A 115,343-nucleotide genomic window follows, 5' to 3' on the forward strand; every position below is an offset into this window, starting at 1 on the left:
AGGTCGAGCAGTTCCGGCGGGTGGCCGACGCGGACGCGGGCCGGGGGCAGATGCCCCGCGTTGGCGATGCGGCACTGGCGCAGCCGGGGGTCGTGGACGGCGTACACACAGGTCGCGATGGAGTGGTCCAGGCCCGAGGCGATCTTGTCGAGATGCTCCAGGAGCACCGCGGGATCGAGGTCGAGCGAGGCCAGGGTGGTGGTCGCGGTGCGCAGCCGGCCCATGGTGGCGGCCGCGTTGATGCCGCTGCCCATCACGTCGCCCACGACGAGCGCCGTCTTGCCGCCCTCCAGCGGGATGACGTCGAACCAGTCGCCGCCGACCTCGGTGGTGGCTCCCGCGGGCTGATAGCGCGAGGCCACCTCCAGACCGGTGGTCACCGGCGGATGGCCGGGCAGCAGGCTGCGCTGCAGGGTGAGCGCGGTGTTGCGGGCGTTCTGGTACCAGCGGGCATTGTCGATCTGCACGGCCGCGCGGGCGGCCAGCTCACGGGCCAGCACCAGGTCGTCCTCGCCGAAGGGCGCCGGATTGCGGGTGCGCTTGAGGTCGAGGGCGCCGAGCACCTCGCCCCGCGCGATCAGCGGGACGGCCAGATAGGAGTGGACGCCTGCCCGGCCCAGCAGCACGGCCGACTCGGGGGAGCGGGCGATGCGGGGCAGGTGCTCGTCCTTCACCTGGGGTACCACCACCGGGCGGCCGGTCCGTACGCACTCGGTGATCAGGCGGTCGGGGGCGTACCGGACGAGCTGCCCGGGCGGGTCGGCGGCCTTGAGGGCGTCCTCGCCGTCCTCCGCCCGTACGGCGAGGGCGCGGATCACCGCGGGCTCGGAGGGTCCGAGCGTGCTGCGGCGGCCCTCGACCACCGCGTCGAGCAGGTCGACGGCTGCCACGTCGGCGAGTTCGGGCACGGCGACGTCGGCCAGCTCGCGGGCCGTGCGGTCCAGATCCAGGGTGGTGCCGATCCGGGTGGAGGCGTCGGCGATGACGGCGAGGCGGCGCCGTGCGGTCTCGGCCTCGACCCCGGCCCGGTACTGCTCGGTGATGTCCACTATGGAGGCCGCGACGCCGAGGACCGTTCCCATGGCGTCCTCCAGCCGGTACAGCGACATCGACCAGGTGTGGTCCTCGTCCGGATCCGCCGGGGTCCGGCCGACGGTGGTCTTGTCGACGAGCGGCTCGCCCGTCTCCAGGACCCGGCGGGCCGCCCCTTCCAGGGCGTCGGCGTCCACCAGCGGCAGCACCTCGGGGACCGTCCGCCCGACGTGGTCCCCGGCCGGAACTCCGTTGATCTTCGCCAGCGCCGGGTTGACCGAGACGTACCGCAGCTCGGTGTCCAGCACGGCCAGCCCGATCGGCGACTGGTTCACGATCCGCTCGGACAGCGCCACGTCCTGCTCCAGACGGCGCACCGTCGACCGGTCGGCCGCGAGACCCAGCGCGTACACCTCGCCCTGGTCGTCCAGCAGGCGCATGTTGCGGAACTCCACCAGCCGGGTGCCGCCGTCCTTGGTCCGGACGGGGAAGGCGCCGGCCCAGCTCTGCCCGGTGCGCATGACGTCGGCGAACAGCTTGCCGACCAGCTGGATGTGCTGCTCGTGCACCATCAGCCGGGCGGCGTACTCGCCCAGCGCCTCCTGGGCCGAGTAGCCGAACAGCTCCGCCGCCTGGGGGCTCCACAGCACGATGCGGCCTTCGGCGTCCAGCACCACCGAGGCCACGCCCAGCACGTCGAGCAGGCCGCTCGGCCGCACCGGACCGCCGCCCTGGGCCACCGGAGCCTCGGCTGCACTCATTCCACGCACCGCCTTCGCCGGACCGCACGGTACGCCGTCCCCCGTGCCGACTCCCCTTGTTCTACCGCGCTCACACCGAATCTCCGACGCCGCCGACGACTGTCTCCACCATCCCTCAACACAACGGCGGGCGTCCGGCGAAGCCGCGAGGACGGGGCCACGTGGGCGTATGACCTGTGCCACGCCGCAGGGCGGGCCTGTCGGGCCTGTTCACCCGCCGTTCCGCCGTTGGTCTGTACATGACCAACAAGCGCCGCCAGACTGTCGGCCGAACGCCCCTCCCCACCCCCCGGAACCGAGGAGCAGCCCCCCATGCCCGCGTCCGCCGCCCGGCAACGTTGTCACAGGGTCCTGACCGGACTCGTCACCCTCGCCACCGCCGTCGTCGTGTCCCTCGCCGCGCCCGCCGCGCCCGCCTTCGCGGCCGACACCTGGACCGAGGCCGGCTCCGACCGCGCCGACCCGCTCACCGAGAGCCAGGGCCTGACCTCGGTCGAGGTCCCGGCCGGCAGTCCCAACCGGTACACCGGCATCGGCACCGTACCGTCCGGCGTGAGCGGCCGCGGCTGGAACCACGTCGGCGACCCCGACGCCTCCTATGACGGCTACTACGTCGAGCCGTACCAGCGGGACTCCGGCACCGCCAAGATGTTCCGGGTGCAGGCGCCGGGCGGTGCCTGGTCCGAGTACGTGCACACGCTCGGCGCCGGGGAGGCCCTCAACAACTCCTGGGTCGCCATCGCACCCGACGGCCAGTGGATGCTGGCGGGCGAGTACGGCACGATGAGCCGGTTCCTGGTCTTCCCCACCCCCGGGGTGAACCCCGGCACCTCGCCCTCGGCGAACCTCCCGCAGGCGTCCACCGTCCACCTGGACCACGCCGTGCGCGACGTCCAGGGCTGCGACTTCTCGGGCCCGACGACCCTGCTGTGCTCCTCCGACGACCCCGCCGGCACCCTCTTCGGCGTCACCAAGCCGCTTCTGCAGATCGACCTGTCCGGCCGGCCGAACGGTACGGCGGACGTGTCCGGCCATGTCACGGCGCTGCGGCAGCTCCCGCTGCGCAGCTCCTGCTCGGGCACCCTCGAGGCCGAGGGCATCGACTACGACCGCCGCACCGGCACCCTGCGGGTGATCGTGATGTCGCCGGGCTTCTGTGTCCTCACGGACAGCAAGACATACCGCTTCACCCGGGGCTGAGTCCTCGCCGGAGTGCCGCGATGGGTGGTGCGCGCCCGGAAAGTGGTGGTTTTCTGGGGGTGTGGCGCGGTTCGCGGGGAACCCGCGGTATCGCGCCGACGCCATGAGAGGAGCGATCACGATGGCCCCTGAGCGAATGCACGACGAGTCCGTCTCCGTCGAGATCAGCGGATGCAGCAAGGAAGACGCCCGGATCGTGTTCGACGCGCTGTGCACGTGCTTCGAGTCCGACCGGTGTGCCGAGGATGTGCCGCAGCAGCTTCACGAGACGCGTCCGATGGTGTGGCTCGGCACGTTCGAGGTCACGGACGCGCACGAGTGCACGACTCCCGCGCGGCTCTCGTCCACCGTCGAGGCCGACGCGCATGGCGGCTACTGGGCGATCGACCGGCTCCGTACGACCCTGGACTCCCTCTTCACGGTGCGCAACCTCTCCTCCGCCTCGGGCGACCAGGAGAAGGAGCTGCACGTCCTGCTCGAAAGCAGGTGACCCGGGCCCGGCCGCACCGCACCCTTGGCCGCGGAGTGGCCGGGCTCACCTCCCTCCGTTTATGCAACTAGTTGCAAAAGGCGGCGGCCGTCCTCTACAACAGAGGCGACGACACCGCGCGCACGGAGGGCCCGATGAGCCGTTACCCGCACCTGCTGAACCCGCTCGACCTGGGCTTCACCACCCTGCCCAACCGTGTACTCATGGGCTCCATGCACGTGGGCCTGGAAGAGGCCGAGGGCGGGTTCGAGCGGATGGCGGAGTTCTACGCCGCCCGCGCGCGCGGGGGAGTCGGGCTCATCGTCACCGGCGGCATCGCTCCCAATGACGAGGGGCGGCCGTACGAGGGCGGGGCCAAGCTCACCACCGAGGCGGAGGCCGAGCAGCACGCCGCGATCACCGAGGCGGTGCACCGCGAGGGCGGGAAGATCGCGATGCAGATCCTGCACTTCGGCCGGTACGCCTATCACCAGGATCTGGTGGCACCGAGCCCCGTCCAGGCGCCGATCAGCCCCTTCCCGCCGCGCGAGCTCACCGACGCCGACGTCGAGCGGACCGTCGACGACTACGCGCGTGCCGCCCGCCTCGCCCGGCAGGCCGGATACGACGGCGTCGAGATCATGGGCTCCGAGGGCTATCTGATCAACGAGTTCATCGCCGCGCAGACCAACCATCGCACCGACCGCTGGGGCGGCTCGTACGAGAACCGGATGCGGTTCCCCGTCGAGATCGTGCGGAGTGTGCGCGAGGCCGTCGGCGAGGACTTCATCATCATCTACCGGCTCTCCATGCTCGACCTGGTGCCCGGTGGCTCCACCTTCGATGAAGTGATCACGCTCGCCAAGGCCGTCGAGGCGGCCGGGGCGACGATCATCAACACCGGCATCGGCTGGCACGAGGCACGCATCCCCACCATCGCCACCTCCGTCCCGCGTGGCGCGTACACCTGGGTCACCAAGAAGCTCATGGGCCAGGTGTCCGTGCCGCTGGTGACCACCAACCGCATCAACACCCCGGAAGTGGCAGAGGAGTTGCTCGCCGGCGGGGCTGCGGACATGGTCTCCATGGCCCGTCCGATGCTCGCCGACCCCGACTTCGTCAACAAGGCGGCCGAGGGCCGGCCCGAGGCCATCAACACCTGCATCGGCTGCAACCAGGCCTGCCTCGACCACACCTTCAGCGGCAAGATCACCTCCTGCCTGGTCAACCCGCGCGCCTGCCACGAGACCGAGCTGGTCCTCTCCCCGACCCGGCTGCGCAAGCGCGTCGCCGTCGTCGGCGCGGGACCGGCCGGTCTGGCCTGCGCGGTGAGCGCCGCCGAACGCGGCCACGAGGTGACGCTGTTCGACGCCGCGAGCGAGATCGGCGGGCAGCTCAACGTGGCCCGCAAGGTCCCCGGCAAGCAGGAGTTCGACGAGACGCTGCGCTACTTCCGCCACCAGCTCGACGCGCACGGAGTGGACGTTCGCCTCGACACCTGGGTCACCTCGGCGGAGCTGACCGACTACGACGAGGTCGTCGTCGCCACCGGCGTCACCCCGCGCACCCCCGACATCCCCGGCATCGACCACCCGCGCGTCCTCGGCTACCTCGACGTGCTGCGCGACGCAGCCCCGGTCGGCGACCGGGTCGCGATCCTCGGTGCCGGCGGCATCGGCTTCGACGTGGCCGAGTACCTCACCGACGGCGGCGACAAGGCGAGCGAGGACCCGGTGACGTACTTCCGCAACTGGGGCGTCGACATGGACCACCGGACGCCCGGCGGCCTCGCGGCGCCGCAGCGGCCCGCCCCGCCGCGCACCGTCCACCTGCTCCAGCGCAAGCCCACCAAGGTCGGCGCCGGCCTCGGCAAGACCACGGGCTGGATCCACCGCACCGAGCTCAAGCACCGTGGCGTCAGCATGGTGCCGGGCGTCCGCTACGACCGGATCGACGACGCGGGGCTGCATGTCACCGTGGGCGAGGAGAGCACGGTCCTGGAGGTCGACACCATCGTCCTGTGCACCGGTCAGGAGCCGCGCCGCGACCTGTACGAGGAGCTGGTCGCCGCCGGGCGCAGCGCGCACCTGATCGGCGGCGCCGATGTGGCGGCCGAGCTGGACGCCAAGCGCGCCATCAAGCAGGGCACGGAGCTGGCGGCGGCGCTGTAGGGGCCCGTGCGGCGGGTCCGCGCGTCCCTAGGATGAGGCCATGTCACTCCCGCACGCGATCCTCACCGCCCTGCTTGAGAAGCCGTCGTCGGGGCTGGAGCTGACCCGCCGGTTCGACCGGTCGATCGGCTACTTCTGGTCGGCGACTCATCAGCAGATCTATCGCGAGCTGGGCAAGCTGGAGGCCGAGGGGTACATCCGCACCCTGCCGGCCGAGCAGCCGGCCCGTGGGCAGAAGAAGCGCTACGAGGTCCTGCCCGCGGGCCGCGCCGAACTGGCCCGCTGGACCGCCGCGTCCCAGGACCCCAAGCCGCAGCGCGACGTCCTGTTGCTGCGGCTGCGTGCCGCGGCGGTCGTCGGCACGGCGGGCCTGGAGGCCGATCTGCGCCGCCATCTCGACCTGCACCGACGTCAGTTGGCCGAGTACGAGGAGATCGAGCGACGCGACTTCCCGCCCGCCCGCGACACCCCGCAGGACCGGCTGCGCCATCTGGTCCTGCGGGCGGGCATCGACCTGGAGACCTTCTGGACGCAGTGGCTCACCCACGCGCTGAAGGAGTTCGACGAGCTTCCGGGTGCGGCCGGGGAGCGCCCGGGCGACGGGGTCGCCGAGTAGGCGAACCGGCTTCGTACGACTGCTCCCGCCGCCCGCAGGGTCCTGCGCGGTCAGAGCCGGTACGGCTTCGAGCGGCGGCGCAGGTACCAGCCCGTGGCGATGACACCGGCTCCCACGAGGGCCGCGCCCACACCGATGGCGACCGGGCCGTAGTCGCGGGCCGCGCCGCCGAGTCCGCCCATCACGCCGCGCGTCGGGGAGGCGGTCGAGGACGTCGAGGCGGTCGACGAGATGGTCGGGGTGCTGACGGGGGAGACGATGATGGACTGCGTGCCCGCGGTGCCGCCGTTCGAGCAGACGACCACGACGGTGTACGTCCCGGGGGCGATGCCCGACCAGGCGGCCGACTGGCTGATGGTCGTGCCCGCGAGCGCCGCCTGACGGCCCTGGGCGAAGTTCGCCTGGCTGCTGCTGAGCAGGGACGCGTTGCCCCAGTTGCCGTTGATCAGGGTGCACGCGCTGGTGGTGACCGACACGGTGGACCCGATGGTGCTCACGGAGATCCCCGAGGCCGCGGCGGACGGCCCGGAGAGCGTGGTCGGAAGGGCGGCAGCGGCCGCCAGGGTCAGGCCGGAGCGGAGGAGAAGTCGAGTAGTGCGCATTGGGCTGCCCTCCGGCGGCACGGTTGGCGGAACGTCCCATGCGCCGCCGAGGGTCGGGAATCGCCCGTGCTGCCTCGTCAGTAGCCAATGCGCACCGGGCCTGTCCCGCATGCGGACCGCCCCCGACCGGGTGACGGATGCCGCCGTCCGGTGGCAGCGGGCGCAGTGGTCAAGGACGCCGGCGGAAAGCCTCCCGCCATCAGGACCCGGAACCGGCACCGCCGCGCGCCCCCGTCGTCACCGTCCGCTCCGCGGAGAACCCGCCCCATGTGCCGTCCGGCAGTCGCGCACGGATCCGCACCCGGTGGACGGCACCGGTGTCCCGTCCTGTGTAGAAGCTGTACGTCGCCCGGCCCCGTGGTGGTGTGCCGCCCCAGACCAGGGACGTCGCCGGGCTGCCGTCGAGTTGGATCCGGTACTCCGTGATCACCCCGTCCGTGCGGGGCGGGAGCCAGGACAGGTCGATGTAGTAAGCACCGTCGCTGCGGTGGGTCGTCGCCCGGAATCCGGTGGGTGCCGTGCTCCGGCCGTCGTCGGTGCCCGGTGTGGTGAGCCGGACCGGGGCGCTCGCCGGGGAGAGGTTGTCGGCGGCGTCGCGGGCGCGGACGGTGAAGGTGTAGCGGGTTCCGGGGCGCAGTCCGGCGACGACGGTCGCGGTCTGGCCGCCACCGACGCTGTGGATCTTCGCCGTGCCCTGGTAGACGTCGTACGAGACCACCGCTCGGTCGTCCGCCGACGCGGCCCAGGACAGCTGGACCGCCCGGGCGGCGACCGCGCGGCCCGTCGCATTGCGCGGGCGGGCCGGTGGTGAGTGGTCCGCGGTGGCGACGGCCGGGGTCGTCGCCCGGACTTCCCGGCTGCTCGGGCCGAGGCGCCCGTCCCTGTCCCGGGCCCGCACGGTGAAGACATACACGGTGGACGGCCTGAGCCTGATGACGTCCACCATGTGCTCCGAACCGGGCACTTCCCGGACCTTTGTGGTGCCGCGATATACCTCGTACGCGCGGATGCCGGGGCCGTCGGTCACCGCGTTCCACATGACGTGGACGCTGGTGGCGCTGCCGGCCGTGGCGGTTACGCCCGTCGGCGCACCGGGCATCCGCCCGCTCTCGCCGTCGGCCGGGCTGCCCCATCCGCAGGACGCGACCAGCAGCAGTACGCCGGCGATCACGAATGGCGGAACGTCAACGCGTCGCACGGCTCTGCCTCCCAGAGGACGGCATGATGACTGTGACAGCAAAGGTCCGGACCAATATGACCCCGTCGGTGCGTTCGCAGCAAGAGGGCGGCCGCATTGGTGACGAGCCGGGAAAGTTACGTATGCTGAGGTTCCTCTCGGCTGAACTCCCCCAGAGGGCAGGGGAGTTCATGCCTGTGGCGCGGAACGCTGTCGTCGCTGATCCCGCGCCGACGCGGGTGGCCGGGGTGCCCTGGGCCGACATCGGCTCAGGTCCCCGGCCCCTGTCGTCAATTGACGGGACGCCAGACCCCCCGGCACCGGTTCGGCGGGTGGCCGTCAACGTTCCCAGGAGAGGTTCCCGCATCGTGCGTGTCCAGTCGCTGACGCTGGCCGCGGCCGGCGCCGCCCTGCTCGTCCCGGCAACGCTTCCCGCCCCCGCCTCCGCCGGCCCCCGCCGGGAGCCGGCGGCGCGCGCCGAGGGCCGGGTCCGCGCCGCCGACCTGCTGGCCCGGGTGCGGCACTGCACTCCCGTTTCACGCGGCCGCTACCGCACCGACGAGGGGGCGTCCGCCACCGTCCGGGTCTGCGGCACCCACGGTGCCGTGTTCTGGAAGGCCGACATGGACATCGACTGCGACGGGCGGTACACCGCCCGCTGCAACCGCCGCACCGATCCGATGTTCTCCGCGGCCACCGCCTTCCAGCAGTCCGACGGCCGTCATCTGAACGCCGAACGCCTGCCGTACATCGTGGTTCCGGCCCCGAGCGGTGTGTGGGACTTCCGTGCAAACGGCGTCCGCGGCGGTGCCGTCGTCGCCGTCGTCTACCGGAACCGGGTCCAGTACGCCGTCGTCGGGGACACCGGCCCGCGCGGCATCATCGGCGAGGCCTCCTACGCCACGGCCCGGGGCCTTGGCATCAGCCCCGACCCGCGCCGGGGCGGGGTGCCCTCCGGAGTCACGTACATCGTCTTCAAGGGCTCCCGGGTCAGGCCGATCGAGAGTCATGCGGCGGCCGTCGCCACCGGACAGTGGCTGGCGGGCCGGTTCGTCCGGGGCGGCTGAACCACCCCGGTCACCCCGGTCACCCCGGTCATCCCGGTCGCCCAGGTCCGGCGGACCGGTGTCGTCGGACGGCCGCCCGGCCGTTGTCCAAGGGCGGGATCACGCCGTTGACGGCGCTCGCCGGCATCACACCTTCCGGTAGCTGTACGCCTCCGTGGCCGCCGCCTCGACCGCGTCGAGGCCGGCCCCGGTGGCCGCCGTGACGACCGCGGCCACCGCGCCCTCCACGAACGGCGCGTCCACCAGACGTGTGCCGTCGGGCAGTTCGTCCCCCTCCGCGATCAGCGCCTTCACGGTGAGCACCGCGCTGCCCAGATCGGTGAGCACGGCGATCCCGACGCCCCGGTCGACCGCGGCGACCGCGGCGGAGATCAGCTCGGCGCTGGTACCGAGCCCGCCGCCCTCGGTGCCGCCCGCCGTCGCGACGGGCACCGCCGCCGCGCCGCCCGCCAGGCCCTTGGCCAGCTCGGCGACGGACGAGGCCACTTCGGCGCTGTGCGACACCAGCACGATCCCGACCAGCTTCTCGTCACTCACCTGCGGCCTCCGCGAGCGCGGCGATGAGCAGCGCCGAACTGGTGGCTCCGGGGTCCTGGTGTCCGATGCTGCGCTCGCCGAGATAGCTCGCCCGGCCCTTGCGGGCCTGCAGCGGGATCGTCGCCAGGGCGCCCTCCTCGGCCGCGGCCCGGGCGGCGGCGAAACCGTCGCCGAGGGCGTCGACGGCCGGCACCAGGGCGTCGATCATGGTCTTGTCCCCGGGCGCGGCGCCCCCGAGGGCCATGACCCCGTCCACGCCTGCCCGCAGCGCCTCGGCCAGCTGCTCGGCACTGACCTCGGAGGCATCCCCGAGCGCCTTGCCCGTGCGGCGCAGCAGCGTGCCGTACAGGGGACCGGACGCGCCGCCCACCGTCGAGATCAACTGGCGTCCGGCGAGGGTCAGCACGGCACCCGGCGTGCCCGGCGCCTCCTTCTCCAGCGACGCCTTCACGGCGGTGAACCCGCGCTGAAGATTGCTGCCGTGGTCGGCGTCCCCGATGGGCGAGTCGAGGGCGGTCAGCCGTTCCGCCTCGCGGTCGACGGACGCGGTCGTCGCCACCATCCAACGGCGGAAGAAGTCGGCGTCGAGCACTGGATCTCCTTGCGTGGTAGGAACGTTGGCGGCCTCTGCCGCCGTGTCACATACCCCAGCGCAGGGCCGGGGTCTTCACCGGCGCGTCCCACAGCCGCAGGAGCTCCTCGTCGACCTGGCACAGGGTGACCGAGACGCCCGCCATGTCCAGGGAGGTGACGTAGTTGCCGACGAGCGTGCGGGCCACGGTGACGCCGCGCTCGCCGAGCACCCGCTGTACCTCGGCGTTGAAGCCGTACAGCTCCAGGAGCGGGGTCGCGCCCATGCCGTTGACCAGGACGAGGACGGGGTTGCGCGGGGTCATGTCCTCCAGGATCGCGTTCAGCGCGAAGTCGGCAATCTCTCCGGAGGTCATCATCGCCCGCCGTTCCCGGCCCGGCTCGCCGTGGATGCCGATGCCCAACTCCAGCTCGCCGGGCGGCAGGTCGAAGGTGGGGGTGCCCTTCGCCGGGGTGGTGCAGGCGCTGAGGGCTACACCGAAGCTGCGGGAGTTCTCGTTGACCTGACGCCCGATGGACTCCACCCGCTCCAGCGGCTGCCCCTCGGCCGCGGCGGCGCCCGCGATCTTCTCGACGAACAGCGTCGCACCGGTGCCGCGGCGGCCTGCCGTGTAGAGGCTGTCGGTGACCGCCACGTCATCGTTGACGAGCACCTTCGCGACCTGGATCCCCTCGTCCTCCGCGAGCTCGGCCGCCATGTCGAAGTTGAGCACGTCGCCCGTGTAGTTCTTCACGACGAACAGCACGCCGGCCCCGCTGTCCACGGCCGCGGCCGCACGCGCCATCTGGTCCGGCACGGGGGACGTGAACACCTCGCCCGGACATGCGGCCGACAGCATGCCGTGGCCCACGAACCCGCCGTGCAGCGGCTCGTGCCCGGAGCCGCCGCCCGAGACAAGACCGACCTGCCCGGCCACGGGGGCGTCCCGTCGTACGATCACCCGGTTCTCGACGTCGACGGTCAGATCGGGATGTGCGGCCGCGATTCCCCGCAGCGCGTCCGCCACCACGGTTTCCGCAACGTTGATGAGCATCTTCATCGGTACCTCCTGGTGGGCCCGGCAGGTAAGCCTCCGACCTGTGTTCTCCCAGGACCGATGCCGACCTGTTGCCTACTCTCGGAAGTATCGACCTTGTGCGGGTGATCGTCACCCGTCCTGGTGCGCCTGGGCGCTCTTGAGGCTGAACCACGTCGTCTTGCCCTCGTCCGTCGGGCGCACACCCCAGTCGTCGGCGAGGGCCCGTACGAGGAGGAGCCCGCGGCCCGACTCCGCGTCCTCGGCCGCCGTACGCGGCTGGGGCAGATGAGGACTGCGATCACCGATCTCGATCGTCAGTTCGATGTCGGTCCGGCAGATGTGCAGTCCGATCGGCCCCTGGGCGTGCTGTACGGCATTGGTGAGCACCTCGGACAGCAGGAGGCACGCGTCGTCCGCGCGGTCCGTGAGGGCCCATTCGTCGAGCACGCGGCCGAGGAAGTCGCGGCCCGCCGACACGGACTGCGGCAGGGCGGGCAGGTCGGTGGTGGCCGTGGCCAGCGGGGCCGCCGGCAGCTGCGTCAGCAGCAGGGTGACGTCGTCGTGGCCGTCGGCGTCGGGCAGCAGGGTCGCCAGCACATGGTCGGCGACCGCCTCGAGGCCGGGGGAGCCGGTCGCGAGCTTGTCCAGCGTCTCGATCAGCTCGGTGAGCTGGTCCTCGATGTCACCACCGGGAGTCTCGATCAGACCGTCCGTGTAGAGCACGAGGGTGGCGCCGCGCGTGAGCGTGGTGCAGCACTGCTCGTAGACGACGTCGCCCACGCCGAGGGGCGCGTTCACGGGAGCGGGGAGCGTCTGCACGCCCTCGCCCGGGACGGTGACCAGGACGGGCAGATGGCCCGCGGAGCAGACGGTCACCTCCCCGGTGTCGGCGGCGATGACCAGATAGCAGCAGGTGACCAGCTGGTCGGGGACGTCCAGGTCGGCGACGACGGTGTCGAGGGCCTGCATGAGCTGACGGGGCTGCATCCCGGTCTTGGCCAGGGCATGTGCGGCGGACCGGAGCTGACCCATGACGGCGGCGGCCTCCAGGCCGCGGCCCATCACGTCGCCGATCAGCACACCGACCCGGCCGGCCCCCAGCGGGATCAGGTCGAACCAGTCCCCGCCCACGCCGGCCCCCTGGGTGGCGGGCAGATAGCGGCTCGCGGTGGCGAGACCGGGTATCGCGGGCGGGGTGCCCATGAGGCTGCGTTGCAGGGTCAGGGCGATGTGCCGCTGCTGCTCGTAGAGCTCCGTCAGTTCCGCCTCGGCGCGCTTGCGGTCGCTGATGTCGCGCACGATGGCGCACGCCCCGATGACCGTGCCGTCCGGGGCCCGGGTGGGCCACAGGGTCACGTCGACGTCCAGCAGACCGCCCGAACGGGTGACGCGCAGGGTCTCGAAGTGCTCGACCTTCGCACCCTGGCACAGCCGTTCCAGGAGCTCACTGATCTCGTCCCCCCGGTCGGGCGGGGCGAGTATCGACACATGCCGCCCGACCGCCTGGGCCGAGGTGTAGCCGTACAGCCGCTGGGCGGCGGCGTTCCAGTACGTGATGCGGCCGTCGAGGGTCTTGGCGAGGATCGCGTCCTGGGAGGACTCGACCAGCGCGGCGAGTTCGTTGATGCGTTCCTCGGCGGCCTTGCGCTCGCTGACGTCGCGGACGGCGGCGGAGACGAGGAGGCCGTCGGCGGTCTCGAGGGGGCTGAGGCTGATCTCGACGGGGAACTCGGTGCCGTCCTTGCGCAGGCCGTAGAGGTCGAGTCCCGCGCCCATGGGGCGTACCTGCTGGTTGTGGGCGTAGTTGTTGCGGTGTTCGGTGTGGTGGGCGCGGAACCGGCCGGGGACGAGGAGTTCGACGGGGCGGCCGAGGAGCTCTTCGCGGCCGTAGCCGAAGAGGGCTTCCGTTTGCGCGTTGACGAGTTTGATCACCCCGGTGTCGTCGACGATGACCATCGCGTCCGGAGCCGCCTCGAGCAGCCCGCGGAAACGTTCCTCGGCGGCCTTGCGCTCGCTGACGTCGCGGACGGCGGCGGAGACGAGGAGGCCGTCGGCGGTCTCGAGGGGGCTGAGGCTGATCTCGACGGGGAACTCGGTGCCGTCCTTGCGCAGGCCGTAGAGGTCGAGTCCCGCGCCCATGGGGCGTACCTGCTGGTTGTGGGCGTAGTTGTTGCGGTGTTCGGTGTGGTGGGCGCGGAACCGGCCGGGGACGAGGAGTTCGACGGGGCGGCCGAGGAGCTCTTCGCGGCCGTAGCCGAAGAGGGCTTCCGTTTGCGCGTTGACGAGTTTGATCACCCCGGTGTCGTCGACGATGACCATCGCGTCCGGAGCCGCCTCCAGTAATCCGCGGAAACGCTCCTCCGCGGCGCGCGGGCCGCCCGCCGCCTCGTCCACGCCGCACCGGCACACCTCCTCGACCACGTCGGTGCAACCGGGCGGCACCACTTCGGCCAAGTCGCTCATGTTCATCCTCGAATCCGCGGCTCACGATGAGATGGGCCATCTCAGCGCAACTCGGGCGCTTCCGCACCGACATGTCGCCAAGTGGCCGCAGCACGCCCGAACCTGCCCACCTGCGATGCCGTCCGTGACAGCTCCGCCGCCAATGGGGCTCCGTCTGCGGGACCGCGGCACGCGGAGGACCGGTCCGGTCGTTCTCCGGAGCGGTGGGGACCGATGGCCTTCGTTTCCGTTTCCGGCCGTGCCGACGATGGAGTGAGGCAGTACCGCTGCACCGGGCGAGGGACGGCACGGCTGATGTACCCCGATGACGGATTCCGCGAGCTGGGCCGGGAGGAGTGCCTGCGGCTGCCGGCGAACGTGCCCCTGGGCCGCGTCGTGTACACCCGACGGGCCCTGCCCGCCGTGCTTCCGGTGAACTTCTGCCTGGACGGGGACGGTGCGGTCGTCCTGCGGACGGCGTCGGAGCCGGTGCGGGCGATCGACGGGGCCGTGGTGGCGTTCGAGGCCGACGAGGTCGACGCGGTGGCGCAGTCGGGGTGGAGCGTGGTCGTCACGGGTCCGGCCGCGGTGATGACCGACCCGGGGGAGCACGAGCGGCTGGTGCGCGGCGGGCCGCGGTCCTGGGTGCCCGCGCCGTGGGAGGTCTTCGTCCGTATCGAGCCGGAGTCGGTCACCGGCCGGGAGCTGGTCGGTGGCCGCACCCTCTACGGCGTGGACCTGTCCCGCACCGGGTAACTCGCCCTCACGCATCCTCCGGCCCCTCGTCGGCGATGAGGCGGACCCCCGTGACCAGGTCCGGGCGGATGCGGACCGCGTAGTCCATGGTCTGCTCCACCCAGGGGCGCAGCAGCGCCCGGTAGCGGGTCAGCTCCTCCGGGTCGGTCACCAGCTGCGCGTAGCCCGTGACCACCACGCTCCAGCCGAGGTGGGTGTCCGGGTCGATGGCGTCGGCCTCGTAGGCGACGACGACCCCCGAGCCCTCACCCTGCCGGGCGTGCGAGGTCAGTGCCGCTCCCTCGTGGGTGCGGATGACGATGTCGCCGTCGATCAGAACGTGGTTGACCGGGCGGACGGTCGGCAGCGCGTGCCGGGTGAACACGACCCTCCCCAGCGAGACACTGCCCAGCAGGCGCAGTGCCTCGGCACGGCCGATCTCGACGCTCCGGTGCGGCCCTCCGCGGGCCGACGGGGCGTGGTCGGCGGGAAGTACGGGGCTGGGTCGGGATGTGTCACTCACGTCTCTGCGTCTCCGGAAGCCACGGGCGGGCTCTGTCAGGTCATTGCAGCCGGACGGGCGGCCGCCGCGCTAGGGCCGTTCGGCCTCGGCGGACGTCCGGTCGGACCGGCCCGCCGCCGCGGAATGTACGAGGTGCGCCGTACGGCACCCGTGCCCCGTCGGCCGACGGGGCACGCACGGGCGGAGCGACACCGCGGGGGATCGGTGCCGCTCCTGATCCCACTGTGCCTCGGTCCGCGCTCGAACGGGAGTGCCGATCGGTCCGCCGGGAGGGCCGAACGGCCCCCGCAAGATCCAGAACAGCGGAACCGGTGCAGGCCCCGGTCGCCGGCCATTACACGCCGACCGCGCCGATGTGATCCTGGCGACCGACGGACGCGAGCTGTGCCTGACGGTCGGCGACAACGGCGTGGGCATTGCGCCCGAGGGCCGGCGCCGCGGACTGCGCAACATGCAGGAGCGGGCCCAGCAGCTCGGCGGCCGTCTGGAGTTGCGCAGCCCCGACGACGGAGGTACCACGCTGGTGTGGCAGGTGCCGGTGGCCGGGCAGGAGGGCCACGGCACCTCCGGCGAGGACGCGCAGACGCCGGGCGACCGACCGGTCTGGGCCGTTCGGACTATGCGCTCGGCGGACTTCTGCCCCAAGCTGAAGATGAAGATGTCGTACGCGGGCACCTGAGCACCCTGGAGGTCGCCATGCACGACACTTGGTACGTCGTCGGCGCGCTTGCCGTGCCCGGCGACGTCGTGACGGCGGCCGGTCCCTTCCGTGAGACCCCCTGCACCGGACCGAACCGCCGCCGGGACCTCGACCCCGACCTTCCGGACACCGAAGGAGCCCGGCCCGTCTGACACACCGAGGACGGCCGGAGCGCGGGAAGGAGGCGACGGCCGATGGCGAGGACACGTCGTAGGAAAGCGACCGGGGTGTGGTTCCGGCGCTGGCGCTGGAGGTGGCGGAGCAATCCGCTCCACCGCCGCAGCGACACCGTCGAGGCCTGGGTCGTGCTCGCCACCTGGATCCTCGCCCTCCTGGGCGCCGTGTTCGCGGGCGTGGCGGCCGCGATGGTGGTCGACGGCAACCTCAGCGAACGCCGCGCGCAGGTCCACGCCGTCTCGGCCGAGCTGACCGAGAACTCGGCGAACGCGGTACCCGCGGCCGGCGGATACGACGACAGCAGGGTGTGGGCCACGGTGCGCTGGACCGCGGAGGACGGCTCCGTGCACACCGACCGGGCGAAGGTCGCCCCTGGCATCGCCGCCGGCTCCAGGGTCACCATGTGGACGGACGGTACGGGCCGACTCGTCTCCAAGCCCCTCGACGCCACGGAGTCGTGGCTCCAGGCGGCCGTGACCGGTGCGCTCGTGGCACCGGCCGTCGGGGTCGCGGTGTGGGGCGGAGGCCGGCTGGTGTGCGGACATCTCCTGCGGCGACGCCTCGCGGAGTGGGACGAGGAGTGGAAGCGGATCGGTCCGCAGTGGCGGAACCTCAGCGGGGGACGCGGCTGACCCCCTCGGCACGCACGCCCTCCGCACCGTTCCGGCCGGCCCCGAACAGGCGGAACTCGTTGCCTTCGGGGTCGGCCGGAACGGTGCGGCCGTCATGGCGCGCGAGAACCGAAGCGCCGAGCCCGGTCAGTCGGCCGGTCCCGGTCGGCTCCCACCGGCAGGGTCGGGTCGTCCTCGGGGCTGCCGATGCCGAGGGAGCGCCGCCGGGCCGGTTCGGCCCCGTCGTACGGGGCCACGGCGCAGCAGGCGGGGTGCTGGACCTGCAGGTCGTCGGCCGAGGCGCTTGCCCCCGTCCGTGGCATGCTCCACCGCACAGGCCGTAGGCTCCGGGAGTATGCGGATCTCCGTCTCCTCCGACATGGACCAACCCGTCGCCCGGCAGCTGGTCGAGGAGCTGCGCCGACGCGGCCACGAGGTGCGCACGTACGGCGCGTTGCAACCGGGGGCGGATCCGCAGTGGGCGGTCTGCTCCGAGGCGGCGGCCCGCGATGTGGCGGTGGGGAGGGCGGATCAGGCCGTCGTGTGCTGCTGGACCGGCACGGGCGCGTCCATCGCCGCGAACAAGGTGCAGGGCGTCCGGGCGGCCCTGTGCACGGACGCGTACACGGCGGACGGCGCGCGTCGCTGGAACGACGCCAACGTCCTCGCCCTCGGTCTGCGTCTGACCTCGGAGCCGGTCCTCAAGGAGATCCTGGACGCCTGGTTCACGGCTTCGCCCAGCGACGAGCCCGAGGACCGCGGCAACGTGGCCCACGTCGGACGTCTCGACGCCGGCCGGACCCATTCGCCTCGGGCCGGTCGGTCACCGGGGTCGTAACGGGGTCGGGCCGGCGTCGCCACGGGGTCAGTGGGCGCCCAGCCCGCCTCCGCCGAACGATCCGCTCGAGCCCTTGCTCCAGCGCGGGCGGTCCTTCGACGTGCTCGGCCGGGTGTCCATGTTGCTCAGCTCGTACGGGGTCAGTGGGCGACCGCCCTCCGGCATCTTGGGTACCTCCTGGGACTCCCGGTTCTCCCGGATTTCGTGCACCGCGCCCTCGGGCGGCAGATGCGGCTGCTCTTCGGGCCGGGGCCGGGGCGACTCCTGGTACTTGACCCGGGAGTTCAGCCAGAAACCGCCGGCGAGCAGCGCCAGGACGGCCAGGGCCACCAGGAAGAGCACAAGACTCATGAGGCCGCTCGCCGCGGCCAGCTGCATGGATGCGGTACTCATAGCACAGGAATACCCCGCCCAGAAGGGGGTGAATCAGACACCTTCCGTGACCGCCGGTCGCATACGGCGACATCGGGTCCGGGGTTTGATCCGCCCGGTCCCGGTTACCCGCCCGATGTGACACCGGCGAATTTCCGCCAGGAGCCCTACCGGTTCCTGGAGGACCGTTTCGCGTGCGCGCAGGCGTGCACGGAGTGCGCCCGGGTGTGCGCACTGGGCGCGAGCGCCATGGGTCCCGACGGGGCCGACGGGGAGGAGCGGATACGGCGGCAGGCCGTCATGTGCGCCGAGGTGTGCGACGCGACCGTCCGGGTGCTCGCCGAGAGCCAGGAGGAGAAGGCCATCCGCATCCAGTTGGAGTGGTGCCGCTCGGTCTGCCTCGAATGCGCGCGGGCCTTCGAGGGGCGGGCCGACGCCGACGGGACCGCCGAGGCATGCCTGGCGTGCGCCCGGGCCTGTGCGGACTTCATCGAGACGCTGGCCTGAGCCGTCGAACCGGCGGGTGGGGGGCGCTGCCGGGTTTCCGGTTCGGCATTCCCAATTTCTGGAACACGTTCTACGGTGTGCGCCGTCAGGACCGGCCATCGGGAGCCTGGAGGCGCCGTGCATCTCGACCACACGCCCGAACAGCAGCGACTGCGCACCGAACTGCGCGCCTACTTCGCCGACCTGGTGCCGGACCACGCCTACGCCCGCTACGCCGACCCGGCCGCGCAGAAGCGGTTCTACCGCGACACGATCCGGCGGCTGGGCACGGACCGCTGGCTCGGTGTGGGCTGGCCCGAGGAGTACGGCGGGCGCGGCCTGACGCCCATGGAGCAGTTCATCTTCTTCGACGAGGCCGCGCAGGCCGGTGTACCGCTGCCGCTGATGGCGCTGAACACCGTCGGCCCGACGATCATGCAGTTCGGCACCGACGAGCAGAAGGCCTACTTCCTGCCGCGGATCCTCTCCGGCGAGATCGACTTCGCCATCGGCTACAGCGAGCCCGACGCGGGCACGGACCTGGCCTCCCTGAAGACCCGGGCCGTACGGGACGGGGGAGAGTACGTCGTCAACGGGCAGAAGATATGGACGACCAACGGCGACACCGCCGACTGGGTCTGGCTGGCGGTCCGCACCGACCCCGACGCCCCCGCGCACAAGGGCATCACCATGCTCCTCGTGCCGACCTCCGACCCCGGCTATTCCTGCACCGTGATCAACACCCTCGCCTCGCACGACACCACGGCCAGCTATTACGAGAACATCCGCGTCCCCGTCTCCCGCCGGGTCGGCGAGGAGAACCAGGGCTGGCGGCTGATCACCAACCAGCTCAACCACGAGCGCGTCACCCTCGCCGCCCACGGCACGATGGCGATCCGTGCCCTGCAGGACGTCCAGCGCTGGGCGATGGAGACCAAACTCGCCGACGGCCGCCGCGTGATCGACCTGCCCTGGGTACGCGGGCGCCTCGCCCGCACCCACACCCGCCTCGACGCCATGAAGCTCCTCAACTGGCGGATGGTCACCGCCGTCCAGGAAGGCACACTCACCCCGCAGGACGCCTCCGCGGTCAAGGTCTACGGCTCCGAGACCCGCCGGGACGCGTACGCCTGGCTCATGGAGATCGTCGCCGCCGCCGGACCACTGAAGGAGGGCTCCGCGGGTGCGGTGCTCCACGGTGACCTGGAACGCGGCTACCGCTCTGCGGTGATCTTCACCTTCGGCGGCGGCAACAACGAGATCCAGCGCGAAATCATCTCCTGGATCGGTCTGGGGATGCCGCGGGTACGGCGCTAGCCTGCTGTGACCAAGCACTTTATTCGGCACTTAGGCTGGATAAATGGCATTGGCTCGGTCGGTCGGTGCTGCGGAGCCATCAGGAGCGACTCCACATTCACGCGCGATCCGGTCCATTTCGGCACACCCCCGACCGCCGGAGGGATCCGTGTGTGCAGTACGGCAGAGGGTGGTCAGCTGCAAAGAAGGGGCGTCGGCACCCAAGCCGCACGTCCTCGCCGTCCGCAGCGCCCGGTCGGCAGCGCTCCGGCGGTCCGACGCGCGGGACACTGAGCGAGCAACACGGCGTCGAGGAGCCGGGCGACCACAACTCCGTTGTCGGCGCAGCTCGGGGCACCTGGCGTTCTGCGGAGCCACCGTGCCTGCTCCAGCTCGCTCCACGGGACCGGATCGCGGCCGAGGCGAAGGCTACGCAGGACCCCGGCCGGCAGCCGGACCACCCCTTCGTCCATACGCAGTGCGCACCGCACAGCGAGCAGCCGGGCCGCAGGCCCGGTGTGGCTCGGCAGGGCCGCGGCCAAGTAGCTGAGCATCTCCCGCACCCGAGTTTGATCACCAGGCCCTCGGGGCGCCGCCGTCTGCGCCGCCCCGAGGCGTCGTTCGGCGACGCCACAGCCATACCCTCGGGTTTCCTTACCGCTTGTGGCCGTTGCCGTGTCCGTCGGGATGCAGGACCACCTTCGTCCAGCCCTCGTCACGGGCGTCGAAGTGCTCGTAGGCGGTGGGGGCCTCGTCCAGGCCGAGCTCGTGGGAGACGACGAAACTCGGCTTCGCCTTCCCGCCGGCGATCAGATCCCGCAGCGCCCGGTTGTACTTCTTCACCGGCGCCTGCCCGGTCCCCATACGCTGGCCCTTGAACCACATCATGCCGAAGTCGATCGGGACCTTGCCCTGAGCTTCCAGCTTCCCCTGGGCCTCCGCGCCGCCGGGGTCCTGGGGCAGGAACACGCCCACCACGCCGATGTCGCCGGTGAACCGGACCGAGTCGATCAGTCCGTTGAGCGTGAGGCTGGCGTCCTCGTGTCCCTCGGGGTCGTGTGCCTGGTAGCCGACGCATTCGCAGCCGTTGTCGGCGCCCAGGCCGAGGGTGGCCTCCTTGACGACCTCCGCCGGGTTCTGCTCGGCGGTGTTGATCGGGATGGCCCCGATCTCCTCCGCCTTGCGCAGCCGGTCGGGCTGGTGGTCGGCCGTCCAGACGCGGCCGGCGCCCTTAAGGAGGGCGGAGTAGCTCGCCATCAGCCCGACGGGACCGGCACCGAAGACGATGGTCTGGTCGCCCGGCTTGACGTTGGCCATCTCGGTGGCGTGGTAGCCGGTCGGGAAGATGTCGGCGAGCATCACGTAGTCGGTCTGCCGCTCGGCGGCGTCCTCGCCCAGACGCAGCGCGTTGAAGTCGCCGTAAGGCACGCGCAGCAGCTCCGCCTGGCCACCCTGGTAGGGGCCCATGTCGGCGAATCCGTAGGCGGCTCCCGCAAGGGCCGGTTCCGGCTGCATGGTCAGGCAGTAATTGGTCAGGCCCTGCTCGCATTGCTTGCAGAAGCCGCAGGCGATGTTGAAGGGCAGGACCACGTACTCGCCGACCTGGACCTTGCGGACGGCCGAGCCGACCTCCACCACCTGGCCCATGTTCTCGTGTCCCAGGGTGCGGCCGGACTCGAACGAGGTGCGGCCCTCGTACATGTGCAGGTCCGAACCGCAGATGTTGGTGGTGGTGATCTTGACGATGATGTCGCAGGGGTGCTCGATCTTCGCGTCCGGTACGTCCTTCACTGTGACCGTTCGCGGTCCTTCGTATACCGCTGCTTTCATGGTGACTTCCCTTGATGTCGCGGCATGGCGGTGATGGAGAGGGCGCAAAGAGCCTGACTCTCGGAAGTGCTGCGACGGGGTCCGGGGCTCCGGCACGCCTCTGGGAGCCGTTCACCTGGATTAGATGGAACGGTCATTTGCCGTCGGCGCGCCAGGCGGAGCTTCGGCGCTCCGGCGGCGTTGCGTCCGGGTCCCCCTCGGCCCCCGAGGCGAAACCACCACGCACCGACCGATCAGCGGAATCTCCGGACCCGGACGACCACCAACCGACGGCAGATCTCCGACTGAGGTCACCCGCTAGTCCCCGTGGTCGTCCTGCAGCACGCTGCGACGCTCCTGTTCGCGCTTGGAATAGGCGGCTGCCCGGATCGCCTCGTCGCTTTCCAGGCCCGATCCCAGCGCGCCACCCACCGTGGCGACCGAAGCGACGAACCAGGACAACGTCCAGTACTCCGAGACGTGCAGCGGCGTTCGTGTCGTGGAGGCGAACACCCGGTCGTTGAGGATGAACAGCGCCCACACCAGGTTGATGACCACCAAACCCACGTGCAGACGATCACCCCGATACCCACGGTCACGACCGTCGAGGCGTTGTAGAGAGCCGCTCTCTTCCTCGCCTCCGGCGAAACCTCATCCGTTCGCTGCCACAGGTTCGCGTCCACGATCAGCCAGCCGATCATGATTGCGACAGACCCGACCATGGCGATCACTAGGCGTGGCGTGCTCAGGGAGGTGGCCAGGTTCCAGATGGTGGAGTTCACAGTGGCGACCGCTCCCGTGGCGAGTGCGGCCGCCAGGGCTTTCGACAAGCCCGGCACCAAGCGCCACGGCCGGTTGGCGCGGACCATACCGAGGAGCACCCTCAGGTAACCGCGCGGCCCACTGGCGACGTACCGCAGATCGGCGATCTCCTCCTCACCGACCTGGCCCGGATGATCGGCGCGAGACGACCGATGAAGGGCCCCCGCAGCGGCTGACTCCCCGGAGGTCCCCCAGCCTCCGTGGCCTGCGGGCCCGCCAAGCTGAGCACGGCTTCTTCCACGGCCTGCCGGGCCCTTGTCTGCAGCCGGAAGCCCCCCAGCGGGGGAAGGGACAGCAGCGCCAAGCCGTGTTCGTGACTCAGATCCACCACGAGCTTGCGCCCATGTGAGTGCAGCGGAAGGTCGGTGAGGGCCACGACGATGTCCCAGTTCCCCTCACTTCGGCGGTCCATGATCCGGTGCATCAAGGTGGGCGAGCCCCTGCGGTGAAGGGCTCACTGACCACCTCGACGTCGAACCGCCGTCCCTGGCCTGACCTGTCGGCGAGCCGATCAGGGAGCATCCGGGCCATGCGCTGCGCGATCTCCGTCGGCGCATCCGGATCCGCCAGAAGAGCCACGACCGTAACGTCCTGTGACGACACCCGTACGACTCCTGCTCGTCGACTGCCCCCGCGATCGCACGTGGCCACCGGATGCCCCCGAAGTAACGCCGACGCCGCGTGACACGCTGGCCCCGGCCGGCAGGTGCAGGCGGTACGGTCGGATCTCCTGGTGCTCCCCCGCGCAGGACCTGCTCCACCACCGGGCCACACGGTTGCGTGCGCCACCGCGAACACCAGCTCCGCGCCACCCCGGTCCGCACCGCACGCCGTGCCACCGGACACCCCGCTTCGGTGTCCTGCCCGGGAGTTACGGCTCGAACCGCTCCCACGGCGCGCCCTCACCAGCGATCCGATGACGTGCCCGATTCGGCAGCGCATCCACACCATCGGAGACCACGCGCTGGAGATCGAGCCGATGCAGCCGGTGAGCGGCGCGCATACGGCCCCCGGCGAGGCGCCGTTCGGCGTTGATGTGTCCTTGCAGACGTATGCCGACGACTTGGGGCTGTCGCTCAGAACCGTCCGCAGCTACCGGTTCGCCGCCCACCGCTGGCCCGAAGGGCAGCGTCGTCACGGCGTCTCCCACAAGGTCCACTACATGCTCGCGGGCATCCCGGACGACCAGGTGCGCTTCGAGACGATCGACGCCCCTCCGCTGGACGAACGCGCCCGGGTGCGGCGCTGGACGACGGGTCTGGCCAGGGCCGCCACATGGTCCGACACCGACGCTGGAAGCACCTCTCATACGCGCTCCGAGGATCACAAACAGGCACTTCAAGCGGGATGGCCCGCGTCAACCGGCCCGGGCTGCTGCCCACGGGCCTCTTCCGAGCGCTCGCCGGCGTGTTCGCCACCGCGACGTTCGGCTTCGTCAGCAGCGAAACCTTGCCGGTCACCGCTACGGGGGGCCGCTCCGCGACGCGGTGTTCACCCTGCTGTCGATCACCGCGCTTTCCCGGTGCCCGTGCACGATGCGGATCGCCATGACACCCTCACCGACCGCCGAGGCCACCCGTTTGACCGAGCCGCTCCTGACGTCGCCCGCGGCGAAGACCCCGGGAAGGGTGGTCTCCAGCACGGGCGGGCCGCGCTGGTTCGACATGTGTCAACGTAGACAGGTGTCGAACGTCAAGGCGCTGCCGCTGCTGGAGCCCAGATCTCCGGTGCGGTGGTGCCGTGCTGGCCGCCCTTGACCGCCCTCGGTCATGGCCGCCATGGGCGCATGCTCGCGACCTGGGGCTGGGCCGCCGGGGCGAGTGCGCCACCGGGAGGCGAACCACCGCGTTCGCCGAAGCGCGCCGGCAGGGCGCAGGCGAAGGCCCCGACCTGTTCGGGGGATCCCCAGCCGGGGCCGATCGAGAGTGGGTGCGAAGGGCGGTCGCCTCGCGGCGGGGGCTCGATAAGGCTTCAGCCGAACGATCGTCCTCATGGGCAAAGGGTGAGGCCCGGGGACACAGTTCCCTCACGCCCAAATGCGGATCAACGGTGAAGCACTCTCGAATGTTCCCTGGGAGCGTCTCATACCGGGATTTCTCCGAGCGCTCGTATGAGCGGGGCCCGGTGACGGTGCCCGTCGCGCGGTTCCCGGCGCGATCAGGTAATCAGGAACGGTGAACAAGGACGCGACCGACCCCTTCGTGCATGTCCGGGGCGCCGGTGAGAACAACCTGCGGAACATCGATGTCGACGTTCCGCGGGACGCGATGGTCGCCTTCACCGGCATCTCCGGTTCGGGCAAGTCCTCGCTCGCGTTCGGCACGCTCTACGCGGAGGCCCAGCGGCGCTACTTCGAGTCCGTAGCACCGTACGCCCGAAGGCTGTTGCAACAGGTCGGCGCACCGCATGTGCAGGAAATCACCGGACTGCCACCGGCCGTGGCCCTGCAGCAGCGACGCGGGTCGCCCAGCTCGCGCTCGACGGTCGGCACCATCACCACGCTGTCCAATCTGCTGCGCATGCTGTACTCCCGCGCCGGCACCTATCCGCCCCGGGCCGCACGCCTGGAAGCCGAGTCGTTCTCACCCAACACCGCGGCCGGCGCCTGCCCGGAGTGCCACGGACTGGGCGTCGTGCACGACGTCGCCGAGCACCTGCTCGTCCCGGACCCCTCACTGAGCATCCGCGAGGGGGCGATCGCCGCCTGGCCGGGCGCCTGGCAGGGCGCCAACCTGCGCAGTGTCGTGAGCGGCCTGGGGATCGACATCGACCGACCATGGCGCAGGCTCAGGAAGAAGGACCGGGACTGGCTGCTGTACACGGACGAGCAGCCCTCCGTGTACATCGAGCCGGAGGAGGACCGCGTCGACTACGGCTACCAGGGCAAGTTCTGGAGCGCCCGCAAGCACGTCATGCACGTCCTCGCCGACTCCAAGAGTGAGAAGATGCGCGAACGGGCGCTCCGGTTCGTCAGGAGTGTGCCCTGCCCCCAGTGTCACGGCAGCGGACTGCGGCCCGAGGCGCTCGCCGTGACCTTCGCCGGACGTTCCATCGCCGAGATCAACGCGATGCCGCTCACCGAGGTCGTGGCGCTGCTGCGGCCCGTCGCGGGGCGGTCCGAGGCCGACGCCACCACGTCGACCGCCCGATCCGGGGAGACGACCGAGGTCGCGGTCCGGATCTGCGGCGATCTGGTCGCGCGGGTCGAGGTACTGCTCGACCTGGGCCTCGGATATCTCAGCCTCGGGCGCCGCTCGACGACCCTGTCGCCCGGCGAGGCGCAACGCCTGCGGATCGCCACCCAGCTGCGCTCGGGGCTGTTCGGCGTCGTCTACGTCCTCGACGAACCCTCCGCGGGCCTGCACCCGGCTGACGCGGAACCGCTGCTGGATGTGCTGGACCGCCTCAAGGCGGCGGGCAACTCGCTGTTCGTCGTGGAGCACGACATGGACGTCGTACGGCGGGCGGACTGGGTGGTCGACATCGGCCCCGGTGCGGGCGAGGGCGGCGGACGCGTGCTGTACAGCGGCCCGGTTGCCGGTCTTGCGCGGGTCGGGGAGTCGGCCACGAGCCAGTACCTCTTCGTGCGCGCCCAGCCGCTCGATCACCGCCCGCGCGCACCGCACGGCTGGCTGCACCTGAGCGGCGTCTCCCGCCACAATCTGCACGACGTGTCCGTCGACGTACCGCTCTGCGTACTGACGGCGGTGACGGGCGTGTCCGGTTCCGGAAAGTCGACGCTGGTGACGCAGGTGCTCGCCGAGGTCGTCCGCGGCCACCTCGGACTCGTACCCGAGGAGCCCGACGAGGCGCAGTTGGAGGTCGACGTCCAGGACGCGTCGGGGGTCGAGTCGTTCGACCGGCTGGTCCGGGTCGACCAACGGCCCATCGGCCGAACTCCCCGGTCCAACCTGGCCACGTACACCGGGATGTTCGACGCGGTGCGCAAGCTGTACGCGGCGACGGACGAAGCCAGGGCGCGCGGCTACTCGGCCGGGCGGTTCTCCTTCAACGTGCCCGAAGGGCGGTGCGAGACCTGCCAGGGCGAAGGATTCGTCGCGGTGGAACTGCTGTTCCTGCCCGGCACCTACGCGCCGTGCCCGACCTGCGAAGGCGCCCGGTACAACGCCGAAACGTTGGAAGTCACCTACTGCGGCAAGAACATCGCGGAAGTACTGGCGCTCTCCGTCGACGCCGCCGCCAAGTTCCTGTCCGCTGTCCCGGCCGCCTCCCGCAGTCTGGAGACGTTGCGCGAGGTGGGCCTGGGGTACCTGCGGTTGGGCCAGCCCGCGACGGAACTCAGCGGCGGTGAGGCGCAACGCATCAAACTGGCCACCGAACTGCAGCGAGCCCGCCGCGGGCACGCGCTCTACCTGCTCGACGAGCCGACGGCGGGGCTGCACCCCTCGGACATAGCGCTGCTGCTGCGACAGTTGCACCGGCTCGTAGACGCCGGCAACACGGTCGTCCTCGTCGAGCACGACCTGGACACGATCGCCACCGCCGACTGGGTCATCGACCTCGGTCCGGGCGGCGGCGACGCGGGCGGGCGGGTGGTCGCGGCGGGCCCGCCGGCCAAGGTGGCGAGGGCCCGCCGCAGCGCCACCGCGCCCTATCTCGCGGCCCGGCTCGCGCGCTCCTGACGACAGCGCGAGGGGCTGAGCACCGGTCAGCCGGGTCCGGGGCGCAGGGTCGCGCGCGTTGCCATGCTGGGTTCCAGCTTGTGGTCACGGCCTGGAAGCGCAATGCCCCGAAGGTTGCCCGGAGCCTGGAATGCTCCTGGGATATTTCGCTGATTCTGCGGCTCCGGCCGCTGAAGCTACTTGGCATCAGTGCAGGTCGTGAACGTGGCCTGGTGCCAACTACCGATCCCGGTCACACTGCGGGTATGTCCGCGACCGGGGGAGACCTCCGGCCGGGTGACCCGGGGCTGTTCACCCCGCGATCGGTGACCTGGCAGATGCACGGCGACCCCATGATGTGGGTCGCCGGGATACGCGCGCTCTATCTGCAGGCGCTGCACCCGCGCGCGGTGCGCGGCGTCATGCAGAACTCCGACTTCCGGCAGGACGCCTGGGGCCGGCTGATGCGCACCGCCAACTTCGTCGGCACGACGACATACGGCACGACGGAGGCCGCCGAGCGGGCGGGCGCCCGGGTGCGGAAGATCCACAGCAGGCTGGGGGCGACGGATCCGGACACCGGGGAGCGGTACGGCGTCGACGAACCCGAGCTGCTGCTGTGGGTGCACTGCGCCGAGATCGATTCCTATCTGCACGTGATGCGCCGCTCCGGCTATCCGCTCACCGACGCGCAGGCCGACCGTTACATCGCCGAACACCGGGTCAGCGCCCGGCTGGTGGGCCTCGAGCCGGACGCCGTACCGGCCGACCGGGCGGAGATGGCCGCGTACTTCGAGAAGGTGCGGCCCCGACTCGCCGCGGGACCCGAGGCACGCGCGGTGGACGACTTCCTGCTCCGTCCGCCGACGCATCCCCTCCTCGTCCCGGCGCGCGAGGTGCTGTGGCGGCGCGTGGCCCATCTGGCGTACGCCTCCCTGCCGCCGTACGCCCACGAGCTGTACGGCAGACCGGCCCCCGCACCCGCCACCGTCACCCGCCGACTGCGCGCCACGGGCCGCCTGCTGCGGTGCATACCCGCACGCCTGCGCTGGCAGCTGCCGCCCAAACACATCCTGCGCGCCATGGCCCGGCTCGGCCCCGAGTCGCGCCCGGCACCGTACAAAGTCGGACGATAAGTCGCCATACTGGACGAGCAGGGGGGTGTGTCACGGATCGGACCGACTTGGCGCGGCCGCACCTTGACGGCAACCCCAGGGGAGGGGCGGACGGCGACGGGGGCGACGGCGGACGATGGCGGACAGCAGACTGGTCCAGGGCCGGTACCGGCTGCTCGATCTGATCGGGCGGGGCGGGATGGGCGAGGTGTGGCGTGCCCGGGACGAGTCGTTGGGGCGGCATGTCGCGGTGAAGTGCCTCAAGCCGCTGGGCCCGCACCACGACCACTCCTTCACCCGCGTTCTGCGGGAACGGTTCCGCCGTGAGGCCCGGGTGGCCGCCGCGCTGTCGCACCGCGGGGTGACGGTCGTCCACGACTTCGGCGAGTACGACGGCATCCTCTACCTCGTCATGGAGCTCCTGGAGGGCCGCAACCTCTGTCAGCTCCTGGAGGACAACAAGCACCACCCGCTGACCGTCCCCGACATCGTGGACATCGCCGACCAGGTCGCCGCCGCCCTCGCCTACACCCACCAACAGGGCATCGTGCACCGCGACCTGAAACCCGCGAACATCATGCGGCTCACCGACGGCACGGTGAAGATCTGCGACTTCGGCATCGCACGCCTCGGCCACGACATCGGCTTCACCTCCCGGCTGACCGGCACCGGCATCGCGATGGGCACCCCGCACTACATGTCGCCGGAGCAGATCAGCGGTTCCGAGGTCGACCACCGCAGCGATCTGTACTCGCTCGGCTGCGTGCTCTACGAAATCGCCACCGGCGCACCGCCGTTCGACCTGGACGACGCCTGGGCCATCCTCGTCGGTCACCGCGACACCCCGCCCCGCCCGCCGCGCGGCCACCGCGCCGAGCTCCCCGAGTACCTGGAGAAGGTGATCCTCGACCTCCTGGCCAAGCGGCCGGAGCAACGCCCTTACGATGCCCGTGAGTTGGCGCGCCGTATCACCGCCGGCCGTACGACACCCGCGTATGTGCCGACCGTGGTGACGCCCCAGCCCCAACTGCGGCCCGACGAGCCGCTGTCCCGCGAGGCCCGCCTGCCGTCCTGGACCCGGGGCATGACCACCGGCCACAAGGCGACCGGCGCCGGGCTGCGCACCACACCCCCGGACGCCGGGGCCGGTCTCACCGGCGAATGGATCGCCCGGCCCCCGACCGGCCCGGCACAGCTGCCGGTGCCCTCCGCCCCGGCCCATGAGACCGTCACCGCCCTCGTCGGCAGGCACAACGCGGGCCTCAGCCTGGGGCGGCTCGGCCGCTGGGCCGAGGCGGGCGAGGTGCACCGCGCGGTCGCCGCCGAGCGCACCCGCCTGCTCGGCCCGGACCACCCCGACACGCTCGCGAGCCGCTACGAGATCGCCTTCACCCTCAGCCGCACCGGCCACGCCGCCGACGCCCTGCGCGAGTACACCGAGGTCGCCCGGGCCAGAGAGCGGGTGCTGGGCGCCGACCACCCCGACGCGCTCGCCGCCCGCCAGGAAATGGCCTATGTGCTCGGCCAGTTGGGCCGTCACTTCGACGCCCACCAGGTCTACACGTCGGTGCTGGCCGCCCGGGAGCGCACCATGGGCCCGGACCACCCCGACACCCTGCGCTGCCGCCACAACCTCGCCTTCAACCTCAGCAGACTCGGCCGTCTCGACGACTCGTACCGCATGGCCCGCGAGGTGGCCGCCGCGCGCGGCCGGGTGCTCGGCGCGAACCACCCCGACACCCTGGTGACGCGCTACGAAGTCGCCTACGCGCTCGGACAGCTGGGCCGCTGGGAGGAGGCCCTGCGCACCTACCGCGAGGTCGCCGAGGCCCGCGCCCAGGCCCTCGGCCCCGACCACGCCGACACCCTCGCGGCCCGCTACGAGGTCGGCATCAGCCTCGGCCGCCTCGGCCGCAGCGCGGACGCCCTCAAGCTGTACCGCGACCTGATCGACGACCGCACCCGTGTCCACGGCGCCGCCCACCCCGAGACCCTGCGCGCCCGCCACGGCCTCGGGGTCAACCTGGGCCGCCTCGGCCGCTGGGAGGAGGCGCTCGCCGAGTCCCGCGACGTCTGCGCCATCCGTGAGCGTGTCCTCGGCCCCGACCACCCCGACACCCTCGTCAGCCGCCGCGAGGTCGCCGTGAGCCTCGGCTGGCTCGGCCGCTGGCCGGACGCGCTGAGCGAGTACCGCCGGGTCGCCACCGCCCGCGAGCGCGTGCTGGGCCCCGACCACCCCGACACCCTGGCCAGCCGCAACGACGAGGCCCACTGTCTGGAGCAGCTCGGCCGCGGCGCCGAGGCCGTCGAGCTGTACCGCCGGGTGGCGGTGTTGCGCCAGCAGCGCGCGTCCGGCGGACGCTGAGCGGGGCAGGCACGGCATGCCTCTGGCCGCCGTAGATCATCACGTGTTACGAAGAACCATGCCTGCACACGAGGGATCCCGGACGTACGACGCCGTCATCGTCGGCGGCGGCCACAACGGCCTGGTCGCGGCCGCCTACCTGGCCCGGGCCGGCAAGTCCGTGCTCGTACTGGAGCGCCTGGACCACACCGGCGGCGCCGCCGTGTCGACCCGCCCCTTCGCCGGTGTCGACGCCCGCCTGTCGCGCTACTCGTACCTGGTCAGCCTGCTGCCCAAGAAGATCGTGCGTGACCTGGGCCTCGACTTCCGGGTCCGTGGGCGCACCATCTCGTCGTACACCCCGGTCGAACGGGACGGACGGCCGACCGGACTGCTCGTCGGCGGCGGCGAACGGCGCACCCGCGAGGCCTTCGCCCGGCTGACGGGCGGCAGCCGCGAGTACGAGGCCTGGCAGCGCTTCTACGGCATGACCGGCCAGGTCGCCGGGCGGGTCTTCCCGACCCTCACCGAACCGCTGCCCACCCGTGACGAGCTGCGCCGCCGCATCGACGACGAGGAGGCCTGGCGGGCCTTGTTCGAGGAGCCGATCGGCGCCGCGATCGAGCGGAACTTCACCGACGACCTGGTGCGGGGCGTGGTCCTCACGGACGCCCTGATCGGCACCTTCGCCGACGCCCACGATCCCTCCCTGCGGCAGAACCGCTGCTTCCTCTACCACGTCATCGGCGGCGGCACCGGCGCCTGGGACGTGCCCGTCGGTGGCATGGGCGCCCTGACCGACGCGCTGGCCGCCGCCGCGCGCGCCGCGGGTGCGGTCATCGCGACCGGGCACGAGGCGGTACGCATCGCGACGGACGGGCAGACCGCCGAGGTCACCCATCGCACGGCCGACGGCGAGGGCATCGCCACCGCCCGGCACGTCCTCGTGGGCGCCTCGCCGCAGGAACTGGCGGCCCTGACCGGCGACCCGGCGCCGACGTCCGCCGAGGGCGCCCAGCTGAAGGTGAACATGCTGCTCAAGCGGCTGCCGAGGCTGCGCGACGGTTCCGTCGACGCGAGGGAGGCCTTCGCCGGCACCTTCCACATCGCCGAGGGCTACGAACAGCTGGCCACCGCGCACGCCCAGGCCGCGTCCGGCGAGCTCCCGACGGCACCGCCGTCCGAGATCTACTGCCACTCCCTCACCGACCCCACGATCCTCGGCCGGAAGCTGGTCGACGCGGGCTACCAGGCCCTCACCCTCTTCGGCCTCCACACACCCGCACGGCTCTTCGACCGGGACAACGACGCGGTACGCGACGAACTCCTCAAGTCCACGCTCGCGCAGCTCGACGCCCACCTCGCCGAACCCATCGCCGACTGCCTCGCGACCGATGCCGAGGGCCGGCTCTGCATCGAGGCGAAGACCCCGCTCGACCTCGAACGCGACCTGCGGCTGCCCGGCGGCAACATCTTCCACCGCGACCTCTCCTGGCCCTATGCCCAGGAGGAGACCGGACGCTGGGGCGTGGAGACCCGGCACGGCAATGTCCTGCTGTGCGGGGCGGGCGCGGTGCGCGGCGGAGGGGTGAGCGGGGTACCGGGGCACAACGCGGCGATGGCGGTGCTGGAGCGGGAGGAGTGACGGCACATGTCCGACACACCCTCGGTCCCGCCGTCGGTCCGTGACTTCTACGACCGGCTCGCCCCCGACTACCACCTGATCTTCGCGGACTGGGACGCGAGCATGGCCCGCCAGGCCGCCGCGCTGGACGCCGTCGTCAGCGCGCGGCTGGGCCCGGGACCGCACCGGATCCTGGACTGCGCCTGCGGGATCGGCACCCAGGCGATCGGGCTCGCCCTGCGCGGCCACCACGTCATTGGCACCGACCTGAGCCCGGTCGCCGTCTCCCGGGCCGCCGCCGAAGCGACGGCCCGTGGCGCCGCGCTGCCGGCCGCGGCGGCCGACATGCGCGCCCTGCCGTTCCGCTCCGCCACCTTCGACGTGGTCGTGTGCGCCGACAACGCGCTCCCGCACCTGCTCAGCGACGAGGACCTCGACGCGGCCCTGGCAGGGATACGACGGGTCCTGCGGGACGAGGGACGCGTGGTGATCACCGTGCGGGACTACGACCAACTCCGCCGCGACCGCCCGGCCTCGACGCCGCCCCAGGTCTCCGGGACGGCCGACGACCGGGTGGTCACCTTCCAGCTGTGGCACTGGCACGACGACGGCGAGCGCTACGACCTGGAACACTTCCAGCTGCTGCCCGCCGGAACCGGCTGGGAGGTCCGGGTCCGGCGCACCGCCTACCGGGCCCTGACCCGCGGCCGGCTGACGGAGGCGCTGACCGCCGCCGGGTTCACCGACGTCACCTGGCTCGAGCCGCCCGTCACCGGCTTCTACCAACCCCTGCTCACCGCCGTGTCCTAGTCGGCCGACGGTGCCCACCCGGCCGCCGTGATGCGTGCCGCGTCCGCGGGCCGTGCCTCGTCGAACAGCACGGTTCCGGCGGCCTCCACGCGCAGGGCGTCGACGTACGCGCCGCGGCCGACATAGCGCCGGTCGGTCGCGTAGCGCCAGCGCAGGACGAGGTGCCGGTCCGCCGGGAGGGGCGCGGTCAGCCGGTGCCAGACCCGGCCGGACCAGCCCGTGGCCGTACCGGCCGGGTGCTCCTGCGGGTCCTCGCCGTGGCGGGCGGTGGTGAACGGGACCGGCTGCCAGGTGGCGCCGCCGTCCGTGGTGGACTCCAGCACGAGTACGTCCGACCCGGGCTCGGTGTCCCACCACACGGCACCGCACAGGCGGGCGGTGCCCAAGGAGGTGTCGAGCGCGGGGAGGGCGAGCGTCGCGGTCGTGCTGCTCGCCATGCCGGAGAACCATGCCGCACGGCCCCGCGCCGGGCGGACCGGGACGGCACGCGCCAGGTTGTTGCCGGCGGCCACCCGCGGAGCGGAACCGGAGCGCCAACTACGCACGGGGTGCACCGAGTTGCCCAGTACGACCAGAAAGGAGTCGGTCGTGGGGTCGAGGACCAGGGAGGTGCCGGTGAACCCGGTGTGGCCGGCCGTGCGCGGGGTGGCCATCGCGCCCATGTACCAGTGCTGGTAGAGCTCGAAGCCGAGCCCGTGCTCATCGCCCGGGAAGGCCGTGTTGAAGTCGGTGAACATCAGGTCCACCGACTCGGGGGCGAGGATGCGCCTGCGCCCGTACACGCCGCGGTTCAGCAGCGTCCGGCCGAGGACCGCGAGGTCCCAGGCGCAGGAGAACACGCCCGCGTGGCCCGCGACACCACCGAGGCTGTACGCGTTCTCGTCGTGCACCTCGCCCCACACCAGCCCCCGGTCGAGGCCGGACCAGGGTCTGCGGGCGTCCTCCGTCGCCGCGATCCCGGGCTTCCAGGAGGCGGGCGGGTTGTAGCGGGTGCGGTTCAGGCCCAGCGGGGCGGTGATCTCGTCGTGCAGGAGGATGTCGAGCGTGCGGCCCGTGACGCGTTCCAGCACCAGCTGGAGGGAGATCAGGTTCAGGTCCGAGTAGAGGTATTTGGTGCCGGGCGGGTTGAGCGGTGCCTCGTTCCAGATGAGCCGGAGCTTGTCCTCGTGCGTCGGCGCGTCGTAGAGCGGGATCCAGGCGCGGAAACCCGAGGTGTGGGTGAGGAGTTGGCGGATGGTGATGTCCTGCTTGCCCGCCGCCCCGAACTCGGGGACGTACGAGGCGACCGTCGCCTCCAGCTCCAGCGTGCCCCGCTCCATCTGCTGCACGGCGAGGAGCGAGGTGAACAGCTTGGAGACGGAGGCCAGGTCGAAGACGGTGTCCTCGGCCATGGGAATCTGGTCCCCGGGCGGGAACTCGACGCCGGTGTCGGTCTTCTCGTCGTACGCCGCGTAGCGCACCGCCATGCCGATGGGCCGGTGCAGGGCCACCGTGCCGCCGCGCCCGGCGAGCAGTACGGCGCCCGCGTACCAGGGGTGCTTGGGGGAGGGGCCGAGGAACGCCTCGGCGTCGGCGACGAGTTGACGCAGGTGCTCCGGGAGCAGTCCGGCGCGTTCCGGTGATCCGCGGCGCAGGGTGGGACGGTGGCCGCCGGACACGGGGACGGCTTCGGCCGGACCGGCGGGTAAGGATGCGAGGGCGAGGGCGCCGCCGAGGGTCAGGGCGCCGAGTCGACGGCGGGTGAGTCTGTGGGCCACCTCATCGGTCATCGTGAAACCTTCCTGTCGGGTGCCGGATGTGTCAATGAGGCGTGCGCGTACCGAGGGAGCCGGAACAGAAATCTGACGGAGCATCAGAAAAGCCCTTCCGTCGTCCGGGGGACTGCGGCATCCTGCGCCCATGCAGACGGAGCTGAGCAAGCAACTGGGAGTCGAGCACGCCGTCTTCGGCTTCACGCCGTTCCCCGCCGTCGCCGCGGCCATCAGCCGGGCCGGCGGCTTCGGTGTGCTCGGCGCGGTCCGCTACACGGCCCCCGGCGACCTCAAGCGTGATCTCGACTGGATCGAGGCGCATGTCGACGGCCGGCCCTACGGCCTGGACGTCGTCATGCCCGCGAAGAAGGTCGAGGGCGTCACCGAGGCGGACGTCGAGGCGATGATCCCCGAAGGACACCGGCAGTTCGTCCGGGACACCCTCGCCAAGTACGGCGTGCCCGAGCTCGCCGAGGGCGAGGCCTCCGGGTGGCGCATCACCGGCTGGATGGAGCAGGTCGCCCGCACCCAACTCGATGTCGCCTTCGACTACCCGATCAGACTGCTCGCCAACGCCCTCGGCTCCCCACCCGCCGACGTCGTGGCCCGCGCCCACGACCGGGGCGTGCTCGTCGCCGCGCTCGCGGGCAGCGCACGGCACGCCCGCAAGCACCAGCAGGCGGGTATCGACATCGTCGTGGCGCAGGGCTACGAGGCGGGTGGCCACACCGGCGAGATCGCCTCGATGGTGCTGACTCCCGAGGTCGTCGACGCCGTCGACCCGCTGCCGGTGCTGGCCGCGGGCGGTATCGGCAGCGGACCACAGGTGGCGGCCGCGCTGAGCCTCGGCGCCCAGGGTGTGTGGCTGGGCTCCATATGGCTGACCACCACAGAAGCCGACCTCCACTCGCCCGCGCTGACCCGCAAGCTTCTTGCCGCCGGGTCCGGCGACACCGTCCGCTCGCGCGCCCTGACCGGGAAGCCCGCACGTCAGCTCCGTACCGAATGGACCGACGCCTGGGACGACCCGGGCGGGCCCGGAACCCTGCCCATGCCGCTGCAGGGCCTGCTGGTCGCCGAGGCGGTCTCCCGCATCCAGAAGCACGAGGTCGAGCCGCTGCTCGGCACACCCGTCGGCCAGATCGTCGGCCGGATGACCGGCGAACGGAGCGTCCAGGCCGTCTTCGACGACCTCACCCGGGGCTTCGAGCGAGCCGTCGACCGCATCAACCGCATCGCCGGAAGGAGCGGCCAGTCGTGAGTACACCCCCTGTCGGTTTCTGGGCCCAGGCCGCCCAGGACCCCGACCGCATGATCCTGGTCGCCCCCGACGGCGAGCAGTGGACCGCAGGCCGGCTGCACGCGGCCACCAACCGGCTCGTGCACGGCCTGCGCGCCGCGGGCCTGGAACGCGGCGACGCCTTCGCGGTCGTGCTGCCCAACGGCGTCGAGTTCTTCGTCGCCTACCTCGCCGCCAGTCAGGCCGGGTTCTACCTCGTCCCCGTCAACCACCACCTCGTCGGCCCGGAGATCGCCTGGATCGTCTCCGACTCCGGCGCGAAGGTGCTGATCGCCCATGAACGGTTCGCCGGTCCCGCCCGGCACGCCGCCGACGAGGCCGGCCTCCCGGCCACCCACCGATACGCGGTCGGCCAGGTCGAGGGCTTCCGGCCGTACGCCGAACTCCTCGACGGGCAGCCCGGGTCGGCGCCCGCGGACCGCACCCTCGGCTGGGTCATGAACTACACCTCGGGCACCACCGGCCGCCCGCGCGGCATCCGCCGCCCCCTGCCCGGCAAGGCTCCCGAGGAGGCCTATCTCGGCGGTTTCCTCGGCATCTTCGGCATCAAGCCGTTCGACGGCAATGTGCACCTCGTCTGCTCACCGCTGTACCACACGGCCGTGCTCCAGTTCGCGGGGGCGTCCCTGCACATCGGCCACCGGCTGGTGCTGATGGACAAGTGGACACCCGAGGAGATGCTCCGCCTCATCGACGCCCACCAGTGCACGCACACACATATGGTCCCGACACAGTTCCACCGGCTCCTCGCATTGCCGGAACACACCAGGCAGTCGTACGACGTCTCGTCCATGCGGCACGCCATCCACGGTGCCGCCCCCTGCCCCGACCATGTGAAACGAGCCATGATCGACTGGTGGGGGCACTGTGTGGAGGAGTACTACGCGGCCAGCGAGGGCGGCGGTGCCTTCGCGACCGCCGAGGACTGGCTGAAGAAGCCCGGCACCGTCGGCAAGGCCTGGCCCATCAGCGAACTCGCGATCTTCGACGACGACGGCAACCGGCTTCCGCCCGGTGAACTCGGCACCGTCTACCTGAAGATGAACACCGGCGGCTTCTCCTACCACAAGGACGAGGCCAAGACGAGGAAGAACCGCATCGGTGACTTCTTCACCGTCGGCGACCTCGGCTGTCTCGACGAGGACGGCTATCTCTTCCTGCGCGACCGCAAGATCGACATGATCATCTCGGGCGGAGTCAACATCTACCCCGCCGAGATCGAGTCCGCGCTGCTCGCCCACCCCGCCGTCGCCGACGCCGCCGCCTTCGGTATCCCCCATGACGACTGGGGCGAGGAGGTCAAGGCCGTGGTGGAGCCCTCCCCGGGGCACGAGCCCGGCCCGGACCTCACCGCCGCACTCCTCGGCCACTGCGCGGAACGGCTCGCCGACTACAAACGGCCCAGGACCATCGACTTCATCGCGGAGATGCCGCGCGACCCCAACGGCAAGCTGTACAAGCGACGGCTGCGGGACCCCTACTGGGAGGGCCGCACACGACCCGTGTGAGCGAGACCGGCAGTCAGGAGAAAGGGTGTGGTCCCGCCCCATGGGGGACGGGACCACACCCTCGGGGCCATCAGCGGTCGGAAACCCTCACCACGCTCAGCGAGGGCGACGACAGGATGTCCTTCTCGCAGAACCGCGACGTCACCCACCGCTCCTGGGAGTACAGGCGGGTCTGGTCGCTGTAGTGGGACGAGTTCGGGTTCGAGGACTGGGAGTACGTCAGCAGCGTGCGGGCCACCGGGCAGGGGCCGTCGTCCCAGCCCACCGCCTGGATGTAGCTGGAGCCGAAGCTCACCTCGGAATAGGCGCCCCGGGCCGCGTCCCACACGGGCTCGACCTTGTTCCACACGCCCAGCGACTCGGTACCGCCCGGCACCGGTATGTGCCGCCCGTTGCGCACGACGTACTGACGGTCGCCCAGCGGGGAGTCGAGGGCGACACCGGCCGCGCGCAGCTCGGCGACCGTGTCGGCAAGAGCGGTGGTGAAGCCCGGCGCGGCCGTGTTGAGGGTGTTCGGGGTGTGCACCGGGTCCGCCGTGGAGAACGGCACCTTCCACAGCTGCGCCGGCGGCACGTCCGCCGTCAGCTTCCTCCAGAACCGGTCGAACAACAGCGCGCCCCTGCTCTCGCTGTGCGCGGTGCGGTCCCAGGCCGTCAGCACGCCGCACGCCTCGCTCACGTCGACGGCCTTGTCGGCGCTGCCGGTCGCCGTGCCGCCGGGCAGCGCCGCGCACGCCTGCGCCGTGTCGTTCGCGATCAGGTTCCCCGCGGTCACCCGGTTCGCGAACTCCTGCCGCTGCAGATCGGCCACCGTCAGACCACCCCGCCGGGCCAGCGCGGCGACGTCGTCCAGCGCGCCGCGTGTGCGCAGCGAGCGGGGTGTGCCGGTGTCGCCGAAGATCCGCTCGTACCCGGTCAGCGGCCGGTCCGGATTGGTCAGCCAGGCGCTGTTGTTGGAGTTCTCCGCGTACGGGGAGTCCCGGAGCACGGGCATGCGCGCGGGCCCGAAGATCCCCGGCTGCACGGCGTCGGCGTCGCTGCCGAGCGCGCAGCCGCCGCGCGAGCCGTCGAGGACCGCGAGCCCGGACGAGGGGTAGGTGACCTTGCCGAGCGCCGTGGAACAGCGCTGCGCCAGCTCGTCGGTGATGCGCGGGAGCACCTGCGACTGGGTGAACAGCGTGTGCCCCGCGGAGTCGGTGGCGAACGTGTTCACCCACGGCAGGCCCTGCGTCCGCTCGACCGCCGCCAGGAGGTCGGCCGTGCTGCGGGCCTTGCTGAAGCCGAGCCCAGTGTCGGGGAAACGCAGGTTCGCGGCGTTCGGGTCGTTCAGCGCGTATGCCGTCGTGGAGGTCCAGGGCAGGGGCACCGTGGCGCCCAGCGAGGTGACCACCGGGCCGTACCGCGTCCACCACTGGGTCCGGGTCACCGGCGCTCCGCCCGCGACCGGGACGGTGACGGTCCGGCGGGCCATGTGCTCCGGTGTGCCGTCGATGAGATAGACCGTCGGGTCGGACGGATCCAGGGTGAGCTGCTCCAGATTGAGCGGAACGCCCGTGGAGACGGTATGGCTCCAGGCCACATGGGAGTTGTGCCCGATGGAGATCGTGGCGGAGCCGAGCAGCGAGCCGCCCATGACGTTCAGCTTTCCGGGGATCGTCTGCTGCGACTGCCAGAAGCGGCGTCCGCCCTGCCACGGGTAGTGCGGGTTGCCCAGGAGCAGTCCACGGCCGTTCGCCGTGGTGGCTCCGTCGAAGACGACCGCGTTCGACCCCATGTCGGCGTTGTCCGCGGACAGCAGCGCACGGGCGGCCCGGGCGGTGGCGGCGGCGTCCGGGGTGCCCGTGGTGGGCGTCGTCCCGGCCGGTGGCTGTGCGGCGGTGATCCCGTCCACGGCGCGTCCCTGGCCACCGAGCACGGCGAGGGCGTAGCTGCGGGTGGCCACGTCGAGGGTGGTGACCGGTCCGACCCAGGCGGCGCCCTTGCACGCCGGATCGCTGATCCGGTGCTTCTTCAGCCAGGCGTTGTAGCCGGCCGCGAAGCCGCGCATCAGGTCTTTCACCTCGTCGGTCGGGCCGAGCGGCGCCGGGCCGGCGAACAGCCTGCGCACCGTCCCGGCGTCCCGCACCCCGCGGAAGTAGAGGTCACTGGCGAGGTTCGTGGTGGCCGAGGAGAGGGAGAGATCGGTGGTCGCGTCCGGCCCGAAGTACCGGGAGCGTTCCCCGCGCAGGGTCACGAAGCCGTCGGCCAGTGTGCACACCTGGTCGGCGGCCTGCGCCCAGCCGGTACCGAAGCCCAGGTCGGCGTAGTCCTTCGCGAGGATGTGCGGGATGCCGTACTCGGTGTAGCGGATGACGGCGGACAGGCCGCCCTGGGACGGGCGTTCCTGCCGCTGCGCCGGCTGTGCGGCCGCCGCCGGCAGTGCGGCCGTGGCGGTGAGCAGGGCAGCGGCCGTGACGGCGAGCCGTTTTAAGCGGGTGCGCATCGTGCCTCCCAACGTCATTGAGGGAAGGAGCGGTTGAGCGTACCAACGGGTATGTGTCCGGGCCCCGGGTTCTTGACCTCCTCGAGCGGGGGACAGAGGATCATGTGCCATGACGCAGGGACAGGGCAGCACGGTTGACGGGGTGCTGCGGCGCAGCGCCCGGCGCACCCCCGCGCGCGTCGCGGTGGAGTACCGCGAGCGCAGGTGGACGTACGAGGAACTCGACGACGCCGTCTCCCGCGCGGCGGGTGCGCTTCTCGCCCAGGGCCTGGCCCCGGGCGACCGCGTCGGCGCCTACGGCCACAACTCCGACGCCTACCTCATCGCCTTCCTCGCGTGCGCCCGGGCGGGCCTCGTGCACGTGCCGGTGAACCAGAACCTGACCGGCGACGACCTCGCGTACATCGTCGGCCAGTCGGGCAGCGCGCTCGTGCTGGCCGACCCGGCCCTCGCCGGCCGGCTGCCCGAAGACGTACGGGTGTTGCCGCTGCGGGACGCCGACGACTCGCTCCTCGCGGGGCTCGCGACGGCAGAGGTGTACGAAGGTCCCGAACCGCGCACCGAGGACCTCGTGCAGCTGCTGTACACCTCGGGCACCACCGCGCTCCCCAAGGGCGCGATGATGACCCACCGGTCCCTGGTGCACGAGTACCTGAGCGCCATCACCGCCCTCGACCTGAGCGCCGGCGACCGGCCCGTGCACGCGCTGCCGCTGTACCACTCGGCCCAGATGCATGTGTTCCTGCTGCCCTACCTCGCGATCGGCGCGACCAACATCATCCTCGACGCACCGGACGGGGACACGCTCTTCGACCTGGTCGAGGGCGGGCGCGTGGACAGCCTGTTCGCGCCGCCCACCGTGTGGATCGCGCTGTCGAACCGGCCCGACTTCGTGACCCGGGACCTGAGCGGTCTGCGCAAGGCGTACTACGGGGCGTCGATCATGCCGGTGCCCGTCCTGGAGCGGCTGCGCGAACGGCTGCCCGAGCTCGCGTTCTACAACTGCTTCGGCCAGAGCGAGATCGGCCCCCTGGCCACGGTGCTCGCACCCGACGAGCACAAGGGAAGGCTGGACTCCTGCGGCCGCACCGTGCTGTTCGTGGACGCGCGGGTGGTGGACGAGGACGGTGAGGACGTGCCCGACGGCACTCCCGGTGAAATCGTCTACCGCTCACCGCAGTTGTGCGAGGGCTACTGGGACAAGCCAGAGGAGACCGCCGCGGCCTTCCGCGGAGGCTGGTTCCACTCCGGCGACCTCGCGGTGCGGGACGCGCACGGCTACTTCACGATCGTCGACCGGGTGAAGGACGTCATCAACTCCGGTGGTGTGCTGATCGCTTCACGGCAGGTCGAGGACGCCCTGTACTCCCACGAGGCGGTCGCCGAGGCCGCCGTGATCGGCCTTGCCGACGAGCGGTGGATCGAGGCCGTCACGGCGGTCGTCGTCCCGCGCGGCGAGGTGACCGAAGCCGAACTGATCGCCCACGCGCGCGAGCGGCTCGCTCCCTTCAAGGCGCCCAAACGGGTATTGTTCGTGGACGAGTTGCCGCGCAACGCGAGCGGGAAGATCCTGAAGCGCGAGCTTCGGGACCGCTTCGGCGAATAGCGGGCGCCGACGCCCGGTACCTAGCGCGGACGCAGGTCCACGATCCGGCGGAGCTTGCCCACCGAGCGCTCCAGCGACTCCGGTTCGACGATCTCGACGCTCACGGACACACCGATCCCGTCCTTCACGGCCGCGGCGATGACCCGCGCGGCCTCGTCCCGCACCTCGGGTGTGGCGCCGGGGCGCGCCTCGGCCCGTACCGTGAGCGCGTCGAGGCGGCCCTCCCGGGTGAGGCGCAGCTGGAAGTGCGGCGCGACGCCCGGGGTGCGCAGCACGATCTCCTCGATCTGGGTCGGGAACAGATTGACCCCGCGCAGGATCACCATGTCGTCGCTGCGCCCGGTCACCTTCTGCATGCGCCGGAACACCCGCGCCGTGCCCGGCAACAGCCGGGTCAGGTCACGGGTCCGGTAACGGATCACCGGCATGGCCTCCTTGGTGAGCGAGGTGAAGACCAGCTCGCCGTCCTCGCCGTCCGGGAGCACCTCGCCCGTGATCGGGTCCACGACCTCCGGGAAGAAGTGGTCCTCCCAGATGTGCAGCCCGTCCTTGGTCTCCACGCACTCCTGGGCGACACCCGGCCCGATCACCTCGGAGAGCCCGTACAGGTCGACGGCGTCGATCGCGAACCGCTCCTCGATCTCGCGCCGCATCTCCTCCGTCCACGGCTCGGCACCGAACACGCCGACGCGAAGCGAGGTCCCGCGCGGGTCGACGCCCTGCCGTTCGAACTCGTCGAGCAGGGTGAGCATGTACGACGGGGTGACCATGATGATTCCGGGCCGGAGGTCCTGGATCAGCTGGACCTGGCGAGCCGTCATGCCGCCGGACGCGGGGACGACCGTACAGCCCAGTCGCTCGGCGCCGTAGTGGGCGCCCAGACCGCCGGTGAACAGCCCATAGCCGTAGGCCACATGGACCGTGTCGCCGGGGCGCCCGCCCGCCGCCCGGATCGAGCGCGCCACCATGTCCGCCCACATGGAAAGGTCGTTCTCCGTATAGCCGACCACCGTGGGGCGTCCCGTGGTGCCGCTCGACGCGTGGATCCGGCGGATACGGTCGCGGGGCACGGCGAACATCCCGTACGGATAGTTCTCCCGCAGGTCGGCCTTGGTGGTGAAGGGGAAGCGTGCCAGGTCGGCCAGGGACCGGCAGTCCTCCGGCCGGACTCCGGCCTTGTCGAAGGACTCCCGGTAGAAGGGCACGTGGTCGTAGGCGTGCCGCAGCGAGGCGCGCAGCCGCTCCAGCTGTAGCGCCGCCAGTGCCTCCGGGCCGAGCCGTTCCCCCGCGTCGAGCAGCTCCGTCGCACCATCAGCCATGGGGCACCTCTCCCTCGCCGAGCACATCGATCCTGGCGACCGATCATTCGGTCGTCCACTCGGGATCAGTAATCCAGGCCGCCGTGGCGCAGGCAAGAGCTCCACGAGGATTTTGCGCCCGGTCGGGCGTGGGCGACGACGGCCGACCGGTTCCCGGACGGATCGCCCGCGAGGTGGTGGCGCACCGGCCCGTCTCGCTCCGAGGGAACTCCGTTGCGACCGGGCCCGGTCGACCCCGATGATCGGCGGCATGCCGACCTTCACCGCACCCGACGGGACCGAGCTCGCCTATCACCTGCGCGGCGAGGGCGAACCCCTCGTCGTCCTGCCCGGGGGACCGATGCGGGCCTCGGTCTACCTCGGAGACCTGGGGGGCCTCACCGCCCACCGCCGGCTGGTCCTGCTCGACCTGCGGGGCACCGGTGACTCCGGGGTCCCGGCGGATCCGGCGACGTACCGCTGCGACCACATGGTCGACGACGTGGAGGCATTGCGTGCCCACATGGGGCTGGAGCATATGGATCTGCTCGCGCACTCGGCGGCCGGGAGCCTGGCGATCCTGTACGCGGCACGGTATCCGGCGCGGGTGCGGCGGCTCGTGCTGATCACCCCCAATCCGTCGGCCCTGGGTATGAGGGCCACCGTCGACGACCGGCTGGCCGCGGCCCGGCTGCGCGCGCACGAGCCGTGGTTCGAGAAGGGGTTCCCGGCGCTGGAGGCCTGGCTGACCGGGCAGGCCGGCTTCGACCCGGCGCTCGCCCCCTTCTACTTCGGCCGCTGGGACGACGCGGCCCGCGCACTCGACGAGGCGACCGAGGCGCAGACCAACGAGGAGGCGGAGGCCCGCTACTTCGCCGACGGCGCCTTCGACCCGGACGCGACCCGCGCCGCACTCACCGCCCTGACGGCTCCGGTCCTGGTGCACGCGGGCGAACTCGACGGCGGCCCCCGCCCCGACCTCGCCCGCCGCGCCGCCGAAGCCTTTCCGAACTCGGAGCTCACCGTCCAGCCCGGCGCCGGCCACCACCCGTGGCTGGACGACCCGGACTGGTTCGTACGCCGGGTCGTCGCCTTCCTGGACCGGTGAGGGGGTTCAGCCGGCGTTCGGGCCGTACGCGGTCATGAAGCGGTCGCGGAACTTGTTCATCGCCCAGATGGGCGCGCCCTTCGCCGGCTTGAGCCCCTCGGTCCAGCCCCAGCCGGAGATCCGGTCCAGGACCTTCGGGTCATGGGCGACGATCGTGACCGGCACCTCGCGGCTGGTGCTCCCGGCGGTGACGGTCGGGACTGGCTGGTGGTCGCCGAGAAAGACCAGGACCGTGTTCTTGTCGCCGTACCGCTCCACGAACTCGGTCAGGCTGCGCAGCGAGTACTCGATGGCGCCCCGGTACTCGGTGCGCACGCTCTCCGCGTTCTTCCAGACCTCCTTGGGGTCCTTGCCCTCCTTCTTGACCTGTTCGAAGACCGAGCCGTCGCCGAGGTCATTCCAGTCGATCATGTGGGCGACGGGTGCCCAGGGGTTGTGGCTGGAGGCGAGGATGATCTCCGCCATCAGCGGGCCCCGGTCCTTCTTGCCGAACTCCAGCCGCCGGAAGGCCTCCAGGCTGAACTGATCGGGCACGGGGGTCCAGCTGAAGTACGGGCCGTGGTAGCCGAGGTGCTCGGAGTCGTAGATGTGGTCGAGTCCGAAGAACTTCCCCTCGGGCCAGGCCCGGCGCACCCCCGGCACGATGCCGACCGTGTTCCAGGCGCCGGTCTTCCGGAAGTAGCGGGTGAGGGTCATGCGGTCGCTGGACGTCAGGTTCCGGTAGCGCTGCTGGTTCTTGATCCACAGGCCTGACAGGAACGTGGAGTGGGCGAGCCAGCTGCCGGCTCCCGTCACCGGTGATCTGAGCCAGCCGCTGCGCGACTCGAACCCCGCCGCCTTGAGGCCGGCGGTGCCCTCCTTGAGGACCTCGTCGATGCGCGGGGCCATCGCCGGGTCGTCGATCGCCGTACGGCCGTAGCTCTCGATGAAGGTGAACAGCACGTCCTTGCCGCGCAGTCCGGTGAGCAGCTGGTCGGGCGGTGTGTTCGCGAAGGCGTCGACGGCGGCCTGCCGCTGGAAGACACGGGCGTCCTGGAGGCCCGCCTGCACCTGCTGGACGCGGTTGTCGATCAGCTCCGCGTCGATCTTGGCGGCGACCGGGGTGTCGCCGAACTGCACGCCGACGGTGACGCAGGTGATCCATGCGGTGCCGAGGATCAGCGTGGTGCGGGCGGCCACCGGGCGGTGCCGGACCATCAGATTCGACAGGCGCACCATCGCGAGCGTCGTGAGGACGAGGACCGCGACGACAAGGACGAGCACCGCGGCGATGGCGAACATCTCGCCGGTGCGGCCGAAGGACTCCCTCGTCCACTCCGCGGCGGCGTCGAGCAGGATCCAGTCGAGGACCAGGTCGAAGGGGCGCACCAGCACCTCGTAGAAGCCCATGTCGATGCACTTCAGGATGGTGAGCAGGCCCAGCAGCACGCCCGCGACCACCGCCGTGACCCGCCTCGGCCGCGCCGGCAGCGCGAGCAGCAGGCCCGCGAGGAGGATCCCTTCCGCGGGGATGCGCAGGAACGCGGAGAGCGTGAGCCGGTCGAGCTGGTTCGGCAGGAGCAGGGCGCCGAGCACGAGGGCGGCGGCGAGCACCGTGGTCCCGACGTACACGCCGCGCGCGACCCGCGGGTACTTGCGGCGCCAGCCGAACCAGCCGGGGGAGACGGCGTCGTTCTGCGGTACTGCTGAGTCCTGGGGGGCCTCTGAGTCCTGCGGGGTGGGCTCGGCCTCAGGATTGCCGCCGTCCCCGGTGTTCGTGCCCGTGCACGCGTCCGTTTCCGTGCCCGTGCTCGGGTTCGCGTCCGAGTCCGTCTCGGCGTCCGGTAGCCGGCGAGGAGGCGTGAGGTGCGACACCCGAAGGTCCTTCCGTGCGTGGCCCGGTGCTCATGGGTGGACCAGGCTCGGAGGCCGGGACCGTCATCACCCGTACGGCCGACCGTCACCGTTTGTTCAACACCGGGTCGACCGCCCGCACAGAGTACGCTGCTCAGGCCGCCGGCCGACCTACCGGTCCGCAGCCACCGCCACCTCCCGCGCCCACCGGTAGTCCGCCTTGCCGCTCGGCGACCGCTGGATGGACTCGGTGATCACGAGCTGGCGCGGGATCTTGTAGCCGGCCAGATGCGCGCGGCAGTGATTCTGGAGGTCGGTCAGGGACAGCCGGTCCGCGCCCTTGCGCAGTTGCACCACCGCCGCCACATGATTGCCCCACTTGGTGTCCGGCACCCCGGCCACCAGCGCGTCGTACACGTCCGGATGAGACTTGAGCGCCTGCTCGACCTCCTCCGGGTACACCTTCTCGCCCCCGGTGTTGATGCACTGGGAGCCACGGCCCAGCACGGTGACGACGCCCTCTTCGTCGACGGTCGCCATGTCGCCCAGCAGCACCCAGCGCCGGCCGTCCTTCTCGAAGAAGGTCTCCGCGGTCTTGCGGGCGTCGTTGTAGTAGCCGAGCGGTACGTGACCGCACTGGGCGACCCTTCCGACCTCGCCGACGGTCACCGTCTCGTGTGTGGCCGGGTCGACCACCTGCGTACGGGAGTTGACGCGGATGCGGAAGCCGCGTTCGGGACCGGAGTCGTCCGTGGCCGTGCCGTTGAAGCCGGACTCGGAGGAGCCGAAGTTGTTCAGCAGCATGGCGTTCGGGACCAGTTCCCCGAACTGCCTGCGCACCGTCTCCGACATGATCGCGCCCGACGAGGACACGCTGAACATGGAGGAGCAGTCGGTGCCCTTCATGGGCCCGCTCAAGGCGTCGATCAGCGGCCGCAGCATCGCGTCGCCGACCAGCGACACGCTGGTGACCTTCTCCTTCTCGACGGTCCGCAGCACCTCCTCCGGCACGAACTTGCGGTGGAGCACGATCCGTTGCCCGAAGTTGAAGCCGATGAACGCGGTGAGGGTGGAGGTGCCGTGCATCAGCGGGGGAGTGGGGAAGAAGGTGATCCCCGAACCGCCGGCCGCCACCCGCTCGGCCAGTTCCTCCGGCTTCTTCACCGGCTCACCGGTCGGCGCCCCGCCGCCCAGTCCCGCGAAGAAGAGATCCTCCTGGCGCCACATCACGCCCTTGGGCATCCCGGTCGTGCCGCCGGTGTAGATGATGAACTGGTCGTCCGCAGAGCGCGCGGGGAATCCGCGCTCGGGCGATCCCGCCGCCTCGGCCTCCGTGAACGCCACGGCCGGCACCTCGCGCGCCCCCGGCGCCGGGCTCCCCACCCGCACCACGTGCCGTAGCTTCTCCGCCCGCGGCAGCGCCGCCGCCACCCGGTCGGTGAACTCGGCGTCGAAGACCAGGGCCGCCAGGTCCGCGTCGCGGTAGAGGTACACCAGCTCCTCTTCCACATAGCGGTAGTTGACGTTGACCGGGACGATCCGCGCCTTGAGGCAGGCGAGCACCGTCTGCAGGTACTCGATCCCGTTGTAGAGGTGGAGGCCGAGGTGCTCGCCGGGGCGTAGCCCGCTGTCGATCAGATGGTGGCCGATGCGGTTGGCTGCGGTGTCCAGCTCCGCGTATGTGAGCCGGCGCTCCGCTCCCGTGCCGGGGTGGTCGATGTACACGAGCGCCTCGCGGTCCGGGACCACGTCGACGACCGACTCGAACAGGTCGGCAAGGTTGTACTCCACCGCTCCTCCTGACCCTGGTTCAGCGCGCGGGCGTGCCTGGCATCCGACGTTCGCCGGTCATCAGAGCAAAGGGCGCGGCAACTGGGAAGGGTCCGCGCGAAGAAATCTGACTGTCTGTCAGAAAACCCTTGAAGTGCCCACGCGCCTACTGCAACCTGTTCTCGTTCTTTCAGAGGGGAGACGGTCAATGGGTGGGACGGAACACCTCACCGTGCAGCGCGAGGGCGCCACACTGGTGCTCACGCTCAACAGGCCCGACGCCAGGAATGCGCTCTCGTTGCCCATGCTCGTGGGTCTGTACGACGGCTGGCAGGAGGCCGACGAGGACGACACGGTCCGCTCCATAGTGCTCACCGGGGCCGGGAGTGCCTTCTGCGCCGGGATGGACCTCAAGGCGCTGGCCGGCCGGGGCATGGCGGGCGAGCACTACCGCGACCGGCTCAAGGCCGATCCCGACCTGCACTGGAAGGCGATGCTGCGCCACCATCGCCCGCGCAAACCCGTGATCGCCGCCATCGAGGGCTACTGCGTCGCGGGCGGGACGGAGATCCTGCAGGGCACCGACATCCGGGTCGCGGGCGAGTCCGCGACCTTCGGCCTGTTCGAGGTCAGGCGCGGGCTCTTTCCGATCGGCGGCTCGACCGTCCGGCTGCAACGGCAGATCCCGCGCACCCACGCGCTCGAGATGCTGCTCACCGGACGGCCCTACAGCGCCCGCGAGGCCGCGGACATCGGGCTGATCGGCCATGTCGTCCCCGACGGCACCGCCCTCGGCAAGGCCCTGGAGATCGCCGAGCAGGTCAACGCCTGCGGCCCGCTGGCCGTCGAGGCCGTCAAGGCCTCGGTGTACGAGACCGCGGAGATGACCGAGTCCGACGGGCTCACCGCCGAACTGGCACGCGGCTGGCCGATCTTCGACACCGCGGACGCCAAGGAAGGCGCCCGCGCCTTCGCGGAGAAGCGACCCCCCGTCTACAAGCGCGCCTGACCTGCGAAGGAGAGACCCTTCGATGCCCGAAGTCCTCAAAGCCCCCCTGGTCGTGGAGTTCCCCTTCACCCGATCCCTCGGCCCGGTCCAGAGCGCCTTCCTCACCGGCCTGCGCGAGCGCGTGGTCCTCGGAGTGAAGACCGGCGACGGCCGCACGCTCGTCCCGCCCGTCGAGTACGACCCCGTCACCGCCGAGGAGATACGCGATCTCGTCGAGGTCGCCCCGACCGGCACTGTCACCACCTGGGCCTGGAACCACGAACCGCGCCGCGGCCAGCCCCTCGGCACCCCCTTCGCCTGGGTCCTGGTCCGGCTCGACGGCGCCGACACCGCCCTCCTGCACGCCCTGGACGCGCCCGGCCCCGACGCCGTGCACACCGGCATGCGGGTGCGCGTGCGCTGGGCCGAGGAACGCTCCGGCGCCATCACGGACATCGCCTGCTTCGAGCCGTACGAGGGCGGGGCGGGTGAGACGGCCCGAGCCGACGGGCACAGCGGCGAGTTCAAGGACCCGGTCACCGGGATCGTCGCCCACGCCCGCCTCGACTACACCTACTCGCCCGGCCGTGCGCAGTCCGCCTACATCGACGCCCTCTCCGGACGGCGGACCGTCGGCGAGCGCTGTCCGTCCTGCCGCAAGGTGTACGTCCCGCCGAGGGGTGCGTGCCCCACATGTGGTGTCGCCACAGCCGAACAGGTGGAAGTGGGTCCCCGCGGCACGGTCACCACCTTCTGCATCGTCAACATCAAGGCTGCGCACACGGCGAATCTCGACATCGAGGTGCCCTACGTCTATGCGCACATCGCCCTGGACGGCGCCGGCCTCGCGCTGCACGGCCGTATCGGCGGCATCCCGTACGACCAGGTGCGGATGGGTCTGCGCGTCGAGCCGGTGTGGACGGACGGGGCCCGCTATCCCGACCACTACCGGCCCACCGGCGAGCCCGACGCGGACTACGACGCCTACAAGGAGCTGCTGTGACGCAAGGAGCCGCCGTGACGCGGGACATCGCCGTCGTGGCCTTCGCGCAGACCGACCACCGGCGCACCAGCGAGGAGCTCTCCGAGGTGGAGATGCTCATGCCGGTGCTGCACGAGGTCCTCGGCCGAACCGGCCTGAAGGCCGCCGACATCGGCTTCACCTGCTCCGGCTCCAGCGACTACCTGGCCGGCCGGGCCTTCTCCTTCACCCTCGCCCTCGACGGCGTGGGCGCCTGGCCGCCCATCTCCGAGTCGCACGTGGAGATGGACGGCGCGTGGGCGCTGTACGAGGCGTGGACCAAGCTGCTCACCGGGGACGCGGACACCGCACTCGTGTACGCGTACGGCAAGTCCTCGCCCGGCTCGGTCCGTGACGTGCTCACCCGTCAGCTGGACCCGTACTACGTCGCCCCGCTGTGGCCGGACTCCGTGGCCCTGGCCGCGCTCCAGGCGCAGGCGCTCATCGACGCGGGGGACACCGACGAGCCCGCGCTCGCCGCCGTCGGGGCACGCAGCCGGGCGGCCGCCGCGGACAACCCCCATGCACAGCTGCGTGGTCCGGTGTCCCGGGGCGACTACCTGGTACGGCCCCTGCACATCGGCGACTGTCCGCCCATCGGCGACGGTGCCGCCGCGGTGATCCTCGCGGCCGGCGAGCGGGCCCGGGACCTGTGTGCGCGGCCCGCCTGGATCCGGGGCCTCGACCACCGCATCGAGGCGCACGGACTGGGCGTGCGCGACCTGACCGACTCACCTTCCGCGCGTCTTGCCGCACAGCGCGCGGGTGCCTTCGAACGACCCGTCGACACCGCCGAGTTGCACGCGCCCTTCGCCTCCCAGGAGGTCGTCCTGCGCAAGGCGCTGCGGCTCGACGAGAGCGTGCGCGTCAACCCGTCCGGCGGCGCCCTGGCCGCGAACCCGGTCATGGCCGCCGGTCTTGTGCGGATCGGCGAGGCAGCCGCCCGGATCCACCGCGGCGAGTCCGACCGGGCGCTCGCCCATGCCACGTCCGGCCCCTGTCTGCAGCAGAACCTGGTCGCCGTACTCGAAGGGGATCCACGATGAGCAAGGAGCCCGTGGCCGTCACAGGGATCGGCCAGACCAAGCACGTGGCGGCCCGCCGGGACGTGTCGATCGCCGGACTCGTCCGCGAGGCCGCCCGGCGGGCCCTGGACGACGCCGAGTTGACCTGGTCCGACATCGACGCCGTCGTCATCGGCAAGGCGCCCGACTTCTTCGAGGGCGTCATGATGCCGGAGCTGTACCTGGCCGACGCGCTCGGCGCGGTCGGCAAGCCCATGCTGCGGGTGCACACGGCCGGCTCGGTCGGCGGGTCCACCGCGCTCGTCGCCGCGGGCCTCGTGGCGGCGCGCGTCCACGGCACGGTCCTCACTCTCGCCTTCGAAAAACAATCCGAATCCAACGCCATGTGGGGTCTGTCCCTGCCGATCCCCTTCCAGCAGCCGCTGCTCGCGGGCGCCGGCGGGTTCTTCGCGCCGCACGTGCGCGCGTACATGCGGCGCAGCGGCGCGCCCGACACGATCGGCTCCCTGGTCGCCTACAAGGACCGGCGCAACGCCCTGAAGAACCCCTACGCCCACCTCCACGAGCACGACATCACGCTGGAGAAGGTCCAGGCGTCCCCCATGTTGTGGGACCCCATTCGCTACTCGGAGACCTGCCCGTCCTCGGACGGCGCCTGCGCCATGGTCCTGACCGACCGCGCCGGGGCCGCCCGTGCGCCCCGGCCGCCCGCCTGGATGCTGGGCGGCGCGATGCGCAGCGAGCCCACGCTGTTCGCCGGGAAGGACTTCGTCTCGCCGCAGGCCGGCAAGGACTGTGCCGCCGACGTCTACCGGCAGGCCGGGATCGCCGACCCGCGCCGGGACATCGACGCCGTCGAGATGTATGTGCCGTTCTCCTGGTACGAGCCCATGTGGCTGGAGAACCTGGGCTTCGCCGAGGAGGGCGAGGGCTGGAAGCTCACCGAGTCCGGGGTGACGGAGCTCGACGGGGACCTGCCCGTCAACATGTCCGGAGGCGTGCTGTCCACCAACCCGATCGGTGCCTCGGGCATGATCCGCTTCGCCGAGGCGGCGCTCCAGGTCCGTGGACAGGCGGGAGAGCACCAGGTGGGCGGGGCTCGCAAGGTGCTCGGGCACGCCTACGGCGGCGGCTCCCAGTTCTTCTCCATGTGGCTCGTGGGATCCGATGCTCCCGACACCTGAAAGGTCCTCCTCACGTGGCCTGTCGGCGGTCGGGGACGATCGCTAGGCTGACCGCGGACGACGAATCGGGAGGAGCACGGACGTGGCCGAGAGCACCATCCAGCAGCAGCCGCTCACGGGCTGGGACAAGCCGGAGCTGGACCTGAGCGGGGCCGAGTGGCAGTCCAGCAGCCGAGGCATGGGGGATGTCCAGATCGCCTTTGTCGAGGGATTCATCGCGATGCGCAACAGCGGCCGTCCCGAGAGCCCTTCCCTGATCTTCACGCCCGCGGAGTGGGGCGCGTTCGTGTCCGGCGCGAGGGAAGGGGAGTTCGACCTGACCTGAGCCCGGGGCGCCGCGAGCGCGTCGGCGAGCCGAACCGGTGGGTGTTCCGTCCCGTTTTCCGGACACGCGACCTGTAGTACCCCTCCGGGGCCACCGCCTCGGCGAGGCCGGCCCCGGACATGGGGAGGTCGCCTTCCGGAGGTGAGCAACGATGAGCACTGCGCCGGTCGTCGCCGCGGTCGACGGTTCCAAGGACAGCCTGCGTGCCCTGGACTGGGCCCTCGAGGCCGCCCGCAGGCGCACCGCCCCGCTGCGGGTGGCGCACGCGTGGCAGTACGCGGCCTGGGCCCAGCCCGACGTCCTGGTCGCGGGGCCGCCGGGACCGGACGACGATCCCGTCCTCGACCGGGTGCGCGTCATCTGGCGGGCCGCACCGAGGGCCTCGAGGTGGAGTACACCGCCCCCGTGGGGGCGCCCGTCGTCGTCCTGCCCGAACTCAGCTCCACCGCACAGCTGTTGGTGCTGGGCTCCCGGGGGCGCGGCGGCTTCGCCGGCCTGCTGCTCGGCTCCAACAGCCTTGCGCCGCCCGGGACGCCGAGTGCCCCGTCGTCGTGGTGCCCCGGCCCGGCCGCGATGGGGGTACCTCCCACGCCTTTCGGGCAGCGGGGGAGCACGGCGAGCTGCCGGACGGGCCCGGGCCCCGGGTGGTCGTCGGCCTGCACGTGGACAGCCCCGACGAGGTCGCCCTGGCCTTCGCCTTCACCGAGGCCGCCCTGCTCGGCGCCCGCCTCCGGGTGATCGCCGCCTACCCGTGGCCGGTGACGAGCCTGGCGGCACCCGGCGAGCCGATCCCGCCCACCTTCGACCAGAGTGCCGTCGAGCACGAGACACGGACCCTGGCGGAGGGCTTCCTCGCCCCGCACCGCAAGGCGTACCCGGACGTCCGTTGCGACATCGCCCCGCTGCCCGGCGACGCGGCCGGCCACCTCGTGGCCGCCTCCGGGGACGCCGTGCTGATCGTCGTGGGGCGCCACCGCCGACGCCTCCTCGCACCGGCCCGCATGATGGGCTCCGTCACCCAGGCGGTCCTGCTGCACGCGGCGAGCCCGATCGCGGTGGTACCGCCCGCGCCCCCCGAGGAGTGAGGCGTACCCGCTCCGCGGGGGAACCGGAGACCCGCGCCGACCTTTTCGGGCAGTACCCGCCGACCAGGCTCACGCGGTCTTCGTGAGGCGTACGCTGGGGTGCCTGACAGCCACGCTGCGTGCCCGCTCCCCGCGCGGACGCGACTGTGGCGGGGGGTAGTGATGGAACAGCGGATCGTTCGGAGCAGGCGGACGCTCCTCGAACGGGAGAGCGAACTCGCCGCGATCGACGAGGCGTTGGGCGAGCTCACCGGCCTGCGTGCGGACGGCGCCGAACAGCCCGGGCCACGGCGCGGCGCGCTGCTGGCCTTCGCGGGCCGCGCCGGAATCGGCAAGACCACCCTCCTCGCCGAGGTCCGCCGCCGCGCCACCGCACAGGGCTGCACGGTGCTGTCCGCCCGCGGCGGCGACCAGGAACAGCGCGTCGCCTTCCACGTGGCCCGCCAGCTCCTGCAGCCGCAGCTCGCGGGCGTGCCGGAGGCCGAACTCCGTTCCTCGCTGGGCAGTTGGTACGACATCGTCGGCCCCGCCCTCGGCCTGTGCGCCCCCACCGAGGGCGCCCCGCCCGACCAGCAGGGCCTGGGCGACGGCCTCGACTGGGTGCTCACCCATCTCGCCGTACGCCGCGCCCCGATGGTCCTGGTCCTCGACGACGCCCACTGGGCCGACGCCGAATCCCTGCGCTGGCTGGCCGCGTTCGCACCCCGGGCCGAGGAACTCCCGCTGCTGGTCGTCGTCGCCTACCGGCCCGACGAACTGCCCGACCACGCCGAGTCGTTCCGCGGACTGCCCGGACGCGCGGGCGGACGCCCGCTCGGCCTGGAGCCGCTCAGCGTCGCCGCCGTGGCCCGGCTCGTGCGGGAGACCCTCGGCGCGCACGCCGACGACGCGTTCTGCCGCGAGTGCTGGGCCGTCACCGCGGGCAACCCGTTCGAGACCGTCGAGCTGACCGCCAAGGTGCACGACCGCGGTCTCACCCCGACCGAGGCCGGGGCACCCCTGCTGCGCGACCTCGCCGCCGCCGTCAAGGGCAGCGGTCTGATCACCCGGCTCGAACGCCTCGGCACCTCCACCGTGCGCTTCGCCTGGGCCTGCGCCGTCCTGGGCACCGAGATCCATCCGGCGCTCGCCGCCGCCGTCGCCGGACTCGGCCCCGAAGAGGCCGCCGACGCCGCGGACGCGCTGCGCGGCGCCCGCATCCTGACCGGTGACGTGACCGCCGAGGGCACCCTGGAGTTCGTCCACCCGCTGATCGCCACCGCCGTCTACCGGGCCATCCCGACCGGCGTCCGGGTCGCCCTGCACGGACAGGCCGCCTGGTGCGTGATCAACGACGGGCAGGGGCCCTCCGCCGCCGCCCGCCACCTCATGGAGACCCACCCCGACGGCGACACCTGGGTCGTGCAGCAACTGCGCGCCGCCGCCGGTGAGACCCTCAGGGCCGGCGCCCCCGATGCCGCCCGCGGCTACCTCGCCCGTGCGCTGCGCGAACCCCCGCTCCCGGCCGACCGGGCCGCCGTCCTGTACGAGCTGGGCTCCGCCTCCCTGCTCACCGAACCGGCGACCACCGTCAACCATCTGCGCGCCGCCCTCGAGGAACCCATCGCCGACCCCGAGCTGCGGCACCACATCGTCTACCGCCTCTCCCAGGTCCTCGCCCACAGCGACCACCTCGCCGAGGCCTCCGACACCCTCGCACGCGAGATCCGGCTGACCGGAGACGCCCGGGTCAGGCTGCGCATGGCGGCCGAGCAGTTCATGTGGGACGCCTTCCGCGCCGACGAGCCGGACCATCCCGCCCGCTCCCGTCGCCTCGCCCGGCTCGCCGACCGGCTCAAGGGCCGCGACCTCACCGAGCGATATGTCATCGGACTGCGCACCTGGGACGCGATCCTGCGCGGCGAACCTGCCCACGTCGCCCTCCGCCACGCCGAACGCGCCCTCTGCGGCGGCCTCGGCTGGGCCGAGCCCGACCGCGGATTCGAGGTACCGGTCCTGGTGGCCCTGGCCTTCATGTACGCCGACCGGCCGGGCCGCACGGAAGAGCTCTTCGCCGCCGGGATAGCCGACTACGAGCACCGGGGCTGGCGCGGCGCCCACCTTTCCTTCGCCTACACCCTGCTGGCCTACGTCCGCTACCGCCGCGGGCGGCTCGCCGAGGCCGAGGACTTCGTCCGCGCGGGCCTCAGACTCGCCGAACGCGTCGGGCCCGGCACCCCCGCCCACTGGTACGCCATGGGCATCCTGATCGAGATCCTGCTCGCCCGGGGCCGGGTCGCGGAGGCCGCCCGGACCGCCGACGCCTTCTGCTTCGGGGAACCCTTCCCGGCGGCCGTCGTCTTCCCCGACGCCCAGACCGTGCACGGCGAACTGCTCCTGGCCCGCGGCCTGCCCGAGGAAGCGGCCGCCGCGCTCACGGCCGCCGGACGCCGCCTCGACCCGCGGGGCATCCGCAATCCGGCCTGGTGTCCCTGGCAGCTGCACCTCGCCCGCGCTCAGAGCCACGACGACCCCGAACGGGCCCTGGACACCGCCCTCGAGGCGGTCGGCCGCGCCCGCCAGTTCGGCGCGCCGTCCGCCATCGGACAGGCCCTGCGGACGGCCGCCGAGGTGTCCTCGGGCTCTGCCCGGGTCAAGTACCTGGAGGAGGCCGTCACCCATCTGGACCGCTCCCCGGCGGCCTACGAGCTCGCCTGCGCACTGGTCGCCCTGGGCACCGAACTGCGCCGTAACGGCCGCGCCAGGGAAGCCGCCGACCATCTCTACCGGGGCCTCGACACGGCGGTCCAGTGCGGCGCCGACGGCCTCGCCGAGACGGCCCGCGACGAACTGGCCGCCGCCGGCCTGCGCCCCCGCCGACTGCACAGCACCGAGACCGACACCCTCACGACACGCGAACGGACGGCTGCCACCCTCACCGTCGCCGGCCGCACCGAGCCGGAGATCGCAGGGGAACTCCACACGGACGAGCAGACCGTCGTATGCCTCCTGTCGGCGGTCTACCGGAAGCTGGGCACCGACCCCTCGGGACTGGCCGCGGCCCTGGGCGAGGGCAGGGGATCCGGCACCCGTTGAGACGGCTCCCGCACGTCACCGATCGCGTCCATGCACGTACCATGGCCGCATGTCGTTCCTCCGCCGCCGCAGCACCACTCCCGCCGGGCCCGACTTCGACGTACTGGCCATGGATCCGGGCGACTGGCCCGGCAATCTGGGCGCGGGTCTGCTGCCCGCCCCCGACGGCAGCTGCCAGGGCGTCTTCCTGCGCTACGACCTGTTCGGCGGTCGCGGCCCCGCCATGATCATCGGCAATCTGCCCGAGGGTTCCCCTGCGCGCGAGGTGGCCGAGGGCGAGGTCCCCTTCGAGGTGGCCCAGCTGCTGCTGGCACTGGAGAACGACGAGGAGGTGACCGTCACCGACACGGAGGACATGCCGGTGCTGCAGGGCGACAACCTCCTGATCGTGCGGCGCCTGAAGCTCTCCGAGAGCCGGATCTCCTGCGTCCAGTTCGACCGCAGCGACGGCGTCCTGGTCACCATCGCCGCCTGGGACCGCCCCATCACCGACGACCTGTACGCCCTGCTGAAGCCGCTCCCGGCGGAGCTTTTCCAGCAGGGCTGACGCGGGCGGCTAGCGGGCCGAGGAGGACTCGACGCGGACGTCCGCCGCGCGGACGAACGCCACCCGGTGTCCGTACTGGATTTCGTAGTACAGGTCCTTGCCGACCACGACCTTGTGCGAGTCGGTGGTGAAGGTGACCGCGTAGTAGTACTCGCCCGGCACCTCGTCACCGACCACATACTTCTGGTTCGCCGGCACGGTGTACGGCAGTGGCGCCACCGTCTGGGCGGGCACTCCCGTCGGATAGGCCTCCTTCTCCGGGTACGCGCGGCCGTACACGGGGATGCTCGGCAGACCGTCCTTCGGCGTGATCACCACGCCGGAGGCGTTCACCGCCGTCGGCTTCTTCTGCGGGTTCCTGAACCACGCCTCCTGGCCCAGGTACCAGATGGCCGTCCAGTCGCCCCAGCGGTCGGCGACCGCGTACTGCTGGCCGGTGGAGACCCGCGAGGACAGATCGTTCACCCCCGTGGTCGGGGTCGTGCCCAGGCCGATGTCCTTGATCAGGGCCGAGTTCTCGTCGTGGTCGGAGTACAGCCGCACCTCGCTGGAGCCGTGCGCCGCGCAGGGCTCGCCCTTGGCGGTGCAGCCCGTGTACTGCGGCTGGTTCGAGGCGTAGTCCGGCCGGATCGTCACCAGGCCGCCCTTCTTGCCCGCGGTGCGCTTGAAGGGGTGGCCCAGCAGGTCGAAGTAGTGCCGCCAGTCCCAGTACGGGCCCGGGTCGGTGTGCATGCCAGGGATCGTCGACGTGGTCGGCCCCGGCACGTTGTCGTGGCCGAGGATGTGCTGCCGGTCCACGGGGATGCCGTACTTCTTGGCGAGGTACTTCACCAGCCGGGCCGACGACCGGTACATCGCCTCCGTGTACCAGGCGTCCGGCGCCGCCAGGAAGCCCTCGTGCTCGATGCCGACCGACTTCGCGTTGATGTACCAGTTGCCCGCGTGCCAGGCCACGTCCTTGGCCTTGACATGCTGGGCGATCAGACCGTCCGTGGAGCGGATGGTGTAGTTCCAGGACACATAGGTGGGGTCCTGTACCAGGTTCAGGACCCCGTCCCAGGTGCCCTCGGTGTCATGGACGACGATGTACTTGATGCTCTGCGAGGCCGGCCGGTCACCGAGGTCGTGGTTGCCGTAGTCGTTGTCCCCGAACTCCGCGTACGGCGCCGGGATCCACTCGCAGGACACCGACGCCGGGCACTGGGTCCCGTCGGCGGACACCGTGCGCAGACCCGCGCGCCGCAGCTGTGCGGTGTGCGCCCGCAGCTGCGGCTGCGGGGCCAGCCTGACCTGCTGCCCCTCGTCCGTGGTGCGCGCCTCGCCGGTGCGCAGCACGTCGTACACGTCGTTCGCGTACGCCGCCGCGGTCGCAGTGTCGTCCGCGCCGGAGAACCGGGCCACCGCGCCGTACCAGTCGGCCGGGTCCGAACTGAGCGGCTCACCCAGGGCCTTCTGGGCGGCGGCGAGCAGGGCGGCACCGCCGGCCACATTGGCCGTGGGGTCGGTGCGCAGCTCCTCGGCAGGGATACCGGTCAGCCCGGCCGCTCTCGGCAGGGTCCTGAGGCGGGCCGGGAGCGCGGAGCTGTTCGGCGCCTCGGTGTGCGGGTGCAGCGCCGCGCGGGCGTCGTCGCCGCGGGCGTCCTCGGTGCCGTCGGCGAAGTGCTCGGCCGTGGCCAGCGCGGTGCGCGCGTCGGTGAGATGCATCGGGCCGTAGCCGCCGGTGACACTCGGCGCCCCGGCATGCGTGTCCCAGCGGGACTGGAGGTAGGAGACGGCCAGCAGAACGCTCTGCGGCACGTGGTACTCCGCGGCCGCGCCGGCGAAGGCACGCTGCAGCACGCCGGTGGAGGACTCGGTGGAGCTCGGGGCGGGGGCCGCGCCGAGCAGGGGGAGCAGCAGGGCTGCGGAGGCCACTGCGCCGACCGCCCTGAGGGTGCGTCTGCTGCCGGGCGTCGAGGTGGGGTCGGTGGCGGATCCTCGCAATGCGGCCTCCTGTGCCGGGCGGGCGTGGCGGGGCGTGCGGAGCCGAGCTGGGTCAGTGGTACCGGCTTGCCGACGATCCGTCAATGATGCCCGGAGGAGGGAGACTTCCCATGTCAGGAAGGTGTTCGGCGAGTTTCGTGGCGGCGGCGCGCGGGCCTGCGGGGCGTCAGTGGCGTACACCAATGGTCGCCCACCGACCGGCCCGTACACACGAAGATCCGCGGTGCGCCGAACTCGGCGCACCGCGGACCGACATCCCCGTCAGCGAGTGCCGACCGCCGCGCGCACCGCCCTGCGGGCCAGCTGGCAGTCGTCGTGCAGCCGCCTCAGCAGCAGCCGCTGTTCCTCGCCGGACGGCACCGCGGCCGGATGGGCCGCGCCCGGTGCCACCGGGGCCGGGTCGTGCATCGAGCGCTGCACGGCCGTCTCGTAGGTACGGATTTCCCGGGTGAGCACCAGCATCAGGTTCACCAGGAAGGCGTCACGCGCGGCGGGGCCCGCCGACTGGGCGATCTGGCTGATCTGCCGCCGCGCGACCGGCGCGTCCCCGAGGACCGACCACAGCGTGGCCAGGTCGTAGCCCGGCAGGTACCAACCCGCGTGCTCCCAGTCCACCAGCACTGGACCGGCCGGTGAGAGCAGGATGTTCGAGAGCAGTGCGTCGCCGTGGCAGAACTGGCCCATCCCCTGGCGGCCCGATGCATGCGCGATGCCGTGCAGCAGCTTCTGCAGGTCGCCCATGTCCCGGTCGGTGAGCAGCCCCAGCTCGTGATACCGGGAGATACGGGCCGCGTAGTCCAGCGGGGCGTCGAAGGTGCCCGCCGGGGGCCGCCAGGCGTTCAGCCGGCAGATCGCGCCGAGCGCCGCCCGGATGTCCGCGCGCGGCGGAGCCTCGGCCGGGTGCCGCTGGAACGCCGCCACCCGGCCCGGCATGCGTTCGACCACCAGAGTGCAGTTGTCCGGGTCCGCCGCGATCAGCCTCGGCGCCCGGACCGGCGGCCGGTGCCGGACGAACGAGCGGTATGCGGCTATTTCGTGCCGGTACCGCTCGGCCCACGCGGGGGAGTGGTCGAGCAGACACTTGGCGACGGCCGTGCTGCGCCCCGTGGTCCCGACGAGGAGCACGGACCGCCCGCTGCGGCGCAGCACCTGCACCGGAGCGAACTCCGGACAGATGCGGTGCACCGAGGCGATCGCGGTGCGCAGCTGGGCGCCCTGGGGGCCGGACAAGTCGAGTCTCCCGCTGAGCGGTTGCGTACCGATCCCCGCGGCACGCCGGGGCCGGCCCGCGACCGGCACGGGCGCCCCCGGACGCGCGGGGTCGAGGTAGGGGCCGCTGCCCGCCGGACGGGTGCGCAGCGACCGGGGCGGGGCGGACACGGAGGACGATGCTGCGTACATGGGCGATACCCATCCCTTCGTGTGCCTGCATGCCTGCCTTGTGAGTCCTTGCGCCCACCCGGCCCGGCCGCCCGGGCGCATCCTGGGGAATGCACCCGCTGTGACGAGTGGCGACCGGGTCGGGGTGGCGCGTTCCTACCTGACACCCGATGCCCAGTGGCACACCATCTGGCGCACCCTGGCGAACCGTGGCGAATAGTCGCCCGGCAACTCTCACCGGGCTACTGTCAACTCAGCCGAGAACCTGGGGGCTTGATGTGAGCGGACAACCCAACACCCGCCTCGCGGATCTGTTCGGCCTGGCCGGCTGGTCCAAGGGCGAACTCGCGAGGCTGGTCAACAAGCAGGCGGCGGCCATGGGCCACCCCCAGCTGGCGACCGACACCTCCCGGGTGCGGCGGTGGATCGACATGGGAGAGATCCCGCGCGATCCGGTGCCGCGGGTGCTGGCGGCCCTGTTCACCGAGCGTCTCGGCCGTGTCGTGACCATCGAGGACCTCGGTCTGGTGCGGCACGGGCGTACGGGGAAACGGCCGGGCGGCGGGAATGTGGAACATCCCGACGGCGTGCCGTGGGCGCCCGAACGTACCGCCGCGGTCCTCACCGAATTCACGGGAATGGACCTCATGCTCAACCGACGCGGCTTGGTGGGCGCGGGTGCCGCGCTCGCCGCGGGATCCGCACTCAGCAGCGCCATGTACGACTGGCTGCACAACGACCCGACACTCAAGGCCGACGCCCCTGCCCTCGACGACCCCCTGCACGCCGACCCCGCTGGGTTCGACCGCTATGAGGCCGCCCCCATCGGATCGCAGGAGATCGAGGAGCTGGAGCGCTCGGTCGAGGTGTTCCGAGCCTGGGACGCGGCCCGCGGCGGCGGGCTGCAGCGCAAGGCTGTGGTGGGTCAGCTCAACGAGGTGGGCGGCATGCTCGCCTACCGCCACCCCGACCATCTCCAGCGGCGCCTGTGGGGCGTCGCGGCCAACCTCGCCGTCCTCGCGGGCTGGATGTCGCACGACGTCGGCCTGGAACCCACGGCCCAGAAGTACTTCGTCATCGCCGCCCATGCGGCCCGTGAGGGCGGTGACCGGCCCCGCGCCGGGGAGGCGCTCTCCAGAGCGGCTCGCCAGATGGTGCATCTGGGCCGGCCGGACGACGCACTCGACCTGATGAAGCTCGCCAAGTCCGGCTCGGGCGACGAGGTGCTGCCGCGCACCAGGGCGATGCTCCACACCATCGAGGCCTGGGCACAGGCGTCGATGGGCAGGGGCCAGGCGATGCGCCGAACCCTCGGACAGGCGGAGGACCTCTTCGTCTCCGACAAGGGCGACGTGCCGCCGCCGAGCTGGATGCAGATGTTCAAGGAGGAGGATCTGTACGGCATGCAGGCCCTGGCCTACCGCACGCTGGCCGAGCACGATCCGAGCGCGGCCGCGCACGCCCAGCACTATGCGGAGAAGGCCCTGGCCCTGCGGATCGACGGCCGGCAGCGGTCGAAGATCTTCGACTTCCTGTCCATGGCCTCCGCCTGCTTCATCGCGAACGACCCCGAACAGGCGGACCGGTACGCCCGGCTGGCCCTGATGTCGATGGGATCGAACTCCTCCCACCGCACCTGGGACCGGCTGCGCCAGATGTACCGGCTGACCGCCGAGTACGCCAGCTATCCGAGGATCCATGAACTGCGGGAGGAGATCATGCTCGCCCTGCCGAAGCCGAAGGGCAGGAACAGCGCTCAGGCGTAGGACCCGAACAGCAGACAGACACAGGGGGCTTGTTCACGCTGCGATGACCACGACGTCTTCCGGGCGTCGGCGTCGTCCTATGAAGTTACCTTGGCGATGAGCACGCAGGCGTCGTCCTCGCGCTCGGTCTCGCCGAGTTCCTCCACGATCACCCGTACACAGTCCTGTGCGGTACGTGCCGTGCCGAAGCGCCCGGCCAGGTCGAGGAGTTGGTTCACGGCCGCCGTCCCGCCCTGCCCGGACACCAGTCCGTCGGTGTGCAGCAGGAGCAGGTCGCCCGGTCGGAGGGTCACTTCGGCCTGCCCGTAGGCGGCTCCGGAGGTGGCTCCGAGCAGGACGCCGTCCGGTGCGGTCAGCATGCACCCCGTCCCGTCGCGGAACAGCAGCGGGGCGGGGTGTCCTGCTTGCGCCCAGACCAGGGTGCGGGTCGCGGGCCGGTAGCGGCAGCAGACGGCGCTGCCCAGGGCCGGTTGCACGGTGGCGTCCAGTAACTGGTTGAGCCAGGCCATCAGCTGACCGGGCTGGGTGCCCGCCATCGCCATGCCGCGCAGGGCGCCGAGCAGCATCGCCATGCCCGAGGTGACGGTCACACCGTGCCCCGTCAGGTCGCCGACGCTGAGCAGTGTGTCGCCGTCGGACAGTTCGATCGCGTCGTACCAGTCGCCCCCGATCAGCGTGCTCGTCGCGGACGGCAGGTAGCGGGCGGCGAGGTCGAGGGTCTGCGGCCCCCGTCGCGGGAGCCGCAGGGAGCCGCGCCACGGCGGCAGCACGGCTTCCTGCAGCTCGACCGCAAGCCGGTGCTCGGTCTGTGCCTGGTGCCGGTGGCGCTGCAACGAGTCACGGGTCTCGCGCACCGTCCGCTGGCTGCGGCGCAGTTCACTGACGTCCCGCAGTACGGCCCACATCGAGGCGGTGCTGCCGTCGGCGTCGAGCACGGGCTCGCCCATCATGTGCACGGTCCGCAGGAGTCCGTCGGGCCGTACCACGCGGAACTCCCCGTCGATCGGCTTGGCGTCTACCAGACAGTCCGTCACCATCGCGGTCAGCTTCGCCCGGTCGTCGTCGAGCACCAGGGACGGCAGTTCGTCGAGGGTGAGCGCGGGTGCGGCCGGGTCGAGGCCGAGGATCTGGTAGAGCTCTCCGGACCAACTGGCCTCGTCCGTCAGCAGGTTCCACTCGGCGCTGCCGACGCGGCTCAGCAGGGAACCGTGGGCCGCATCGCCGGACGCCGGGGGCAGAGCGGCCGCCGGTAACGGCTCGGCCGTGCCCGGCGCCATCGGCAGCGGTCCGTCCCGCAGCTGCGCCAAATGCTGGTCGAGATCGTCGAGTTGGTGCAGCGCGAGGTCGTACAGCGCGCGCTGCCACCGTTCCTCGGGGTCAGAACCGTCGTTCTGCGTGTCCCGCCGTACGGCGTCCATGTCGCCCTTGAGCCGCCGCGTCTGCATTATCAGCGCCTCGACCGAGCCGCGCCCGGGTGGCTGGGCGGCTGGTCGGTCCGCGGAGAGATGGGACGGCATGACGCACTCCGATGCGGGGACGGTACGGCCAAGGAGGACGGAGGGACCGGTTACGACTGTTGCACAGCCCGCGACGCCCTGTAAGGGATTTGGCAACACACGATCCGGTGGTGCTTCTGGCATATGCCAGAGTCTTCAATGCATGCTTGACCGGTGCGAATGGCGTACACGGCGGTGGGGTCAAGTCGTAGACGGCATACGTGCGTTGACCGACCGTGCCGGGTCCGTATGTAGGTTCGGGCGTCCGTTCGACGTGCCTGTGTTCTATGCCGTCCGCCTCCTCGACCGGGCATGGCGAGGTCCGCACCAACTATGTCTGAATTTCGCGCCATGCGAACGGCCGCTGCGGACTCGTAAAGGCATGGACACCACGTTGGAGCAGCCCGCCCGTGCCCGTCTTGTCACTCCCGAGGACCGCGAGGTCCCCGTGCCCGCCCTGCTGCGGTACACCTCCGAGGATCCGCTGGCCGTGTTCTTCGACTTCCCGCCCGAGTCCACCCTCGACGGCGCCTGCGTCACCTGGACCTTCGCGCGCTCCCTCCTCGACGAGGGGCTGAACGCCCCGGCCGGACGCGGGGACGTGCACATCTGGCCGTGCGGCCGGACGCGTACGGTCCTCGAGTTCCACTCGCCGTACGGCATCGCCCTGCTCCAGTTCGACACCTCTGTGCTGCGCCGCTTCCTGCTGCGCACCCATGCCCTGGTGCCGGCCGGGCAGGAGGACGTCGGGGCCGTGGTCGAGCGCGGGCTGAGCGCCCTGTTCGGCGGCGTCTGACGCCAGCCCGCCCGCCCCGGCCGGGGCTTTGACTTTTGTTCACCTCCGTCTCACCGCACGGGTATGGACGTTGACGATCACCCCATGCACCCTTGCGCGCGGTGTGCCACCGGGGCACCCCTGTGACGAGGACGGGGCGAATGACACCGATCAGCCGAAGAGGCTTCGTTGGGCTCGGCGCTTCCGTGGCGGCGGGCATGGCGGTGGGCGCCGGTACGAGTACGGCGGCCGCGGCCCAGAGCGCGGCGACCGGCACGATCAAGGACGTGAAGCACGTGGTGATCCTCATGCAGGAGAACCGCAGCTTCGACCACTACTTCGGGCGCCTCAAGGGCGTCCGCGGCTTCGACGACCGCAGCGGCATCATGCTGAGCGGCGGCCGCTCGGTCTTCAACCAGCCGAACGGGCTGGGCCGGCAGTACCCCTGGAAGCTCAGCGCGACCCCGCCTGCGGGGGGCAAGGACGGCGAGACCCTCGCCCAGTGCAACGGCGATCTTCCGCACTCCTGGTCCTCGCAGCACTCCGCCTGGAACAAGGGCCGCCTCGACAACTGGGTCCTGGGTGTGGGCAACGTCCGCTCCCTGGGCTATCTGGACCGCTCCGACATCCCGTTCCACTACGCGCTCGCCGACAGCTACACCATCTGCGACGCCTACTTCTGCTCCACGCTCAGCGCCACCGGCCCCAACCGCACCTACCTGTGGAGCGGCAAGGTCGACTCCTCCAGCTACGACGGCGGCGACGAGTCGGGCCTGACCTGGCAGAACTACGCCGAAGCGCTGCAGGCCGCCGGGGTGACCTGGAAGGTCTACCAGAACGCCCAGGACAACTACGGGGACAACGGCTGCGCCTACTTCAAGAACTTCGCCAACGCCAAGGCCGGCGACCCCCTCTACGACCGGGGCATGTCCTCCGTCCCGAAGGTGACCGGTTCGACCCCGGACGACATCGCCGCCGCGATCAAGGCCGACGTCCTCGCCGGCACGCTCCCGCAGGTCTCCTGGATCGTCCCCAACCAGGCCTTCTCCGAGCACCCGTACGCCCCGCCCGGCGACGGCGCCCACTTCGTGAACCTCGTCTACCAGGCCCTGGCGGCGGACCGTGACGTCTTCGACTCGACCGTCCTGTTCCTCAACTACGACGAGAACGACGGCTTCTTCGACCATGTCCCGCCGCCCGCCCCGCCCGCCGGAACGGCCGGCGAGTTCCTGAACGGCGTGCCGTACGGCTTCGGCTTCCGCGTCCCGATGCTCGTCGTCTCGCCCTGGACGCGCGGCGGCTGGGTCTCCTCCGAGGTCTTCGAGCACACCTCGGTGCTGCGCTTTCTGGAGACCTGGACCACGGCCATCGGCAAGCCCGCCAACTGCCCCAACATCAGTGCCTGGCGGCGAAAGGTCAGCGGCGACCTGACCGGCGTCTTCGACTTCGCCAACCCGGTCCACGGCCCGGTGACCCTGCCCGCGACCAGCGTCCTCGGCATCAACACCTGCGGCCCGCTGCCCAACCCCGTGCCGACGGACAACGCCCTGCCCGCCCAGGAGCCCGGAACCCGCCCGGCCCGCGCGCTGCCGTACCAGCCGAACGGATACCTGGACCACCTGGAGTTCGGGTCCACCGGCCAGATCCTCGCCTGGTTCACCATGACCAACCAGGGCGCCCCGGCGGCACGGGCGGCCCACTTCTCCATCCATCCGAACGCCTACCGCGACACCACGCCCTGGCAGTACACGGTCGACCCGGGCGGCACCGCCTCCGACTACTTCAACATCGGGCTCGCCTACGGCGGCGGCAAGTACGACATCACCATGGTCGGCCCCAACCGTTTCCTGCGCCGTTTCCAGGGCGACGCGACGAAGGCGGGCAAGTCGGCGGAGGTGAGGACGCGTTACGCCGTGGAGCCCGGCACCGGTAAGCTCGCCGTCTACTTCAGGATGACCAACTCGGGTTCGTCGTCGGTGCGGTTCACGATCACTTCGAACCACTACCGCGGCGACGGACCGTGGACGTACACGGTCGCCGCGGGTGCGTCGACGGAGGACTGGTTCAACGCGGTCGCCCACCAGCAGGGCTGGTACGACTTCACGGTCACCGTCGACTCCGACACGACCTGGTCGCGCCGGTTCACCGGGCACCTGGAGACCGGCGCGCCGAGCATCAGCGGCTGAGCCGCGCGTACAGGTCCGGGCGCGGCGCGAGCTCGACGACCGCCCGGCGGCCGCTCTCCAGCGCCCGGACCCCCGCCTCGGCGACCACGGAGGCCGCGTATCCGTCCCAGACACTGGGGCCCGTGACCGTTCCCCGCCGGGTGGCGTCGACCCACGCCTGCACCTCGCGGTCGTAGGCGTCGGCGAACCGGACGAGATAGTCCTGCGCCACCTCCTCCCGTGCGCTCCCGCGCGCGGTCACGACCATGGTGTGTTCGTCGCCGATCCGGGCGCTGCCCGCCTCGCACACGGCCTCGCACCGCACCTGGTAGCCGAAGCCGCAGTTGACGAAGACCTCGACGTCCACCAGGGCGCCCTGCTCCGTCTCGAAGAGCACGAACTGCGGGTCGACCAGGCCCTTCGGGGCGCCCGGCGAGGACGCCGGACGCAGCACGGTCACGGCGGTCAGCTCCTGGCCCAGCAGCCAGCGGGCCGCGTCGATCTCGTGCGAGACCGAGCTGTTGACCAGCATGGCGCTGGTGAAGTCGGGCGGGGAGGAGACATTGCGGTGGGTGCAGTGCAGCATCAGCGGGCGCCCCAGGGTGCCGCCGTCCAGCAGAGCCTTGAGACGGCGGTACTCGCTGTCGTAGCGGCGCATGAACCCGATCTGCGTCAGCCGCCGCCCGAGCCCTGCCTCCGCCTCCATGACCCGGAGCGCTCCGGTGGAGTCCGGCACCATGGGCTTCTCGCACAGTACCGGCAGTCCGCGTGCAAATGCCGCGAGGAGTGCCTCCTCGTGCGCGGGGCCGGGCGAGGCGATCAGGACGGCCTGCACTCCGGGCGCGTCCAGCGCGGCCACCGCGTCCGTGTGCACCAAGGCCCCGTCCAGGCCGGCCGCAGCCTCCTTGGCCCGGCCGTCGTCGGGGTCGGCGACCGCGGCGACCCTGGCTCCGCTCACCACGTGCTCGAGGCGTCGTATGTGATCGGCCCCCATGTGTCCGGCACCCAGTACAGCCACGCCCAGCAGGTCACCCACGTGCGCACTCCCTCTCAGCCGGCGATCACGCCGTAGCGTACGCCCGCCGGGAAGGCGTCCTCAGTAGCGCAGTACTCCCGCGATCCCGTTCTCGTCGCCCAAGGTGCCGTCCGGTACGAAGCGGACATCGGCGCCGGTCTCCAGGCACTGCTCGACGATCTCGTCCACGATGTCCTCGCGGGCGTCGAGGTCGCCGCTCTCCGCCGGGACCAGATGGTCGCCGTCGTCACGGACGGTGATGCGGTAGTTCTCCTCGACGGCGAGCAGCCGGATGCGGCCCTCGCGGGCGCTCTGCCAGACCTCGTCGACACCCGCGGCGAACTCCTTGCGCCCCCGGGCGGTGGACAGCTCCCGGGACACGGCGTCGGTGTTCCTGCGGGCCTCCGCGGCGACGACCGGCCGTATGGCCTGCCACACCGCCTCGGGGGTGCCGTTCGCCAGCCCGCCGTGCGGGACGTGCACGGCTTCCCTGATGGCGGTGCCCACCTCGTCCAGTGCGGACAGGGCCGCCTGCTCGCCGGTGACGTACAGCGGCCTCGGGTCGGTGCGCAGCACGGCCGTCAGCGCCGTGTCCGCATCGCGCAGGAAGTGACGGGTGTCCTCGTCGCGGAACGTGCTCGGGATGTCGCCGATCTGTTCCTGGCGCTCGGCGTCGAAGTTCTCGCGCCTCCTGGTCAGCGGGAAGCCGCCGGAGTGGTCCTCGGTCACGCGTTCAGGTCCGCCGTTCCACAGCGTGACGCGGTCGGGGGAGACCGAGAGCACCCAGAACGGCCGCTCGGCGGCCTGCGCGGAGACGAGGTTGCGGGTGAGGAAGGTGTCCGAGAGGACGACCCGCTCGGGCACGGTCCGGCCGAGCGACCACACCTGGTGCTCACCGGGTGCGGCGAAGATCACCAGGCCGTCCTCGGCGTGCGCCAGGTCCACCTCGGACAGGGCCCGGTCGAGCTGGTCGACGACGTCGACGCGCCGCTCCCGGGTGACCGAGGGGTCGGACTCCAGCTGCTTCTTGGCCTCGGCCACGACATTGCGCAGCCGGACCGGATCCTGGGCGTTGTAAGGCTCTCGGCGATGCGTCGGCGTCAGCACGGACACCGCGGGATACGGGCGTGGGCGCCGTAGCTCTGTGAGGGTCACGGGACTGAGTGCGTGCTCCATAACAGCACGATAGGACCGATTCACCGATCGGGCATTTGGGGTAATCGACGGCGTTTCCGTGCGGATCTCAGGTCGACAATGGGCACAGATGCGCCGAGGAGGTGGTCGCGGTGGCCCGGCTCGTCGTCGACGGGGAGGACGTGGTCCTCCGTCTCACCCTGCCCGAGCGCGTGCTGGCCCGGCGCCGCGAGGTCCGCCTGCCGCTCACGGCGGTCCGCGAGGTGACCGTCGAGCCGGACTGGTGGCGCGGACTGCGCGGCCTGCCGCGCTCCGCCCGGTGGCTGCCCGACCGGTTCTGTCTGGGCGAGTGGCGGCACCCCGAGGGCCGGGACTTCGTCGCCGTGCGCGAGCACGGTCCTGTCGTGGTCGTTGATCTGCGGCCGTCCGCGCCCTTCGACCGCCTGGCCGTGTCCACGCCCGATCCCGAAGGTGTCGTACGGGCGATCCGCCAGGTGGCTTAATCCCGCTCTCACGCCGTCGCGTTCACCTGGCCGTCACGCGGCGTCGGCCCTCCGAAGCCCCGAGTACCCGAGCGCGTGCTGGCCCGGCGCCGCGAGGTCCGCCTGCCGCTCACGGCGGTCCGCGAGGTGACCGTCGAGCCGGACTGGTGGCGCGGACTGCGCGGCCTGCCGCGCTCCGCCCGGTGGCTGCCCGACCGGTTCTGTCTGGGCGAGTGGCGGCACCCCGAGGGCCGGGACTTCGTCGCCGTGCGCGAGCACGGTCCTGTCGTGGTCGTTGATCTGCGGCCGTCCGCGCCCTTCGACCGCCTGGCCGTGTCCACGCCCGATCCCGAAGGTGTCGTACGGGCGATCCGCCAGGTGGCTTAATCCCGCTCTCACGCCGTCGCGTTCACCTGGCCGTCACGCGGCGTCGGCCCTCCGAAGCCCCGAGTACGCAAGCAATTTACATGCGTCCGTCATTTCGATCAGCTGAGAGTTGCTAGGGTGCTACTCGTCGGTAGCAAACCGAAGCGGGGATCACCGGGAGTCGCTCGACCTGCGACTCCAACGACGGGGGTGCCGAGCCCGACGACCCGGCAAGGGGGCCTGGTCGGTCAGGGCTTGTGCGGTTACGCGTGACGCGTCCCTCGAACGTCAGTTCCCTGCTCACCAATTCAGACAGGTGAGACTCGTCAACATGGCACGTTCCCTGGTCGATTTACTGACCACGCACGCCTCGACCCACCCTGATCGGACCGCCTACCGCTACCTCGTCACGGGCGACAGCGACGGAGAGACGCAGGAGCTCAGCTACGGGCGCCTCGCCGACCGGTCGCGAGCGATCGCCGCCTGGCTGCAGGAGCGCGGACTCGCCGGGTCCCGCGCCATGCTTCTCCACCCCCCCGGCCTGGAGTTCATCTGCGGCTACCTGGGCTGTCTCTCGGCCGGTGTGGCCGCCGTGCCGGGCGTGCCCCCGCAGGGCCGGGCGCAGAACCACCGTGCCCTGACCCGTATGAAGCGCCTGATAGCCGACGCGGACGCCAAGGTCATCCTCGGCGGCCGCGAGGTGATCGCCGCCCTGGACACCATGGCGGAACACCTGCCCGAACTGGACGGCATCGCCCGCATCGCCACCGAGGACATCCCCGACGAGGCGGCCGCCGCCTGGCGCGAACCCGAACTCACCGCGGACTCCGTCGCGTTCCTCCAGTACACCTCCGGCTCGACCTCCGCCCCGCGCGGAGTGGTCGTGACCCACGGAAACCTGCTGGACAACGAACGGGTCATCACCGAGCGGATGGGCCACACCCCCGACACGATCGCGGAGTACGGCCACGAACTGATCGTCAGCTGGCTGCCCGTCTACCACGACATGGGCCTGATGGGCCCGGTCCTCAACACGATGTACCTCGGCACCACCGCCACCCTCTTCTCGCCGCTGCACTTCCTGCAGCAGCCCGCGCGCTGGCTGAAGGCCGTCAGCCGCTTCCGCCCGCACACCAGCGGCGGTCCCAACTTCGCCTACGAACTGTGCCTCAAGCACGCCGGCCCGGACCTGCTCGACGACCTCGACCTCAGCTCCTGGAAGGTCGCCTTCAACGGCGCCGAACCGGTCCGCGCGGCCACCCTGCGGCGGTTCGCCGAGACCTTCGGCGAGGCCGGCTTCCGCCGCGAGGCCTTCTACCCCTGCTACGGCCTCGCCGAGGCCACCCTCATGGTCACCGGCGGCTCCGTGGACACCCCGCCCACGCTGCTGGAACCCGCCGGGAACGGGCCGCACGCAGGTGAGGCGGACGCCTCGGCCGTGGGCTGCGGACGCCCCGGCCCCGGTGTGACCGTGGTGATCGCCGACCCCGAACGACGGGAGGAACTGCCCGAGGGAGAGGTCGGCGAGATCTGGGTCGGCGGCGCGAGCGTCGCCAAGGGCTACTGGCGCAACGCCCTCGCCACCCGTGAGACGTTCCGCGCCGCACTCCCCGACGCCCTCACCGGCCAGGAGCGCCGCTTCCTGCGCACCGGCGACCTCGGATTCCTGCGCGACGGCGAACTGTTCGTCACCGGCCGCCGCAAGGACCTCATCGTCATCGACGGCCGCAACCACTACCCGCAGGACCTGGAGCTGTCCGCCGAGCTGTCCCACCCGGCGCTGCGGCCGGGCTGCACCGCCGCGTTCTCCGTGGACTGCGGGACGGAGGGCGAACAGGCGGTCGTCGTCGCCGAGTTGTCCCCGGACGCGGTCGGCGAGGCCGAGAAGGTCATCGACCTGATCCGCAGCGCGATCGGCGAGGCCCACGGCCTGTCGGTGCGTGACGTCGTGCTGGTCCAGCCCGGCACCATCCCCAAGACGTCCAGCGGGAAGATCCAGCGCCGCGCCACCCGCGCGGCCCATCTCGACGGCACCCTGGCCGTGGTCGGCGAGCCCTCCGCGGTCTGACACCGCCCGCCGCCGGCGCGCCCGTTCGCGCCGGCGGTCCCAGCCGACCGCCGTCGCCCGCCGTCGCCCGCGCCGTCGTTCCGTCGTACGTCCCTCGTACGGCGGTCAGTCCTGCCCCCTTTTCCGTCGCCTGTCGCCTTCGCCGTAGCGCGAGCGGCCGTATGGAATCCGCCTGAGCCCGAGTTCACGAGGACACCTGCCCAGATGCCTGCGAACGAGTCCCCGAAGCAGTCCCCCGAGCCGTCCCCGACGACCTCCGAGGGCGTACGGGCCTGGCTGGCGTCGGCCGTCGCCGAGGCGGCCGGGATCGAGCCGCCGGCCGTCGACCCGGACCGGCCCATCGCCGAATTCGGCATCGGATCACGCCAGTTGGTGACCCTCGCCGCCGAGCTCTCCGAGCGGATCGGCCGGCCCCTGGAACCGTCCCTGGTCTTCAACCACCCCACGATCTCGGCGATCGCCGAGGCCGTCCTCGAACCACCCTCCGGCGCAACGGCGTCGACGACCCCCGAGCCGGCCCGGGCCGCCGCCGCCCGCCCGGACGACGACGTGGCCATCATCTCCATGGCCTGCCGCTTCCCCGGCGGAGCCGATGACCCCGAGGCGCTGTGGCGGCTGCTGGCCACGGGCGAGGACGCCATCTCCGAGGTTCCCGCGGGCCGTTGGGACACCCGCGGGCTACACGACCCCGACCCGGAGGCCACCGGAAAGGCCTACACCCTCCGCGGCGGATTCCTGGACGGCATCGACCGCTTCGACGCGCCCTTCTTCGGGATCTCCCCGCGCGAGGCCGCGGCCATGGACCCGCAGCAGCGGCTGCTGCTGCAGACCGCCTGGGAGACTCTGGAGCGGGCCGGCATCGTCCCGGACACGCTGAACGGCAGCTCCACCGGCGTCTACATCGGCCTGTACGACAGCGGCTATCTGGCCGCGGCCTCGCTCGGCCAGCTCGACGGGCATGTCGGTACCGGCTCGGCGGCCAGCGTGGCCTCCGGGCGCATCGCCTACACCCTCGGCCTCCAGGGTCCCGCGGTGACCGTCGACACCGCCTGCTCGTCCTCCCTCGTCGCGCTGCACCTGGCGGCGCGGGCGCTGGCGAGCGGCGAGTGCGACCTGGCGCTCGCCGGTGGCGCGACGCTCCTCGTGACGCCGCGCGGGCACGTCGAGTTCAGCAGGCTGCGCGGGCTGTCGCCGTCCGGGCGGTGCAGCCCGTTCTCGGCCGACGCCGACGGTGTGGTGTGGGCCGAGGGCTGCGGGCTGGTCCTGCTCAAGCGGCTCGCGGACGCACGCCGGGACGGCGACCGCGTGCTGGCCGTGGTCAAGGGCTCGGCGATCAACCAGGACGGCCGCAGCCAGGGCCTGAGCGCGCCCAACGGCCCCGCCCAGGAGCGGGTGCTGCGCGCCGCGCTGGACGCCGCCGGGCTGACGCCGCACGACCTGGACTACGTCGAGGCGCACGGCACCGGCACCCGTCTGGGCGACCCGATCGAGGGCCGGGCGCTGGCCAATGTGTTCGGGCCGGGCCGCCCCGCCGACCGGCCGCTCGGCGTGGGTTCCCTCAAGTCCAACATCGGTCACACCCAGGCCGCGGCGGGCATCGGCGGCGTCATCAAGACGGTGCTGGCCCTCGGCCACGAACGGATTCCGGCCTCGCTGCACGCCGAGAACCTCACCGGGCACATCGACTGGACGGACAGCGGCCTGCGCGTGCTCGGCGACGCCCAGGCATGGCCGCGCGAGCCCGGCCGGGCGCGGCGCGCCGGGGTGAGCGCCTTCGGCATCAGCGGCACCAACGCCCACGTGGTGCTGGAGGAGGCGCCCGAGGAGCCGGCCCGGGAAAGCTCCGGGTCCGGCACGGGCCCCCTGGGCCGCGAACTGCCCGCCACCGGCCTCTTCCCGCTCTCCGCCCGCGGCCTTCCCGCCCTCCGCGGACAGGCCGCCCGCCTCCTCGAAGCACTGGAAGCCCGGCCGCAACTGCCCCTGCCCGCCGTGGCCGCGACGCTCACCCACCATCGCACCCACTTCGACCACCGAGCCGTCGTCCGGGCGGGCCACCGCGACGAGTTGCTCACCGCCCTGCGCTCACTGGCCGAAGGCCGGCCCGAGCCCGACCCGACCGTCGGACCCGAGCAGACCCGGCCCGCGGGCAAGGTGGCCTTCGTCTTCCCCGGTCAGGGCGCCCAGTGGACCGGCATGGCCCGCGACCTGCTCGACCGGGACCCGGTGTTCGCCGACGAACTCGACCGCTGCGACGCCGCCCTGCGCCCCTTCACCGAGTGGTCGGTGACGTCGGTGCTGCGCGGTGCCGCGGGCGCGCCGTCCCTGGACCGGGTGGACGTGGTCCAGCCGGTGCTGTTCGCCGTGATGGTGTCGCTGGCCGGCGTGTGGCGGGCCCGGGGCATCCGGCCCGACGCCGTGATCGGACACAGCCAGGGCGAGGTCGCCGCGGCCTGTGTCGCGGGCGCGCTCAGCCTCAACGACGCCGCCGCCGTGGTCGCCCTGCGCAGCCAGGCCCTGACCGAGCTGTCCGGCACCGGCACCATGGCCGTCGTGGCGCTGCCCCACACCGAGGTCGAGACACGGCTGCCCGAAGGCGTGAGCGTCGCGGCCGTCAACAGCGGCCGGTCCACGGTGATCGCCGGCGACGTGGCGCCCCTGGAAACCTTCCTCGCCGGCCTCGAAGCCCAACAGGTCTTCGTCCGCCGCCTGGAGGTCGACTACGCCTCCCACAGCGCCCAGGTCGAACCGGTCCGCGCGACGATCCTCGACGAACTCGACGGCGTCATCAGCTGCCCGGCGTCCGTCGCCTGGTACTCCACCGTCACCGGTGAGCCCGTCACCGAGGAACTGGAAGCCGACTACTGGTACACCAACCTCCGGGAGACCGTGCGCTTCGCCGCCACCGTGGAGCGCATGGCCGCCGACGGCTACCGCCACTTCGTCGAGCTCAGCCCGCACCCCTCCCTGCTCACCGCCCTGCGCACCGTCGGCGAGGACTGCGGCCACGACCTGCTCGCCGTCGGCTCGCTGCGCCGCGACGAGGACGCCTCGGAGTGCCTGGACCGGGCCGCCGCCGAACTCCATGTCCACGGACGGCGGATCGACTGGCGCCGTCTGGTCGCCGACACGGCGCCCGTGGACCTGCCGACGTACGCCTGGGATTCGCAGCGCCACTGGATCGAGCCCGAGACCGGCACGGGCGGGCCCGGCCTGTTCGACCGTGCCGCGCACCCGTTGCTCGGCATCCAGCTCCAGTCGGCCGACGAGACGCGCTGGACCTTCCGCAACGAGTGGTCCCCGGCCACCGCCGACTGGCTGCCCGACCACGCCGTGTTCGGCCGGACCGTGGTCTCCGGCACGACCCTGGCGGAGCTGTGCCGCGCCGCCCTCGCCGTGGCCCGCCCGGACACCCCGGCCGACATCACCGCCCTGCTTCTGCTCAGCCCGCTGGTACTGCCGGACTCCCACACGGTCGAGGTGTCCGTCGAGGTGGTCACCGCCGGTCCCGTACCGGAGATCACCGTGCACAGCCGCCCGCGCGGCCAGGACGCCACCGGCTGGACCCTGCACGCCACCGCGTCCGCGGCCGAATCCGCCCCCGTGCCGCCCGGGCAGCCGCCGGTGTGGCCGGACACGGCCGCCGAGGTCTGGACCGCGAAGACCTACGAGCGGCTGGGCGCGCTCGGGCTCGGCTACGGTCCCGCCTTCCAGGGCGTGCGGTCGGTGGTCGCGACCGAGGACGGCGCCCTGCTGGCGCGCCTTTCGCTGCCGTCCGTCGCCCGTGACGTGGCCGACCCCTACCCGGTCCACCCAGCGCTGCTGGACGCCGCCCTCCAGGTCGCCGCGGCCTTCGACGCGGACGGCGGGCGGGTGTTCCTCCCGGTCGCCGTGGGCCGCTGCGTGCTGCCGCCCGGCGGCGCCGCCGACCTGACCGCGTCCGTACGGCGCACGGGCGGCTCCGCCACGGACCTCACGCTGGACGTGACGCTGTGGGACGCCGACGGACTCCCGGCCGGACGCCTCGAAACCGTACGGCTGCGGGCGGCCGACCCGGCCGACCTGGGCGGCGGCTCCGAGAACGGACGGCATCTGTACGAGGTCGCGTGGACGGCCCTGCCCGAGGAGCCCTCCGCCGCACCGCGCACCGCGTGGTCGGTCGTCGGCGACCGGTCCGATCCACAGGTCGCGGCCGCCCGGCAGGGCCTCGGCGCGGCGGGGGCCGAGGTGCGCGGCACAGGTGCCGATGTCGTCGTACGCATCTGGCCGCGTCCGGCCGAGGACACCGAACCGGCTGCCATGGCACAGGAGTTGGCGGCCGCGGCACTGGAGGAGCTGCAGGCTCTGATCGCGCTGCCCGGGGAGGAGGCCCCGTCCCGGACCGTCTGGGTGACCCGCGGCGCGGTCGCCGCGGCCGACGACGACCGGGTGACGGGCTTCGCCCAGTCGGTGCTGTGGGGCCTGGCGCGCAGTTCCCGCGCCGAGCACCCGGACCTCGGGCTGACCCTGCTCGACCTCGACGACCTCGGCGATCTCGACCACGCGGCCCTGGCGGCTGCCTTGCTCGCCGCCGGGGGTCTTCCCGACGAACCCGAACTCGCCCTCCGCGCGGGCACGTTGCTCGTCCCGAGGCTGGTGCGCGCCCGCCCCGCGGACACCTTGCGCCTGCCGGTGGGAGACCACTACGAGCTGGCCCTCGCCGACGAGCCGACGCTGCGCCCCGCCGAGCCGCTGCCGCTGGGGCCCGGCCAGGTGCGGATCCAGGTGCACGCCCTCGCGCTTCCGGTCCCCGGAGCGACATCCGTCGTGTGCGCCGGTGTGCTGAGCGAGGTCGCGGCCGACGTCGAGGGATTCCTTCCCGGCGTGCGGGTGGTCGCCGGGGCCGGCACCGCGCCGGGCTCCGAGGCGGTCACCGATGCGACGCGGGTCATGGTGGTCGCGGACGAAGTACCGTTCACTGCCGCGGTCGCGGCAGCCGAACACCCACGTGTCTTCCATGTCACCGACGCCCGCGAGGCGATCCGCCACCGAGCCGTCTCCGACCGCCCCGTGGTGCTGGATCTGGCCGGCACCCCCACCCCGGTCCCCACCGACGGCACCGTGCTGATCACCGGCGGGCTGGGAGCCGTCGGCCGGCACATCGCCCGCCTCCTCGCCGAACACGGCGTTTCCCGACTGCTCCTGACCTCACGTCAGGGACCCGACGGTCCCCGCACCGCCGAGGTCACCGCCGAACTGGCCGCGCTGGGCGCCGAGGTCGAGGTGGCGGCGTGCGACGTGGCGGACGCGTCGGCCGTGGCCCGCGTACTCGCCGGGATCGGCGAGGAGACGCCGCTGCGGGGCGTCGTGCACTGCGCCGGTGTCCTGGACGACGGGGTGGTCGCCGAGCTGACGCCCGAGCGGCTCGCACGGGTGCTGAGCCCGAAGGCCGACGGCGCCGCCCATCTGCACCGGCTCACCGCGGGCGCGCCCCTCGACCTGTTCCTCCTGGTCTCCTCGGCCGCCGGCGTCGTCGGCAACCCGGGCCAGGGCAACTACGCGGCGGCCAACGCCTTCCTGGACCAACTCGCCCACCACCGGCGCTCCTCGGGCCTGCCCGGCGTTTCCGTCTCGTTCGGCGCATGGGCCGGCGACGGCCTCGCCGCCGCACACGCCGACCTGGACCGGATGGCGCGCCTCGGCCATCGCGCCCTGACCCCCGACCAGGGCCGCGACCTGGTCGAGCTGTCCCTGCGGCGGAACGCGCCGCACCTGGTCGCCTGGGTCCTGGACCTGCCCCGGCTGCGCGAGCACACCGACGGGTCCGCTCTGTGGCGCTCGCTGCTGCCCGCGCCCCGCACCGACCGGCACACCGGCGACGGCCTGGCCGGCCGCCTGGCCCGGCTGCCGGAGGCGGAACGCGCCGAACGCGTCCTGGCCCTGGTCCGCGACGAGGTCTCCCGCGCCCTCGGCCTGCGCTCGGCGGAGTCCGTCCGCCCCGACCAGCCGCTGCGCGATCTCGGCATGGACTCGGTGACCGCGGTCGAACTCCGCAACCGCATCGGCACCCGTATCGGCGCCCGGCTCCCCGCGACCCTGCTGTTCGACCACCCCACCGCAGACCGGCTGGCCGCCCATCTGCTGGACAACGTCCTCGTCACGGACGGCGACCGTGCCGCCCGGCGGACCGCGTCCGCCCCGGCACGCCTCGGCACCCCGGCGACGGACGAGCCGATCGCCGTGGTCTCCATGGCCTGCCGGCTGCCGGGCGGGGTGAGCGACCCGGAGGGACTGTGGCGCCTGGTCGCGGACGGCCGTGACGCCGTCGGCCCGTTCCCGGCGGGGCGCTGGGACGTGGAGTCGCTGTACGACCCCGATCCGGACGCCCTCGGCAAGACATACGCCCGCGAGGGCGGCTTCCTGGAGGACATCGAGTCCTTCGACCCGGGCTTCTTCGGCATCACCCCGAAGGAGGCCGCCGCCATGGACCCGCAGCAGCGGCTGCTCCTGGAGACGTCCTGGGAGGCGCTGGAGCGCGCCGGGATCGTGCCCGCCGCACTGGCGGGCAGCACCACCGGTGTGTACGTCGGCATGTTCGGCAGCGACTATCTGTCCGGCTCGCGGCTCGACCAGCTGGACGGATACGTCGGCACCGGCTCGGCGCTGAGCGTGGCCTCGGGCCGCCTCGCCTACGCCCTCGGCCTGCACGGCCCGGCGATGACCGTCGACACGGCGTGCTCCTCCTCCCTGGTGGCCACCCACCTCGCGGCACAGGCGCTGCGGACCGGAGAGTGCGATCTCGCGCTGGCCGGCGGAGTGACCCTGATGGTCACACCCCAGACCTTCGTGGAGTTCAGCCGACTGCGCGGACTCTCCCCGACCGGCCGCTGCCGCTCCTTCTCCGACGACGCCGACGGCGCGATCTGGGCCGAGGGCGTCGGCATGCTCGTACTGAAGCGACTGAGCGACGCCCGGCGCGACGGGGACGAGGTACTGGCCGTGCTGCGCGGTACGGCCGTCAACCAGGACGGCCGCAGCCAGGGCCTGTCCGCGCCCAACGGACCGGCGCAGGAGCAGGTGATCCGGCGGGCGCTGGAACGGTCGGGACTGCAACCCGCCGACATCGACTACGTGGAGGCCCACGGGACCGGAACGACGCTCGGCGACCCGATCGAGGCCAACGCCCTGGCCGAGGTCTTCGCCGACTCCCGCCCCCAGGACCGCCCGCTGTACCTGGGCTCCCTCAAGTCCAACATCGGTCATGTGCAGGCGGCTTCGGGCGTGGCCGGGCTGATCAAGGTGGTCCAGTCGCTGCGGCACCGGACCCTGCCGCGCACCCTGCACGCCGACATGCCCAGCCGGCACGTCGAGTGGGACGGCAGCGGACTGCGGCTGCTCCAGGACGCCGTGGACTGGCCGTCGACGGGGGAGCGGGTCAGGCGCGCCGGGATCAGCGCCTTCGGGATCAGCGGCACCAACGCCCATGTGATCGTCGAGGAGGCCCCGCCCGTCGAGGCCGAGGCCCCGCATGAAACACCGCCGGAGAAAAGGCTGTTCGTGCTGTCCGGACGCGGCGAGAGCGCGCTGCGCGGACAGGCCGCGCGGCTGGCCCAGTACGTCACCGACGACACCTCGCTGCCGGACGCGGCCCACACCCTGGCCCGCCGTCGCAGCCACTTCGAGTGGCGCACGACCGTCGTCGCGGGCGACCGGGACGAACTCCTCTCCTCCCTCAAGGCGCTGAGCAGCGGGCGCAGGCCCCTGACACCGCCCCGCGAGGAGCAGACCGGCAAGGTGGCCTTCGTGTTCGCCGGGCACGGCGGCCAGTGGACCGGCATGGGCATGGAACTGCTGGCCGATTCGGAGGCGTTCCGTGAGGAGCTGACCCGTATCGACGAGGCCGTCCACCGGCAGGTCGGCTGGTCCGTGCTCAATGTGCTGCGCGCACCGGAGGAGTTCTCCCCGCTCGACCGCACGGAGTACCTCCAGCCGGTTCTGTTCGCGGTCAACGCGGCCCTGGCCGCCGCCTGGCGCGAGCTCGGCGTCACACCGGACGCGGTCGTCGGGCACAGCCTGGGCGAGATCGCCGCCGCCTACACCGCCGGCGCCCTGACGCTGGACGAGGCCGTGGCCGTGGTGACGGGGCGCGCCCAGGCGGTCGTACCCGTGGTCGGACAGGGCGGCATGCTGGCCGTGGAACTGCCCCGCGCGGACGTCGAGAAGCTGCTCGGACCGTATGCGGACCGGTTGTTCGTCGCGGCCGTCAACAGCGCCCGGGGCACGGCCGTTTCGGGCGACGCCGACGCACTGGCCGAGCTGCGCCGGAGCCTGGAGAAGCGGGAGGTCCCCGCGCGCGTCCTGTCGACGCCGTTCGCCTCGCACACCCCGCTGATGGAGCCGCTCCGCGACGAGCTGCTCGACCGCTTCTCCGCCGTCCGCGGCACCCGCACGCCCACACCGTTCTACTCGTCGGTGCTCGCCGAACCGGTGCCCGGGGACGGGCTGGACGCCGCGTACTGGTTCGCCAATCTCCGGCAGCCCGTGCGCTTCGCGGACACCGTCCGGCGGATGCTGGACGACGGCTACCGCTACTTCGTGGAGCTCAGCCCGCACCCGTCGCTCACCTCGTCGGTGGAGGCGGTCGCGGCCGAGGCCGGGATCGACGCGGTCGGCGTCGGTTCGCTGCGCCGGCAGCGGGACGGCCGGGACGTACTGCTGGGCAGGGTGGGCGAGTTGTACACGGCCGGGCACTCGCCCGACTGGGCCGCCCTGTTCCCTCGGGGCCGCCGGGTGGACCTGCCCACCTACGCCTTCGCCCGCGAACGGCACTGGCTCGCCCCGGTCCACTCCGGCGGCGCGACCGGGGGTTCACCGCTGCTCGGCACCCACGTCGAGGCCAGCGACGAGCCGGACAAGGACATCTTCCAGAGCGAGATCGACCTGCGCGACACCCGCTTCGCCTATCTGACCGACCACCGGGTCACCGGCGAGGTGTGGCTGCCCGGTGCGGCCTTCCTCGACATGGCGCTCGAGGCCGCGTCCGCGGTGACGGAGGGCGGCGAGGTGAGGCTGGCCGAGGTCGCGTTCGTCCAGCCGCTGCGCCTGGACGAGGAACGGCCCGTACGGCTCCAACTCGTGCTGCGGGCCGCCGAGAACGGCTTCCGGGACTTCACCGTCGCCTCCGCCGCGAAGGGCGAGCGCTGGGAACGGCACGTCACCGGCCGGCTCGCGGTTGCCAACGCCGGGACCGAGGCGGACCAGGACGAGGACCTGCCCGCGCTGCGTGAGCGGTGTGCGGAACGCGTCGACATACCGGCCGTGTACGCCGGACTCGCCGCCCTCGGCATCGACTACGGCCCCTTCTTCCGGGGCCTGGAGGAGGGCCACCGTACCGATGCCGCCGCGGTCGGCCGGCTCGCCGCCAAGCCCGCCGCCGGTCATCTGCTGCACCCCGCCGTGCTCGACGCCGCCTTCCACTCGGCCGCGCTCCCCGTAAACGCCCCGCAGGGGCGGGCGTTCGTGCCCGCCGGGGTCGGACGGCTGCGGTTCACCGGGCTGCGCACCACACCGGCCTGGGTGACCTGTGCCCTGCGCGGCGTGGACGGCGACACCGCGACGCTCGACCTGCGGCTGTGGGACGAGAACGACCAACTCGTCCTGGAGGCCTCGGAGTTCCGGCTCGCCGCGCTCTCGCCGCTGGACGGCGCGCTCTTCGAGACCCGCTGGCAGCCCCGCCCCGAGGCACAGGAGGCGCCCGACGGCGGCGGCTGGCTGATCCTCGCCGACGAGACCGGAGTGGCCGAAGAACTCGCCGACAGGCTCGGAGATCTGGTGCCGCACGTGATCGCCCGCAGGGGTGCGGCGTTCGGTGCCGAAGGCCCCGGACGGTATGTGCTCGACCCGGCCGATCCGGCCCAGCTGGCCCGACTGCTGGACGAGGCCTACCCGGACGGGCCGCCCGGTCGGGTGGTCCAGCTCTCCGCGCTCGACGCCCCGGCGATCGGCGACGCCGACACCGCCGAGGAGGCAGCGCGCCTGTGCTGCCTGAGCACCCTGCATCTGGTGCGGACCCTCGCCGACCGGCCGAGGGGCCGGACACCCCGCCTGTTCGTGGTCGTACGCGGCAGCCAGGCCGCCGGCGACAGCGGCCGCGTGACGCACCCCCAGCAGGCGCTGGCCTGGGGCTTCGGACTCGCCGTGGCGCAGGAGTACCCCGAACTGGCGACCACGCTCGTCGACCTGCCGCCCACGGGCGGTGCCGGGGAACTGTGGACGCAGCTGTGGCACGCGGACGACGAACGGCTGGTCGCGCTGCGCGAGTCGGGCCGTCTCGTGCCGCGCCTGGCCCGCACCCGCCCGGACGACGCCGATGACGCCGGGACCGACGGCGTGCACCTGATCACCGGCGGTCTGGGCGGCCTCGGCCGGGTCGTCGCCGAGCGGCTGGTCCGGCGCGGCGCCCGACGGCTCGCCCTGATGAGCCGGGGCACGCCCGACGCCGACACCGCCGCCTGGATCCGGGGCCTGGAGGAGCGCGGTGTCACCGTGCACCTGCCCCGCGCCGACGTCGCCGACCGGGCCGGCCTCGCGGCCGCCCTGGACGCCGTACGACACGAAGCAGGTCCGGTCACCACGGTCGTGCACGCGGCCGGTGTCCTCGACGACGCCACCGTGGCAAACCTGACCGACGAGCGTGTCCTGCGTGTCCTCGCCCCCAAGGTGCTGGGCACCGCCCTGCTCACCGAGCTGATCCCGGAAGCCCGGAACCTGGTGCTGTTCGCCTCGGCGGCCGGACTCCTCGGCTCGGCCGGTCAGAGCCCGTACTCCGCGGCCAACGCCTTCCTCGACGCCTGGGCGCATCACCTCTGCCTCGCCGGCCGGCGGGCGCTGAGCCTCGACTGGGGCGCCTGGGCCGGCGTCGGCATGGTCGCCGAGTCCGGCACCCGGGCCGCCGAGACCAGCCGCTCCGGACTGATCGCCTTCTCCCCGCAGGACGGCGGCGAACTGTTCGAGCGGGTGCTGAACAGCGGCCGCCGTCAGCTCGCGCCCGTCGCCCTCGACTGGGAACTGCTCGGGCTCGACCCGGACGCGGTGCGCAGCCGCCCGATCCTGGGCGACCTGATCACCCTCCCCACGGGCGGCGCCGACACCGACGACCTCGTCAAGAAGGTGTTCGCCGCCACCACGGAGCACGACCGCGCCGAGTGGCTGGAGGCGTACGTACGGGCCCGGGTCGGTGAGGTCTCCGGCGGTGCCGTGGACGTGTTCGCGACCACGGCCCTGAAGGAACTCGGCCTGGACTCCCTGATGCTGGTCCGGCTGCGCAACGCCTTCGCCCGCGACCTCGGGGCCGAACTCCCGGCCGCCGACGTGTTCTCCGCCGCCGACATCCGCGGCCTCGCCCGCGCCCTGGGCGCGGCCCTGCCCGACCGGGCGACGACAGCGCGCGCGGAGAAGGCGGACCCGGCGGCGGAAGTGCCCGGGACCGAACTGCGGCCCGCCACCAGGGACGTCGTGCGGCTCCTGCGCAGCGCCCAGCCGGGCATGCCCGACGCGGCCCACGGCGTCGGCCTCGCCGTACGCCTCACCGCGCCGGCCGACCGCGAGACCCTCACGGACGTCATCGACCGGCTCGCCGCACGGCACGCCGCCCTGCGCACCGCGATCGTCACCGGGCCCGAAGGCGGGCGGCAGCTGCGCGTGGACCGGGAGCTGACGCAGCCGCTGCTGCGCTGGACCGCCGACCCGGACGCCGATCCGGCCGACCGGCTGCGCCGGCTGCTGGAGCCGCCGTTCGACCTGGCGAGCCCGTCGCTGTGGCGGTTCGAACTGCTCGACGGCGGCGCAGCCGGCCAGATCCTGGTCTTCGGCGCGCACCACGCGGTCAGCGATCTGCAGTCCCTGCTGCTCGTGGCCGGGGAGATCGACGCCGAACTGTCCGGCACCCCGCTCGGCGGCACCGTCACCAACCGGGACATCGACCTGCTGATCGAGGCCCAGGAAGGCGGCCAAGGGGCCACCGCCGAGTGGCGCGAGGCCTTCCACGGCAGCGAGCGGCTGGACCTGACGCTCACCCATGACCGGCCGGAGTCCCGTTCGTACCGGGCCGGCAGCGTCACCGTCACCCTCCCCGACGGACTCATGGAGCGCGTCTCGGCGGCCGCGAGCGGTCTGGCCGTCACCCCGGCCGCCTTCTGCCTCGGCACGCTGACCGTGCTGCTGGCCAGGAAGCGGGAGCGCGAGCGGTTCGTGCTCGCCGTGCCCGTCGACACCCGCATCCACGCCGACGCGTTCGGCGCCGTGGGCTTCTACGGCGTGCCCGTGCCGTTCCCGGCGCAGGCCGCGGCGGGTGAGACGGTGGAGGAGGTGCTGCGCCGGACCGACGGCCGGCTGGAGAAGGTCCTGGCGAAGGGCGCCATGTTCTCGGACGTCCTGGCCACGCTGGCCAAGCAGGGGCTGCACCGGGCGAACGCGCCCCTCGTGGAGGTGTACTTCAACTTCGTCCGCTTCTCCGGAGGACTGAACCGGCTGGAGGTGCTGCCCACGGGGACCGGATACACCGACCTCGACCTGATGATCACCATGACTCCGGACGCCGGCACGGTCCGGCTCGACCACAACCTCGACATCCTGGACGCGGCGACCGCCACCGCGCTGGGAGAGGAGTTCCTGCGGCTGCTCGAGGAGACGGCGCGGGACGCGACGGCGGTCGTGCGGGAGGCCGGTGCGGTCGCGGCCCCAGCCCGTGAGGAAGGGCCCGCCGAAGTACGGCGGCCGTCCCTCGCCCTCGCCGCCACCTTCGCCCTCGGCAACCTCCCCCTGATGTGCGGGGCCGCACTGGAGGAGGGCGTCACCGTCGCGGAGGCCCCGTACCACCAGGTCCTGGCGAGCCTGCAGGACCCGTCCGGCGTCCTCGCCGACCCGGCCACGGCGGTGGGCGTGGTGCTGCTACGGGCCGCGGACCTGGAGCGGTTCGGCCCGGTGGACGACACGCTCCTCGCCGAGCTGCGCACCGCCTACCCGGCCGCGCTGAAGGCTCTGTCCGAACGGACCCGCAGGCCGCTCGTCGTCGGCTTCCTGCCTGCCGCCCGCGAAGAGGAACGCTTCGTCGAGTGGGACCGCGGGATCGCCGCCGACCTGGCCGGGCTGCCCGGCATCGCGGTCCTCGGCCCCGACGAGTGGACCCGCCACCACCAGGTGGACGAACGCTTCGACGCGCGCACCGATCGGCTGGCCCACCTGCCCTTCACCCCGCAGTTCCAGGCGGCCGTCGCCCTGCGCCTCGCCGAGGTCGTACGGGCCGTGCTGCGCCCGGCGCCCAAGGTCGTCGCCGTCGACGGCGACGAGACCCTGTGGGGCGGCGTCGCCGGGGAGATCGGCCCGGAGGCGGTGGACCTCACCGGACCGCGTGCCCTGCTGGCGCGCAGGCTGCTCCAGTGGCGGGCGGCGGGCGCCCTGCTGGCGCTGGTCAGCAACAACGACGAGGCCACGGTGCGGGCCGTCCTGGACCGCCCCGACAGCCTGCTGAAGGCCGAGCACTTCAGCGTGCTCTCCGCCGCCTGGAGCCCGAAGCCGGCCCGGGTCGCGGACGCGGCACGCACGCTCAACCTCGGGGTGGACAGCTTCCTGTTCCTGGACGACAACCCGGCCGAGATCGCCAAGATGCGGGCGGCACTGCCGCAGGTGCTGTCCGTGACCTGCCCGCCGGCCGGTGAACTCGACGGCTTCCTCGACCGTTTGTGGCCGCTGGTTCCGGCCGCGGCGACCGCCGAGGACGCGCTGCGGGCGCGGTTCTACGAGCAGGAGCGGGAGCGGGACGCGGTGCGCGAACAGGGCGGGTTCGAGGAGTTCCTGGCCCAGCTGGAGCTGGCGGTCGACATCCGGGCCCTGGCCGAGGACGACGTGCAGCGTGCCGAGCAACTCGTCCGTCGCACCAACCAGTTCACCCTGCGGGCCCGGTCCTCCGACGGCGGCGATCTCGCCCGGTGGCGGGAGCGCGGCGAGGTGTGGACGGCGGCGGCCCGCGACCGGTTCGGCGATTACGGCCAGATCGCCCTGCTCGCCGTCCGTGCCGAGGGCGACCAACTCGACCTCCTGGCCTGGATGATGAGCTGCCGCGCACTCGGCCGGGGCGTCGAGGAACGCCTGTTGGGCTGGCTCGCCGACCGTGCCGACGTGCTGGGCTGCGCCAAGGTCCGGATGTCGGCGGAGCGGACCCCGCGCAACGTACCCGCCCGGCGGCTGCTGGCCGCACTCGGCGGTGGCCACCAGGACGACGAGCGGCTGGAGGTCGTCGTCACGCCGGACCATCTGCGGGCCTTCCGGTCCTGGGAGCAGCAGTGACGGACCCGTGGAGCAAGGAACAGCAGTGAGCGACAGGACAGTGCACAACGTGAAGGGCTCTCATGCGTGATCTGAACGACGACGGCGGCAGGCAGGCGACCGCCGAGGCCATCGAGCGGGGTGGCGGCGGGCTCGGCGTGACCGACCTCCTGGCCCGGCTGCAGACGGCGGCGGCCGGGCCGGCCCCCGCCCCGGCGGTCCGGGACGTGGACGGCCTGGCGGCCACCATCGCCACCGCGGCGGGCCGCTACCTGCCCTCCGGCCGACTGGCTCCGGACGCCGACTTCTTCGACGCGGGCGGTACGTCCGTCCACGCGGTGGAGCTCATCGCGGAGCTGGAGGACGAGCTGGGCATCGAGGTCGATCTGGACGACGTCTTCGCCGACGCCCGGCCGATCAGCCTGGCCCGGCGCTGGCTGCCGGTGATCGCGGGCACGGCGACGGAGCAGACCGGTTCCGGCGCGGCCCCGGGCCCGGCGGTCACCGGTTCCGGCGCCGCACCGGCTCCGGGGAGCGGCACCGCGGGCGCGGCGGCCCCCGTCACACCGGCCGCCCTCCCGCTCCCCGCCGCCGGCACCGCCCCCGCCCCGGCTCCGAGCATCCTCCCCGTCCCGGCGCCCCGCACCCCACCCGCCGTGCTGAGCACCCCCCGGTCCACCACCGACCGCCACTCCCGGGCCCGCCAGGAGGACCTCGACCAGATCCTGGCCGATCTCGCCCTCGCCGACCGGCTCCCCTTCACCGACGTACCCGAGCCGCTGCCGCCCTGCCGGATCCTGCTCACCGGTGCCACCGGCTTCCTCGGCGGCCATATGCTGCTCGACCTGTTGCGGCACAGCGACGCCCATGTGTACTGCCTGGTCCGCGCGGCCGACGAGAAGGCGGCCGAGGCCCGGCTGGCGGAGCAGCTGCGCAGCTACCGGCTCCCCTGGTCGTCGGAGGTGCGACGCCGGGTGACCGTGCTGCCCGGCGACATCCGCCGCCCGCGTCTTGGTCTGTCCGACGAGCTGTGGCACAGCCTCGCCCAGGAACTCGACAGCGTCGTCGGCGTGGCGGCGGCCGTGGACTTCCTGCGCGGCTACCAGTCCCTGCGCGGCAGCAATGTCCTCGGCACGCTGACCCTGGCCGAGCTCGCGGCGACCGGCCGCCCCAAACCGCTGCACCACATCTCCTCGATCGCGGTGTTCAACGAGGTCGGCATCACCTCGATGGGCGAGGACGACCCGCTCGCCCACATCGACCGGCTCATCTCCGGCTACGACCAGTCCAAGTGGGCCGCCGAGGTCGCGCTGCGCCGGGCCCGCGACCACGGCCTGGTGGTCACCGCCCTGCGCCCCGGCGGCATCGGGGGCCACACCAGGACCGGCGCGTACAACCCGCTCGACCTCAGCAGCGGTCTGATCTCGGCCTTCGGCCGCTTCCGCACCGTACCGGCGTTCCGCTACCTCAACGCCGCCCCGGTCGACTGGGTGAGCCGGGTCGCGGTCGCCGCGATCTGCGAGCCGGACGCCTGGGGCTTCGACTACAACCTGACCGGCGTCCCCAACACCCTCGACGACGTCGTACGGGACATGGCGCTCGGCGGCATGCATGTGCGCGTCCAGGACTGGGACGAGTGGCGCACCGGCGCCCTGGCCCGGCTCGACACCGAACCCATACCCGAACTGGCCTTCCTGAGCCGGGTGTTGCAGAGCCCCACCGCCCTCAAGCTGGTCGAGGCCACACTGAAGGGACCCGCGGCCGGCAGCGAGCGCACCGACTCCCTCGTCGCGGCCCTCGGCCTGCCGCCCGCGGCCCGCTACGACGCACAGGCCCAGACGAGGACCTTCGAGAAACTTGCCGACGACGGCCTGGCCCGGCTGCCCCACAAGGACGACCAGCCCTATCTGTGGTTCACCGAGACGACCGAGGGCACCGTCGGCCCGGTCGGCGCGAACGCCGAGACGCCCTGCTCGATGGCGCTCACCCTGTCCATCGCGAGCATGTACCAGCTGGTGAAGGAGCGCCGGATCGACGTGACCGGCGAAGTGACCTGCCCCGCGATCCACCCCGGCCCGCTGACCGTCGAGCGCGGCGACGTCTGGATCCGCCCCGAGGAGGGCATCCCGCAGCACCACGGCCTCAGGCACCAACTCCTGCGCTACCGGCTGCGGTTGCGCGACGCAGACGGCGGACAGTGGTGGCTGGAGGGCCGCAAGTACGCCCGCGCCCGCCGGGACCTGTGGCGGCAGACCCGCGCCCTGACCGTCGAGATCGGCCGCGAGGGCGAGGCCGCGAGCCTGCTCGGCGAGGTCGTCGTACCCGCCGATTCCTACGTCCGCGACCAGATCGACGGCATCAAGGTCGACCCGCGTCTGACCGGTCGGGAGAAGCGGGCCGCCAAGCTGACCTGGCTCGCCTGGTTCGGTCTGGAGATGGGCCGCGGACTGCTCGGCCCGTTCACCCGGGCCGCCGCGGACCTGCTCGACCTGCGCCGCACCCCGACCCTCACGGAGCGCAACCGATGATGTTCAAGGCCACGACCTCCCGCACCCGGCCCGCGCTCCGCAAGGTCCGCACCACCGCGGCCCCGCGCCCGCTGCGCCACCGTCTCGACCCCACCCGGGTCGAGGAGATCCCCTTCCGGACGAGCGACGGCGTACGGCTCGGCCTGACCCGCGTCGACACCGGTGACACCGGCCGCCCCGCCGTACTGCTCCTGCACGGGCACACCGCCTCCGCGGACATGTTCCTGCTGCCGGAGACCCGCAACCTGGTCGACGTCCTGCTCGACGACGGCTACGAGCCCTGGCTGCTCGACTGGCGGGGCAGCTGCCGGCTGCCGTACAACGAGACCGGCGGCAGGTACACCTACGACGACGTGGCGTTGTACGACATCCCCGAGGCCGTCTCCCACATCCGCGAACGCATCGGCGACCGGCCGCTGTTCGTGGTCGCCCACTGCATCGGCTCCCTCACCCTGTCGATGAGCATGACGGCGGGGCTCGTGCCGGGCCTTGCCGGAGTCGTCTCCCAGGGCGTCTTCCTGACCCCGAAGTTCGCGGGCCGCACCTCGCTGCGCATGTCGGTGGCGGGGGAGCTGCTCAAGACCCGGATCGACCACATCCCGGTCGACTTCCGCAAGGTGGGCCTGTGGTCCAAGTACACGCCCCTGTTCGCCCTGGCCTCCCGCAGGGCGAGCTGTCCCGACCCGACCTGCCAGATCCTGCACAACTCGGCCTGGGGCTCGGGCGCCTCGCTGTTCGTGCACGAGAACCTCGCCGAGGCCACCCACGACCGGCTCGCCGAGCTCCTCGGCCCCGCGCCGCTGTGGATCCTGCCGCATCTGCGCCGGATCGAGCTGGCCCGCAGCGTCGTGCGCTGGCACGACACCGACCACCGCTACCGGGCGCTGCCGCCCAACGCGCTGGACGCGGCCGGCCGCATCGACGCCCCGGTGCTGCTCCTGGCGGGCAGTGACAACGGGCTGTGGCTGGACTCGCAGCGACTCTGTCACGAGGTGCTGGCACACCGGCAGCCGCAGCTCGACGTGGCGTACACCGAGATCCCCGGATACGGCCACCTCGACACGTTCCTCGGCCGGGGCGCCGCCCTCGACGTGTTCGGGCACATCCTGGAATTCCTCGGCGAACGACGGTGACGGGGGAGGGGGCGGCCGGTTACCGTACCGGGCAGTAACCGGACCGCACCCAGGAGGGCCCTCACATGCCGCAGCTCGAAGTCGACGGCGCCGCGTTGACGTACGACGACGAGGGCCCCCGCGACGGCGACGGGGTGCCCCTGGTGTTCGTCCACGGCTGGACGGCCAACCGGCACCGCTGGGACCACCAGGTGGCGCACTTCGCCGAGAAGCGGCGGGTGATCCGGCTGGACCTGCGCGGGCACGGCGACAGCAGCGGTGCGGGGGTGCGCACGATCGAGGAGCTGGCGAAGGACGTCCTCGCCCTCCTCGACCACCTGAAGGTCGAGCGCTTCGTGCTGATCGGTCACTCCATGGGCGGGATGATCTCCCAGACGATCGCCCTCTCCCACCCCGAGCGCGTCGAGCGCATGGTGCTGGTCAACTCCATCAGCCGGATGACCTACAGCCGGGGCCGGGGCCTGCTGTTGGGCGCGTCCACCCTCGTGCCCTTCAAGCTGTTCGTCGCCGCCAACATCCAGCGGGCCTTCGCCCCGGGCTACCCGCGCGAGGAGATCCGCGAGTACGTCCGCGCCTCCGCGGACACCCCGCGCGAGGTGGTCATGACGCTGTACGGCGCCATGCGGGCCTTCGACGTCCTCGACCGGGTCGGCGAGATCCGCACGCCCACCCTGCTGGTCCACGGCTACCACGACATCCAGCTGCCGGTGAAGCAGATGCTGCGGATGGCGAAGGCCTACCCGGACGCCGTCGTCCGCATCATCGACGCGGGCCACGAGCTGCCGGTGGAGAAGCCGGCGGAGCTGACGACGGCGGTCGACTGGTTCGTGACCGCCCGCGCCTGACCCGGTCCCGCCGCACCCGACCCGGTCCCACTGTTTGGGGAAGACTTTGCCGATGGCCGGTTCCCGGCGGGACCGGCCCCGTGCGGCGGCGATCCGTCCCCCTTGCCCGGGCAAAACGCGGCCGAAAGGGTCGTGGCGATCGGCCGTTCGGGTTACGGCCGCGTTGACCGTTCCTCGTGTCTGGCACACGCTCGATATATAGGTGCTGGCTACATCTGGTTCGGCGGGTGCCGCAGCCCACCCGTGACAACACCGGTGAGCGAGCGCGCCGGACCGAGGCTGGAGGTAGGGCATGTGCGGCATCACCGGCTGGGTCTCCTTCGACCGCGACCTGCGCGGCGAGGCCGCCACACTGGACGCGATGACCGAGACCATGGCCTGCCGCGGCCCGGACGACCGCGGCACCTGGGCCGAAGGGCCCGCCGCCCTCGGCCACCGCAGGCTCGCGATCATCGACCTGCCCGGCGGCCGGCAGCCCATGACCGCCGCGACACCGGACGGAACCGTCGCGCTGGTCTACTCCGGAGAGACGTACAACTTCACCGAACTGCGCCGCGAACTCACCGGCCACGGCCACCGGTTCACGACCGACTCCGACACCGAGGCCGTCCTGCGCGGCTACCTCGAATGGGGCGACGCCGTAGCCGAGCGCCTCAACGGCATGTACGCGTTCGCGGTCTGGGACGGCCGGCACGACAAGCTCGTGATGATCCGCGACCGCATGGGCATCAAGCCCTTCTACTGCTTCCGCACCCCCGACGGCGTCGTGTTCGGCTCCGAACCCAAGGCCATCCTCGCCAACCCGCTGGCAAGGGCCCGGGTCGGCCTCGACGGCCTGCGCGAGCTGTTCACCATGGTCAAGACCCCCGGCCACGCGGTGTGGGAGGGCATGCGCGAGGTCGAACCCGGCACCGTGGTCACCGTCGACCGCACGGGACTGCGCACCCGGACCTACTGGAGCCTCGACACCCGGGCGCACCCCGACGACCGCGACACCACCGTCGCCACCGTCCGCTCGCTCCTGGACGACATCGTGCGCCGCCAGCTGGTGGCCGACGTCCCGCGCTGCACCCTGCTCTCCGGCGGCCTCGACTCCTCGGCCCTCACCGCGATCGCCGCCCTGCACCTCGCCGAAGAGGGCGAGAAGGTCCGCAGCTTCTCCGTGGACTTCGTCGGCCAGAGCGACCGCTTCGTCGCCGACGAACTGCGCGCCACCCCGGACACCCCGTTCGTGCACGACGTGGCACGCCTCGCCCGGACCGACCACCAGGACATCGTCCTCGACGCGCAGACCCTGGCCGATCCCGGCGTACGGGCCAAGGTCGTCCGGGCCCGGGACCTGCCCATGGGCTTCGGGGACATGGACGCCTCGCTGCTCCTGCTGTTCCGGGCCGTCCGCGATCAGTCCACGGTCGCCCTGTCCGGGGAGTCCGCCGACGAGGTCTTCGGCGGCTACCTCCAGTTCTTCGACGAGGAGGCCCGGGCCGCCGACACCTTTCCCTGGCTGGCGATGGCCGCCCGGCACTTCGGCGACGACAGCGACGTCCTGCGGCCCGATCTCGCCAAGACCCTGGACCTGGAGTCGTACATCGCCGACGGCTACCGCACCGCCGTGTCCGCGATCCGCCGCCTCGACGGCGAGAGCGACTTCGAGTACCGGATGCGCCGGCTCTGCCACCTCCACCTGACCCGCTTCGTCCGTATCCTGCTCGACCGCAAGGACCGGATGAGCATGGCCGTAGGCCTGGAGGTCCGCGTGCCGTACTGCGACCACCGCCTCGTCGAGTACGTCTACAACACGCCCTGGTCCCTCAAGTCCTTCGACGGACGGGAGAAGAGCCTGCTCAGGGAGGCCGCGGCGGACGTCATTCCGCGCTCCGTGTACGACCGGGTCAAGAGCCCCTACCCGTCCACCCAGGACCCCCGCTACGGCCTCGCCCTCCAGGAGCAGGTCAAGGACCTCCTCGCCCGCCCCGGCCACCCCGTCTTCGACCTGGTGGACCGCGAGAGGCTCCACCGGGCCGCCCACCGCGACACCCCCGCGAGCACCCAGTCGGCCCGGCGTGGCCTGGAAGGCGCCCTCGATCTGGCCACCTGGCTGGACCTCTACAGTCCCGAGCTGTCCTTCGGCTGACCGCCCGACCAGGGAGACTCGCCTCGGCCCGGCTCGAGCGCGCGGTCCGCGTCCGCCGCCGAGGGCCGCCACCACGTCGTCACCGGTTCCCACACCCGGATCGCGTCCCCCGCGCCCAGTTCGGCGGCGGTGAAGGAGCGCCCCCAGTGGGACGGGTCCCCGGCCACGGTCAGCGTGCCCACCCGGCGGGCCTCGGGGTCGGCCGGGTCGGCGATCGTCCGTACGGCCGCGTAGGCGGTCCCGCCGGCCCCGAGCCGGTACGTTCCGGCGCCGCGCGCGGGCACCGGCAGGGCCCCGCCGTCGAGGTCACCGAAGGTGACCGTGGGCACAGGGTCGACCGTGCAGGTGCGGCCGCCGCGGTTGGTGACACTGATCCGCACCACGGCCGGATCGGCGGCCGATGCCCGTGCCCGGACCGACAGGTACTTCTCCGGGCAGGTCCCGGCCTTGGCCTGCGGTACGGCCCCGGCCTGCGGTGCGGCGAACAGCAGGGCGGCGGCGGTGGCCGAGACGGCCGGCGCGGCGACGGTGGTGCAAAGACGCATGACGGGCTCCCCTGTTCGGTCACATTCGGGTATGGCGGCCCGATCGCGTCCTTACCCGCTTTGCGCACCTTCTGTCACCTGCGGGCCGGTTCACGGGACGGCTCCCGCGGTCGCGTCCGGCCCGCAGGAGCTCCCGCTGGGCGGCAGGGTGCCGTACAGCAGGAAGTCGTCGATCTTGCGGTGCACACACTTCGAGGAGGAGTACCCGGTGTGTCCCTCGCCCCTGTTGTCGAGCACCACGGCCGCCGGGCCGAGCCGCCGGGCCGTCTGCTCGGTCCAGCGGTACGGCGTGGCGGGGTCGCCGCGCGTGCCCACCAGGAGCATCTTCGCCGTGTCGAGGTCCTTCACCTCGTCCCGGATGAAGTCCGTGCCCTTGGGGCGGCCGTAGCACATCAGCACCTCGGTGAGCCGGTGCCCGCCGAACACCGGCGAGGCCCGCTCGTACTCGGCGTGCAGCCGCTCGAGATCCTTGGTGATCCGTGCGGGCGTGGGGCGGTCGGGGTCGTCCGCGCAGTTGATCGCCAGCAGCGCGGCCATCGTGTTGTCGGCCGGGACGTCCGCGGCGCCGACGAGGCCGCCGCCCCGCCCGCGGGGGACCGTCATGCCGCCGTAGGCGAAGTTCTCCACCCCCCGGGTGTCCCCGTCGTCGACCAGTGAGGCCACGGCCCGCTCCAGCGAGGGCCACAGGTCCTCGCTGTACAGGGCCTGCCCGATGGCGCTCACCAGGTCCTGGCCGGTGAACTGCCCGCCGAAGTCCGTGGGCACCGGGTTCTCGTCGAGCGAGCGCACCAGTTTGACGACCCCGTTCCCGGCCAGGCGCCGGTCCTGTCCGAACGGGCAGGCGATGTCCGCCGCGCACCAGTCCAGGAAGTCGTCCAGGGCCGTCTGCTGTCCCCGGGCGGTCGCCACCCCCTGCTCGGCCAGGGAATCCGTCAGCGTGTCCACGCCGTCCAGCGCCATCCGGCCCACCTTGTCCGGGAACTGGGCCGCGTACACCGCGCCGAGCTTGGTGCCGTAGGAGAAGCCGAGGTAGTTGAGCTTCTTGTCGCCGAGGGCCTGGCGTATGACGTCCAGGTCCCGGGCGGTGTTCACGGTGCCTATGTGGGGGAGGACGGGGCCGGAGTGTGCGGCGCACCGCAGGGCCACCTTCCGCAGCCAGGACAGGGTCGCCTGCGGGTCCGTGAGATCCGCGTGCCGCCCGGTCGTCTCCGAGCCCGCGCCGGAGGCGTCGCCGCAGCTGACGGGCGAGGACCGGCCGACGCCGCGCGGGTCGAAGCCGACCACGTCGTAGCCGTTGGTCAGCCCCATGTAGTCCTTGCCGTCGGTGGCGAGTTGATCGACGCCGGGGACGCCGGGACCGCCGAAGTTCAGCAGGACGGAGCCGCGTGACTTCCCAGTCGTCGCATAGCGGGCCAGCGCCAGGTCGAGCGTGCCCGTGGCGGGCTTCGCGTAGTCGAGCGGGACCGTGACCTTTCCGCACTCCAGGTCCTTGGGCATGTCATCGCCGTGGCAGGCCGACCAGACGATCCGCTGGCGGTAGAAACGGGACAGGTCGGGCTGCGGCGGGGTGCCGGACGCCGCCGCGGGCAGCCCCGCCCCGAGCAGGGCCAGGGCCACCGCTCCGGCGCCCGCACAGCGCCGGAGAGCGAACCGCGGGGACAGTGTGGCCGGCATCGATGCCTCCAGGGACGTCTTGCTGCGGGCCGGGGGACAGCGCCCTCGCTCACGATAGGCGGGCCCCGGAACGCCCGCCTCCGGGCCAGCGTGCGGACACGGAGTGTCGTATGATCCGCACGGACGGTGAGCATTCGACGGCTTTGCCGCCGGTTCGAAGGCCGTGTCACTCGATCGGGCCGAAAGGCCGATAAGCCATAACTCGGATGGTTCGTCTGCGTTCAACGGGTCGCGGGTGAGTGCCCGCAACCATGTCTGGAAGGCAGGGAACCTATGAGAAGGGTTGCCCGAAACGGCGTGATCGCCGTCGCCGTCGCGTCCGGGGCGATGGCCGTGACCATGCCGGCTTTCGCCGATTCCGGTGCGGACGGCTCCGCGGCCGACTCGCCCGGGCTGATCTCCGGCAACACCATCCAGCTCCCTGTGCACGTTCCGGTGAACGTGTGCGGGAACACCGTGAACGTGGTGGGACTCCTCGATCCCGCCGCGGGCAACACCTGTGCCAACGCGGGCGGTGGGGGCGCCGTCGGCGCCACGTCGTCGGGCGGTGCGACCGCGCACGGCGGCGGAAAGGATTCGCCGGGTGTGCTCTCCGGCAATGACATCCAGCTGCCGGTCCAAGTGCCGGTGAACGTCAGCGGCAACAGCGTGAACGTGGTCGGCGTGGGCAACCCGGGGACGGGCAACGATTCCGTGAACACCCCCGGCGAGCCGCCCCATCGACCGCCCACCCCCGTCCCGCCCCGGGCCCACCCCCGCACGCCGGCGCCCCACCGGGCCCGGCCGCAGGCGCCCGTCGCCCTCGCCCACACGGGATCGGATCTGACCGCGCCCGCCCTCGCCGGCAGTGCCGCGTTCCTCATCACCGGCGTGGCGCTGTACCGACGGTTCCGCCCGAGGCCGGAGCACTGACCCGGGCGGCCGCCGGAGGCCTCACCGGACGGGACCGGTGGGACCTCCGGCGGCCGACGGCTCCGTCACCGCCGCCGGCCGAGTGGACGGCGTCAACGGCCGTATCGGGACGGCTTGTTGAACCTCCAACGGCTCGATCCCGGCGTGGCGCATCCCCGGGTGATCGGGAAGGATGCTGCGGGCGCGGCCGACCACCGCGCATCCAGCTACGGAATGGAGCGCACCCATGGCCTCTCCGGCCCCCCAGGACCTCGTCGTCTCCCGGGCCACCCTCCAGGACTGGCCGGTGATCAGCGGGTGGGCGGCGGACGAGGGGTGGAATCCCGGGCTGTCCGACGGCCCCGCCTTCTTCGCCCAGGACGCCGAGGGGTTCTTCCTCGGCCGGATCGACGGTGAGCCGGTCTCGGCCATCTCCGTCGTCAACTACGGCACCGACTACGCCTTTCTGGGCTGCTATCTGGTCCGCCCGGACCTGCGTGGACGCGGGCACGGAATCACCACCTGGAAGACCGCGCTCGCGCATGCCGGAAACCGCACCGTCGGCCTGGACGGCGTCGTGGCCCAGCAGGACAACTACCGCCAGTCGGGCTTCGAACTGGCCTACCGCACCGTCCGGTTCGCCGGAACCGCGGCAGAGGCGGAGGCTCCCGCGGACGTCCGTCCCGCCCGTCCGGCCGACCTTGAGGCCATCACCGCGTACGACAGTGCCTGCTACCCGGCCGAGCGGCCCCGCTTCCTGGCCGAGTGGCTGACCGGCACCGACCACCGGACGTTCGTCCGCCACGACGGTGGACGTCTCACCGGCTACGGCGTCATCCGGCCCGGCCGCGACAGCCTGCGCATCGGCCCGCTGTTCGCGGACGGCCCCGAAGACGCCCGGGCCCTGTTCGCCGCCCTCATCGCCGACGCCGCCGGCTGCGAGGTCGCCATCGACGTCCCCGAGACGAACGCGGCGGGCATCGCCCTGGCCGAGGTGGCCGGGTTCACGCCCTCCTTCGAGACCGCCCGGATGTACACGGGCCCGGTGCGTGACTACGCCCAGGACCGCGTGTTCGGTGTCACCACACTCGAACTCGGCTGACCGGCCCGGTCATTCGGAACCCCGCCGCGCTTCCCGGGTGAGCGGCCCGTCGGCCGGTCAGGTCTCCGCCCCGTGGAAGCGGCGGTGCAGGGCGCGTACGTCGTCGACGAGTTCCGGCACCGGTCCCTCGACGAGCACCCCGGGCGCGACCTCACGGATGGGCAGCGCCCGTACCGGCGGTGCGGGAACCGCCAGCTCTGTCAGCCAGAAGGTGAGTTGCTCCGAGGACGCCACGTACACGATCCGCCCGAGCCCCACCCATGCGTGCGCGGCGGCACACATCGGGCAGTGCTCGCCGGAGGTGTAGACGGTCGCCGTGGCCCGCTCAGCGGGGGTCAGACGGTCCGCCGCCCAGCGGGCCGGCTCGAACTCCGGATGCCGCGTGCGGTCCCCGGAGGCCACCCGGTTGTGGTCCTCGGCGAGCACTTCGCCGTCGGCGGACACCAGCACCGACCCGAACGGCTCGTCGCCCGCCGCGAGTGCCTCGGCCGCCAGTTCCACGCAGCGGCGCAGATACGGCAGTTGGCTGTCCATCACCATGACGCACGACCCCTCTCACCGCATGACTCCGGGGCGCACGGTACGGGCAGCGGGGCCGCTCCGGCCAGGGCTTTTCACGGCCGGACCCGAGGGACGTACGGCCGGGAAAGCGTACCCCTGGCCCGCGGCGACCACGGCGAGCGACACCGCCACCAGTGGGAACGCCGTCCACGGCAGGGCACTGGGACCCGCGCCGTCCAGGGCCACGCCCCCGGCCAGGGAACCCGCTGCGATCCCCGCGTTGTACACCGTCGTCTGCAGGGACGTGGCCACGTCGGCGTCGGCGGGGCCCGAGGCGTCGACGAGCGCGGTCTGGATCAGCGTCGGCGCCCCGCCGAAGGCCACCCCCCACAGGCCGACGGCCCCGACGAGCACGGCGGGCGTACCGGCCCACAGGCCGAGCACGAGCAGCACGGCAGCGAGCAGCGACAGCGCGGCCAGCAGAGTGGTGCGCAGTTGACGGTCGATCAGCACACCGGTGATCCAGATACCCAAGACCGTGGCGATTCCGAACACCGCGAGCAGCAGGCCCGTGTGTCCGAAACCCATGTGTGCCGCGAACGGCGCTACATACGTGTACATCACCTGGTGCCCCAGCAGCAGGAACAGCGTCACGGCGAGCACCGGGCGGATACCCGGCCGGGCGGCGACCCGGACCAGCGGCACGCGCGCGTGCGGGGGTTCGCCGGGGAAGCCGGGCACCCGCCACCGCGCGAAGACCGCCAGCAGTACGGCGAGTCCGGCCAGCGCTCCGAACGCCGTGCGCCAGCCGAGCGCCCGGGCCAGCGCGGTTCCGGCGGGCACGCCCAGCGCCAGGGCGAGGGTGATCCCGGCCAGCACGATCGCGATCGCCCGGCCGCGCCGCCCGGCGGGCACCATCCGGGCCGCGTATCCGACGAGCATCGCCCACAGCGTGCCGCCCATGGCACCGGCCAGCAGGCGGGCCATGAAGGTGAGGGCGTACGAGGACGAGACGGCGACCAGGGCGTCGGCGCAGGCGAGGCCCAGCAGTGTGCCGATGAGCACCGGCCGCCGGGGCAGCCCGCGCAGGACCGCCGTGAGCGGGATCGCGGCCAGGAATGAGGCCGCGGCGTACCCGGTGACCAGGAAGCCGACGCGGGCCTCGGAGACACCGAGCGCCGGTGCCATCACCGGCAGCAGGCCTGCCGGGAGCAGTTCGGTCATGACGGCGGTGAAGGCCGCCGCGGACAGGGCGAGGAGCCCGGCCAAGGGCAGGGGAGTGCCCTTGACCGGGGATGCGGTGGACATGCGACCATGGTCGGACCTTCACATCAGTGTGAAGGCAAGCGCTGCCCGGAGGGAGCCATGAGGATCGGCGAGCTGTCCCGCCGCACCGGCGTCCCCACCCGGCTCCTGCGCTACTACGAGGAACAGGACCTGCTCCACCCCGAACGCGCCGACAACGGCTACCGCTCCTACGGCGAGTGCGCGGTGCAGGACGTCCAGCAGATCCGCGGCCTGCTGGACTCGGGTCTCACCACGGAGATGATCCGGGCGATCCTGCCCTACCTGTCCGGGCCGGAGCAGATCCATCCGCCCGCCGAGTGCGTCACCCCGCAGACCGCGGCCCTCCTCACCGGTCACATCGACCGGATCCAGGCCCGCATCGACTGCCTGGCCCGCAACCGAGACCGGCTCAGGGCGTATCTGGCCGCGGTGCGTCCGGGCGCCGCGGCAACCGCCGACCGGTAATCCCGTTGCCCGGGCCCGCCCCGGATGCTGGAGTGAAGTCATGGATCACGCCTCGGTGCTCGCCCTGTACGACCGGGACATGCGCGAGGGCGCACGGCCCGACGGCCCCGGAGCCCGGATCGAACGCACCGGGAACGTGGTGCGCCAGGTCGCGGACGCCCACGGCTGGAACGGCGTTGTCTGGTCCGGCCTTGACACGGCGAGCGCGGACCGGGCGATCGCCGACCAGATCGCGTATTTCACCGGCCTCGGCCGCGACTTCGAGTGGAAGCTCTACGGCCACGACCGCCCGCTCGACCTCGGGTCACGGCTCGGCGCCGCCGGGTTCATCCCGGAGCCCGAGGAGACGCTGATGGTCGCGGAGGTCGCCGCCCTGACCGTCGGCACGCGGCCGCCCGACGGGATCCGCATCCTGCCCGTCACCGACCCGGCCGGTGTCGACCTCGTGGTGGAGGTGCACGAGCAGGCCTTCGGCACGGACGGGACACGGCTGCGGCAGCGGCTGCTCGCCCGGCTGGCCGCCGACCGGGACACGGTGGTCGCCGTGGTGGCACTCGCCGGTGACGAGCCGGTCAGCGCGGCCCGCCTGGAGCCGGTGCCCGGCACCCGCTTCGCCGGGCTGTGGGGCGGCGGCACGGTCGAGGCCTGGCGCGGCCGAGGCATCTACCGTGCCCTGGTGGCCCATCGCGCTCACGCCGCCGCGGCCCTCGGCTACCGCTACCTCCAGGTCGACGCGGTGGCGCAGAGCCGCCCCATCCTGGAACGCCTCGGCTTCGAACCGCTGAGCACGACGACGCCGTACGTGTACACGCCCTGAGCCACGCAGTTGTCCGCCGTGAGGCGGTAAGGCTGCCGGGCCCGGGCGTACCGCCCGGGCCGAACGGACCGTTGTGCAGAGCCGATCGGCCCCATGCGTGCGCTCGGCTCCGCCGCGACTCTGATGGCATGGGGGTCCGCCTCCCGCAGCGCCCGGCGTCGACGATGCCGGGCGCCAGGTCGAGGCGGCAGGCCCGCCGAACGCCGAGGGGAGCCGCGTCGGCGGGCCTGTACCAGCGCGACGCCCACGCCGTCAGCGGTGTGCCTTCGCGCGGTCCAGCGCGGCCACGCCCACCGCTGCCAGCGCGATCTGGATGAACCACTCGATCCAGTCGGGCCCCTTGGTGTCGGCCACCCCGAACCCGGCGGCGATCGCCGAGCCCAGCAGCGCGGCCACGATGCCGACGGCGATCGTCCACAGGAAACCGATGCGCTGCCGCCCGGGGACGACCAGACGTCCGAGGACGCCGATGATGATGCCGATGACTATGGCACTGATGATGCCTGAGATCTCCATGTCTGCCCCTCTTCGTCGAGATCCCCTCTGATTCGTCGAGATCCCCTCTGATGTCCAATCTGCCCCCGGAATCCGGAGGCAGTCCGCCCCGGTTATTGCCGGGACTTTCTGTTCACCCCACAGACATGCCATGTACCTTTCAACCAATCGACGCGTGTAGAACCCTCAACCTGGCTCTACGCGCGCAGACTTGGCGCCCGCACCGCCTCTACCCCACCGTTCACGGAGGTTCGCCGGATGCTCGGATCCAGAAGATCCCGCCGCAGACTCACCACAGCCCTGGCCAGCTTCGGGCTGCTCGTCACGGGAGCCGCCCTCCAGGTCGGCACCAGCGCCACCCCCGCCCACGCGGCCACCACGCACCGCGTCCTGTTCGACAACGCCCACGCCGAGACGGCCGGCAACGCGGACTGGATCATCTCCACCAGCCAGCCCGACCCGCTCGGCCAGAACTCCTCCCCGTCCGCCGAGACGGACTGGACCGGTGCCCTGTCCTCCTGGGGCGTCGCCCTGCAGAAGACCGGCAGCTACAGCCTGAAGACGCTGCCGTCGGGCTCCAGTCTCGGCTACGGAGGCTCCTCGGCCACCGATCTGTCGAACTTCGACACTCTGGTCCTGCCCGAACCGAACACGCTGTTCACGACCGCCGAGAAGACGGCGATCATGAACTTCGTGAAGAACGGCGGCGGTCTGTTCATGATCTCCGACCACACCGGCGCCGATCGCAACAACGACGGCCAGGACGCGGTCGAGATCCTCAACGACCTGATGACCAACAACAGCGTCGACTCGACCGACCCGTTCGGCTTCTCCATCGACTCGCTCAACATCAGCTCCGGCTACCCGGCCGCCATCAGCGACAGCACCGATCCGGTCCTGCACGGCTCCTTCGGTACCGTCACCAAGAGCCTGATCGCCAACGGCACCACCGCCACGCTCAAGCCCGCCGACAACTCCGCCGTCAAGGGCCTGGTCTACCGCAGCGGCTACTCCGGCAACACCGGCGCCTTCTTCCTGACCAGCGCCTTCGGCAGCGGCCGCGTCGCCTTCTGGGGCGACAGCTCGCCCATCGACGACGGAACCGGCCAGTCGGGCAACACCCTGTACGACGGCTGGAACGACTCCGGCGCCACCAATGCGGCCCTGGCTCTCAACGCCACCGCATGGCTGGCGGGTTCGGGCACCAGCGGCGGAGGCGGTGGCGGCACCGGCAGCTGCGCCGCCGCCCAGCTCCTCGGCAACAACGGCTTCGAGTCGGGCAACACCACCTGGAGCGCCAGCAGCGGTGTCATCACCAACTCCAGTGGCGAGTCGGCGCGCACGGGTTCGTACTACGCGTGGCTGGACGGCTACGGCAGCGCCACCACGGACACCCTCTCCCAGTCGGTGACCATCCCGTCCGGCTGCACCACCGCCGCCCTGAGCTTCTATCTCCACATCGACACGGCGGAGACCTCCACCAGCACGGCGTACGACACGCTCAAGGTCCAGGTCCTGGGCAGCTCCGGAACCGTCCTGGGCACCCTGGCGACCTACTCGAACCTGAACGCGGCGAGCGGCTACACCCAGCGCACCTTCAGTCTGGCGAGCTACGCCGGCCAGACCGTCACGCTCAAGTTCACCGGCACCGAGGGCAGCACCCTGCAGACGTCCTTCGTCATCGACGACACGGCGCTGGGCGTCAGCTGACGTGCCGGGGCCCGGCGGGACGCCCCCGCCGGGCCCCACCGGGTCATCCCGCCGGAACGGTCCGCTCTGCCGTGTTCCAGCCGGAGACCCGGACCCGCGGCACGGATCCGTGCAGGTCCGCCGTCCGGTAGGTGGCGGTCAGCGTCATCGACTCGCCCGGCCACAGGCTGACCTGGTTGTCCGACCACCGCACCGGCAGCACCGGCTTCCCCTTCGCGTCGACCAGATGGACGTCCGTCAGCAGCGACGGGGTCTTGCCCTTCCCCGTGTTGCGCACCGTCACCGTGGTGGTCGACGTGCCGTTGGCCGACTCGGTCGAGGCCGTCGCCGACACCGGCGCCTGCGCCATCGAAGCCAGCCCCTTGAGGTCGGCATAGCTCGTCGTCGGCGTGTAGTACCAGTCGGTGTTTGCCCAGTCGAGCGTGTCCGCCTTGGCGGAGAGCCAGTACACGTTCCGGCTCACCTCCTTGCCGGAGGAATCGGTCAGGGTCAGCCGCACCAGATACGTCGTCGACAGTCCGCTCACCGACGCGGGCAGCGTCAGCGCGTCGGCGTGCGCGCCGTCGCCCTTCACCGTCACCCCGGTGACGGTCTTGTCGTACTTCTGCGTGCCGTCGGGGTTGAACAGCGTGGCCCGCGCGGTGAGTCCGGCGGCCGGGGCGTGCCGGTTGTCGACCACGACGACGGAACGGTTGTCGTAGGAGTACTGGATGTGCAGCGGCTCGTTGGCCTTCTTCGCCCCGAAGTAGGCGCCGCCCTGGTCGAGGTAGCGGTCCATCAGCTGCCAGTGAAGGGACGTCCAGCCGCTGTTGAACATCCAGTAGATCACCCCGGTGGACGGCTTCGAGGAGTCCGTCGCATTGCGTCCGTACGCCTCGTACTGGGCGCGCACGTTCTCGTACTGCGCGAGCTGCGCCTTGCGGACGTAGTCGGTGAGGCCCTTGGGGGAGCCGTAGCGGCCGGCGAGCGCGGCGTCGTAGATCTTCAGCGTGCCGAAGACCGGTGACGGGGAGCGGTGGTACTGCTTCATGCCCGGGTTCTTCCAGAGCGTGTCCAGCTCGGCGGGCGTCATCATCCGGCGCAGGGTGTCGAGGGTGGGGATGTCGGGGCCCGCGCTGGTCTCGGAGTTGAAGCCGGTGGCACCGCCCTCGCGCTTGGCGTACCAGTAGTTCGGCGGGATCCAGTCGTAGGGCCCGGTCATCTTCATGCCCGAACTGCCGAGCTGCGGTGAGGACTTGGCGGAGGCGGCGGAGACCACCGGGGTCGGCCAGTCGGCCGCCTTCAGGGCGTCCAGATAGTTCTTCTCGATCGTCCTGTCGGGCGCGAAGTCGCTGCCGATCAGGAAGGAGATGACACTCGGGTGGTCGCGCAGCCGGGCCGCCTCGGCGGCCATCGAGGCCTTGGCGACCGGGTAGTCGGCGGCCGTCCACGGGTCGCCGGACTCACCGCTCCCGTTGACCTGGCCCTCCCACTTGTCGCAGCACTCCCAGCCGGGCAGCGTGAGGACGCCGTAGCGGTCGGCGAGGTCGAAGAACTCGTCGGGCTCGATGTGGCCTTCCAGGCGGATGGCGTTCAGGCCCAGGTCGAGGGCGTACTTGAGCCGGTCCGCGACATAGGTCCGGTCCCAGCGCAGGAACTCGTCCGGTGACCAGCCGCCACCCTTGATCAGCAGCTTGCGACCGTTGATCCGGTACTGACGGGCGCCGTCGGAGTTCAGCGGCGCCCGGACGTCGCGGATGCCGAAGGTCTCGTGCGCGGTGTCGGACCGGGTACCGGAGACGGTGGCGGTGAGGTCGAGGTCGTACAGCGGCTGTCCGCCCATGCCTGCCGGCCACCACACCCTCGGCTTGGTGAGGTGCAGGCCGGGGAAGTCGGCGGGGGTGAAGGTGACCGTCTTCGTCTCGTGGGCCGCGAGCGGCACGGTCCTCGAGAACGAGGTTGCGCCGATGCTCCCGGAGACCTCGGCCGTGACGGCCGCGTCGGAGTCGTTGCGGGCCTGCGCCTTGACCGTCAGGTCGGCCGTCGCGAGCGAGGGCACGTCCAGCCGGGTCGTCACATGCGCGTCCCGCAGCGCCACCGGGCCGCCCCTGCGGACCAGGACGTCCCGGACGATTCCCATGTTCTCGTCGGGCGGGGGCTGCAGCCAGTCGATCCAGCCCATGGTGAGGTTCTTGTTGGGCACGTTCGGCCGGATCCGGAAGGCCACCGTGTTCGTGCCGGCGCGGACCAGTGCGGTGACGTCCAGCTCGTGGCGGGTGTAGGCGCCCGAGACGTCCGCGGCCTCGGCGACCCGGTGGCCGTTGACATAGACGTCGGCCGCCGAGATCACCCCGCTGAAGTCGAGGTAGGTGCGCTCGGAGGTGTCGTCGACCCGGAAGTCGCTGCGGTACCACCACGGGACCTGGAAGTCGGCCTTGGGGATCTTCTGCTGGTTGGTGGAGTAGAACGGGTCGGCGTAGACGCCCTCGGCGAGCAGTGCCGCGAGGACGGTGGAGCGGGGGCCCGCCTGATACCAGCCGGCGGCCGGATAGCCGGGGGAGGAGACGTCCGACGCGGAGTCGCTCACCTTCGCCGTCGACTGGATCGAGTAGCCGGAGAGCGGGGTGCCGGTGCCCGCGGCGGAGGGCACGCGGGTGACCCGGGTGTGCCCGTGCGCGGGGGCCGGATGCCGCGACCCGGCCCAGGCACTGGTGGACAGCGAGCCGATCAGGCCCAGGGCCACGGCGGCTCCGGCGAGGCGACGTCGGGGGGCGGGGCGAGGGAACACGGCGGTCTCCAGCCTCGTAAAGTTAGGAAACTTTACTAACCCGCCTCAAGCTAGGGCTCCGAGGGGGCCGTGTCAATCACCGTGGCCCCTGCGGGAATTGGTCGTCACCCGGCGGACCTGCGCTCGAACACCTTCTCCCGCGCGGTCCCCAGAGCCGTCGCCACCGCGCCGAGGAGCACCGCGTCCTCACCCAGTCGGCTCGGCGCGATCCTCGGGCGCAGCGGAGTGAGCGTCCGCAGATGGTCCCGGACCGGCCGCAGCAGCAGGTCCACGCTGTGGCCCACCCCGCCCCCGAGCACCACCAGATCCGGATCGAGCACGGCCGCGGCGGCGGCCACCGTGTGCGCTATCCGCTCGCCCTCGAGGTGAACGGCCCTGACCGCGGCGGAGTTTCCCTGCCGGGCCGCGTCGAACACGGCCTTGGCGGTCAGTTGCCCGCTCATCCCGAACCGGCGGGCCGCCTCGACGACGGCCACCCCCGACACCGCGTCCTCCAGCCGCTCCGGCTTCTGCTGCCCCGGCCAGGGCAGGAACCCGATCTCCCCGGCCAGCCCGTGCGCCCCGGTGAACAGCCGCCCTTCGCTGACGACCCCCATGCCGAGGCCGGTGCCGATCAGGATGTACGCGAACAGCCGGCTGTCCGCGCCGACCCCGTACGTGTACTCGCCCAGCGCCGCCAGGTTGGCGTCGTTGTGCACCTCCAGCGGTACGCCCAGCTCCTCGCGCAGCCGGTCGAGCAGCCCGGCACGGCCCCACCCCGGCAGATGCATCGCGTACCGCACCCGTCGCTGCTTCTCGTCGTACACGCCGGGCGTGCCCACCACCCCGTGCACCACCTCGGCCGGGTCCACGCCGGAGTTGGCCACGACCTGGCGGGCGGTGGAGACGACCAGGTCGGCCAGGGCGCCCGAGCCGCGGGCGCGGTTGCGCACGTCGGACCGGGCCACCACCGTGCCGTCCAGGTCGGCGACCGCGACACGCAGCCAGCTGCGGCCGATGTCCACGCCGAGCGCGTGACCGGCGGCCGGGTCGGGGGCGTACAGGACCGCGATCCGGCCGCGCTCGGGGGCCTGGGTGCCGACCTCGCGGACGAGTCCCGCGGACTCCAGCGAGGCGAGCGCGCTGGACACGGTCGGCTTGGACAGCCCGGTCTCGCGCGCCAGCTGGGCGCGCGACGCCGAGCCGAGGGCGCGCAGCCGGTCGAGGAGCAGCCGCTCATTGGTGCTGCGCAGCCGCCGGCGGCTCCAGGGCTGTTCCTGCTGCTCTATGACGTCGCTGGCGGGCATCGCACCATTCTCACGCATTCCTGACGCATACTTGACGCATCTAGTAAGGCTCCTTAACTTTATCGGCCATCAGCCCCGCCGGATCGGCTTTCCGCCCCGCCGGGCGAGCCTCTCCGTCCGCCGCGTCAGGAGTCCCCATGTCCGGTAGTCCGCCACCCACGGGTGGATTCGTCCGTCGCGTAGGCCTGTTCCAGGCCACCGCCATCAACATGAGCCAGATGTGCGGGATCGGTCCGTTCGTGACGATCCCGCTGATGGTCGCCGCATTCGGCGGCCCCCAGGCGGTGATCGGTTTCGTGGCGGGCGCGCTGCTGGCGCTCTGCGACGGGCTGGTCTGGGCCGAACTGGGCGCGGCGATGCCCGGCTCCGGCGGCAGTTACGTGTATCTCCGTCAGGCCTTCCAGTACCGCACGGGCCGGCTGATGCCGTTCCTGTTCGTCTGGACGGCGATGCTCTTCATCCCGCTGATCATGTCCACGGGCGTGGTCGGCTTCGTCCAGTACCTGGGCTATCTCGCCCCCGACCTCGGCAAGACCTCTGGCGATCTGATCGGTCTCGGCATCATCGCCCTGGTCGTGATCCTGCTCTGGCGCGGCATCGAGCACATCGCCCGCATCACCGCCGTGATGTGGACCGTGATGATCGCCTCGGTGCTCCTGGTGATCGTCGCCGCGGCCACCGACTTCAGCCCCCACCTGGCCTTCACCTACCCGGCCCACGCCCTCGACCTCACCTCGAACCACTTCTGGCTCGGCTTCGCCGCGGGCCTGACCATCGGCATCTACGACTACCTCGGCTACAACACGACCGCCTACATGGGCGCCGAGATCAAGGACCCGGGCCGCACGCTGCCGCGCTCCATCCTCTTCTCGATCCTCGGCATCATGGCGATCTATCTGCTCCTCCAGATCGGCACGCTCGGTGTCATCGACTGGCACCGGATGACCGACCCCGGCGACATCGCCTCCACCTCGGTGGCCTCGGCGGTGCTGGAGAAGACCTGGGGCAAGGGGGCCGCCGACACGGTGACCGTGCTGATCCTGATCACGGCGTTCGCCTCGGTCTTCACCGGTCTGCTCGGTGGCTCGCGGGTGCCCTACGACGCCGCGCGCGACCGCGTCTTCTTCCGCCCGTACGAGAAGCTGCACCCCAAGCACCGTTTCCCGATGCTCGGCCTGGCGACGATGGGCGTGATCACCGCGATCGGCTTCCTGATCGGCCGGCACACGGATCTGGCCACCCTGATCCAGCTCCTCACCACGGTGATGGTCATCGTCCAGGCGCTGGCCCAGATCGTGGCCCTGACGGTGCTGCGCAGGCGCCGGCCGACGATGCCACGCCCCTACCGCATGTGGCTCTACCCCCTACCGAGCATCGTCGCCTTCGCCGGCTGGTGCGTGATCTACGGCTACGCCGACAAGAACTCCCCGGGGCGCCACCCCATCGAGTGGTCCCTGGCCTGGGTCGCCCTCGGCTGCGTGGCGTTCTTGATCTGGGCGCGGCTGGAGAAGGTGTGGCCGTTCGGGGAGAAGGAGGTCTCCGAGGAGTACGCCGCCGCGCAGGCACCGGACACGGAGCCCGCCGGTACCTGACGGCCGGCCGTCGTGCGGTGCGCTCGCGTCACCGCCCTGGCAGCCGGAGGCCGGTCCGCCTGTGCGGACCGGCCTCGATCTCTCTTCCTTTCCTCTGTGTTCTCTTTGTGGCTTTGGAGCGCTAGGGCATGGGTGCGCTCTTCGCTGCCGTAGCGGTGCACATCAGCCCGAGGATGATGGCCAGGGCGCCGATGATGATGTTGTTGAGCACGACGCCGGTGTCCGGGCTGCTGCCGACGATCCAGGGGGCGATGATCATCCATACGCCCAGGGCGCACATGGCCCAGCTCAGGCCGTACATGCGCTCAGGGGCGCTGGTGAATCCGAGAGCCAGCAGGCCTATCGCGATGCCCATGATCAGGTTGTGGGTGGCGAGTGCGGGCTGGCTCGCCGAGTAGTGGAGGATCCACGGGGATGCCGCGCAGTACAGACCGAGCAGGAACACCGGTCCGTCGACCAGCGCCACATCCCGGCCGCCGAGCATACGGGCGTAACGGGCCCGCATTTCGTGGACATCTGGGTGGCTTGTTATGTCACCTCTGTGCGAGACGTTGGCCATGACTCGTCTCCTTTGACTTGCAGGCCTGACCGCGTCTGGTGCGGTGCGGTAAGCGCCGCGTAGGTACATTCTGCGCTTATTCCGCCTTTATATGTAGGGGTGTGACGGTTCCCGCGGCGGCCTCGGGGACGCCGCACGCCCGGTCGGGAGCAGTCCGCCCGTCCCGCCCCGCGTCGACGATCGCCGGCCACACCCGCGCCGGTGGCCGGATCGGACGGTCGTCGGGCGAGGCGGTCCTGGCGGCGACGGCCCGCCCGCCGCAGCTCGGCCGACGCGCCGTCGCACCGAGGGCACCGGATGCGCGGTCGCGTGCGCACCGTTTCTGCATCGAATGGCTGTCCGCCCAAGACTCACCCGTTCGGTCGAGGGGCCTCTTCGGCCGGCGTCTGCAGCTCGATACGGTGCCGCAGCCGGTGCAGCCCGCGCCGGGCATGGCTCTTGACCGTGCCCAGCGGCCAACCCGTGCGCGCGGCAATCTGGGTGTGGGTCAGGTCCTCGTAGAACGCCAGGTGCAGGACCCGCCGCTGGGGCGCAGGGAGCCTGGCCAGTTCGTCCCGGACCAGTGCGCGGTCGAGCACGGCCTCGGGCTGTCCGGCCGTGGTGCCGCCGTACGGAGTCAATCCCGACCCGGCGGCGGTGACCAGCTCGCCGCGCCGGCTCCGGGCGGCCAGCGCGTCGGCGATCTTGCGCCGGGTGATGCCGACGATCCAGGCGGCGAGGGGGCCGCGCTCCGGCCGGTAGCCGTGCCGCCCGCGCCACACGCCGAGGAACACCTGCTGGGTGACGTCCTCCGCCTCGCCGAAGTCGCCGAGCGAGCGCCGGGCCAGCGTGTACACCAGCGCGGACCAGCGGCGGTAGGCCGCGGCCAGGCAGGCCTCCGCCCCGGCGGCCAGACCTCGGGCGAGTTCCTCGTCGGCGAAGGACTCCTCGACCGGGGCCCACAGAGGTGTCCCGGCGGCCGGGTTCCGGGGCGGATCCGCGGTGGCGGCCGGATACGGGGTCATGGCCACGGCTCCTCACGTGCGACGGTGCCGCCATCGTGTGAGCCCTTGGACAAACCGCTCAACTTGCGTCGATTCTGCGTCGTATAGTCGCTCCATGGGTGAGTACGCGGCCGAGAACGCGCCGGACGAGGCCGCCGGAGGCCAGGCCCCCGCACCCGGCGGAGCCGGGCTGACCACCGGCGCCGTGGCCCGCAGGCTCGGTGTCTCACCGACCACCCTCAGGTCCTGGGACCGCCGGTACGGTCTCGGCCCCGCCCGGCGATCCGACGGTCGGCACCGGCGCTGGACGCCCGGGGACATGGCGATGCTGGAGACGATGTGCCGGCTGACGTCGGCGGGAGTACCGCCGGCCGAGGCGGCCCGCGCCGCGAAGGACGAGGCGGCGCGCACTCCCCGCCCGGCCCCGGCGACCGAAGACACGGCCGGGCGTTCCCGGGCGGCCGGCACACTGCCCCTCGGCGATGTGCGCCAGGAGTGCCGCGGCCTGGCCCGCGCCGCCGTGCGCCTCGACGCCGCCGCGGTCGAGGAGCAGCTGTCCTCCGCCGTGGCCGAGCACGGCCTCACCGTCGCCTGGCAGGAGGTGATGGTGCCGACCCTGCACGCCGTCGGACGCAAGTGGGCCTCGTCCGGGGACCGCTACGTCGAGGTGGAGCACCTGCTGTCGTGGCACGTCTCCACCGTGCTGCGCCGCGGCACCCGGCGGCCGGTGCGGGCGGGCGACGCCACGGCCGGCGGGCCGGTGATCCTGGCCTGCGTACCCGGCGAACAGCACACCCTGCCGCTGGAGGCACTCAACGCCGGGCTCGGTGAACTCGGGCTGCCCACACGGATGTTCGGCGCGGCCGTGCCGGCCGAGGCGCTCTCGGCGGCGGTGCGGCGCCTGGGTCCGGTCGCCGTGGTGCTGTGGGCGCAGGCACGCTCCACGGCGAGTCTGCCGCTGGCCCAGCACGTCTCCGCCACGCAGTGGGGCGTCAAGGGCGCGCGCCGGCAGCCGGTGGTGGTGCTGGGCGGGCCGGGCTGGGCCGGCCGGTCCGCCCGCGGCATGCTGCGCCCGACTGATCTGCGCGACGCGCTCGACACCTTGGCCGGAACCCATCGCGTGCCGGCGGACGCACCGCGCTGACGCCGTACCGGTGGTCCCGCGCCCGCGACCGGGCCACCGCCGACGTCCTGGTGAACGGAGCGGGCTCAGCCGCGTTCCCGGGCCCGTCTGAAGCGGGCCAGTCCGTCGGACAGGGCGACGATCGGGGCCGGGTAGGTGAGCGCGGCCGGGTCCAGGCCCCGGAGTTTCCACGGCTCGTGCACCGCGGGGCCCTCGATGCTCGCCAGTTCGGGCACCCAGCGCCTGACGTACGCGCCGTCGGGGTCATGGCGCCTGCCCTGGGTGACGGGGTTGAGGACGCGGTTGGGGCGGGTGTCCGTGCCGGTGCCGGCCACCCACTGCCAGTTGAGCTGGTTGCTGGCGACGTCCCCGTCCACGAGGAGGTCCAGGAAGTGCCGGGCGCCCACCCGCCAGTCGACATAGAGCGTCTTGGCCAGGAAGCTCGCGGCGAGCAGACGGCCGCGGTTGTGCATCCAGCCCTCGTGCCGGAGCTGGCGCATGGCCGCGTCGACGACCGGATAGCCGGTACGGCCCTCGCGCCAGGCGTCGACGTCGTCCGGGGCCGTGCGCTCCGAGCGCCAGCGGTCGTGCTTCGGACGGTAGTCGGCGGTGGCCGCGTCCTGCCGTGCGGCCAGGACCTGGCGGTGGAAGTCGCGCCAGGCGAGCTGCCGCACGAAGGCCGCGGCGCCAGGACCGTCCGCCCTGCGCGCCCGGTGGACGAGTTCGACCGGGGAGAGCGTGCCGAAGTGCAGATGCGGCGAGAGCCGGGAGGTCGCGTCGCCGGCCAGGTCGTCGTGGCGGTCCTCGTAGGCGGCGAGGCCACCGCGCAGCCAGGTGGTGAGCCGCTTCCTGCCCGTCCTCTCGCCGCCCGGGGCCAGCGCCTCGGACACTCCCGACAGCCCGCCGCGTACGGGAAGTTCCTCGGATCCGACGCCGTCGGGGACCCGCAGGGCCCGGGGCGCGCCGAGGGGCTCGCGCAGACGCTGCTGCGACCAGTGCCGGAAGTACGGCGTGAACACCGCGAAGTGGTCGGAGGAGGCCGGGGTCACCGCACCGGGCGCGACCGCCGTGGTCACCGTGTCGTGGACGTGCAGCCGGCGCCCCGCGGCCTCCAGGGCGCGCCGCAGCCGCTCCTCCCGAAGGTGTGCGTAGGCGCTGACGTCGGCCGCCATGTGCACCTCGTCGGCGTCCGCCTCCGCGGCCACCTTGCACACCTGGCCCACGACGTCACCGGACCGGACGACGAGCCGCCCGCCGCGCTCGCGCAGCCCCGCGTCCAGGTCGCGCAGGCAGTCGGCGAGGAACGCCAGCCGGTTGGGTGCCGCGAACCCGGCGTCCTGCACCGCCCTGTCGCGGACGAAGAGGGGAACGACGTGGCGGGGGCCTTCCGCGGCGGCCCGCAGGGGCGGGTGGTCGTGCAGGCGAAGGTCGGAGGTGAACAGGACGACCGAGACGTTCATGGTGCGGCTCCGGTGGGACGGATGAGGACGGTGAGCTGTTTCCGGCCCGGCGGGCCCGGCGGATGCGGGCGTCAACGGGCGGGTGCGCGTTCACCGGCGGGGGTGAGGGGAGTTCTGGCCGCGGCCCGGGCGATGTTACGGGCCATCCCGCCGAACACCACGGCGTGGAAGGGCGACACGCTCCACCAGTAGGCGTGCCCGAGCAGCCCGCGCGGATGGAACAGGGCACGCTGGCGGTAGCGGCTGCGGCCGCTGCCGTCCCGCTCGGCGTACATCTCCAGCCAGGCCAGGCCCGGCAGCCGCATCTCGGCCCGCAGCCGCAGCAGATGCCCCGGCTCGATCTCCTCGACCCGCCAGAAGTCCAGCGAGTCGCCGACCCGCAGCCGCTGCGCGTCCCGGCGGCCACGGCGCAGCCCCACCCCGCCGGCCAGCCGGTCGAGCCACCCGCGCAGGGCCCAGGCGAGCGGGAAGGAGTACCAGCCGTTGTCGCCCCCGACGCCCTCGATCACCCGCCACAGGTCGCCGGTGGGCGCGTCCACGCCCGCCTCGCGCCGGTCGCTGTAGAGGCTGCCGCCCGCCCAGTCCGGGTCGGTGGGCAGCGGATCGCTGGGTGCGCGGGGCACCGCGGCGGACGACCAGCGGGTGGTGACCCCGGCCTCGCGGACGCGCCTCAGGGCCAGCCGTACCGCGTCGTCGAAGCCGATCGGGTGCCCCTCGGGATCGGGCACGTAGCGGACGATGTCGCGCTCGCGGCAGACGACCTCGTGCCGCAGCGACTCGGTCAGCGGCCGTGCGATGGCCGCGGGGACGGGTGTGACCAGGCCGACCCAGTGGCTGGACAGCCGGGGCGTGAGGACCGGCACGGGCACGACCACCCGGCGGGGCAGCCCGGCCACGGAGGCGTACCGGAGCATCATGTCGCGGTACGTCAGGACGTCCGGCCCCCCGATGTCGAAGGCCCGGCCGACGTCGTCGGGCAGGGCGGCGCCGCCGACGAGGAGGCGCAGGACGTCTCTTACGGCGATGGGCTGGATACGGGTGTGCACCCAGCTCGGGGTGACCATCACGGGCAGCCGCTCGGTGAGGTACCGCAGCATCTCGAAGGAGGCGGAGCCCGACCCGATGATCACCGCCGCGCGCAGCACGGTGGTGGGCACGCCCGAGTCGAGCAGGATGCGGCCCACCTCCGCGCGCGACCGCAGATGGGGCGAGAGCTCGCTTTCGGGCACTCCGACCGGGGTGAGACCGCCGAGGTAGACGATGCGGCGCACACCGGCGGCTCTGGCCCGCTCCCCGAAGATCCGTGCCGCGCGGCGGTCCGTCTCCTCGAAGCGCCTGCCCGTGCCGAGCGCGTGCACCAGGTAGTAGGCGACATCGACGTCCCGCATCGCCCCGTCGACCGAGGCGGCGTCGGTGACGTCTCCCCGTACCACCTCCGCGTCGCCCGCCCACGGGTGGTCGCGCAGCTTGCCGGGGGAGCGGGCCAGACAGCGCACCCGGTACCCGGCCGACAGCAGTTCGGGCACGAGCCGTCCCCCGATGTACCCGGTGGCGCCCGTCACCAGGCAGCGCGGTCGCGCTGCGGTGTCGTCATGGTTCATGGGTCCTCGGCCCTCCGCGTCGACGTCCCCCTGCGATCACTTCCAGCCGCACGGTCCCTGCGGATGCGGACACCGGCATGGAGCGGTTCCAGGCGGCGACCTGGCGGTGTTCTGACATGTCCGCAGCGATTCGGGGCAGGTGAAAGGACGGCACACTGCTCGAGGCCGGAGGTGAACCGCCGCTATGGGCGCGAAGGTGCTGAAGCGTTTTCCCGCCGGGGCTCCGCGTGGATCGTGGCCGGCGGAGGAGTACGCGGCCGCGTGTCGTGCCGAGGGCGAGCCCGCGACCGTCGTCATGGACCTGAAGTCCGACGCCTTCCTCGTGGTGGTGCCGACCTGCGAGGAGAAGGCCGCCTAGTACGGCAGGACACCGCTTTGCCTGGCCGGGCAGGACACCGTGCCGTCCGGCTCACGCGTGCTGGGAGGCCGGCGCGCCGAGATGAGCCCTGCGCACCTGTGCCGTCTGCCCCTGCACCAGCAGGCGTTCGGACCTGGCGGGCGGATTCACCGGCGTGTGGTGCCGCGTCTGGACGAACCAGGTGGAGCAGCAGGCCCCGGCCAGGAACTCCGCGACCTCCCGGGCCACCGCGTCGGGGGCGCCCGCTCCGCCTTGCTCGCGCGGCGAGCTCACGCCGAGCAGCCCGGAGCGCCTGACCGCCTCGATGTGGCTCGCGGGTACGCCCTCCTGGCCGACGTGCTCGGCTCGCGGGGCGAGCAGATCGTCCGCGAGCCGGCGGGCGCCGGCGACGAGTGGATGTGCTGCCGTGGTCATGGAAAAGATTCTCCCGATGGGGTGAGGCGAGGTGTCGATCCGGGTGACTGCCCTTCGTGTAGGAGGTGACAGATACCCCAGGACGCCAAGGAGGACGTCATGAAGCACTACCTGCTCAGCGTGGTCCAGCCGGCCGGAGGCACACCTCCCGCCCCCGACGAGCTCGCCGCGATCATGCGCGACGTCGAGGCCTTCAACCAGGAGCTGCGCGACGCCGGAGCCTGGGTGTTCGCGGGCGGGCTGCACGGCCCGGAGACGGCGACCGTGCTGCGCCCCGAGGACGGAAACGTGCTGATCACCGACGGGCCGTACGCCGAGGGCAAGGAGTACCTGGGCGGCCTGTGCCTGATCAGGGCCGCCGACCTGGACGAGGCCCTGGAGTGGGGCAGGAAGGCCGCACTGGCCACCACCCTCCCCATCGAAGTGCGGCCCTTCGCCGACCAGCACTGATGCCCGACACCACCGACGTCGAGGCCGTCTTCCGCGCCGAGTACGGGCGTGCGGTCTCCGTCCTCGTCCGCTTCCTCGGCGACATCGACCTCGCCGAGGAAGCGGTCCAGGACGCCTTCACCACGGCCGTCCGGAAGTGGCCGCGCACCGGGGTGCCGCCCAGTCCGGCCGGCTGGATCATCACCACCGCGCGCAACAGCGCGATCGACCGTCTGCGCCGCGAGTCCTCCCGGGACGCCCGGCAGGCCGAGGCCGCCCGGCTGTACGCGCCCGACGCACCGGCCGAGGAGGGCCCCGTGCGCGACGACCGGCTCCGGCTGATCTTCACCTGCTGCCACCCCGCGCTCGCCCTCCAGGCCCGCGTCGCGCTCACCCTGCGGCTGCTCGGCGGACTCGGCACCGCGCAGATCGCCCGCGCCTTCCTGGTGCCCGAGCCCACCCTGGCCCAGCGCATCGTGCGGGCCAAGGCCAAGATCCGTGACGCGGGCATCCCGTACCGGGTGCCCCGCGACGCCGACCTCCCCGACCGGCTGAACGGTGTGCTGGCCGTCGTGTACCTGATCTTCAACGAGGGCTACACCGGCTATCCCGGCCTGTGCGCCGAAGCCGTACGCCTCGGCCGGCTGCTCGCCGAGCTCATGCCGGACGAGCCCGAGGTCATCGGGCTCCTCGCGCTGATGCTGCTGATCGAGGCACGCCGGCCCGCCCGGTTGGACACGCACGGTGCGCTGGTGCCGCTGCCCGAGCAGGACCGCACTCTGTGGGACCGCGCCCTGATCGCGGAGGGGCAGGACCTCGTCCGCCGCTGCCTGCGCCGCAACCAGCCGGGCCCGTACCAGATCCAGGCCGCGATCAACGCCGTGCACAGCGACGCGCCGACGGCCAAGGCCACCGACTGGGGGCAGATCCTGCGCCTGTACGACCAGCTGATGGCCCTCGCCCCGAGCCCGGTGGTCGCCCTGAACCGGGCGGTCGCGGTGGCCGAGGTCGAGGGCCCGCGGGCGGCCCTCGACCTGGTGGACGCGCTGGCGCTCGACACGTACCACGTGCTCCACGCCGTCCGCGCCGACCTGCTGCGCCGCCTTGGCCGCCACACCGAGGCGGTACGCGAGTACGAGGCCGCAGCCGAGCTCACCAAGAGCCCCGCGGAACGCGCCCACCTCGACCGACGCCGACGCGACCTCATGCGCTGAGCGCTTCCCGCGGCACGAGTTCCGCGTC

General features: G+C 72.2%; 81 protein-coding genes and 6 pseudogenes (1 of these 87 running past the window's edge). 51 read left to right on the top strand and 36 right to left on the bottom strand.

What is annotated here, in order from left to right; genetic code table 11:
• On the bottom strand, window positions 1-1,793 hold the 5' portion of the coding sequence (locus Q8A52_RS13590) for a SpoIIE family protein phosphatase (RefSeq protein ID WP_316751529.1). Its footprint begins 274 nt before the window's first position; only the first 1,793 of its 2,067 coding nucleotides appear in the window; the start codon lies at window positions 1,791-1,793; the stop codon falls past the left edge of the window.
• A gap of 312 nt (window positions 1,794-2,105) precedes the next feature.
• Between Q8A52_RS13590 and Q8A52_RS13595 the strand changes: the two genes are divergently transcribed.
• From Q8A52_RS13595 to Q8A52_RS13610, 4 genes are all read left to right on the top strand, one after another.
• Complete coding sequence (locus Q8A52_RS13595; RefSeq protein ID WP_316751531.1) at window positions 2,106-2,993, top strand: hypothetical protein; 888 nt, start codon at window positions 2,106-2,108, stop codon at window positions 2,991-2,993.
• Window positions 2,994-3,114: 121 nt separating this feature from the next.
• Entirely contained in the window at window positions 3,115-3,483 is a 369-nt protein-coding gene (locus Q8A52_RS13600; protein WP_316751532.1) for a hypothetical protein, read from the top strand.
• A gap of 134 nt (window positions 3,484-3,617) precedes the next feature.
• Window positions 3,618-5,633 carry an NADPH-dependent 2,4-dienoyl-CoA reductase gene (locus Q8A52_RS13605; protein ID WP_316751534.1) on the top strand — a complete coding sequence of 672 codons (2,016 nt, stop codon included), beginning with the start codon at window positions 3,618-3,620 and terminating at the stop codon, window positions 5,631-5,633.
• 40 nt (window positions 5,634-5,673) lie between these two features.
• Entirely contained in the window at window positions 5,674-6,249 is a 576-nt protein-coding gene (locus tag Q8A52_RS13610; RefSeq protein WP_316751536.1) for a PadR family transcriptional regulator, read from the top strand.
• A 50-nt stretch (window positions 6,250-6,299) separates the two neighbouring features.
• On the opposite strand, the gene Q8A52_RS13615 is transcribed toward Q8A52_RS13610, so the two are convergent.
• Together Q8A52_RS13615 and Q8A52_RS13620 are read right to left on the bottom strand one after the other, a co-directional pair.
• A complete protein-coding gene (locus Q8A52_RS13615) occupies window positions 6,300-6,851 on the bottom strand; it encodes a hypothetical protein (RefSeq protein ID WP_316751537.1) in 552 nt (183 codons plus the stop codon).
• A gap of 199 nt (window positions 6,852-7,050) precedes the next feature.
• A complete protein-coding gene (locus Q8A52_RS13620) occupies window positions 7,051-8,049 on the bottom strand; it encodes a fibronectin type III domain-containing protein (RefSeq protein ID WP_316751538.1) in 999 nt (332 codons plus the stop codon).
• 347 nt (window positions 8,050-8,396) lie between these two features.
• Here Q8A52_RS13620 and Q8A52_RS13625 point away from each other — a divergent pair, with 347 nt between their 5' ends.
• A complete protein-coding gene (locus tag Q8A52_RS13625; protein WP_316751540.1) occupies window positions 8,397-9,095 on the top strand; it encodes a glycoside hydrolase family 75 protein in 699 nt (232 codons plus the stop codon).
• Window positions 9,096-9,221: 126 nt separating this feature from the next.
• On the opposite strand, the gene Q8A52_RS13630 is transcribed toward Q8A52_RS13625, so the two are convergent.
• The 4 genes from Q8A52_RS13630 to Q8A52_RS13645 all read right to left on the bottom strand — a co-directional run bounded on the left by Q8A52_RS13630 (window position 9,222) and on the right by Q8A52_RS13645 (window position 13,705).
• Entirely contained in the window at window positions 9,222-9,632 is a 411-nt protein-coding gene (locus tag Q8A52_RS13630) for a PTS sugar transporter subunit IIA domain-containing protein (protein ID WP_316751542.1), read from the bottom strand.
• Window positions 9,625-10,224: a dihydroxyacetone kinase subunit DhaL gene (dhaL, locus tag Q8A52_RS13635; RefSeq protein ID WP_316751544.1), complete on the bottom strand. Its 600-nt coding sequence runs from the start codon at window positions 10,222-10,224 to the stop codon at window positions 9,625-9,627. Before dhaL ends, Q8A52_RS13630 begins: the two co-directional genes overlap by 8 nt.
• Window positions 10,225-10,270: 46 nt before the next feature.
• Window positions 10,271-11,263: a dihydroxyacetone kinase subunit DhaK gene (dhaK, locus tag Q8A52_RS13640; protein WP_316751546.1), complete on the bottom strand. Its 993-nt coding sequence runs from the start codon at window positions 11,261-11,263 to the stop codon at window positions 10,271-10,273.
• Window positions 11,264-11,371: 108 nt separating this feature from the next.
• Entirely contained in the window at window positions 11,372-13,705 is a 2,334-nt protein-coding gene (locus tag Q8A52_RS13645; RefSeq protein ID WP_316751548.1) for a SpoIIE family protein phosphatase, read from the bottom strand.
• A gap of 294 nt (window positions 13,706-13,999) precedes the next feature.
• On the opposite strand from Q8A52_RS13645, the gene Q8A52_RS13650 reads away from it, so the two are divergent.
• The gene (locus tag Q8A52_RS13650; protein ID WP_316751550.1) at window positions 14,000-14,440 is read left to right on the top strand and encodes a pyridoxamine 5'-phosphate oxidase family protein; all 441 of its coding nucleotides are present in this window, start codon (window positions 14,000-14,002) and stop codon (window positions 14,438-14,440) included.
• Window positions 14,441-14,447: 7 nt separating this feature from the next.
• Here Q8A52_RS13650 and Q8A52_RS13655 read toward each other — a convergent pair whose 3' ends face one another.
• Window positions 14,448-14,858 (bottom strand): pyridoxamine 5'-phosphate oxidase family protein, encoded by a 411-nt coding sequence (locus Q8A52_RS13655; protein WP_316751865.1) that lies wholly within the window; start codon window positions 14,856-14,858, stop codon window positions 14,448-14,450.
• 412 nt (window positions 14,859-15,270) lie between these two features.
• Between Q8A52_RS13655 and Q8A52_RS13660 the strand changes: the two are divergent.
• The 3 genes and pseudogenes from Q8A52_RS13660 to Q8A52_RS13670 all read left to right on the top strand — a co-directional run.
• Window positions 15,271-15,486 (top strand): annotated as a pseudogene (locus Q8A52_RS13660) (sensor histidine kinase); the annotation flags it as partial.
• Between the two features lie 152 nt (window positions 15,487-15,638).
• Complete coding sequence (locus Q8A52_RS13665; protein ID WP_316751552.1) at window positions 15,639-15,794, top strand: hypothetical protein; 156 nt, start codon at window positions 15,639-15,641, stop codon at window positions 15,792-15,794.
• Window positions 15,795-15,836: 42 nt separating this feature from the next.
• Window positions 15,837-16,451, top strand: a complete 615-nt coding sequence (locus tag Q8A52_RS13670) for an Rv1733c family protein (protein WP_316751554.1) — start codon at window positions 15,837-15,839, stop codon at window positions 16,449-16,451.
• Between the two features lie 92 nt (window positions 16,452-16,543).
• On the opposite strand, the gene Q8A52_RS13675 is transcribed toward Q8A52_RS13670, so the two are convergent.
• The gene (locus Q8A52_RS13675) at window positions 16,544-16,753 is read right to left on the bottom strand and encodes a hypothetical protein (protein ID WP_316751556.1); all 210 of its coding nucleotides are present in this window, start codon (window positions 16,751-16,753) and stop codon (window positions 16,544-16,546) included.
• Between the two features lie 32 nt (window positions 16,754-16,785).
• Between Q8A52_RS13675 and Q8A52_RS13680 the strand changes: the two genes are divergently transcribed.
• Window positions 16,786-17,268 carry an RpiB/LacA/LacB family sugar-phosphate isomerase gene (locus Q8A52_RS13680; RefSeq protein ID WP_316751558.1) on the top strand — a complete coding sequence of 161 codons (483 nt, stop codon included), beginning with the start codon at window positions 16,786-16,788 and terminating at the stop codon, window positions 17,266-17,268.
• Between the two features lie 27 nt (window positions 17,269-17,295).
• Here the strand turns inward: Q8A52_RS13680 and Q8A52_RS13685 are convergent, their stop codons facing one another.
• Window positions 17,296-17,661: a DUF6479 family protein gene (locus Q8A52_RS13685; RefSeq protein WP_316751560.1), complete on the bottom strand. Its 366-nt coding sequence runs from the start codon at window positions 17,659-17,661 to the stop codon at window positions 17,296-17,298.
• A 117-nt stretch (window positions 17,662-17,778) separates the two neighbouring features.
• On the opposite strand from Q8A52_RS13685, the gene Q8A52_RS13690 reads away from it, so the two are divergent.
• Both Q8A52_RS13690 and Q8A52_RS13695 read left to right on the top strand, forming a co-directional pair.
• Window positions 17,779-18,147 (top strand): ferredoxin, encoded by a 369-nt coding sequence (locus tag Q8A52_RS13690; protein WP_316751563.1) that lies wholly within the window; start codon window positions 17,779-17,781, stop codon window positions 18,145-18,147.
• Window positions 18,148-18,264: 117 nt separating this feature from the next.
• The gene (locus Q8A52_RS13695) at window positions 18,265-19,443 is read left to right on the top strand and encodes an acyl-CoA dehydrogenase family protein (RefSeq protein ID WP_316751565.1); all 1,179 of its coding nucleotides are present in this window, start codon (window positions 18,265-18,267) and stop codon (window positions 19,441-19,443) included.
• A 633-nt stretch (window positions 19,444-20,076) separates the two neighbouring features.
• On the opposite strand, the gene Q8A52_RS13700 is transcribed toward Q8A52_RS13695, so the two are convergent.
• From Q8A52_RS13700 to Q8A52_RS13710, 3 genes and pseudogenes are all read right to left on the bottom strand, one after another.
• Complete coding sequence (locus Q8A52_RS13700) at window positions 20,077-21,252, bottom strand: glutathione-independent formaldehyde dehydrogenase (RefSeq protein WP_316751566.1); 1,176 nt, start codon at window positions 21,250-21,252, stop codon at window positions 20,077-20,079.
• A 297-nt stretch (window positions 21,253-21,549) separates the two neighbouring features.
• A pseudogene (locus Q8A52_RS13705) lies at window positions 21,550-22,632 on the bottom strand (hypothetical protein).
• A gap of 292 nt (window positions 22,633-22,924) precedes the next feature.
• Window positions 22,925-23,191 (bottom strand): hypothetical protein, encoded by a 267-nt coding sequence (locus Q8A52_RS13710; protein WP_316751568.1) that lies wholly within the window; start codon window positions 23,189-23,191, stop codon window positions 22,925-22,927.
• 24 nt (window positions 23,192-23,215) lie between these two features.
• On the opposite strand from Q8A52_RS13710, the pseudogene Q8A52_RS49030 reads away from it, so the two are divergent.
• Window positions 23,216-23,266, top strand: a pseudogene (locus Q8A52_RS49030) (hypothetical protein); the annotation flags it as partial.
• Window positions 23,267-23,515: 249 nt separating this feature from the next.
• Here Q8A52_RS49030 and Q8A52_RS13715 read toward each other — a convergent pair.
• Window positions 23,516-23,707 (bottom strand): annotated as a pseudogene (locus Q8A52_RS13715) (hypothetical protein); the annotation flags it as partial.
• A gap of 520 nt (window positions 23,708-24,227) precedes the next feature.
• Between Q8A52_RS13715 and uvrA the strand changes: the two are divergent.
• The 5 genes from uvrA to Q8A52_RS13740 all read left to right on the top strand — a co-directional run bounded on the left by uvrA (window position 24,228) and on the right by Q8A52_RS13740 (window position 32,568).
• A complete protein-coding gene (gene uvrA / locus Q8A52_RS13720; protein ID WP_316751570.1) occupies window positions 24,228-26,696 on the top strand; it encodes an excinuclease ABC subunit UvrA in 2,469 nt (822 codons plus the stop codon).
• A 245-nt stretch (window positions 26,697-26,941) separates the two neighbouring features.
• Window positions 26,942-27,811: an oxygenase MpaB family protein gene (locus Q8A52_RS13725; protein ID WP_316751573.1), complete on the top strand. Its 870-nt coding sequence runs from the start codon at window positions 26,942-26,944 to the stop codon at window positions 27,809-27,811.
• Between the two features lie 115 nt (window positions 27,812-27,926).
• Entirely contained in the window at window positions 27,927-30,155 is a 2,229-nt protein-coding gene (locus Q8A52_RS13730) for a serine/threonine-protein kinase (RefSeq protein ID WP_316751574.1), read from the top strand.
• Window positions 30,156-30,213: 58 nt separating this feature from the next.
• The gene (locus Q8A52_RS13735) at window positions 30,214-31,779 is read left to right on the top strand and encodes a phytoene desaturase family protein (RefSeq protein WP_316751577.1); all 1,566 of its coding nucleotides are present in this window, start codon (window positions 30,214-30,216) and stop codon (window positions 31,777-31,779) included.
• A gap of 6 nt (window positions 31,780-31,785) precedes the next feature.
• Window positions 31,786-32,568, top strand: a complete 783-nt coding sequence (locus Q8A52_RS13740) for a class I SAM-dependent methyltransferase (RefSeq protein ID WP_316751579.1) — start codon at window positions 31,786-31,788, stop codon at window positions 32,566-32,568.
• Here the strand turns inward: Q8A52_RS13740 and Q8A52_RS13745 are convergent.
• Entirely contained in the window at window positions 32,565-34,337 is a 1,773-nt protein-coding gene (locus Q8A52_RS13745) for a serine hydrolase (RefSeq protein ID WP_316751582.1), read from the bottom strand. The genes Q8A52_RS13740 and Q8A52_RS13745 overlap by 4 nt on opposite strands.
• A 130-nt stretch (window positions 34,338-34,467) precedes the next feature.
• Here Q8A52_RS13745 and Q8A52_RS13750 point away from each other — a divergent pair, with 130 nt between their 5' ends.
• Window positions 34,468-35,580, top strand: coding sequence for an NAD(P)H-dependent flavin oxidoreductase (locus Q8A52_RS13750; RefSeq protein WP_316751584.1), 1,113 nt, complete (start codon window positions 34,468-34,470; stop codon window positions 35,578-35,580).
• On the top strand, window positions 35,577-37,127 hold the full coding sequence (locus tag Q8A52_RS13755; RefSeq protein ID WP_408649198.1) for an acyl-CoA synthetase: 1,551 nt from the start codon (window positions 35,577-35,579) through the stop codon (window positions 37,125-37,127). Before Q8A52_RS13750 ends, Q8A52_RS13755 begins: the two co-directional genes overlap by 4 nt.
• Window positions 37,128-37,197: 70 nt before the next feature.
• Here Q8A52_RS13755 and Q8A52_RS13760 read toward each other — a convergent pair whose 3' ends face one another.
• Window positions 37,198-39,609 (bottom strand): penicillin acylase family protein, encoded by a 2,412-nt coding sequence (locus tag Q8A52_RS13760; protein WP_316751586.1) that lies wholly within the window; start codon window positions 39,607-39,609, stop codon window positions 37,198-37,200.
• Between the two features lie 109 nt (window positions 39,610-39,718).
• Between Q8A52_RS13760 and Q8A52_RS13765 the strand changes: the two genes are divergently transcribed.
• Window positions 39,719-41,215 (top strand): acyl-CoA synthetase, encoded by a 1,497-nt coding sequence (locus tag Q8A52_RS13765; protein ID WP_316751588.1) that lies wholly within the window; start codon window positions 39,719-39,721, stop codon window positions 41,213-41,215.
• A 20-nt stretch (window positions 41,216-41,235) separates the two neighbouring features.
• On the opposite strand, the gene paaK is transcribed toward Q8A52_RS13765, so the two are convergent.
• The gene (gene paaK / locus Q8A52_RS13770; protein ID WP_316751590.1) at window positions 41,236-42,534 is read right to left on the bottom strand and encodes a phenylacetate--CoA ligase PaaK; all 1,299 of its coding nucleotides are present in this window, start codon (window positions 42,532-42,534) and stop codon (window positions 41,236-41,238) included.
• A gap of 250 nt (window positions 42,535-42,784) precedes the next feature.
• Between paaK and Q8A52_RS13775 the strand changes: the two genes are divergently transcribed.
• The gene (locus Q8A52_RS13775; RefSeq protein WP_316751592.1) at window positions 42,785-43,621 is read left to right on the top strand and encodes an alpha/beta fold hydrolase; all 837 of its coding nucleotides are present in this window, start codon (window positions 42,785-42,787) and stop codon (window positions 43,619-43,621) included.
• Window positions 43,622-43,627: 6 nt separating this feature from the next.
• On the opposite strand, the gene Q8A52_RS13780 is transcribed toward Q8A52_RS13775, so the two are convergent.
• Both Q8A52_RS13780 and Q8A52_RS13785 read right to left on the bottom strand, forming a co-directional pair.
• A complete protein-coding gene (locus Q8A52_RS13780) occupies window positions 43,628-45,475 on the bottom strand; it encodes an alkaline phosphatase family protein (protein ID WP_316751594.1) in 1,848 nt (615 codons plus the stop codon).
• A gap of 150 nt (window positions 45,476-45,625) precedes the next feature.
• Window positions 45,626-47,245 carry an acyl-CoA synthetase gene (locus Q8A52_RS13785; RefSeq protein ID WP_316751596.1) on the bottom strand — a complete coding sequence of 540 codons (1,620 nt, stop codon included), beginning with the start codon at window positions 47,243-47,245 and terminating at the stop codon, window positions 45,626-45,628.
• Window positions 47,246-47,432: 187 nt separating this feature from the next.
• Between Q8A52_RS13785 and Q8A52_RS13790 the strand changes: the two genes are divergently transcribed.
• From Q8A52_RS13790 to Q8A52_RS13825, 8 genes and pseudogenes are all read left to right on the top strand, one after another.
• Window positions 47,433-48,233: a crotonase/enoyl-CoA hydratase family protein gene (locus Q8A52_RS13790; protein WP_316751598.1), complete on the top strand. Its 801-nt coding sequence runs from the start codon at window positions 47,433-47,435 to the stop codon at window positions 48,231-48,233.
• 22 nt (window positions 48,234-48,255) lie between these two features.
• Window positions 48,256-49,215, top strand: coding sequence for a Zn-ribbon domain-containing OB-fold protein (locus tag Q8A52_RS13795; RefSeq protein WP_316751600.1), 960 nt, complete (start codon window positions 48,256-48,258; stop codon window positions 49,213-49,215).
• 14 nt (window positions 49,216-49,229) lie between these two features.
• Window positions 49,230-50,279 carry a thiolase domain-containing protein gene (locus Q8A52_RS13800; RefSeq protein WP_316751602.1) on the top strand — a complete coding sequence of 350 codons (1,050 nt, stop codon included), beginning with the start codon at window positions 49,230-49,232 and terminating at the stop codon, window positions 50,277-50,279.
• Window positions 50,276-51,442, top strand: coding sequence for a thiolase domain-containing protein (locus Q8A52_RS13805; protein ID WP_316751604.1), 1,167 nt, complete (start codon window positions 50,276-50,278; stop codon window positions 51,440-51,442). The genes Q8A52_RS13800 and Q8A52_RS13805 overlap by 4 nt, the downstream gene beginning before the upstream one ends.
• Window positions 51,443-51,524: 82 nt before the next feature.
• Window positions 51,525-51,767, top strand: coding sequence for a DUF397 domain-containing protein (locus tag Q8A52_RS13810; protein ID WP_316751606.1), 243 nt, complete (start codon window positions 51,525-51,527; stop codon window positions 51,765-51,767).
• Window positions 51,768-51,918: 151 nt separating this feature from the next.
• A pseudogene (locus Q8A52_RS13815) lies at window positions 51,919-52,852 on the top strand (universal stress protein).
• Window positions 52,853-53,014: 162 nt separating this feature from the next.
• Window positions 53,015-55,927, top strand: a complete 2,913-nt coding sequence (locus Q8A52_RS13820) for an ATP-binding protein (protein WP_316751608.1) — start codon at window positions 53,015-53,017, stop codon at window positions 55,925-55,927.
• 49 nt (window positions 55,928-55,976) lie between these two features.
• Window positions 55,977-56,474 carry a hypothetical protein gene (locus tag Q8A52_RS13825; RefSeq protein WP_316751610.1) on the top strand — a complete coding sequence of 166 codons (498 nt, stop codon included), beginning with the start codon at window positions 55,977-55,979 and terminating at the stop codon, window positions 56,472-56,474.
• A 9-nt stretch (window positions 56,475-56,483) separates the two neighbouring features.
• On the opposite strand, the gene Q8A52_RS13830 is transcribed toward Q8A52_RS13825, so the two are convergent.
• Both Q8A52_RS13830 and Q8A52_RS13835 read right to left on the bottom strand, forming a co-directional pair.
• Window positions 56,484-58,457: an N-acetylmuramoyl-L-alanine amidase gene (locus Q8A52_RS13830; RefSeq protein ID WP_316751612.1), complete on the bottom strand. Its 1,974-nt coding sequence runs from the start codon at window positions 58,455-58,457 to the stop codon at window positions 56,484-56,486.
• Window positions 58,458-58,718: 261 nt separating this feature from the next.
• Window positions 58,719-59,858 carry an aminoglycoside phosphotransferase family protein gene (locus tag Q8A52_RS13835; protein ID WP_316751613.1) on the bottom strand — a complete coding sequence of 380 codons (1,140 nt, stop codon included), beginning with the start codon at window positions 59,856-59,858 and terminating at the stop codon, window positions 58,719-58,721.
• 257 nt (window positions 59,859-60,115) lie between these two features.
• Between Q8A52_RS13835 and Q8A52_RS13840 the strand changes: the two genes are divergently transcribed.
• Window positions 60,116-61,603 carry a DNA-binding protein NsdB gene (locus tag Q8A52_RS13840; RefSeq protein ID WP_316751615.1) on the top strand — a complete coding sequence of 496 codons (1,488 nt, stop codon included), beginning with the start codon at window positions 60,116-60,118 and terminating at the stop codon, window positions 61,601-61,603.
• A 77-nt stretch (window positions 61,604-61,680) separates the two neighbouring features.
• Here Q8A52_RS13840 and Q8A52_RS13845 read toward each other — a convergent pair whose 3' ends face one another.
• Window positions 61,681-63,120, bottom strand: a complete 1,440-nt coding sequence (locus tag Q8A52_RS13845) for a PP2C family protein-serine/threonine phosphatase (protein ID WP_316751617.1) — start codon at window positions 63,118-63,120, stop codon at window positions 61,681-61,683.
• Between the two features lie 361 nt (window positions 63,121-63,481).
• Between Q8A52_RS13845 and Q8A52_RS13850 the strand changes: the two genes are divergently transcribed.
• Together Q8A52_RS13850 and Q8A52_RS13855 are read left to right on the top strand one after the other, a co-directional pair.
• Window positions 63,482-63,895 (top strand): SsgA family sporulation/cell division regulator, encoded by a 414-nt coding sequence (locus Q8A52_RS13850; RefSeq protein WP_316751620.1) that lies wholly within the window; start codon window positions 63,482-63,484, stop codon window positions 63,893-63,895.
• Window positions 63,896-64,035: 140 nt separating this feature from the next.
• Window positions 64,036-66,060, top strand: coding sequence for a phosphocholine-specific phospholipase C (locus tag Q8A52_RS13855; protein WP_316751622.1), 2,025 nt, complete (start codon window positions 64,036-64,038; stop codon window positions 66,058-66,060).
• Here the strand turns inward: Q8A52_RS13855 and Q8A52_RS13860 are convergent.
• Window positions 66,050-67,075 carry a Gfo/Idh/MocA family protein gene (locus Q8A52_RS13860; RefSeq protein ID WP_316751623.1) on the bottom strand — a complete coding sequence of 342 codons (1,026 nt, stop codon included), beginning with the start codon at window positions 67,073-67,075 and terminating at the stop codon, window positions 66,050-66,052. The two genes, Q8A52_RS13855 and Q8A52_RS13860, sit on opposite strands and share 11 nt — an antisense overlap.
• Window positions 67,076-67,135: 60 nt before the next feature.
• Window positions 67,136-68,230: a baeRF3 domain-containing protein gene (locus Q8A52_RS13865; protein ID WP_316751625.1), complete on the bottom strand. Its 1,095-nt coding sequence runs from the start codon at window positions 68,228-68,230 to the stop codon at window positions 67,136-67,138.
• 110 nt (window positions 68,231-68,340) lie between these two features.
• Here Q8A52_RS13865 and Q8A52_RS13870 point away from each other — a divergent pair, with 110 nt between their 5' ends.
• The 8 genes from Q8A52_RS13870 to asnB all read left to right on the top strand — a co-directional run bounded on the left by Q8A52_RS13870 (window position 68,341) and on the right by asnB (window position 92,042).
• Complete coding sequence (locus Q8A52_RS13870; protein ID WP_316751627.1) at window positions 68,341-68,691, top strand: hypothetical protein; 351 nt, start codon at window positions 68,341-68,343, stop codon at window positions 68,689-68,691.
• A 75-nt stretch (window positions 68,692-68,766) separates the two neighbouring features.
• Window positions 68,767-69,057, top strand: a complete 291-nt coding sequence (locus tag Q8A52_RS13875; RefSeq protein ID WP_316751629.1) for a hypothetical protein — start codon at window positions 68,767-68,769, stop codon at window positions 69,055-69,057.
• A gap of 310 nt (window positions 69,058-69,367) precedes the next feature.
• Entirely contained in the window at window positions 69,368-71,104 is a 1,737-nt protein-coding gene (locus tag Q8A52_RS13880) for a fatty acyl-AMP ligase (protein ID WP_316751631.1), read from the top strand.
• Window positions 71,105-71,308: 204 nt separating this feature from the next.
• On the top strand, window positions 71,309-85,423 hold the full coding sequence (locus tag Q8A52_RS13885; RefSeq protein ID WP_316751633.1) for an SDR family NAD(P)-dependent oxidoreductase: 14,115 nt from the start codon (window positions 71,309-71,311) through the stop codon (window positions 85,421-85,423).
• 62 nt (window positions 85,424-85,485) lie between these two features.
• Complete coding sequence (locus Q8A52_RS13890) at window positions 85,486-87,930, top strand: thioester reductase domain-containing protein (protein ID WP_316751635.1); 2,445 nt, start codon at window positions 85,486-85,488, stop codon at window positions 87,928-87,930.
• Window positions 87,927-89,063, top strand: coding sequence for an alpha/beta hydrolase (locus Q8A52_RS13895; protein WP_316751636.1), 1,137 nt, complete (start codon window positions 87,927-87,929; stop codon window positions 89,061-89,063). Before Q8A52_RS13890 ends, Q8A52_RS13895 begins: the two co-directional genes overlap by 4 nt.
• 65 nt (window positions 89,064-89,128) lie before the next feature.
• The gene (locus tag Q8A52_RS13900; protein WP_316751638.1) at window positions 89,129-89,908 is read left to right on the top strand and encodes an alpha/beta fold hydrolase; all 780 of its coding nucleotides are present in this window, start codon (window positions 89,129-89,131) and stop codon (window positions 89,906-89,908) included.
• A gap of 292 nt (window positions 89,909-90,200) precedes the next feature.
• Complete coding sequence (asnB, locus tag Q8A52_RS13905) at window positions 90,201-92,042, top strand: asparagine synthase (glutamine-hydrolyzing) (protein ID WP_316751640.1); 1,842 nt, start codon at window positions 90,201-90,203, stop codon at window positions 92,040-92,042.
• Here asnB and Q8A52_RS13910 read toward each other — a convergent pair.
• Both Q8A52_RS13910 and Q8A52_RS13915 read right to left on the bottom strand, forming a co-directional pair.
• Complete coding sequence (locus Q8A52_RS13910) at window positions 92,015-92,587, bottom strand: DUF4232 domain-containing protein (protein WP_316751642.1); 573 nt, start codon at window positions 92,585-92,587, stop codon at window positions 92,015-92,017. The two genes, asnB and Q8A52_RS13910, sit on opposite strands and share 28 nt — an antisense overlap.
• A 90-nt stretch (window positions 92,588-92,677) precedes the next feature.
• Window positions 92,678-94,261: an alpha/beta hydrolase gene (locus tag Q8A52_RS13915; protein WP_316751644.1), complete on the bottom strand. Its 1,584-nt coding sequence runs from the start codon at window positions 94,259-94,261 to the stop codon at window positions 92,678-92,680.
• A gap of 273 nt (window positions 94,262-94,534) precedes the next feature.
• Between Q8A52_RS13915 and Q8A52_RS13920 the strand changes: the two genes are divergently transcribed.
• Together Q8A52_RS13920 and Q8A52_RS13925 are read left to right on the top strand one after the other, a co-directional pair.
• Window positions 94,535-95,173, top strand: a complete 639-nt coding sequence (locus Q8A52_RS13920; RefSeq protein ID WP_316751645.1) for a chaplin — start codon at window positions 94,535-94,537, stop codon at window positions 95,171-95,173.
• Between the two features lie 226 nt (window positions 95,174-95,399).
• Window positions 95,400-96,254, top strand: a complete 855-nt coding sequence (locus tag Q8A52_RS13925; protein WP_316751647.1) for a GNAT family N-acetyltransferase — start codon at window positions 95,400-95,402, stop codon at window positions 96,252-96,254.
• A gap of 57 nt (window positions 96,255-96,311) precedes the next feature.
• On the opposite strand, the gene Q8A52_RS13930 is transcribed toward Q8A52_RS13925, so the two are convergent.
• Both Q8A52_RS13930 and Q8A52_RS13935 read right to left on the bottom strand, forming a co-directional pair.
• Window positions 96,312-96,794 carry a nucleoside deaminase gene (locus Q8A52_RS13930; protein WP_316751649.1) on the bottom strand — a complete coding sequence of 161 codons (483 nt, stop codon included), beginning with the start codon at window positions 96,792-96,794 and terminating at the stop codon, window positions 96,312-96,314.
• A gap of 15 nt (window positions 96,795-96,809) precedes the next feature.
• Window positions 96,810-98,063 carry an MFS transporter gene (locus Q8A52_RS13935; RefSeq protein ID WP_316751651.1) on the bottom strand — a complete coding sequence of 418 codons (1,254 nt, stop codon included), beginning with the start codon at window positions 98,061-98,063 and terminating at the stop codon, window positions 96,810-96,812.
• Between the two features lie 57 nt (window positions 98,064-98,120).
• Between Q8A52_RS13935 and Q8A52_RS13940 the strand changes: the two genes are divergently transcribed.
• Window positions 98,121-98,507 (top strand): MerR family transcriptional regulator, encoded by a 387-nt coding sequence (locus Q8A52_RS13940; RefSeq protein WP_316751653.1) that lies wholly within the window; start codon window positions 98,121-98,123, stop codon window positions 98,505-98,507.
• 40 nt (window positions 98,508-98,547) lie between these two features.
• On the top strand, window positions 98,548-99,324 hold the full coding sequence (locus tag Q8A52_RS13945) for a GNAT family N-acetyltransferase (protein ID WP_316751655.1): 777 nt from the start codon (window positions 98,548-98,550) through the stop codon (window positions 99,322-99,324).
• Window positions 99,325-99,576: 252 nt separating this feature from the next.
• Here Q8A52_RS13945 and Q8A52_RS13950 read toward each other — a convergent pair whose 3' ends face one another.
• Window positions 99,577-99,840, bottom strand: coding sequence for a GlsB/YeaQ/YmgE family stress response membrane protein (locus Q8A52_RS13950; protein WP_316751657.1), 264 nt, complete (start codon window positions 99,838-99,840; stop codon window positions 99,577-99,579).
• Between the two features lie 237 nt (window positions 99,841-100,077).
• Here Q8A52_RS13950 and Q8A52_RS13955 point away from each other — a divergent pair, with 237 nt between their 5' ends.
• Window positions 100,078-101,529 (top strand): hydrolase, encoded by a 1,452-nt coding sequence (locus Q8A52_RS13955; protein WP_316751660.1) that lies wholly within the window; start codon window positions 100,078-100,080, stop codon window positions 101,527-101,529.
• A 43-nt stretch (window positions 101,530-101,572) separates the two neighbouring features.
• On the opposite strand, the gene Q8A52_RS13960 is transcribed toward Q8A52_RS13955, so the two are convergent.
• Together Q8A52_RS13960 and Q8A52_RS13965 are read right to left on the bottom strand one after the other, a co-directional pair.
• Window positions 101,573-104,296, bottom strand: a complete 2,724-nt coding sequence (locus Q8A52_RS13960; protein WP_316751663.1) for a glycoside hydrolase family 2 protein — start codon at window positions 104,294-104,296, stop codon at window positions 101,573-101,575.
• A 104-nt stretch (window positions 104,297-104,400) separates the two neighbouring features.
• Window positions 104,401-105,582, bottom strand: coding sequence for an ROK family transcriptional regulator (locus Q8A52_RS13965; RefSeq protein ID WP_316751665.1), 1,182 nt, complete (start codon window positions 105,580-105,582; stop codon window positions 104,401-104,403).
• Window positions 105,583-105,719: 137 nt separating this feature from the next.
• Between Q8A52_RS13965 and Q8A52_RS13970 the strand changes: the two genes are divergently transcribed.
• Window positions 105,720-107,174 (top strand): APC family permease, encoded by a 1,455-nt coding sequence (locus tag Q8A52_RS13970; RefSeq protein ID WP_316751667.1) that lies wholly within the window; start codon window positions 105,720-105,722, stop codon window positions 107,172-107,174.
• Between the two features lie 121 nt (window positions 107,175-107,295).
• On the opposite strand, the gene Q8A52_RS13975 is transcribed toward Q8A52_RS13970, so the two are convergent.
• A complete protein-coding gene (locus Q8A52_RS13975; protein ID WP_316751670.1) occupies window positions 107,296-107,733 on the bottom strand; it encodes an SPW repeat protein in 438 nt (145 codons plus the stop codon).
• Window positions 107,734-108,083: 350 nt separating this feature from the next.
• Window positions 108,084-108,737, bottom strand: coding sequence for an RNA polymerase sigma factor (locus tag Q8A52_RS13980; RefSeq protein WP_316751671.1), 654 nt, complete (start codon window positions 108,735-108,737; stop codon window positions 108,084-108,086).
• Between the two features lie 94 nt (window positions 108,738-108,831).
• Here Q8A52_RS13980 and Q8A52_RS13985 point away from each other — a divergent pair, with 94 nt between their 5' ends.
• Window positions 108,832-109,860: a MerR family transcriptional regulator gene (locus Q8A52_RS13985; RefSeq protein ID WP_316751674.1), complete on the top strand. Its 1,029-nt coding sequence runs from the start codon at window positions 108,832-108,834 to the stop codon at window positions 109,858-109,860.
• Window positions 109,861-109,925: 65 nt separating this feature from the next.
• On the opposite strand, the gene Q8A52_RS13990 is transcribed toward Q8A52_RS13985, so the two are convergent.
• Entirely contained in the window at window positions 109,926-111,299 is a 1,374-nt protein-coding gene (locus tag Q8A52_RS13990) for a cryptochrome/photolyase family protein (protein ID WP_316751676.1), read from the bottom strand.
• Window positions 111,300-111,370: 71 nt separating this feature from the next.
• Window positions 111,371-112,900 (bottom strand): SDR family oxidoreductase, encoded by a 1,530-nt coding sequence (locus tag Q8A52_RS13995; RefSeq protein ID WP_316751678.1) that lies wholly within the window; start codon window positions 112,898-112,900, stop codon window positions 111,371-111,373.
• A 184-nt stretch (window positions 112,901-113,084) separates the two neighbouring features.
• On the opposite strand from Q8A52_RS13995, the gene Q8A52_RS14000 reads away from it, so the two are divergent.
• Window positions 113,085-113,258 (top strand): hypothetical protein, encoded by a 174-nt coding sequence (locus tag Q8A52_RS14000; protein WP_316751681.1) that lies wholly within the window; start codon window positions 113,085-113,087, stop codon window positions 113,256-113,258.
• A gap of 126 nt (window positions 113,259-113,384) precedes the next feature.
• On the opposite strand, the pseudogene Q8A52_RS14005 reads toward Q8A52_RS14000, so the two are convergent.
• Window positions 113,385-113,672: pseudogene (locus tag Q8A52_RS14005) on the bottom strand (acyl-CoA dehydrogenase family protein); the annotation flags it as partial.
• A 99-nt stretch (window positions 113,673-113,771) separates the two neighbouring features.
• Here Q8A52_RS14005 and Q8A52_RS14010 point away from each other — a divergent pair.
• Window positions 113,772-114,122 carry a YciI family protein gene (locus Q8A52_RS14010; RefSeq protein ID WP_316751683.1) on the top strand — a complete coding sequence of 117 codons (351 nt, stop codon included), beginning with the start codon at window positions 113,772-113,774 and terminating at the stop codon, window positions 114,120-114,122.
• Window positions 114,122-115,315, top strand: coding sequence for an RNA polymerase sigma factor (locus Q8A52_RS14015; protein ID WP_316751685.1), 1,194 nt, complete (start codon window positions 114,122-114,124; stop codon window positions 115,313-115,315). Before Q8A52_RS14010 ends, Q8A52_RS14015 begins: the two co-directional genes overlap by 1 nt.
• Window positions 115,316-115,343 lie beyond the last annotated feature (28 nt).

It is taken from the genome of Streptomyces herbicida (assembly GCF_032656585.1).
GTDB classification, from domain to species: domain Bacteria; phylum Actinomycetota; class Actinomycetes; order Streptomycetales; family Streptomycetaceae; genus Streptomyces; species Streptomyces herbicida.

Coding starts and splice junctions, on each gene's coding strand:
- Q8A52_RS14000 (WP_316751681.1), top strand. CDS start 113,085: ATGGGCGCGAAGGTGCTGAAGCGTTTTCCCGCCGGGGCTCCGCGTGGA.
- Q8A52_RS13925 (WP_316751647.1), top strand. CDS start 95,400: ATGGCCTCTCCGGCCCCCCAGGACCTCGTCGTCTCCCGGGCCACCCTC.
- Q8A52_RS13680 (WP_316751558.1), top strand. CDS start 16,786: ATGCGGATCTCCGTCTCCTCCGACATGGACCAACCCGTCGCCCGGCAG.
- paaK (WP_316751590.1), bottom strand. CDS start 42,534: ATGGCTGATGGTGCGACGGAGCTGCTCGACGCGGGGGAACGGCTCGGC.
- Q8A52_RS13845 (WP_316751617.1), bottom strand. CDS start 63,120: ATGCCGTCCCATCTCTCCGCGGACCGACCAGCCGCCCAGCCACCCGGG.
- Q8A52_RS13865 (WP_316751625.1), bottom strand. CDS start 68,230: ATGGAGCACGCACTCAGTCCCGTGACCCTCACAGAGCTACGGCGCCCA.
- Q8A52_RS13980 (WP_316751671.1), bottom strand. CDS start 108,737: ATGACCCCGTATCCGGCCGCCACCGCGGATCCGCCCCGGAACCCGGCC.
- Q8A52_RS13760 (WP_316751586.1), bottom strand. CDS start 39,609: ATGCGCACCCGCTTAAAACGGCTCGCCGTCACGGCCGCTGCCCTGCTC.
- Q8A52_RS13990 (WP_316751676.1), bottom strand. CDS start 111,299: ATGAACGTCTCGGTCGTCCTGTTCACCTCCGACCTTCGCCTGCACGAC.
- Q8A52_RS13850 (WP_316751620.1), top strand. CDS start 63,482: ATGGACACCACGTTGGAGCAGCCCGCCCGTGCCCGTCTTGTCACTCCC.
- Q8A52_RS13650 (WP_316751550.1), top strand. CDS start 14,000: ATGTACCCCGATGACGGATTCCGCGAGCTGGGCCGGGAGGAGTGCCTG.
- Q8A52_RS13900 (WP_316751638.1), top strand. CDS start 89,129: ATGCCGCAGCTCGAAGTCGACGGCGCCGCGTTGACGTACGACGACGAG.
- Q8A52_RS13955 (WP_316751660.1), top strand. CDS start 100,078: ATGCTCGGATCCAGAAGATCCCGCCGCAGACTCACCACAGCCCTGGCC.
- Q8A52_RS13995 (WP_316751678.1), bottom strand. CDS start 112,900: ATGAACCATGACGACACCGCAGCGCGACCGCGCTGCCTGGTGACGGGC.
- Q8A52_RS13940 (WP_316751653.1), top strand. CDS start 98,121: ATGAGGATCGGCGAGCTGTCCCGCCGCACCGGCGTCCCCACCCGGCTC.
- Q8A52_RS13805 (WP_316751604.1), top strand. CDS start 50,276: ATGAGCAAGGAGCCCGTGGCCGTCACAGGGATCGGCCAGACCAAGCAC.
- Q8A52_RS13945 (WP_316751655.1), top strand. CDS start 98,548: ATGGATCACGCCTCGGTGCTCGCCCTGTACGACCGGGACATGCGCGAG.
- asnB (WP_316751640.1), top strand. CDS start 90,201: ATGTGCGGCATCACCGGCTGGGTCTCCTTCGACCGCGACCTGCGCGGC.
- Q8A52_RS13670 (WP_316751554.1), top strand. CDS start 15,837: ATGGCGAGGACACGTCGTAGGAAAGCGACCGGGGTGTGGTTCCGGCGC.
- Q8A52_RS13885 (WP_316751633.1), top strand. CDS start 71,309: ATGCCTGCGAACGAGTCCCCGAAGCAGTCCCCCGAGCCGTCCCCGACG.
- Q8A52_RS13750 (WP_316751584.1), top strand. CDS start 34,468: ATGCAGACGGAGCTGAGCAAGCAACTGGGAGTCGAGCACGCCGTCTTC.
- Q8A52_RS13790 (WP_316751598.1), top strand. CDS start 47,433: ATGGGTGGGACGGAACACCTCACCGTGCAGCGCGAGGGCGCCACACTG.
- Q8A52_RS13685 (WP_316751560.1), bottom strand. CDS start 17,661: ATGAGTACCGCATCCATGCAGCTGGCCGCGGCGAGCGGCCTCATGAGT.
- Q8A52_RS13970 (WP_316751667.1), top strand. CDS start 105,720: ATGTCCGGTAGTCCGCCACCCACGGGTGGATTCGTCCGTCGCGTAGGC.
- Q8A52_RS14015 (WP_316751685.1), top strand. CDS start 114,122: ATGCCCGACACCACCGACGTCGAGGCCGTCTTCCGCGCCGAGTACGGG.
- Q8A52_RS13725 (WP_316751573.1), top strand. CDS start 26,942: ATGTCCGCGACCGGGGGAGACCTCCGGCCGGGTGACCCGGGGCTGTTC.
- Q8A52_RS13950 (WP_316751657.1), bottom strand. CDS start 99,840: ATGGAGATCTCAGGCATCATCAGTGCCATAGTCATCGGCATCATCATC.
- Q8A52_RS13930 (WP_316751649.1), bottom strand. CDS start 96,794: ATGGTGATGGACAGCCAACTGCCGTATCTGCGCCGCTGCGTGGAACTG.
- Q8A52_RS13735 (WP_316751577.1), top strand. CDS start 30,214: ATGCCTGCACACGAGGGATCCCGGACGTACGACGCCGTCATCGTCGGC.
- Q8A52_RS13855 (WP_316751622.1), top strand. CDS start 64,036: ATGACACCGATCAGCCGAAGAGGCTTCGTTGGGCTCGGCGCTTCCGTG.
- Q8A52_RS13775 (WP_316751592.1), top strand. CDS start 42,785: ATGCCGACCTTCACCGCACCCGACGGGACCGAGCTCGCCTATCACCTG.
- Q8A52_RS13965 (WP_316751665.1), bottom strand. CDS start 105,582: ATGCCCGCCAGCGACGTCATAGAGCAGCAGGAACAGCCCTGGAGCCGC.
- Q8A52_RS13600 (WP_316751532.1), top strand. CDS start 3,115: ATGGCCCCTGAGCGAATGCACGACGAGTCCGTCTCCGTCGAGATCAGC.
- Q8A52_RS13740 (WP_316751579.1), top strand. CDS start 31,786: ATGTCCGACACACCCTCGGTCCCGCCGTCGGTCCGTGACTTCTACGAC.
- Q8A52_RS13890 (WP_316751635.1), top strand. CDS start 85,486: ATGCGTGATCTGAACGACGACGGCGGCAGGCAGGCGACCGCCGAGGCC.
- Q8A52_RS13615 (WP_316751537.1), bottom strand. CDS start 6,851: ATGCGCACTACTCGACTTCTCCTCCGCTCCGGCCTGACCCTGGCGGCC.
- Q8A52_RS13920 (WP_316751645.1), top strand. CDS start 94,535: ATGAGAAGGGTTGCCCGAAACGGCGTGATCGCCGTCGCCGTCGCGTCC.
- Q8A52_RS13605 (WP_316751534.1), top strand. CDS start 3,618: ATGAGCCGTTACCCGCACCTGCTGAACCCGCTCGACCTGGGCTTCACC.
- Q8A52_RS13985 (WP_316751674.1), top strand. CDS start 108,832: ATGGGTGAGTACGCGGCCGAGAACGCGCCGGACGAGGCCGCCGGAGGC.
- Q8A52_RS13675 (WP_316751556.1), bottom strand. CDS start 16,753: ATGCCACGGACGGGGGCAAGCGCCTCGGCCGACGACCTGCAGGTCCAG.
- Q8A52_RS13665 (WP_316751552.1), top strand. CDS start 15,639: ATGCACGACACTTGGTACGTCGTCGGCGCGCTTGCCGTGCCCGGCGAC.
- Q8A52_RS13765 (WP_316751588.1), top strand. CDS start 39,719: ATGACGCAGGGACAGGGCAGCACGGTTGACGGGGTGCTGCGGCGCAGC.
- Q8A52_RS13880 (WP_316751631.1), top strand. CDS start 69,368: ATGGCACGTTCCCTGGTCGATTTACTGACCACGCACGCCTCGACCCAC.
- dhaK (WP_316751546.1), bottom strand. CDS start 11,263: ATGAAGATGCTCATCAACGTTGCGGAAACCGTGGTGGCGGACGCGCTG.
- Q8A52_RS13730 (WP_316751574.1), top strand. CDS start 27,927: ATGGCGGACAGCAGACTGGTCCAGGGCCGGTACCGGCTGCTCGATCTG.
- Q8A52_RS14010 (WP_316751683.1), top strand. CDS start 113,772: ATGAAGCACTACCTGCTCAGCGTGGTCCAGCCGGCCGGAGGCACACCT.
- Q8A52_RS13915 (WP_316751644.1), bottom strand. CDS start 94,261: ATGCCGGCCACACTGTCCCCGCGGTTCGCTCTCCGGCGCTGTGCGGGC.
- Q8A52_RS13910 (WP_316751642.1), bottom strand. CDS start 92,587: ATGCGTCTTTGCACCACCGTCGCCGCGCCGGCCGTCTCGGCCACCGCC.
- Q8A52_RS13935 (WP_316751651.1), bottom strand. CDS start 98,063: ATGTCCACCGCATCCCCGGTCAAGGGCACTCCCCTGCCCTTGGCCGGG.
- Q8A52_RS13835 (WP_316751613.1), bottom strand. CDS start 59,858: ATGTACGCAGCATCGTCCTCCGTGTCCGCCCCGCCCCGGTCGCTGCGC.
- Q8A52_RS13700 (WP_316751566.1), bottom strand. CDS start 21,252: ATGAAAGCAGCGGTATACGAAGGACCGCGAACGGTCACAGTGAAGGAC.
- Q8A52_RS13795 (WP_316751600.1), top strand. CDS start 48,256: ATGCCCGAAGTCCTCAAAGCCCCCCTGGTCGTGGAGTTCCCCTTCACC.
- Q8A52_RS13895 (WP_316751636.1), top strand. CDS start 87,927: ATGATGTTCAAGGCCACGACCTCCCGCACCCGGCCCGCGCTCCGCAAG.
- Q8A52_RS13820 (WP_316751608.1), top strand. CDS start 53,015: ATGGAACAGCGGATCGTTCGGAGCAGGCGGACGCTCCTCGAACGGGAG.
- Q8A52_RS13975 (WP_316751670.1), bottom strand. CDS start 107,733: ATGGCCAACGTCTCGCACAGAGGTGACATAACAAGCCACCCAGATGTC.
- Q8A52_RS13610 (WP_316751536.1), top strand. CDS start 5,674: ATGTCACTCCCGCACGCGATCCTCACCGCCCTGCTTGAGAAGCCGTCG.
- Q8A52_RS13745 (WP_316751582.1), bottom strand. CDS start 34,337: ATGACCGATGAGGTGGCCCACAGACTCACCCGCCGTCGACTCGGCGCC.
- Q8A52_RS13825 (WP_316751610.1), top strand. CDS start 55,977: ATGTCGTTCCTCCGCCGCCGCAGCACCACTCCCGCCGGGCCCGACTTC.
- Q8A52_RS13645 (WP_316751548.1), bottom strand. CDS start 13,705: ATGAGCGACTTGGCCGAAGTGGTGCCGCCCGGTTGCACCGACGTGGTC.
- Q8A52_RS13595 (WP_316751531.1), top strand. CDS start 2,106: ATGCCCGCGTCCGCCGCCCGGCAACGTTGTCACAGGGTCCTGACCGGA.